We start from the raw sequence: 112,236 nt of genomic DNA on the forward strand, positions 1-112,236 counted from the left end.
CGCGTAACTTATTCCAGGTCAGAGCGACACGGACACCGACCCGGACGCGATCTTCACAGGTCAGCGAGGGAAAACGAGGTTGTACGGGGAGCGCCTGATTCACCCGGAAGTTTGGCTTCCCTGCCTCGTGTAGGGTGGTTGTAGTGCGTCCGGGTGGCCCGGATGGGGAGCGAGTTTGCACTTGCTTCTCGGGTGGGATAAGCTGGAACGGTTGCCCCGGAACGAGGAACTGCAAAGTTTCGAGTGATGGTGTGCGCGTGTTCTTTGAGAACTCAACAGTGTGTCGATGAATGTCAGTGCCAAATTATTTGGTACTCCACGCCATCATTTTCGATGGGGTGGGTATTTGCTGATCGTCTCATTCTTCCGTCTGGGGCGGTCAGTGCAAGCTAGTTTGAGTTTTTACGCTAGTGATTTGACTCGATGTCTATGGCTGATTGCCGGTTCGCCGGCCAATCTAGAGTCTTCAACGGAGAGTTTGATCCTGGCTCAGGACGAACGCTGGCGGCGTGCTTAACACATGCAAGTCGAGCGGTAAGGCCCTTTCGGGGGTACACGAGCGGCGAACGGGTGAGTAACACGTGGGTGATCTGCCCTGCACTCTGGGATAAGCCTGGGAAACTGGGTCTAATACCGGATATGACCTCCGATCGCATGGTTGGGGGTGGAAAGGTTTACTGGTGCAGGATGGGCCCGCGGCCTATCAGCTTGTTGGTGGGGTAATGGCCTACCAAGGCGACGACGGGTAGCCGGCCTGAGAGGGCGACCGGCCACACTGGGACTGAGACACGGCCCAGACTCCTACGGGAGGCAGCAGTGGGGAATATTGCACAATGGGCGAAAGCCTGATGCAGCGACGCCGCGTGAGGGATGACGGCCTTCGGGTTGTAAACCTCTTTCAGCAGGGACGAAGCGAAAGTGACGGTACCTGCAGAAGAAGCACCGGCCAACTACGTGCCAGCAGCCGCGGTAATACGTAGGGTGCGAGCGTTGTCCGGAATTACTGGGCGTAAAGAGCTCGTAGGCGGTTTGTCGCGTCGTCTGTGAAAACCCGCAGCTCAACTGCGGGCTTGCAGGCGATACGGGCAGACTTGAGTACTGCAGGGGAGACTGGAATTCCTGGTGTAGCGGTGAAATGCGCAGATATCAGGAGGAACACCGGTGGCGAAGGCGGGTCTCTGGGCAGTAACTGACGCTGAGGAGCGAAAGCGTGGGTAGCGAACAGGATTAGATACCCTGGTAGTCCACGCCGTAAACGGTGGGCGCTAGGTGTGGGTTTCCTTCCACGGGATCCGTGCCGTAGCTAACGCATTAAGCGCCCCGCCTGGGGAGTACGGCCGCAAGGCTAAAACTCAAAGGAATTGACGGGGGCCCGCACAAGCGGCGGAGCATGTGGATTAATTCGATGCAACGCGAAGAACCTTACCTGGGTTTGACATATACCGGAAAGCCGTAGAGATACGGCCCCCCTTGTGGTCGGTATACAGGTGGTGCATGGCTGTCGTCAGCTCGTGTCGTGAGATGTTGGGTTAAGTCCCGCAACGAGCGCAACCCTTGTCCTGTGTTGCCAGCGCGTAATGGCGGGGACTCGCAGGAGACTGCCGGGGTCAACTCGGAGGAAGGTGGGGACGACGTCAAGTCATCATGCCCCTTATGTCCAGGGCTTCACACATGCTACAATGGCCGGTACAGAGGGCTGCGATACCGTGAGGTGGAGCGAATCCCTTAAAGCCGGTCTCAGTTCGGATCGGGGTCTGCAACTCGACCCCGTGAAGTCGGAGTCGCTAGTAATCGCAGATCAGCAACGCTGCGGTGAATACGTTCCCGGGCCTTGTACACACCGCCCGTCACGTCATGAAAGTCGGTAACACCCGAAGCCGGTGGCCTAACCCTTGTGGAGGGAGCCGTCGAAGGTGGGATCGGCGATTGGGACGAAGTCGTAACAAGGTAGCCGTACCGGAAGGTGCGGCTGGATCACCTCCTTTCTAAGGAGCATCTCCCCACACACCCCGAACAGTCGGGGAGCGTGTGAGGGCAGAGCCACTTCGGATTCACACGTAATCCGGTGGTGCTCATGGGTGGAACACTGACAAGCTCATCCACGGATCAGCGGGCCCGAGTGCCGGCTGGTGGGTGATATATCGGCATACTGTTGGGTCCTGAGAGAACACGCGAGTGATCTTTCAAGGAAGAAACGACAAGCGGGAAACGCAGGTCATACCGCGGGGCTGAGGCTCTGGTTTGGTGTCTGCATCATGTTTCCTGGTTGTGTGTTGTTTGAGAACTGCACAGTGGACGCGAGCATCTTTGTTGTAAGTGTTTAAGAGCGTACGGTGGATGTCTTGGCACCAGGAGCCGATGAAGGACGTAGGAGGCTGCGATAAGCCTCGGGGAGCTGTCAACCGAGCTGAGATCCGAGGATTTCCGAATGGGGAAACCCAGCCACAGTGATGTGTGGTTACCCGCGCCTGAATATATAGGGCGTGTGGAGGGAACGTGGGGAAGTGAAACATCTCAGTACCCACAGGAAGAGAAAACAACATGTGATTCCGTGAGTAGTGGCGAGCGAAAGCGGAAGAGGCTAAACCATGGGTGTGTGATAGCCGGCGGGCGTTGCATTCGTGGGGTTGTGGGATCCGTCTTGTCAATTCTGCCGGATTGGCCGACAGTAAGAAATCATCGTGTTAGTCGAAGTGGTCTGGAACGGCCTGTCGTAGAGGGTGAGAGTCCCGTAGACGAAAACATGGTGACTGTCGTGACGGACACCCGAGTAGCAGCGGGCCCGTGAAATCTGCTGTGAATCTGTCGGGACCACCCGATAAGCCTGAATACTCCCTGGTGACCGATAGCGGACTAGTACCGTGAGGGAAAGATGAAAAGTACCCCGGGAGGGGAGTGAAATAGTACCTGAAACCGTGCGCTTACAATCCGTCAGAGCCTTCGCACCTTCGGGTGGGGGGTGATGGCGTGCCTTTTGAAGAATGAGCCTGCGAGTTAGCGGCATGTCGCGAGGTTAACCCGTGTGGGGTAGCCGTAGCGAAAGCGAGTCCGAATAGGGCGTTTTCAGTGGCATGTTCTAGACCCGAAGCGGAGTGATCTACCCATGGCCAGGGTGAAGCGACGGTAAGACGTCGTGGAGGCCCGAACCCACTTAGGTTGAAAACTGAGGGGATGAGCTGTGGGTAGGGGTGAAAGGCCAATCAAACTCCGTGATAGCTGGTTCTCCCCGAAATGCATTTAGGTGCAGCGTCGCGTGTTTCACTCTGGAGGTAGAGCTACTGGATGGCCGATGGGCCCCACAAGGTTACTGACGTCAGCCAAACTCCGAATGCCAGAGTGTGAGAGCGCGGCAGTGAGACTGCGGGGGATAAGCTTCGTAGTCGAGAGGGAAACAGCCCAGATCGCCGGCTAAGGCCCCTAAGCGTGTACTAAGTGGAAAAGGATGTGGGGTCGCGAAGACAACCAGGAGGTTGGCTTAGAAGCAGCCACCCTTGAAAGAGTGCGTAATAGCTCACTGGTCAAGTGATCCTGCGCCGACAATGTAGCGGGGCTCAAGTACACCGCCGAAGCCGCGGCATTCACATAACACCCCGGATGGTTTACGGATCGTCCGGCAGTGGTGTGGATGGGTAGGGGAGCGTCGTGCAGCCATGGAAGCGCCGGAGTGATCCAGGTGTGGAGGCTGCACGAGTGAGAATGCAGGCATGAGTAGCGAAAGACGAGTGAGAAACTCGTCCGCCGAATGACCAAGGGTTCCTGGGCCAGGTTAATCCGCCCAGGGTGAGTCGGGACCTAAGGCGAGGCCGACAGGCGTAGTCGATGGACAACGGGTTGATATTCCCGTACCCGTGTGAACGCGCCCCTGGTGAATCAGTGATGCTAAGCGCCCTGAAGCCATCTTCGAACCTTCGGGTTCTCCGGTGGTGGATGCGCGTGAACCGATCTGGTAGTAGCCAAGCGATGGGGTGACGCAGGAAGGTAGCTGAGCCAGTCAGTGGTAATACTGGTGTAAGCGTGTAGGGCGTGACCTAGGCAAATCCGGGTCACATGTAGCCTGAGACGTGATGCGTAGCCGATTGAGGCGAATTCAGTGATCCTATGCTGCCGAGAAAAGCCTCTAGCGAGCTTTCACACGGCCCGTACCCCAAACCGACACAGGTGGTCAGGTAGAGAATACTAAGGCGATCGAGATAACTGTGGTTAAGGAACTCGGCAAAATGCCCCCGTAACTTCGGGAGAAGGGGGGCCTCTGCTGGTGATCGGACTTGCTCCGTGAGCTGGTGGGGGCCGCAGAGACCAGAGAGAAGCGACTGTTTACTAAAAACACAGGTCCGTGCGAAGTCGTAAGACGATGTATACGGACTGACGCCTGCCCGGTGCTGGAAGGTTAAGAGGACCGGTTAGCCAGTAATGGCGAAGCTGAGAATTTAAGCCCCAGTAAACGGCGGTGGTAACTATAACCATCCTAAGGTAGCGAAATTCCTTGTCGGGTAAGTTCCGACCTGCACGAATGGCGTAACGACTTCTCTGCTGTCTCAACCACAGACTCGGCGAAATTGCATTACGAGTAAAGATGCTCGTTACGCGCGGCAGGACGAAAAGACCCCGGGACCTTCACTATAGCTTGGTATTGGTGTTCGGTTCGGTTTGTGTAGGATAGGTGGGAGACTGTGAAGCATGCACGCCAGTGTGTGTGGAGTCGTTGTTGAAATACCACTCTGATCGTATTGGACATCTAACCTCGGACCATGATCTGGTTCAGGGACAGTGCCTGGTGGGTAGTTTAACTGGGGCGGTTGCCTCCCAAAATGTAACGGAGGCGCCCAAAGGTTCCCTCAGCCTGGTTGGCAATCAGGTGTCGAGTGCAAGTGCACAAGGGAGCTTGACTGTGAGACTGACAGGTCGAGCAGGGACGAAAGTCGGGACTAGTGATCCGGCACCGGCAAGTGGAAGCGGTGTCGCTCAACGGATAAAAGGTACCCCGGGGATAACAGGCTGATCTTCCCCAAGAGTCCATATCGACGGGATGGTTTGGCACCTCGATGTCGGCTCGTCGCATCCTGGGGCTGGAGTAGGTCCCAAGGGTTGGGCTGTTCGCCCATTAAAGCGGCACGCGAGCTGGGTTTAGAACGTCGTGAGACAGTTCGGTCTCTATCCGCCGCGCGCGTTAGAAACTTGAGGAAGGCTGTCCCTAGTACGAGAGGACCGGGACGGACGAACCTCTGGTGTGCCAGTTGTTCCGCCAGGAGCACTGCTGGTTAGCTACGTTCGGAAGGGATAACCGCTGAAAGCATCTAAGCGGGAAGCCTGTTCCAAGATGAGGTTTCTCACCCCCTCGAGGGGGTAAGGCCCCCGGCAGACCACCGGGTTGATAGGCCAGAACTGGAAGTCCGGTAACGGATGGAGGTGACTGGTACTAATAGGCCGAGGACTTACCACAAAGAAGCTACGCGTCCACTGTGCGGTATCTGAAACAACACACAGATACCATTCACCCCCAACACCCCGAAGCCTTCGTGGCCGGCGGGTGGTTCGGGCGGGGGAATTGAATGTGTGACAGTTTCATAGAGTTACGGCGGCCATAGCGGAGGGGAAACGCCCGGTCCCATTCCGAACCCGGAAGCTAAGCCCTCCAGCGCCGATGGTACTGCACTCGACAGGGTGTGGGAGAGTAGGACACCGCCGAACATCCTTTCCCGAAGGCCCCCACCAGCAATGGTGGGGGCCTTCGGCGTTTCCGCATATCCGCACATTTCAGGAGTCGAGAAAGCCCGCGACGATTTCGATGGCCCGTGCGGCCTCGTCGCGCTTTCCGTAGAAGTAAACCGAGCCGTAGCCGAACAGGTACTCCTCGACGAACTCGGGACTCGGATCCTCCGAGACAGGCCATCCCTCCTCGTTCACCTGGAACAGGAAGCGATGTCCGTCAGCTTCGACCCTTGCCGCGTATGTCGGCTCGTTCTGGATGAGGGCGGGGACCGGAGCGATACGCACGAAGGGCGGCGTCTCCGCGTCCGGATCGGCGAAGACCAGTGCGGCACTGCCCAATCCGGGGTGCCGGCCAGCGGTCCAATCCGGGGTGCCGGCCGGCGGACCCGTCACCCCGTGGAGACGGCTCGTGGAGAACGACACGCATTCCGATATCGGGGTATTCGAGATCGTCGTCGGCGATCCTGAATCCTCGCCGGAGAAAGACCGACGCCTCCCGAGCTCCGAGCCAATCCGCCGTCCCCGCACCGAGCGTGAGTAGATAGACGTATGACTCGATGATCGGGTCCGAAGCGAAGTGCGCCGGCGGATTGCCGCCGACGCGGGAACCGGTTTCCATGTCGACGGAAGCGATGTCGAGGTGCACTGTCTCCATCCCGTGAATTTAGGCAATCGGACCGACAGGACATCAGACGTCTGATGTCTGTAGACTTGCCGATCGGAGGTGGAGACCATGGCAGGACATGCGCTGCGCAGCGGACCTCTGGTGCCGCAGCTGGAAGAACTGCTCACGAGCCGTATTCGTACCGGGGAATGGTCCGTCGGCGACCGCTTGCCGAGTGAGACGGAACTGGCAGCGGAACTGGGTGTGGGTCGCTCGTCGGTCCGTGAGGCGGTCAAGCTGCTCGTGAGGGACGGACTGCTCGACGTGCGGCACGGCGTCGGCACGTTCGTTGCCGAGCCGGTCGAGGACCTGGTGCTCGAGCAGCTCCTGCGACGGTCCCGGGTCCTCGAGGTGCTGGAGGTCCGGCGTGCGCTGGAGATGGAAGCTGCTCGCCTGGCCGCGGACCGCGCCCGACCCGAGGACCTGGCCGAGGTTCGCCGGCAGCTCGCCGACCGTCACGACAGGTACGCGGGCGACGCCGGCGCGTTCGTCGCTGCCGATCTCGACTTCCATCGATCGATAGTCGAACTGGCCGGGAACTCGGTACTGACGGCGTTGTTCGACTCCGCGCGGCCCGTCCTGCATGCGGCGCTCGTGGAGATGGTCGAAAAGGAACCACAGCTCCCGGACACAGGCGAGGCGCACGATGCCCTCGTCGATGCCCTCGAAGCCGGCGACGGCGCGGCGGCGGTCGCGGCGACGGCGGCGAATCTGGATCCGATGATGGCGAAACTGCGCGAAGAAGGGAAGGGCGCGTGAGCGACCGAATCCATGGTGAGGTGGTGCTGAGCACCGAGAACGTCGACCTGGTCCGTGAAGGGCGAATGATCCTGAGCGGGATCGACGTCCAGATCGAGCAGGGGCAGCACTGGGTGCTCCTCGGCGCCAACGGCGCCGGCAAGAGCACGCTCCTGAGTCTGCTCGGTGCCGTCGCGCATCCCACCCGTGGGACCGTGCACGTGCTCGGGCATCGGCTCGGTCGGGTGGACATGCGCGAGCTGCGCTCGCACATCGGCCACGTGAACCCGCGGCACTCGGTCGAGCGTCCACTGACGGTGCGCGACGTCGTCCTCACCGGACTGACGAACACCCCCGAGTTCGCGCAGCGGTGGCAGCCCACCGCCGCCGACCAGGCACGGGCGGACGAGCTGATCGCGATGATGGGGATGTCGGCGCGTGCCGAGGCCCGCTGGCCGGTGCTGTCGCAGGGTGAGCGCGGGCGCGCGTTGATCGCCCGCGCACTGATGCCCGAGCCGCCGGTCCTGCTGCTCGACGAGCCCGCGACCGGCCTCGACCTCGCGGCCCGCGAGCAGTTGCTCACCGCGCTCGACGAGATGCGGGCGCAGCACCCGGCGATGGCGAGCATTCTGGTGACGCACCACATCGAGGAGATCCCGACCACCACGACGCATGCGCTGCTCATCCGCGACGGGCTGGTGACCGCGCAGGGGCCGGCGGAGTCGGTGATCACCACCGGGCACATCAGTGAGTGCTTCGACCACCCGATCGACATCCTTCGCAACGGTGGCCGGTACTCGGCGCAGTCGCGCACCAGCCCGCTGGGTACAACCGCCTGACCGGACCCCGCTCGCACCGAGATCATTCGCAAGGCGTATAAATACATCTTGTGTCTAAGTTGTACTCAGCTGCCGAGCTCGCATACCGCGAAGTCAAGGAACTCATCCTGTCCGGGGAACTCCCGGGCGGCGAGTTGATCAGCGAGGGTGAGATCGCGACGCGAATGGGGTCCAGTCGGACACCGGTGCGTGAGGCCTTCCTCCGCTTGGAGGCGGAGGGCTGGATGCGGCTGTACCCGAAGCGGGGTGCGCTCATCGTGCCGGTCGCCGACGGCGAGGCCGAGCACGTAGTCGACGCGCGTCTGCTGGTCGAGGTGCACGCCGTCGAGGCGGTCGCGGCGACACCGCGGGCCCGGGAGGCACTCGCGGCCACCCTACGGGAGAACCTGGCGCAGCAGCGCGAACTGGTCGCGTCGGGCGGCGACGCGGCGCAGTTCAGTGCGCTCGACGCCGACTTCCATCGCACCCTGGTGCGTGGCGGCGGCAACCCGCTGCTCGAGACCTTCTACGACGGACTGCGGGAGCGCCAGCGCCGGATGACCGCGCACTCGCTGGCCCGCGACCCGGAGCAGATCACCAAGATCATCGAGGATCATGCCCACCTCACAAACCTGATCGAGGCGGGCGACGCCGACGGATTCGCGTCGGCGGTCCGTCGGCACATGCGCGAGGTGCACGCGCTCGGCGAGGGGGGACGGCGATGACCGCGGTCCGTGAAGACACCGTCGTCGAAACACGACCGGCCACCCGCCTACGGCCGTGGATGCTCGTCACGGCGGGCATGTTCGCGGTGGCGTGGGGCGGCAACGAGTTCACGCCGCTGCTGGTGATGTACAAGCTCGACCACGGCTTCACGCAGGTGGTGGTCGACACCTTCCTGTTCGCGTACGTGCTCGGGATCGTGCCGGCGCTGCTGATCGGTGGACCGCTGTCGGACCGGTTGGGGCGGCGCCCCCTGATGCTGCCGGCCCCGTTCATCGCGGTCGTGGGATCGCTGGTGCTGGCCACCGGACCGGACTCGGCGGCGTGGCTGATCGTCGGACGCGTCCTGTCCGGCGTCGCGCTGGGGCTGGGCATGGCCGTCGGCGGTAGTTGGCTCAAGGAGTTGTCGACGCCCGACCGGGATCCGTCGGCCCGCCCGGGTGCGGGTGCCCGGCGCGCCGCGATGAGCCTGACGGCCGGCTTCGGTATCGGCGCCGGTGTCGCCGGAATCCTCGCACAGTGGGCGCCGTGGCCGAGTGCGCTTGCATACGTGGTCCATTCGGTGCTCGCATTGGCGACCGGCATCGCGCTTCTGCGGGCTCCGGAGACGCGGCCTGCCGTCTCGAAGGGTGAGCGTCGTTCACTCGCACAGGATCTGAAGATTCCGGCGGCCGGACATCGGCGGTTCCTGTACGTCGTGGCCCCGGTGGCGCCGTGGGTGTTCGGTGCGGCCGCATCCGCGTACGCGGTGATTCCGGCGCTGATGACCGGCCGCAGCGGCAGTGTGCCCGTGGCGTTCTCGGCGCTGCTGTGCATGATCGGTCTTGGCTCGGGGTTCGCGATCCAGGCGGTCGGCCGCAGGATCGACACCCCGCGAAATGCCCGCGCCGTCGCGGTGGCGCTCGCGGTGCTGGTGGTGGGCATGACGGTGGCGGCGGTCGCGTCGCACGCCCTCACCGTGCCGGTGTCGATGATCGCGGCGGCGATTCTCGGGTGCGGGTACGGCCTCGCGCTGGTGGCGGGCCTGCAGGAGATCCAGCGGATCGCCGGGCCGGACGATCTGGCCGGTCTCACCGCGGTGTTCTACTCGCTGAGCTACCTCGGCTTCGCGGTGCCCGCCGTGATGGCGGTGATCGCGGAGACCAACCCGACACTGACCTACCCGATAATGTTCGTGTTCGGTGCGATCGTCGCGGCCGCGAGCCTGGTTCTCGTACTCGTCAAGTGGCGCCGCCACCTGCCGGAGCTGTCAGAGGCGCGGTAGCGGCTTCTCCGCCAGCCACGAGTCCCACAATCCGCGCAGCGGCTTGTCGCTGAAATGTGCTGCCAGATCGGTGAACTGCTCGGTCGACACCGTCGCGTGCCGATACTTGGCGGTCCACTTCTGCAGCAGCGCGAAGAAGGCGTCGTCGCCGATCTCGCGCCGCAGCGCGTGCAGGGTGAGGGCGCCGCGCTTGTAGATGCGGTCGTCGAACATCAGTTGCGGTCCGGGGTCGCCGAGCAGGATGTCCTGCGGTTTGCCGGCGAGTCCGTGGTGCGCCTGCAGCGCGAGGGTGTGGGCGTCGGGGCCGCCGGAGTTCTCGGACCAGAGCCACTCGGCGTAGCACGCGAAGCCCTCGTGCAGCCAGATGTCCTGCCAGACCCCGAGCGTGAGGCTGTTGCCGAACCACTGGTGCGCGAGTTCGTGTGCGACAAGTCGTTCCGAGCTGCGTTCACCGTCGCAGTGGTTGGCGCCGAAGATCGACAGGCCCTGAGCCTCGATGGGGATCTCCAGGTCGTCGCCCGTCACGACGACCGAGTAGTCGTCGAACGGGTAGGGGCCGAAGAGCTTCTCGAAGACCTCCATCATCTGCGACTGGCGTCCGAAGTCGTGGTCGAAGCGATCCCGCAGACTCGGGGGATGGATCGTCTGCATGGGCACGCGACCGCCATCGATGCGGCGTCGTTCGTACGGGCCGATCTGGATCGTGGCGAGGTAGCTCGACATCGGCTCGGCCTGCTCGTACACCCACGTCGTCAGGCTGGCCTTGGTCTGCTTGCGGACCAGCTTGCCGTTGGCGACCGCGTGGTACGGCGAGTCGGTGGTGATCGAGATGCGGTAGCTCGCTTTGCAACTCGGGTGGTCGTCGCACGGGAACCACGACGCCGCGCCGTTGGGCTGGCTCGCGACGAGCGATCCCTCGGTCAGTTCCTCCCAACCGACGTCGCCCCACATCGTCACGATGGGCTGCGGGTTGCCGGTGTACTGGACGGCGATCGACAGGACACCGCCGGCCGGGATCTTCTGCGGCGGGATGATGGTGAGCTTGCCGTCGCGATGCGTGTACTTCGAGACACGACGGCCGTTGACCGACAGCTTCGACACGTGCATCGTCGGCGCGAGGTCCAGCGAGAACCGCGGGCGGACATCGGTGGTCGTCGCGGTGATCGACGCCTTGCCGGACAGGCGGTTGCTGTGGACCTTGTAGGTGAGATCGAGGTCGTACCGGGATACGCGGTAGCCGCGATTGCCGTTCCGTGGCAGGTACGGGTCGAGTGGCTCCTCGGACAACTTCCCGGACTTCATCGCGCCCCTCCGTCCGGCGTCGAATCGTTCCACGGCGCAATCGGATTGCCCTGCCACCGCGTCGACGGCGGGACGACGTCGCCGCGCATGACGAGGGAGGCCGGGCCGACCGTGGCACCGTCGCCGAGCCCGGCGGCGGGCAGCGCGACGCAATGTGGGCCGAGGGTGGCGCCGGCGCCCAACGTGACGGTGTCCATGGACATGATCCGATCATGGAACAGATGGGTCTGCACGACGCACCCCCGCTCGACGGTGGCGCCGTCTCCGAGCGTCACCAGGTCGGCCTCGGGCAGCCAGTACGTCTCGCACCACACGCCGCGTCCGATCGTCGCGCCGAGCCCGCGCAGCCACACGTTCATCACCGCGGTTCCGTTCGCGGCGCGCGCGAACCACGGTGCGGCGACGGTCTCGACGAACGCGTCGGACACCTCGTTGCGCCACACGAACGAACTCCACAGCGGGTGCTCGACGGCGCCGATCCGGCCGACGACGAGCCACTTCGCGGCCACCGACACCGCGCCGGCGACCGCGCCCGCGATCATGAGAACCACGCCGCTGCCGAGTGCCGCGAGCCAGAAGCCGCCGACGGACACCAGCCACGCGAGCGTGAAGAGCACGCCGAGGCCGATGCCGAACGTCACCATCACCGGGATCAGCCGGCATGTCTCGACGATCGCGCGGGCGATCTTGAGGTGCAGCGGCGGATCGAACGTGCGTGAGGCGTCCGACTCCGTCGCCGCCCGGCGCAGTCGGACCGGCGGGCTGCCCAGCCAGGACGATCCGGACTTCGCCTTGTCCGGTGCCGCCGACAGCACCGCGACCAATCCGTTCTTGGGGACGCGTCGACCCGGCCCGGCCATGCCGGAGTTGCCGAGGAACGCGCGCTTGCCGACCTTGGCGGGCTCGATACGCATCCAGCCGCCGCCGAGTTCGTAGCTGGCGACCATCGTGTCGTCGGCGAGGAATGCGCCGTCCGCGACCGTCGTGAACTTGGGCAGCACGAGCGCGGTGGAGATCTCGGTGTTGCGGCCGACCTTGGCGCCCAGTAGCTTCAGCCACAGCGGCGTCAGCAGGCTCGCGTACAGCGGGAACAGGAACGTGCGCGCCGAGTCCATGAGGCGCTCGGTGGCCCACGCCTGCCAGCCGACGCGGCTGCGCACCGGGTGGTAGCCCTCGGTGAGGCCGATCGACAGCAGGCGTACCGCGATCACCGTCAGCGCAGCGAAGACGATCAGGCTCAGCAGGGTCGCGACGGGCAGGATCGCCAGCGCTCGCCACAACGCGTCGCCGAGGTCGGCGGCGTCGCGCACCCGCCACCCGATCAGGAGCAGTCCCGCGGCCAGGCCGAAGATCGGCATGCCCGCGAGCGTGACGGAGGTGACGCCGAAGATCGGCACCCAGTGGGCGGCACGCCGCGGCGTGTGATCCGGCCACGGGTGGGTGGCCTTGCCGACCTTGACCGCCGGCGAGCCCGCCCAGTGCTGACCGGCCTTGACCTTCCCGAACACCGCCGAGCCCGGCGCGACCTCGGCGCCGCGGCCGATGCGCGCACCCGGAAGCAGCGTCGACCGGGCGCCGATCGCGGCCCCGTCGCCGATCCGGATCTCGCCGATGTGCACGACGTCGCCGTCGATCCAGTGCCCGGACAGGTCCACCTCGGGTTCGACGGAGCAGCCGTCGCCGAGCACGAGCATCCCGGTCACCGGCGGGAGAGTGTGCAGGTCGACGCCGCGGCCCACCCGCGCCCCGAGCGCGCGGGCGAAGTACAGCATCCATGGCGCGCCGGACAGGTTGTCGGCGCCGCTGGCCTCGACGAGGCGCAGCGCGATCCACAGGCGCAGGTGTTCGGGCCCGCCCCGCGGATACGTGCCCGGCTTCAGGCCGCGCAGGAGCAGGCGCGCGCCGCCGACGGCGATCGCCATCCGGCCCAGCGGCGTGATGAAGAGGAGGAACGCGAGTGCGACCCACCACCACGACACGGTCGGCGCCCAGTCCACGTCGAACCACGCCAGTACGTTCCCGGCGATCGCGAGCCACGTCACCCACTGCAGACCGGTGAGCGTCATAAGCGGCACGGTGGCCGCGATCTGCGTGATCTGGGCGCCGCGCGGGGTGGGCCGCACGTGACGGGGCGCGACGGTCTCGGCGGGGGAGAGTTCGTCGAGGAAGTCGGCGAGCGACCCGAGGCGCGGGTGGTCGTACAACTGCGCGACGGTCACCTCCGGGAACCGTTCACGCAGCGCCGTCACCAGCTGGGCCGCGGACAGGGAACCGCCGCCGAGTTCGAAGAAGTCGTCGTCGGGCCCGGTGATGCTCGCCCCGAGGATCGACGCCCACAGTCCCGCGACCCACGCGGCGGTGCCGTCGAGTCCCAGCGCCTCGGCCGGATCGTCGGCGCCGGGGAGCGGCCACGGCAGCGCGTTGCGGTCGACCTTGCCCGACGTGCGGGTGGGCAGCTCGCCGACGAGCGCGAGGCGGGGTACGAGGGCCGCCGGCAGCTGCTCGGACAGCTGCTCGCGCGCGGCCTTCAGATCGAAGTTCGGGTCGGTGCTGGCGAGGTAGCCGACGAGGATCGACGTGCCCGCCGCGGTCTTGCGGACCGCGGCGGCCGCGCCGCTCACTCCGGGCAGGTGCTGCAGCGCATTGTCGACCTCGCCCAGCTCGATGCGGCGTCCGCCCAGCTTGACCTGGTCGTCGGCCCGGCCCTGGAAGAGCAGGCCGGTCGGGTCGAGGCGGACCAGGTCGCCGCTGCGGTAGGCGCGGTCCCAGCCGAGCGTCGGCATCGGCGCGTACTTCTCGGCGTCCTTCGCCGGATCGAGGTAACGCGCGAGTCCCACGCCGCCGATGACGAGTTCGCCCACCTCGCCGTCGGCGACCGGTTCGCCCGCCCCGTCGACCACCGCGAGATCCCAGCCGTCGAGCGGCAGACCGATGCGCACCGGTCCGCTGCCGTCCATCAGTGCGCCGCACGCGACGACGGTGGCCTCCGTCGGGCCGTACGTGTTCCACACCTCGCGGCCGGGGACCGCGAGCCGCTCCGCCAACTCCGGCGGGCACGCCTCGCCGCCGAAGATCAACAGCCGCACCGCCTCGAGCGCCTCGGCGGGCCACAGCGCCGCGAGGGTCGGCACGGTGGAGACGACGGTGACGTCGCGGGAGACCAGCCACGGCCCCAGGTCCATGCCGCTGCGCACCAGCGCGCGCGGTGCCGGCACGAGCGTCGCGCCGTGCCGCCACGCGAGCCACATCTCCTCGCACGAGGCGTCGAACGCCACCGACAGCCCCGCCAGGACCCGGTCTTCCGGTCCGATCGGGTTGTCCTGCAAGAACATCCGCGCCTCGGCGTCGACGAACGCGGCCGCGTTGCGGTGGGTGACCGCCACGCCCTTCGGCGTGCCGGTGGACCCGGACGTGAAGATGATCCACGCGTCGTCGTCGGGGGTCGGCGGGCGGACGGCGGGAGCCTCGCTGCGCCGCGGCGCCGTGCCCGGTTGCACGCCGTCAGCGGTGAGGATCGCCGCCACCTGTGCCTCCCCGAACACCAGTTCGGCACGCTCGTCGGGGTCGTCGGCGTCGACCGGCACGTACGCGGCACCGGCCGCCAGCACCGACAGGATCGCGACGTACAGATCGCGCGAGCCCGACGGCATCCGCACCCCGACCCGGTCGCCGCCGCCGACCCCGGCGTCGGCCAGCCAGCGGGCCCCGGTCGCGAGCTCGTCGAGCAGCTCGCGGTAGGTGAGCGGCGCGGTGCCGTCGTCGATCGCGGTGGCGTCCGGAAATGCCGCGGCGGTGGCCTCGAGGATGTCGACGAGCGTGCGCGGCGCGGGGGCCAGTGAAGACCGGAGGAAGACCGCCGGAATCGTGATCGATCGGTGGCCCGTGTCCGGGTGCGAAGGGAGGGGCAAGTCCGAGGTCCTGTCCTGGTCGTCTGTGCTGTCGAGCAGTTGTCCCATTCCAAGCTTGCGGGCAGGTGAACGAGCAGCGCCGGTGCCACCAGTATCGGCGTCGGAGCTGCCGACGAACACGGTGACATGCGGTCGGCGAGCGGATCGTGAGCGATTCCGCACTGCCGCCGGGAGAATTGCTTCACGATCGGAAGAGCGGTCCCGAGACGGTGTCGAAAACGGGGCCCACGGTCCGTCGCCTGGACGAAAGCGGGGTACCCCGCCCCGCGTCGAAGAGAGGATGACGACATGTACTACCTGGCATTGCTCGCGGCCGAGGAGAACGGTCCCGCGTCGATCCCCGGCACCGACGAACACACGACGTCGATGCAGCGGCACCAGGAGTTCTGGACCAAGGCGCAGGAGGCCGTCGCCGGCGGCGGTCTCCACTCGGGTTCCGAGACCGCGACGATCCGGCACGAATCCGGAAACGCGGTCGTGACGGACGGTCCGTTCGCGGAGACCGCCGAGGTGGTCGGCGGGTACTACGTGTTCGACGCGGCCGACCTGGACGCGGCACTGAGCCTGGTGCGCCAGTTGCCGGAGGTTGCGACCGGGCACGTGGAACTGTGGCCGATGGTGGACTGGTTCTCGAAGGACGAGCCGATCGACACCTGGTGGGCGGCGTTGTTGCGCGAACCCCGGGGAGAGGCGGTGGAGCCCGGTTCGGCCGACTGGGAGGCCGGTATGGTCGAGCACCAGCGCTTCGGCGAGATCGCGGGCGACCGGGTCAAGGGTGGCGGGGCGCTGTACCCGCCGACGTCGGCGACGACCGTGCGGCTGCGAGGCGGCGAACTGCTACTCGCCGACGGCCCGTCCACCGAGTCCGCCGAGATCGCGAACGGGATCTACGTGCTGTCGGCGCCCGACCGGGACGCGGCGGTGGCGCTCGCGTCGCAGATCCCGCTGGGCCCGCGGGGGTGCGTCGAACTCCGGCAGATCGCCGCCGGCTGAGCTGACGCAGGGATCCCTCGGGTAGTCGGATCGACTACAGTGACCGGCCGTCCCGCCCGTTCCCCGAAGAGGATTCGGGTGCAACAGGTGCAACGGAAGCTGGTCTCAGGGCAATGACGGATGTCGGTGTGCGGGAACGCCGCAACGTGGTCGACGCGGCCGCACGGGTGCTGACCGAGGTCTGCGCGCCGTGGGTCGTCAACATCGCTTCGTCGATGGTGATCGGTATCGCGGTCGGCGCGCCCGGCTGGGGCGCGTTCGTCGCCCTGTGCGCGGGAGTCGTGCCGATGGCGGTCATCCTCGCCGGGATGCGGCGGGCGACGATCGGCGATCACCACGTCAGCAAGATCGACGAGCGACATCTGCTGATCGTGGTGCTGTTGTTCGTCGTGGTGGCCGGGTTGGTCGTGCAGGTCGTAGCGCATGCTCCGATCGAGATGATCGCGTTCATGTCGGCGGGCCTGGTGGCGTTGGCGGTGGCGGCGGCCATCACGAGCGTCTTCCGCTGGAAGGTCAGCGTCCACACCGGCGTCTCGGCCGGTGTGACGGTGGTACTGGCACTGGCGGTCTCACCGTGGTGGCTACTGGCCCTGACCCTCACACCGTTGGTCGGCTGGTCCCGGGTCCGTCTCGGAGCCCACACGACGGGGCAGGTCGTCGTCGGTGCGCTCACCGGCGCGGTCGCCGCCGGTCTGACCTATGCCCTGATCGCCTAGCGCGGAATCGGTGCCGTCCCTGCCGGATGCCGTGGCTCGATCATCGATTGTGCTGTGGCACTGAGGCTTCGGAGTCGAATCGCCGTCTTGGCGGAGGTCGACGCGGACGGGTCGGCGGCGCGACCGACCCCGAGTGGTGTGACGGCGATCTCGTTCGGGACCCGGTGGGTCGGGGTTGACATCGCGCGAATCGCTCTGCCATTCTCGTTGCCAGGTCACGAGTACCAGCGTCAAGCCCCGGCTAGCTGGTCGGCAACCCTCCAACCGCGGTGGGGTGCTCCGGGTGACGACCAGGTCATGGTCCAAAAGGACATGACAAGCGCGGACTCCGATGGCGTCGACTCTCACGGCCGACGAGTCCCGGGACTCGAAGGATGCTGTGATGACCGCTGTACTGAACGCTGACGCCTGTACGACCTCCCCCCTCGCCCGGGTTTCCGGCTGTGACTTGCAGGTTCCGCTCGTCGGGGGTGGAACCTGCACCTACGCGAACTTCGACTACGCGGCCAGCGCACCCGCTCTGGCGCAGGTCACCGACCGGGTTCAGGAACTGCTGCCGTTCTACGCGAGCGTGCACCGCGGCGCCGGCTACGCCTCCCGCGTGAGCACCGAGGCCTACGAGAACGCCCGTGTGGCCGTCGAGCGCTTCGTCGGCGCCGACGCCGACCAGGTTGTCGTCTTCACCCGCAACACCACCGACTCGCTCAACCTTCTCGCGAGCTGCGTTCCCGGCGACGTCGTCGTCCTCGACATCGAGCACCACGCAAACTTCCTGCCGTGGAAGAACTCCCGCGTCGTCGAGGCTGCCGACACGGTTGCCGAGACCATCGACCGCATCGTCGCCGAGCTGTCTGCCAAGCCCGCCGCGCTGCTTGCCATCACCGGCGCCTCCAACGTCACGGGTGAGGTGCTGCCGATCGCCCAGCTGGCCGAGGTCGCGCACCGCTGCGGCGCCCGCGTCCTCATCGACGGCGCGCAGCTCACCCCGCATCGCCGCGTGAACCTCGCCGAGACCGGCGTCGACTACCTGGCCTTCTCCGGCCACAAGCTGTACGCACCGTTCGGTGCCGGCGTGCTGGTCGGCCGCCGGGACTGGCTCGACGAGGGCGAGCCCTACCTCGCGGGCGGCGGTGCCGTGCGTGAGGTGACGCTCGAGGAGACCTGCTGGGCGCCCGCCCCCGCCCGCCACGAGGCCGGCAGCCCCAACGTCCTCGGTGTCGCTGCCCTTGCCGCCGCGTGTGATGCGTTGGCCGCGTTGGACTTCGGTAAGGTCGTCGCGCACGAGCGGGTCCTGTCGGCCCGCCTCGCCGAGGGCCTCGCGGAGATCGACCGCGTGCACCTGCTGCGTCTGTGGGCCGACGCCCCGGACAGCGTGGGCATCGTCACCTTCACGATCGACGGCTTCGAGCCCGGCGAGATCGCCGCGTACCTCTCGGCCGAGCACGGAATCGGTGTGCGCGACGGTCGTTTCTGCGCGCACCCGATCCTGAACCGCATCGGGCACGGCGACGGCGCCGTCCGTGCCAGCCTCGGCCTGGGCACCACGTCCGACGACGTCGAGCGCCTGATCGCCGCCGTCCGCCAGCTCGTGGCCGGCGAGGCGACCTGGAACTACGGCAAGACCGACGGCCTGTGGAACCCGGTTCCCGAGACCCGCGGCTTCTCCGCTGGTGGCACCGGCGCCTCCGAGTGCGTGTAACCGGCTCGGAATCAGTGTGATTCGAACTGTCGCGGGGGAGAGAATCGGGGGATAGCGTGACGCGCATGGAGTCGACGAACAGGGGCGGTCAGTGGTCCCGCCGTCATGTCGACCTGTGCCGTACGTCCTCGGGAATGTGTACGCGCTGACGTCCAACGCCGTCCACCACCCACTCTTCCCGAGGAATCGCCATGTCCCAGTCCGTTTTCACCTCCGCTCACTCAGTCGCGCCTCGCCGTCCGCTGCGCGTGGCCGTCGAACTGACCGGCGCCGGGCATCATCCCGCCGCCTCCCGGGTCGCCGGGAACATCCCGCTGACCGGCCCCGACTACTGGGTGGACCTGACCGTCGGCCCCGACACCCTCGACCTCGCGGCCCAACCGGCCGTCGTGCTCCGGATTCGCGCAGCCGACCTGCACGAGGCGCAGCGGGCCCGCGCCGCGATCCGCGCGCAGGTAGCCGCCGAAGGACGTGACCCGGACACCGTCACCGTCCTGGTCGACATCGAAACCCTGGTCGCGGTCGACTCCCGCAGCGCGCGTGCGGAACTCGCCCTTCTCGACGAGACGCTCGGGGTGCCGCACCAGCCGTCGTCGCTGTCGTACATCGGGACCGCCGACGGCCTGGCGAGCCTGATCGCCGACATCCACGCCGCCGACGTCGCCGACGGCGTCACCCTGCTGCCGCTGGCTCTGCCGAAGGTGCTCGAGCACGTCGTCGACGGCACGCTGCCGTGGCTCGAACGCCGCGGACTGGTCACGCTGTCGGACCGGGTCGACGAGGCGCTCGCCCGGTTCGGACTGGTGCGGGGAAGCCACGCCCGGGCGTCCTGAGCGGTCGAACCTCAGCGCGGCTTGTGGGCCTCGATGAGGAATCGGGTGGAATGCGCGACGAACGGACCATCCGCACGGATGTGTTCGTCGAGGTCGCGCAACCGGTCACCGTAGGCGTCGACGGTGAAGCCCGGAACTATCCAGATCACCTTCCTCAGAAAGTAGACGACCGCACCGATATCGAAGAACTCCATGCGCAGTCGCTCGAACCGCAGATCCACAATCTCGAGCCCGGCGGCGCGTGCCCCGTACGCGGCCGTGTCCGGATGCCGTAGTCGTCGCGCCTCGGGTTGCGGACCGAGGAAGAACTCGGCGAGCTCGAAGACGCTCTCGGGGCCCACGTGCTGGGCCAGATAGGTTCCGCCGGGGGCGAGCACCCGCGCGATGTCCGGCCACGACACGGTGTTGGGGTGACGACTGGTGACGAGGTCGAAGGCGTTGTCCGCGAACGGCAGTGGTGGCTCGTCCGGGGCGGCGACCACTACCGCGCCCAACGGGTGCAGCAACGCGGTGGCCTTCGCGATGTTGGGCGGCCACGACTCCGTCGCGGCCATCGTCCGGGGCATCGCGCCGGCACCGGCGAGGACCTCTCCGCCACCGGTCTCGATATCGAGTGCGGCGGTCGCCAGTGCGAGGCGATTGCCCAGGAGACGCTGATAGCCCCACGACGGGCGCTGTTCGGTGGCGCGCCCGTCCAGCCACGAGAAGTCCCAGCCGTCCATCGGGGCCGCCTCGGCCTCCGCGACGAGCTCGTCGAATGTGCGATCCATGGTTGTGATGGTCCCAGCAGTCACAGGGTCTTGATCAGTCCGCCGTCGATCACGAAGTCGGCACCGGTGACGTTGGCCGCCCGGTCGCTCGCCAGGAACAGCACCAGGTCTGCGACCTCCTCGGGTCGTGTGAAGCGACCGGTCTCGGTGCCGGCGGCGGCCGCGTCGGCGACGTCCTGCGGTGTGGTGCCGCTGACGTTCGCCACGACGGTCGCGACTCCCTGCTCGCCGAGCCACAGTGCGGTCGAGACCGGGCCCGGACTGACCGTATTGACCCGAATGTTCTGTCGAGCAACCTCTTTGGACAGAGCCTTGCAGAAGTTCGTCAGCGCCGCCTTGGAGGCGCAGTAGTCGATCACCGCCGGGTCCGGCAGGAACGAGTTGACGGAGCTGACCGTGACGACGGATCCACCGCCCCGACGCTGCATCTGGGGGAGTGCCACGCGGGTGGTGCGCACCGCGGACAGGAGGTTGATCGTCAGCGTCGCGAGCCAATCGTCGTCCGTCACGCTCGCGAAGCCACCGAGCCGCGGCACCGCCGAGCCGGCATTGTTGACCAGGACGTCGACCCCGCCCAGATCCGCGGCGGCGGCGATCAGTGCGTCCGGGCCATCGGGAGTCGCGAGATCGCACGGCACCCACGTGACCGTTCCGCCCGGAATCAGCGATTCGAGTTCGGGTGTGAGAGTTCGGGATCCGGCCACCACGTGGAGGCCCTCGGCAACCAGTGCGGTCGTCACCGCCAGCCCGATGCCCCTGCTCGCGCCCGTGACGACGGCAGTCTTCCCGATCAGATGAAGGTCCATGACTGCTCGATCCTGTGGATCGGAACGTTGCAGTGGTGGAGTCTACCGACGCGCCAACAGCTGTCGGGCGGATTCGTGCGCCCGACAGCCCGCAGGGCCGGTCCGTCGACGACGGACCGGCCCTGCGGGGAGTGCGTGCTACTGGTCGAGCGGCGTCGGCCGGTGGTAGCGCCCCTCGTGGTACAGCAGCGGCGCCGAGGTGGCCTCGTCGTCGTTCTCGTTGTGGATCCGCGTGATCAGGCCGATCACCAGGATGTGGTCGCCGGCGGGGATCAACTGGTGGACGGTGGTGCGCATCCAGATCGGGGTGCCGTGCAGGACGGGCTCACCCGTCTCGAGGGGCGCCCACAGCGACTCGTCGCTGAAGCGTTGGTCGGCGCTGCGGGAGAAGCGCTGCGACAGGTGCTGCTGGTGCTCACCGAGAAGGTGCACGACGATCGAGTCGGCGGCACGCAGTGCGTCGATGCTCGACGAGTTCAGCGCGATGTTGAACGAGATCAGCGGCGGGTCCATCGACAGCGACGCGAACGACGTCGCCGTGAAGCCGACCGGGCCGTTCTCCGAATCGAGAGTCACGATGGTGACGCCCGCTGGGTGCCGGCGCATCGCGGCCTTGTACTCGTCGTTGCCGATGCCTCCCTCGGCGGGCACGACGGCAAGTTCGGGCGCGTTCTCGACAGACTGTGACAAGGCATTCTCCGATTCGAACCTGGGTGACTGATCGCCACTATAAGGCCAGGCATACCGACCGACCAGGGTTCTGTTCACTCAGCGGGCAACTGGTTCTCCCGAAGGCGAAGCGCTGGTCAATCCATGTCGACGGCCAGCCCCGCCGTCACCCGCAACAGTTCCGGGAACGTGGTGCGGAAGACGGTGTCGGGGTGGCCCGCCGCCGCCCACAACTCCGGGTACGCCGCGAGTGCGCTGTCGAGATACGTCGGCAGGTTGGTGGGATGCCCCAGCGGGGCGACCCCACCGATCGGCTGACCGGTCACCGCACGGACGACGTCCAGGGGCGCGCGCGTCAGCGTGCCCTGCAGGCGAGTGCCGGTGGCCGCCATGTTCACCTCGTGCGCCCCGGAGACGAGCAGCAGCACCGGATCGTCGTCGAGCAGGAACACCAGCGACTTGACGATGGCGCCCTGATCCACGCCCAGCGCCGTCGCCGCCTCCACCGCGCTGTGTGTCGGCGCCGGTTGACTGACGATCACGCCGTGATGGCCGCGCGCGATCAACGTATCGGCGACGTGCGCCGCATTGGGATGCAGCAGCCTGGGCATGGGTTCAGCGTAGGACTAGTTCGCGGCGTGGGCAGGCGTATGCGCGTTCGATCTGCGGGCGCGACCGACCCGTCGCGCGGTGAACCCGAGCAGCAGGGCCGCACCGACCGCGGAGTACAGCGCAAGCGCGAGCGCGGGCTGACCCAGGCCGACGTTGTCGAAGTACACGATGCTGCGCACCCCCTCGGTGCCGGCGCCCGGCGTGATCCACTGGCCGATCGCAGCGTAGAAACTCGGGATCACGTTGGCGCCGAACGCGCCACCGGCGCTCGGATTGCCCAACACGACGAACACCGCGATCGCCAGCGGCACCGCCAGGATGCCGACGGCGGCGCGCAGACCCAGCGTGAACAGGCCCGTAGCGAACACCACCCCGGTGCCGAGGAGCCACAGCGCGAACCAGTGCCCGGCGAACGTGCCGAGCACGTGCGTCGTGATGAGGGCGCCCAGCGCGCCCGACGCCACCGCGTAGCCGAACATCACCGCGATGTGCGTCCATGCCTGCCGCAGCGTCGCCGGCGCCCCGATGATCAGGCCGATCGCGGCGGCCAGCAGGTATCCGCCGACCACCCAGCCGATCGACAGGTAGAACCCGGACAGGCCGCGGTTGTCGTGCGCGCCGACGGGGATCTCGTCCCGGACCGTCACCTGCCGGTGCTGGTCGGCGGCGACCCGGTCGAAGATCGACTCGAGCGCCGTCGCGATCGAACTCCCGCCCGCGCTGGCGGTGATCAAGGTGTCCGTTCCGCTCGGATCGATCACATACGCGCCCTGGATCTCCCGGTCGCGCAGCAGCCGCCGGACCTCGGCGGTGTCGGCCCCGGTCCGGGCGTCGAGCGGACGGCCGTCGAGCGCGTTGAGCTTGTCGACCGACTGCTGGGCGATGCCGTCGGGCACGCCGGGGCCCGCGACTACGGCGATCGTGATGTCGCGCGGCGTCGGCTGATGGAACGCCGCGACGTAGCTGAGGATGAAGCCGAGTTGCAGTGCCAGGACTCCCACCACGAGCGCGGCCATCACCTTGCCGCTGCCGAAGCGTGCGACCGGGTCGTGGTGCGGATGCGGTGGCGTGGCCTGTCCGACGGCGGCTTCCTCGGCGGTGGTGGTCGGTGCTGTCACGGGATGTCCTCGATGTCTGGAGTCAAGGGGGTACCGAACGTCTTGTCGATACCGCGGGTATTGAATACCGTAGGTATCGTGACTGGTGGTCGTCAAGACGATGTGATCGTGTCGGCGCGTCCGGCCCGGGACGTGGTGCGTGCCCGCATCCTGGAGGCGGCCGCGGAGGAGTTCGCCGAACGGGGGTTCGCGGGCGCTCGCCTCGCCGAGATCGCTCGCCGTGCCGGATTCACCAAGGGCGCGGTGTACTCGAACTTCGAGTCCAAGCAGGACCTGTTCGCGGAACTGTTCGCACAGCGTTCCCTCGACCTCGCCGGCCGGGTGCTGGCTGAGGTCGCAGGGCTCGAACTGGCCGACGCGGTGGGCAAGGGCGGGGCCGCGGTGGCGTCGGCCCTCACGGCGGACTCCGAGTGGTCGCTGCTCGTTCTCGAATTCGGGGTCCAAGCGGTGCGGGATCCGCACATCAAGCAGGCATACCTCCGCGAACGGCGCTACCTGCGAAGCAAACTCGTCGAGTTGATCGGGGAGCGTGCCCGTGAGTGGGGAGTGGACATCGACGTCCGCACCACCGCGCTGTCGCTGACGGCGTTGATCTCCGGTCTCGTGCTCGAGCACACCGTCGATCCCGAGGATGTGAACGAGCAGGCGATGGGGGCGGCCGTCACGGCACTCTTCGCCGGTGCCGTCGCGCGCGCCCAGCGGCGCGCCGCCGAAGCTCAGTAAGCGGGAAAACCGCCCTCCGGGCCCAGCATTCGCTCCAGTCGGGTGCGCGTGATCTTCACGAGTTCCGACGTGCGGACGCGGCGCTCGCGGTCGAGGTCGTTGCCCATCCGAGCGGTGAGATCGGCGAGCAACGACCGGCCGTCGCGCCCGTCCGAGCACCACACGTAGCGGAACCCGAAGCGCTCCTCGTACGCGGCGGCGGCCTCACCGAGCGTGCGCATCACCGCGGCGTCGTCGACCCACACCGCGCACTGCTCCCGCGAGGACGGCAGGCTGCGCGCCCGCGCCCCGATCCGCGGATGCCCCTGCAGGACCTGGTCGATCTCCGATTCCGGCAGCGCGTCCAGCTCCTCGTCCGCGCGGGACAGCAGCGCCGCGTGCGTCGCGTACGAGCGACCGTCGGCCAGGCGGGCCGACCAGCCCACGCAGCTGCAGCACTCGAACAGGGCGTACACCGCGCGGCGGTGTGGCAACTCGTTGAACCGGTCCAGGCCGATTCCCTGGTGCAGCAGCACGACCAACCTCCGCTCGCTGTCGCGGACGTGCCCGCTCGACACGAGCGGATGACTCGATCATGCGCCTGTCGTTGCCTGAAACCGGCCGGTCGGCGTGGAGTTTGCACACATTTAACGAGTTACCGCGGAAATCGGGAGAAAGTTCTTCGCCGGACTCGGCACCTGGTTCACCTCGGGCTGGGAGGATTTCAGGCATCCGTCGAACCGGTGGGGCAGGAGGACGACATGCGGGTCATGCGCATCACCGCCAACCTTCGCGTCTCCGACGTCGAGGCGGCCAAACGCTTCTACGCCGACTACCTCGGGTTGAGTACCGAGGAGTTCGACATGGGCTGGGTGGCGCGCTTGACGGCACCCGAGACCGGCGCGCACGTCCAGCTCGTCACTCGCGATGCGTCGGCGCCCGACGACGCCGTGGTGTCGGTACACGTCGACGATGTCGACGCCGCCTACTCGGAGGCTCGAGAGCTCGGCTACGAGATCGTGTATCCGCTGACGACCGAACCGTGGGGCGTGCGCCGGTTCTTCGTCCGAGCGCCGGACGGCAACATTCTGAACATCGTCAGACATCGCGAATGACGTCCCGGAAGGAATCCGCATGAGCTCCGTGAACCTCAGCAAGCAGCACCCCGGCATCTACAAGCAGCTGATGGCCTTCAGTGCGGAGGGCGATGCGGCGATCGGAGCGTCCGGACTGGACCCGCTCCTGGGCGAGCTGGTCAAGATCCGGATCTCGCAGCTCAACGGGTGCGCGTTCTGCCTGCGTCTGCACACCCGCGACGCGATCGCGAAGGGCGAGACCAGCGACCGACTGACCGTCCTGGCGGCCTGGTGGGAGTCCCAGTACTTCACCTCGCAGGAGCGCGCAGCCCTGGCGCTGGCGGAGCAGGTCACCAGACTGTCGGTACCGGAGTCGCGCACCTGGGACGACGGATCCCTGACGGATCAGCAGGCGTCGGCGGTCAGCTGGCTCGCGGTCGTGATGAACGCGTGGAACCGGGTCGCCATCACCAGCCACTACCCGGTTGCCCCCTGACCCGATGTGCGCGACGGCAGCAAAGGTTACTCTCGAGTAATGACGGAAATGCAGAGCTGGAAGGCGTTCACAGTCGAGCGCAAGGACCACGTCGCGCAGGTCACCCTGATCGGCCCCGGCAAGGGCAACGCGATGGGGCCGGACTTCTGGGACGAGCTCCCCGGCGTGTTCGCCGCACTCGACGCCGACCCCGAAATTCGTGCCGTCGTGCTCGCCGGATCGGGCAAACACTTCTCCTTCGGACTCGACCTGCCGGCGATGAGCGGTGGATTCGGGGCGGTCCTCGCCGACAAGGCGCAGGCCGGCCCGCGAACCGACTTCCACGAACTGATCAAGCGCATGCAGTCCGGCATCAACGCGGTCGCCGACTGCCGCAAGCCGGTCGTCGCGGCCATCCAGGGCTGGTGCATCGGCGGCGGCGTCGACCTGATCTCCGCCGCCGACATCCGCTACGCGAGCGCCGACGCGAAGTTCAGCATCCGCGAGGTCAAGGTCGCGATCGTCGCGGACATGGGCAGCTTCGCGCGCCTGCCCGCGATCATCGGCGACGGGCACCTGCGCGAGCTCGCGCTGACCGGCAAGGACATCGACGCCGCCCGCGCCGAGAAGATCGGACTGGTCAACGACGTGTTCGAGGACACCGACGCGGTGCTCGCAGCGGCTCACGCGACCGCTGCCGAGATCGCCGCGAACCCGCCGCTCGTGGTGCACGGCATCAAGGACGTGCTCGACCACGGCCGCTCTGCGGCGGTGAACGACAGCCTGCGTTACGTGGCCGCCTGGAACGCGGCCTTCCTGCCGTCGGAGGACCTCACCGAGGCCATCACGGCGGTGTTCCAGAAGCGTCCGCCCGAGTTCAAGGGGCGCTGACCGACGACCTGACGGCGACGGTGAGGTGTCGAGATGACCGAGGAAGCGCGAGGCGCCGACCGGGACTTCGACGCTGCCGTCGCGCCCGGGCCGCAGGCCACGTTCACGCATCGCCAGATCCTGGCGATCCTCAGTGGCCTGCTGCTCGGGATGTTCCTCGCGGCCCTCGACCAGACCGTGGTCGCGACCGCGATGCGGACGATCGCCGACGACCTCAACGGGTACTCGCTGCAGGCGTGGGTGACCACCGCGTACCTGATCACCGCGACGCTCGTCACCCCGCTGTACGGCAAGCTGTCGGACATCTACGGCCGCAAGTCGTTCTTCATGGCCGCGATCGTGCTGTTCGTCCTCGGCTCGATCCTGTGCACCTTTGCGCAGTCGATGTACATGCTCGCCGTGTTCCGGGCCGTCCAGGGCCTCGGTGCCGGCGGCCTGTTCTCGCTGGCGCTGGCGATCATCGGCGACATCGTCCCGCCGCGTGAACGCGCCCGCTACCAGGGCTACTTCCTCGCCGTGTTCGGCACGTCGAGCGTGCTCGGACCCGTCATCGGCGGTGTGCTGTCCGGGCAGGAATCGATCCTCGGGATCGCCGGTTGGCGGTGGGTGTTCCTGGTGAACGTGCCGATCGGCTTGGTGGCGCTGGCCGTCGTGTGGCGGGTGCTGCACCTGCCACCGGTGCACCGGCCGATGCGGATCGACTGGTGGGGCGCCCTCGTCCTGGCGATCGGACTGGTGCCGCTGCTGGTGGTCGCGGAGCAGGGCCGCGACTGGGGATGGAGCAGTCCGCAGGCGCTGACCTGCTACGCGATCGGTGTCGTGGGCATCCTCGGGTTCGTCGCGGTCGAGTACGCCATGGGGGACTCCGCGCTGTTTCCGCTGCACTTCTTCCGCAACCAGACGTTCGCGCTGGGCGTGCTCATCAGCTTCCTCGTCGGCGCCGTCATGTTCGGCGCCATCACCGTGATCCCGCAGTACCTGCAGGTGGTGAAGGGGTCGACCCCGACGACGGCCGGCTTCCAGATGCTGCCGGCGGTGCTGGGCATCGCGATCGCGTCGGTGCTGTCGGGGCAGTTGATCGCGAAGACCGGCCGCTACCGGATCTTCACGGTCCTCGGCGCGGTGTTGATCGCGCTCGCCGCGCTGCTGCTGCACTCGGTGACCGCCGAGACCAGCCTGCCTGTGTTCATGGTCTTCATCTTCGTGCTCGGCCTGGGGCTCGGAAACCTCCTGCAGCCGTTGACGCTGGCGATCCAGAACGCGTTGCCACCCAAGGACATGGGAGTGTCGACGGCCGCCGCGACGTTCTTCCGCCAGATCGGCGGCACGATGGGCGTCGCGCTGTTCCTGTCCATCCTGTTCTCGCAGCTGGCCCCAGCGATCAGCAGCCAACTGCAGGAGGCGGCGCAGTCACCGGAATTCCGGCAGGCCATCGCCGCCGGCATGAACAGTCCGAACCCGGTGGAGGCGGGGGTCTCCCGCTCGCTGGCGAGCGGCGACCCGGCCGCGGCGCGGGCCGCGCTGGGGGATACCTCGTTCATCCAGCAGCTCGACGCGACGCTCGCGGCGCCGTTCAAGAACGGCTTCGCGACCGCGTTCGAGGCCGTCTACCCGCCGATCGTGGTGCTGGCCGTCGCCGCGCTCGTGCTGATCCTGATCTGGCGGGAAGTGCCGTTGCGCAAGAAGTCGGGCATCGACGACGCTGGATCCGGCGTCGGCTGAACACACGCCGGCACGTGCCACGGTTATGAACCCTGCCGGAACCTGACATAGAACGCCGTGAACACCAGGACGATTCCGACATTCACCATCAGCCGCGCCCAGAAATGGTTCCTGAAGAACAGGATGTCCACCGCAACCACGACGGCTACGAGCGTGAGCACGTAGAGCACGACGGTCGCCTGTCTTCCCATACTCCCTTTCTACTCCCCGAATTCTCCTTCGCGGCTGCTTTGTTCGACGACGGATCAAACGATTGGCGAGTCTGCTGGCCGAACCGACCAGGTGTCCGGGCGTTTCTCTCTTTCCGGACTTAGCCGGACGATTGTTCCTTGTGGCTGTTACGGTTTCGTGTGCCGACCGTAATGGAGGTCGACGCTGTCGGGGAATCACCCAATGCCACTGGGGAGTTCAGCCCCAGAGGCCCAATCGGTTCGCGATGAGGGGGTCGACATGCGTTTGAAGGTACTGCGGTCCGCGGTGGTTGCCGCGGCGGTGACGATCGGGGTTGTCGGACTGCCGGCAGTTGCTGCGGCGGATCCCGGTGGAGGTGCCACCTACTATCTGGCACTGGGTGATTCGTTGGCGGCGGGGTATCAACCGAACACGGGGCACGACGAGCCGGTCTCCTACACCAACGACATCTACGCCGCGCTGAAGGCGTCGGATCCGAATCTGGAGTTCGTCAACCTGGGATGTGACGGCGAGACAACGGCAACGATGATCAACGGCGGCAAATGCACCTATCCGGGTGCGACGTCGCAACTCGACGCCGCCACGAAGTTCCTCGAGGCGCACAAAGGCAAGGTCAAGTACGTGACCGAGGACATCGGCGCGAACGACGTGTACCACTGCCTGTCGGGCGGCTCCGGATCCCTCGGCTCGTCCGGTGTTCCGGACGTGGGCTGCATTACGCAGGCGCTCGCCACGGTGGAACAGAATCTCACCAAGATCAACAGTCAGCTGCGTGACGCCGGCGGGAACGAACCGCGATATGTCGGCATGAATTACTACGACCCGGCGTTGGCCGGCTGGCTCAAGGGCGGACTGACCCGTGTGGTGGCGGCCGGGACCGCCGCGTTGAACAATCTGTTCAGCGCCACGATCACGACTGCCAACTCGTCGGCCGACTGGAAGACGGCGGATGTGCTGACAGCGTTCTCGAACAACGACTTCACCCCGGTCGACGTTCCCGGTTTCGGCACGCTGCCGAAGAACGTGGGACGGATCTGCGAGTGGACGTGGATGTGCACGCAGTACCAAGACATCCACGCCAACCCGACGGGGCACCAGGTAATCGCCGACACCTTCCTGCCCCTGCTGGAAGGCGGCGGACAGGGTTCCTTGGGCTCCTCCGGGTCGCTCGGCTCGAGTGGTTCCAGTGGTTCCAGTGGCTCGAGCGGATCGCTGGGCTCCAGTGGCTCCAGCGGTTCCAGCGGCTCGACCGGATCCGGGTCGTAGGCGTAGCCGACCACGGTGCAGAAGGCGGAGCCCGGTGTGGGCTCCGCCTTCTGCCGTCGGCGCGAGGGCCGCATCGCGGTAGCCGGCCAACGCAGCCTGCGAATTTCGGTTCCGTGAGACGGGCGGCTGACGCCGGATAAGCTCCCGCACATGGAAATCCGAGTCGAGATCATCCGGGAGGCGAGTCAGGGCCTCGTCGATGCGTTCAGCAGGTTGCTACCGCAGTTGTCTTCGACCGCCAAGCCCCTCGACTACCAAGCGATCGACCGGATGGTGACCTGCGATGCCAACACGGTGCTCGTCGCCCGAACGCCTGATGCGATCGTCGGCACCCTGACTCTGGTGCTGCTACCCCTGCCGTCCGGTGTGAGGGCCCGTATCGAGGACGTGGTCGTCGACGGTGCGGCGCGAGGCCAGGGAGTCGCTCGACTCCTCACCCAGGAGGCCCTGCGGATCGCCCGAGAGGCGTCCGCCCGGACGGTGGATCTCACCTCCCGACCGGATCGTGCGGCAGCCAATCGGCTGTATGAGCAACTCGGCTTCCAGGCCCGCGAGTCCAGGGTCTATCGCTTTTCGTTCGACGGTTGACCGCTGACCGCCGGTAGAGCCACGAAATCTGCGGTCAACGATCGAGATGGCCGATGCGGTTCAGCTTGTGCGGGTTGCGGACGAAATCGATCGAGGTGACGCGATTGTCGGTGATGCCGAGGGCGACCACGCCGTCCAGGCTGTCGCCGACGAACACGAGCAGCGCCGGGTTGTGGTTGACCACGGCGGCGCGCATGGTCTTGCGTGGTCCCTGGCTCGCGACGGCGGTCAGGAATGCGGCGATGGCGTCGGCACCGAGGATCGGTTGGAGTGCCGCACGGACGATGCCGCCGCCGTCGGCGGTGAGCACGGCGTCCGGGTCGAGGATGCCCAGCAGCCCCTGGAGATCCCCGGAGGTCGCAGCGTCGGCGAAGGCGCTGACGACGTTGCGGTGCAGGGTGGGGTCCACGTCGAACCTCGGCTTGCGGGACTCGATGTGTTCGCGGGCGCGGGACGCGAGTTTGCGACAGGCGGCAGGGTTGCGAGCCAATGCCGTGCCGATCTCCGTGAACGACAGCCCGAACAAATCGTGCAGAACGAATGCCGCTCGTTCGGCCGGCGCCAGGGTTTCCAGAACGACCAGCATTGCCCACGAAATCGAGTCCGCCAGACTGACGGAGTCGGCCGGGTCGGGGGCGGTCTCCACCGGCTCCGGCAGCCAGGGGCCGACATAGCTTTCGCGGCGGTTGCGCGCCGAACGCAGAACGTCCAGCGCGAGCCGTGAGGTGGTTGTGACCAGCCACCCGGTGAGGTCGTCGATCTCGGCAAGATCGCTGCGTTGCAGGCGAATCCACGCGTCCTGCACCACATCCTCGGCCTCGGTCACGCTGCCGAGCAGGCCGTAGGCCACGCCGATGAGGCGTGGCCGTAGGTCGTCGAACACTGTCGCGGCGGACATCTCAGCCGAACTGGCCGGGGGTGTAGCTGCCTGCCGGGGTGGCCGCGATGACATTCATCCGATTGTAGGTGTTGATCAGGGCGACCAGTCCGATCAGCGCCGCGAGCTGGTCGTCGTCGAAGTGCTTGGCGGCGTTGGCCCACACCTCGTCCGGAACGCCGCCCGCGGCGTCGGCGATGCGAGTGCCCTGCTCGGCGAGCTCCAGCGCGGCACGCTCGGCGTCGGTGAACACGGTGGCCTCCCGCCAGGTCGCAACCAGGTTCAGCCGCACCGAGGTCTCGCCCGCGTGCGCGGCATCCTTGGTGTGCATGTCGGTGCAGAAGCCGCACCCGTTGATCTGGCTGGCGCGGATCTTGACCAATTCCTGGATCGCGGCGGGCAACGTGGAGTCACTGATCACCTTGCCGGCCGAGTTGATGTACTTGGCGAACTTGAGGGCGGTGTCGTTGCTGTAGAAGTCGAGACGAGCGTTCATGGTGTTTCCTCCCGATGCGTTTTTCGCTGTCGCAAGGAGGACGAGATGGGTCCACATTATGTGACAAGGCGTGATGCAGGTCACATATTGCGGACTGTGTCCCGGGCTGAGCATCGTCTTGGCGGCCTTCGCTGAGCCACCGCTGGTATTCGGTCAGTGATTCCCCAGGAGGGCTCGAGCTCGGGGTGTGGGCTACCCGGCGGCGGACCACGATTCGTGCCGTGCCCAATTGCGCCTATCGCCAGAGGCGGCCGAACGCGCCGGTCCTTTTCGTGGCGAAGGTAACGAAAGGGTCCTTCCAACACGATCCGGACCGTGAGGATCAGTCACGCTGCACAGCAGCGGAATGGGGGAGGAACAGCATGAGGAAGCTCATCGGGGGACGCATCGCGATCGCCGCTGCCGCACTGGCCGCAACGACGATGCTCGGCTCAGGAACGGCAGGCGCGGCACCGGTGCCGGTGCGGGCCCTGGACACGTGGGCGCTGTCGGACGACATCGGCCAGTGCGGCATCGTCCGTATCCCGATGACCGTGGGACTGACAAGTGGATGGCCGGGCGCCGAGGCCTACATCCTGCTGTCCCCGGAGTTCTACGGCCCGGACCTGACCCATCAGGTGACCCCATGCATGATCGCGGTGACAGTGCACTGGGAGAACCTCGACACCGGCGCCACCGGCAGTCGCACCGTGTATCCGATGGACAGCCGGGAGAACCGCGTCTATCAGACCTCCGGGAACGCTGCATCCGTCGGATCGGGGCTCGGGCGGGTCCGGTTCTGGCTCAGCACCGCGACCCCGCACGTGTCGGCGCCGCCGATCGAGACCGTTGTGTCGCTCTGATCCGACCCTGGCCGGTGCATCAGGAAGCGCAACGGGAACAAGGCAACACGGGGGAAGGGGCCGGTCGAGCCCACGCCAATGACCGGCCGCTCCGCCGTGATGTCGCCGCGCCGTGGCACGGTGCCGACACCTGACCAGATGCCGGCCCGGCGGTCGATGAGCGAGCCGGGAAACCGACGCGACGTGAAAGATCTTCGTCCGAGTGCGCGCGGGATCAGATCCGCCGCATCACCGACACCACCTTGCCGAGGATTACGGCCTCGTCGCCGTCGATGACCGCGTAGGCGGGGTTCCGGGGCTCGAGGTAGACGTGGCCGTTCCGTCGGCGCAGCACCTTCACCGTGGCCTCGCCGTCGATCATCGCGGCGACGATCTCACCGGAATGGGCCTCGTCCTGGCGGCGCACCACGACGGTGTCGCCGTCGCAGATCGCGGCGTCGACCATCGACTCGCCGCGCACCCGCAGCGCGAACACGGTGCCCGAGCCGACGAGCTCACGCGGTAGCGACAGCATCTCGTCGGCGTGCTCCTCGGCGAGAATCGGTGCGCCCGCGGCGATGTCACCGACGACCGGCACCGTCACCGTGTTCTCCGACGAGCGACCCGGCGCCGAACCCGCGAGGAACGGGCGCACGTCCAACTGGCGTGCCATGGCGCTGCCTCGGCGCAGAAAGCCCTTCTCCTCCAAGCTCTTCAGATGCTTCGACACCGACGACGTCGAACGCAGGCCCACCGCGTCACCGATCTGTCGGGTGCTCGGCGGGCATCCGTTGGCGGCCACCCAGTCCCGGATGGTCACCAGGATCCGCTGCTGGCGGAGCGGCAGGGTGGCGGCGTCGAGGCCGCCGAACATCTCGGGATCGTCGTAACCGGTCACCCGGCGAATCGTAGTGGGGCCATACGACAGGCCCCGAAACCAGTGATGGGGTGGGACCGCCATCGCGATCCCACCCCATCACCGGAGGAGAGTGTCAGTGCCCGCCGTTGGCCTTCAGGCGCTCGACGGCCTCCGCGATGACCTTCTCGGCCTCCGCGCGACCGACCCAGTCGGCGCCGGTGACGTGCTTGTTCGGCTCGAGATCCTTGTAGTGCACGAAGAAGTGCTTGATCGCGTCCAGCTCGAACTGCGCGACGTCCGCGAGATCCTGGATGTGATCCCAGCGCGGGTCGCCCGCGGGAACGCACAGCACCTTGTCGTCGCCGCCGGCCTCGTCGACCATCTTGAACATGCCGACCGGGCGGGCCTCGACGATGACACCGGGGAACACCGACTCGGGCAGCAGCACCATCGCGTCCAGCGGATCGCCGTCCTCACCGAGGGTGTTCTCGATGTAGCCGTAGTCTGCCGGGTACCCGAAGGAGGTGTAGAGGTAGCGGTCCAGCTTCACGCGGCCGGTCTCGTGATCGACCTCGTACTTGTTGCGCTGGCCCTTGGGGATTTCGATGGTGACGTCGAACTCCACGTCTTGTCCTCACTGTCTGGGTCTACTGGCTGTCTGCCTCGCCCGCCTGGGTAGACGGTTCGGGAAAAGGGTAGCGGGTCGGAGATACTGTGTGATGCAGGTGCCGGGCACTTCCCCGGCCCTCGCGCGAAACTGTCTGAGCGGTCCGCGAAGTCCGCGGAATGAGATTGCTGTGCGATTCGGAGGGAAGTTGGCGGGCGAGGGAAAGAAGAAGATCGGCATTCTGGCCGGACGCCGACGCCGCAATGTCCGGATGCTGATGTCGCTCGCCGCCGTCCTCGTGCTGGCCGCAGCGGGCACCACGATCGTGCTGGTGCAGCGGGGGACCGCGACCGCCGCGCAGGACACCGCCGCGACCTCGCCGGAGCCGTCCCCGATCACCGCCACACCCCAGGTGTCGTCGGTGCCCGACGACGCCCTCGTGCCTACCTCCCAGGGCCTGGCCGCGGCCCTCGGGCCGGTCGTGTCGAACCCGGCGCTCGGCGCGTTCACCGGGTCGGTGGCCGACGCCCAGACTGGCGCGGTGCTGTGGAGTCAGAACCCCGACGCGCCGATGACCCCGGCGTCGACGACCAAGATCCTCACCGCCGCCGCCGCGCTGCTGACCCTGCCCGCCGATCACCGCGTCGCCACCCAGGTGGTGCAGGGATCGCGCCCCGGTGAGCTGGTGCTGGTCGGCGACGGCGATCCGACGCTCACCGCGCAGCCGGCCGGGCAGCCGAGCTACTACCCGGGCTCGCCGCGCATCGCCGACCTCGTCGAACAGATCCGCCGCGCCGGCGCCCAGGTGGACAGCATCGTCGTCGACACCAGCGCGTACACCGGCCCGCCGATGGCGGACGGCTGGATGCCCGCCGACATCGCCGCCGGCTACATCGCGCCCACCGAGCCGGTCATGATCGACGGCGCCCGGATCGACCCGTTCGGCGACGATTCGCCGCGCAGCGCCACCCCCGCGCTCGACGCCGGACGCGTCCTCGCCGAGGCCCTCGGTGTCGACCCGGCCCGGGTGACGCTCGGCAAGGCCGAATCCGGTGCCGCGCCCGTCGCGAGCGTGCTGTCCGCGCCGCTGCGCGACCGGCTCGGCCAGATGATGCGTAAGTCCGACAACGTGCTCGCCGAGGCGATCGCGCGTGAGATCGCCGCCGCGAAGAACGCCGAACGGTCGTTCGCAGGTGCCACCGAGTCCGTCGGCCGGGCGCTCTACGACGCCGGATTCAAGACCGACGGGCTCACCCTGCACGACGGCAGCGGCCTCTCCGTCGACGACCGCATCCCGGCCCGACTGCTGAACGACGTCCTGACCGCGGCGGCGGGCGATGTGAAGCCGCAACTGCGGCCGATGCTCGACGACCTGCCCGTCGCGGGCGCCACCGGCACCCTGTCCGATCGATACGCGTCGGGTGACCGGATCGGCGCCGGCTGGGTGCGGGCCAAGACGGGAACGCTGTCGGTCGCCAGTGTGTTGACCGGATATGTCGTCGACGTGGACGGCCGTGTGCTGACATTCACGCTGATGTCGAACGATCGCCTGCCGGAGGAGAGCCGTCCGGCGCTGGACGCGGTCGCCGCGGTGCTGCGGACGTGCGGGTGCAGGTGAGTCTCGGAGGAAGTGAGCCGTGAGGTGACGGAGTCGGAGAGCGGATTCGCAGGCGCGGTGGACTGGGGTCTGGCCGCGCGCACGGGCGCGCGTCTGGCTCCGGCGGGGCCCTCGACCTCGCGGTACACCGCGCAGGCCGTGGTCGCCGAACTCGAGAGTGCGTCGATCCGCGCCGAGGGACCTGTCCGCGACGTCACCGGCCTCGCCGACGGGCTGCCGATCCCGTCCGCGCAGGTGGTGGACCGGGTCGGCTGGATCCGGGCGGCGGCCCACTCGATGGCACAGCTCACCGGATCCGACGTCGACGCCGCGCAGGGTTCCCTCCTGGCCGGCAAGCCGGGCGGCGTGCAGGCCGGCGCGATGCTCGCGTACCTGTCGTCGGCGATCCTCGGCCAGTACGACCCGTTCAGCGGCGAACACGGCACGCTGCTGCTCGTGGCGCCCAACGTGCTCCAGGTGGAACGCACGCTGAGGGTGCCGCCCAGCGACTTCCGGCTGTGGGTGTGCCTGCACGAGGTCACCCACCGTGTGCAGTTCTCGTCCGCCCCGTGGATGGCGGACTACATGCGCGACGCTGTCGCGACGCTCGGCGAGGCGTCCGAGGAACCGATGTCGGAGGTCGTCTCGCGGCTGTCCACCGCCCTGCGCGAACGCCGCCGCGGCGAGGAACTGCCCGTCGACCAGCGCGGCATCGTCGGACTCGTGCGCGCCACCCAGGCCGAACCGCAGCGCCGGGCGCTCGACCGCATGCTCGTGCTCGGCACCGTCCTCGAGGGCCACGCCGACCACGTGATGGACGCCGTCGGGCCGGAGGTCGTGCCGTCGGTCGTGCGCATCCGCAAGGCGTTCGACGCGCGGCGCCGACGCCAGACCAATCCCGTGCAGCGTCTCGTGCGCGCGCTGCTGGGTATGGACGCCAAGATGGCGCAGTACGTGCGCGGCAAGCGTTTCGTCGACGCGGTCGTCGATCGGGTCGGGATGGACCGGTTCAACACGATCTGGACCGGGCCCGACACCATGCCCACCCTCGACGAGATCGAGAACCCCGACGCCTGGATCGCCCGGGTGCTCGGGTGAGGCTGCTGCCCGAGGAGCCCGCGATCCTCGAGGTGCGGCACGCGGTCCGCGCCTGGCTGTCGCGCCACGAGCCCGCCGGTGCAGTGGTGGTCGCGCTCTCCGGCGGGGCCGACTCCCTCGCCCTCACGGCGGCCGCCGTCGCGGAGGCGCCGTCGGTGCGCGCGCTCGTCGTCGACCACCGGTTGCAGGCCGGCTCGGCGGAGGTGGCCGCTGTCGCCGCGTCCCGCGCCCTGGACCTGGGGTGCGCCCGTGCCGACGTCGTGCCGGTCGACGTCGCCGGACCCGGCGGGCTCGAGGCCGCCGCCCGCGCCGCCCGGTACGCCGCCCTCGACGCCGGTCGCGACGGGCATCCGGTCCTGCTCGGGCACACCCTCGACGACCAGGCCGAGACGGTGCTGCTGGGGCTGGCCCGCGGATCGGGTGGCCGGTCGATCCGGGGCATGGCCGAGTACGACGCCCCGTGGGGTCGACCGCTGCTCGGGGTGCGCCGGGCGATCACCCGTCACGCCTGTACCGAACTCGGGATCCGACCGCACGAGGATCCGCACAACTCCGACCCCGGCTTCACCCGCGTGCGGCTGCGCACCGAGGTACTGCCGCTGCTCGAGGACACCCTCGGCGGCGGCGTCGCCGCTGCCCTCGCCCGCACCGCCGAACAGCTCCGCGAGGACGGTGAGGTCCTCGACACACTCGCCGGTCGGACGCTGGCGTCGGCGCGGGACGGCGACGACCTGGTCGTCGAGCACCTGGAGTCGGTTCCCGTCGGGGTGCGGCGTCGGGTCCTGCGATTGTGGCTGCTCGGGCGCGGCGCGAAGGCATTGACCGACAGGCAGTTACGGGCCGTCGACGAGCTGATCGGGCGGTGGCGCGGGCAGGGTGGGGTCGCCGTCGGTGGCGGTAGACCGGGAGTCAGGTTGGTTGCATTTCGGCGGCGTGGCAGGCTGTCGACGGGGTTCGTGAACGACTGAAGGGAATGCTCCGTGTACGAGGGCGACATCGCATCGGTACTGATCTCCGAGGAGCAGATCAAGGAGCGGACGGCGGAACTGGCCGCGGCCGTCGCCGAGCGCTATCCGGCCGGGGCGCCCGAGGGCGACCTGCTGCTGGTCGGCGTGCTCAAAGGCGCGATCTTCTTCATGACCGACTTCGCGCGGGCCCTGCCCATCCCCACCCAGATGGAGTTCATGGCCGTCAGCTCGTACGGCTCGTCGACGTCGTCGTCCGGCGTCGTGCGCATCCTCAAGGACCTCGACAAGGACATCGCCGGCCGCCACGTGCTGATCGTCGAGGACATCATCGACTCCGGTCTGACGCTGTCGTGGCTGATGCGCAACCTCAAGACCCGCAACCCGGCGTCGCTCGAGGTCGTCACGCTGCTGCGTAAGCCCGAGGCGGTCAAGGTCGACGTCGAGGTCGCGCACGTCGGCTTCGACATCCCCAACGAGTTCGTCGTCGGCTACGGACTCGACTACGCCGAGCGCTACCGCGACCTGCCCTACATCGGCACCCTGGACCCCAAGGTGTACGGCGGATAGTTCCCCTGCGACACCACGCGTTCGAGCGCCCGCAGATCCTCCTCGAGCAGGCGGAACAGCCAGTACACGAGCACGAACGCGACCACGCCGCCCACGCACAGCACCCGCACCGCGTAGACGACGAGGGAGATCTCGTCGGGCGACAGGAACGTCACCCCGGCGACCCCGACCAGCGGCACCGACGCGGCCACCGCGAGGTACAGGGTGCTGCGGCGGTCGAGCCCACGTAGCCGCCGCTCGTCGCTGCTGCTGGTGATGCCGTGCGGCAGCAGTGACGGGTACAGGCAGCGCACCGCATAGAACGTCACCAGGAAGAACGGATACGCGACCGCGACCGCGCCGCACACGATCTGCGATCCCAGGAAGTGCACGTAGGCGCCGTGCGGTAGCCCGCCCGCGGCGATCTGCAACGCGACCGGGAACGCGATGCCCGCCACGAGCCACAACGCGAACACCACCGCGACGATCCGGTCGCCCATCAGCAGGGTGTCGGCGCGCGCCCGGGCGAGGGCGGCCGCGTCGTAGCTCCGGCCTTTGCGTAGACCTCGGGGCACCGAGATCACGTGCCGGCACAGGTACACGATCAGCAGGAACCCGAGCGGGAACACGATGCTGTTGATGACCTGCGATATCTCTCCGAACCGCTGCTGGGCCTGCGGAGAGAGCTCGTCGATGATCAGCGTCTGGTTGTGGTGGTAGTTGTAGATCGCCGCCAGCACGTTCGGCACGCCCACGCCCAGCGCGACGATCGGCACCATCCACGGCCGCAGCCGGTACCGCCAGCTGTTCGGCGGCGGGTCGACGAGGTCACGCGCCCGGGCGTCCAGGCACAGGTCGAACTGCTGCGCCAGTTCCGCGCCCGTCGACCAGCGGTCCGCGGGATCCGGCGCCAGGCACGTCAGCAGGACGCGGCGCAGCGCCGCCGGGCAGTCGTCGGGCAGCTCGTCCTGGAAGCTGGGGTCGATCTCGCGGCGGCGCAGTGCCAGCATCCGCTCGAGCGATGTCGCCGACTCGCCGGCGTCGCGCTCGTCGGCGAACGGCCGCCGACCGGTCAGCAGCTCCCACAACATCACCCCGAGTGCGTAGATGTCGCTGCGGGCGTCCAGGTCCGTGGCCGTTCCGGGCAGATCCGGGTGGCAGGCCTCGAGCTGCTCGGGCGACATGTACGCCAGGGACCCGCCGAAGTACGCGACCGGGCTGGTCCCGGCGACGCGGTCGCTGAAACTGATGTTGAAGTCCGCCAGCTTCGGCACACCCTCCGACGTCAGCAGCACGTTCGCGGGCTTGATGTCGCGGTGCAGCACCCCGTGCGCGTACGCGTAGTCGAGGGCGTCGGCGAGGCGTCGGCCCAGCCACGCGACCGCCTCCGGCCAGCTGAGTGCCGCGATCTCGTCGCGGACGCTCGAGTCGCTCGACCGGATCTCACCCTTCCGCTCGAGAACGTCGTCGACCGACTCGAGTAGCAGCCGCCCGGTCCGCGGGTGTTCCGGATCGGGCGGGTACTCCCGGACCCGCCGCAGGACGTCGAGCAGCGTGCCGCCCGGCACGTACTGCATGTACAGCAGCTTGAGCGCGCGATCCCCGAGGAGGCGCTGGTCGAACACCCGGACGATGTAGTCGTGGTCGAGCTGGGCCAGCGTCTGGGGTTCGGTGCCGTGGTCGTGGGACACCTTCACCGCGACGATCCGCTGCAGGGATCGCTGTCGGGCGAGGAACACCCGGGCGAACGATCCTCGGCCCAGCGCGGAGAGCAGGTCGAAGTCGTCGATGTGGTCGCCGACCTTCACCTGGTCGAGGGCCCGCTGCGCTCCCGGCTGCGCGACCAACGTGCTGCGGTAGTCGGCGGGGCCGTCGAGCAGGGCCGCCACCTGCGCCGCGTTCTCGGGGAACTCGCGCACGTAGGCGGCCGCGTCCACGGCGCGACCGCTGCGGCGCCGCAGGTGGAAGTCCTCGTAGATGAGGTCGACAGGAAGCGGCTTCGACTGCAGTTCGGGGAACTCCCCGCGGTATTCCGCCAGCGGCTTGGGTAGATCGGCGTGCAGCAGTCGGTACTCGAGATCGACCTTCACGAGTTCGACGATCGCCGCCCGGCGGAGCGCATCGCCGACGCGAAGGCCACCGGGCAGGAACGACTCGATGTCTGGCGGCACGCCGGCGGTCTCCCACTCGGCTGCGAACCTGGCCACGACATCGGCCAGGAACGACACCGTCCGGGAGCCCGGATCCGCAAGCGGTGCGCCGTCGATCGTCGTGGCGCCACCCGGTGGATCGGATTCTGTCGATCGGACTCGACCGTCCATCACTCGTCACCGTCCGAAGATGGGGGAGTGCTTCAGGGGCGGGGGAAACTCACCCCTCGGGGTACTCGAAATGATATCGCCGACGGCGGCATACTCGGCAGGTGCGAGATCCCTCGACCGCGGAGTTCACCGCCGTTTCCATAGCCGCCCGTGTCCGCGACGGGACGCTGTCGCCGGTTGCCGCCGTCGACGATGCGCTGCGCCGGATCGAACACCGCGACCCGCGGATCCGCGCGTTCGTGCGGGTGCTCGGGGAACGCGCCCGTGCCGACGCCGAGGTGCTCGCGTCGCGGCCCGACCTCGCGGACCTGCCCCTCGCCGGGGTGCCGGTCGCGATCAAGGACAACGTCCAGGTGCAGGGCGAACCGATGCGCGACGGCTCCGTGGCGACCGATCCCACACCGTCGACGCACGACCATCCCACGGTGGCGCGACTTCGGGCGGCGGGCGCGATCCCGGTGGGGCTGACCGCGGTGCCGGAACTGTGCGTGTGGGGTGCCGTGGACTCGCCGGGCGTGATCACCCGCAACCCGTGGAACCCGGACCGCGTCCCGGGCGGGTCGTCCGGGGGGTCGGCGGCCGCCGTCGCCGACGGCATGGTGCCGATCGCGCTGGCCGCCGACGGGATGGGATCGATCCGGATCCCGTCGGCCGCGTGCGGCGTCTTCGGTATCAAGCCCAGCCGCGGTGTGGTGCCGTCGGAACTGGGTGCGCACTCGTGGTTCGGGCTCGCGGAGAACGGGCCGATCGCGTCGACCGTCGAGGATGCCGCGTTGATGTTGTCGGTGCTCGCCGACAATCCCGATCTCCGCCGGATCCCGGAGCCGCGGCCGCTACGCATCGGCGTCGCGCTCAACCCGCCGTCGTGGATCCTGCGGGTCGATCCCGAATGGGCGGCCGGCGTCGAGAAGACCGCGGCGCTGCTGGCGAGTGCAGGGCACCGCACGGACACGACCCGGGTGCCGTATCCGCCGAACATGACGGCCGCGTTCGCGCGCTGGATGGCCGGCACCGCCGACGACGCCGCGGACCTGGATCCGGCGTTGCTCCAGCCACGCACCCGCCGGCACGTCGCGCTCGGCCGCGCGATCGAACGCGCGGGCCTGCTGCGGGAGTCCCAGGTGACCCGGATCGAGCAGCGGATGCTCAGCTTCTTCTCGCAGTTCGACGTCGTACTGACCCCGTCGCTCGCACGACCGCCGATCGAGGCCTTGGCGTGGAGCGAGAAGTCGTGGGCCGCCAACGTCGTCGCAAATGTGCGATACGCACCGTTCAGCGCGATGTGGAACGTACTCGGCTGGCCCGCCGCGAGCGTGCCGGTCGGTATGCACTCGGGGTCGCGGACTCCGCTGGCGGTTCAGATCGTCGCGCCGCCGGGTGGCGAACAGACCGTTCTCGCGGTGGCCGCCGAACTCGAGCGCCGACAGGGGTGGCGACGGCACGCTCCCGTGTGAGTTGCGGCACGAACTGGCCTGCGGATCGTTGTTTCGGCCCCGAGCGGGAACCTGAGCGGGGGTGACACGCGTTGAAAACAAATGACGCCACTTCGAGGGAAAATCTCCGGGTGGCTGGCTGCTACCAGGCATCGAGCATTGTCGTCGCGGTAATCTGAGGTGTCCGGACAGCCGGAATGTCCACTTGTCCGGTGATCCGGACCGGTGACACGCACCTGCCCGAGCGTAGCCCGCACTACCGAAAGGACCGGCCGCCGTGGCCGAACCTGTATGAACCGCAAGACAGTGTTCCGCAACCTGGCGATTGTCGCCGGAGTCCTGTTGGTGATCTACGCCTTCACCTACTTCGGCAACGACACGCGCGGGTTCAAGTCGGTCGACACCTCGGTGGCGATCTCGCAGCTCGACTCCAAGAACGTCGAGAAGGCGCAGATCGACGACCGCGAACAGCAGGTGCGCCTGTGGCTCAAGAGCGGCAACGACGCCACCGACGGCAAGACCGAGATCATCGCCAAGTACCCGAGCGCGGCGTCCGAGCAGATCTTCGACAAGGTCTCCGGTTCCGGGGCGCAGGAGTTCAACACCAGCGTCAGCCAGGAGAGCTGGCTGACGTCGATCCTGCTGTTCGTGCTGCCGATGGTGCTGCTGCTAGGCATCTTCTTCTTCGTGATGAACCGCATGCAGGGTGGCGGACGCGGCGGAATGATGGGCTTCGGGAAGTCCAAGGCCAAGCAGCTGTCCAAGGACATGCCCCGGACGACGTTCGCGGACGTCGCCGGCGCTGACGAGGCGGTCGAGGAACTCTACGAGATCAAGGACTTCCTGCAGAACCCGACGCGCTACCAGGCGCTGGGCGCCAAGATCCCGAAGGGCGTGCTGCTGTACGGCCCGCCCGGCACCGGTAAGACGCTGCTCGCGCGTGCTGTCGCCGGTGAGGCCGGCGTCCCGTTCTTCACGATCTCCGGTTCGGACTTCGTCGAGATGTTCGTCGGTGTCGGCGCCTCGCGCGTGCGTGACCTGTTCGAGCAGGCCAAGCAGAACGCCCCGTGCATCATCTTCGTCGACGAGATCGACGCCGTCGGTCGTCAGCGCGGTGCGGGTCTCGGCGGCGGCCACGACGAGCGCGAGCAGACGCTCAACCAGTTGCTCGTCGAGATGGACGGCTTCGGCGACCGGACCGGCATCATCCTGATCGCCGCGACCAACCGCCCCGACATCCTCGATCCGGCGCTGCTGCGACCGGGCCGCTTCGACCGTCAGATCCCCGTCGGCAACCCCGACCTGGCGGGTCGTCGCGCCATCCTCAAGGTGCACTCGCAGGGCAAGCCGCTCGACCAGAACGCCGACCTCGAGGGCCTGGCCAAGCGCACCGTCGGCATGTCGGGTGCGGACCTGGCCAATGTCATCAACGAGGCCGCGCTGCTCACGGCGCGCGAGAACGGCACCGTGATCACCGAGGCGGCGCTCGAGGAGTCCGTCGACCGCGTGATCGGCGGCCCGCGCCGTAAGAGCCGGATCATCTCCGAGCACGAGAAGAAGATCACCGCGTACCACGAGGGTGGCCACACGCTCGCCGCGTGGGCGATGCCGGACATCGAACCGATCTACAAGGTCACGATCCTGGCCCGCGGCCGCACCGGTGGTCACGCGATGACCGTGCCCGAGGACGACAAGGGTCTGATGACGCGGTCGGAGATGATCGCGCGTCTGGTCATGGCGATGGGCGGCCGCGCCGCCGAGGAACTGGTGTTCCACGAGCCGACGACCGGTGCGTCGTCGGACATCGACCAGGCCACCAAGATCGCCCGCGCGATGGTGACCGAGTACGGCATGAGCGCCAAGCTCGGCGCGGTCCGGTACGGCCAGGAGCAGGGCGACCCGTTCCTGGGCCGCTCGATGGGGATGAACTCCGACTACTCGCACGAGGTTGCCCGCGAGATCGACGAGGAGGTGCGCAACCTGATCGAGGCCGCGCACACCGAGGCGTGGGCCATCCTCAACGAGTACCGCGACGTCCTCGACGAGCTGGCGCGTCAGCTGCTCGCGCGCGAGACGCTGACCCGCAAGGACCTCGAGGAGATCTTCACGACGGTCGAGAAGCGTCCGCGGATCACCGAGTTCAACGTGTTCGGCGAGCGCATCCCGTCCGACAAGCCGCCGATCAAGACTCCGCGCGAGCTCGCGATCGAGCGGGGCGAGACGTGGCCGCCGGAGACCGAGCCGGCGCAGCCGGCGCACCGGGCGCCGCAGCCCACGTTCGCGCAGCGTGACAACGCGCCGGTGAACGGTCACGGTGCTCCCGAGCCGTCGTTCGGCCGTCCCGCCCATCCGGTGGGTCCGCCGCAGCCGTCCGCGCCGGTGCAGGGCACCCGCCCCGACTACGGAGCGCCGGCCGGCTGGTCCGCGCCGGGCTGGCCGCCGCGGGAACCGGCCGATCACGGATCCGCCCAGCAGGGTGGGTGGCAGCCGTATCCGCAGTGGGAGCCGCCGCAGGAGCAGCAGCAGCCGATGGGCCCCGACGGCGGACTGGGTCGTCAACCTGGCGATAATGGGACCGACCGGTCTGACGGTGACAGCCCGACGCAGGTCTGGGAGGGGCCGAGCGGCCCGCAGTAGTTCCCTCGCAACTAGGCTTGGCCCAGGCTCACCCGTGCTGGTGTGGGCCTGGGCGTTCAGCCCCGATACTGGAGGTGCGGTCGGTTGTCGGTGAATCAGTTGGGGAGCGAGTCGGTCGCGCTCATGACGGGAAGGCCGTTCGATCAAGCACGCGCCGAGGCCGCCGTGCGTGAGCTGCTGATCGCGGTCGGCGAGGACCCTGATCGCCCGGGACTGCTCGACACCCCGGCTCGCGTGGCACGGGCCTACCGCGAGGTGTTCGCGGGCCTGTACACCGATCCGGACGACGTCCTGAACACGACGTTCGACGAGGGACATCAGGAGATGGTCCTCGTCCGTGACATCCCGATGTACTCGACCTGCGAGCACCACCTGGTCTCGTTCCACGGCGTGGCGCACGTCGGTTACATCCCCGGCCCGACCGGCCGGGTCACCGGCCTGTCGAAGCTGGCGCGACTGGTCGACCTGTACGCCAAGCGCCCCCAGGTGCAGGAGCGTCTGACGAGTCAGATCGCCGACGCACTCGTTCGCAAGCTCGACCCGCGCGGCGCGATCGTCGTCGTCGAGGCCGAGCACCTCTGCATGGCGATGCGCGGAATTCGCAAGCCCGGCGCGAGCACCACGACGTCGGCGGTGCGCGGCCTGTTCCAGACGAACTCCGCGTCCCGTGCCGAGGCCCTGGATCTGATTCTCCGCAAGTGATCGCGTTACCGAACCCGGGCCGGCCCATCGTGATGGGCGTCCTCAACGTGACCGCCGATTCGTTCTCGGACGGCGGTCGATTTCTCGACCGGGAAGTGGCCGTCGAGCACGGCCTGAATCTGCACCGGCTCGGGGTCGACGTCGTCGACGTCGGCGGCGAGTCCACCCGGCCCGGCGCCGCGCGGGTCGATCCCGACATCGAGGCGGCGCGTGTCGCGCCCGTGATCGCGGACCTCGCCGCGGCCGGTGTCACGGTCAGCGTCGACACGATGCGCGCGTCGGTGGCGCAGGCGGCGATCGAGGCGGGCGTCTCGATCGTCAACGACGTCTCCGGTGGCCGCGCCGACCCCGACATGGCGCGGGTGGTCGCGGACGCGGGTGTGCCGTGGATCCTGATGCACTGGCGTCCCGCGGGCGGGTTCGTGCACGCCGGCGGATCGACGCACTACGACGACGTGGTCCGCGACGTCCGCGACGAGCTGATGGTCCAGGTGGACGCAGCGGTCGCCGCCGGCGTGGACCCGAAGGCGCTGGTGCTGGATCCGGGCCTCGGATTCGTCAAGCGACCGGACCACAACTGGCAGCTGCTGCACCGCCTGCCCGAGCTGGTGGAGCTGGGATTCCCGGTCCTCATCGGGGCGTCGCGCAAGCGGTTCCTCGGGTCGTTGCTCGCGGATGCGGACGGCACCGTCCGGCCGCCGGCGGGTCGCGAGGTGGCGACGGCGGTGATCTCGGCGCTCGCGGCGACGCACGGCGCGTGGGGAGTGCGGGTCCACGACGCGCAGGCCTCGCTCGACGCGATCGCGGTCGCGGGCGCCTGGTCGCGTGGATCCCAGAGTCCGATTGTCGGTGGTGCGGTGCCAGGAGGTGGCAGTGAGTGACGTCGATGGTGTCTCGGGCGATCGAATCGAGTTGCGGGGACTGAAGGTCCGCGGCAACCACGGCGTGTTCGATCACGAGAAGCGGGACGGGCAGGACTTCTTCGTCGACGTGACCCTGTGGATGGATCTGGCGCCGGCCGCGGCGTCGGACGATCTGCAGGACACCTTCGACTACGGCGAGCTCGCGCAGCGCGCCGCCGCGATCGTCGGGGGACCGGCACGCGACTTGATCGAGACGGTGGCCGCGGAGATCGCCGACGACGTCATGCGCGACGCGCGGGTGCGGCGCGTCGAGGTGGTGTTGCACAAGCCGTCGGCGCCTATTCCGTTGACGTTCGCGGATGTCGCGGTGGTCGCGACGCGGTCGCGGGCCGCGGTGGGAGCCGCCGGGTGAGCCGCGCGGTGCTGTCCATCGGTTCCAACATCGGGGACAGCCTCGCGCACCTGCAGGGTGTGGTCGACGGGCTCCGCGAGTGGATCGTCGCGGTGTCGCCGGTCTACGCGACGGCGCCGTGGGGCGGTGTCGAACAACAGGATTTCCTGAATGCGACGCTGATCGTCGACGATCCCCGCACCGACTGCCGAGGTTGGTTGCGTCGGGGCCAGCAGCTCGAGGCCGACGCCGACCGGGTGCGTGAGCAGCGTTGGGGGCCACGCACGTTGGACGTCGACGTCGTGACGTGCGACGGGATCAGCAGCGACGATCCGGAGTTGACGCTGCCGCACCCGCGCGCGCACGAACGGGCCTTCGTGCTCGTGCCGTGGCTCGACGTCGATCCGGACGCGACGCTCGCGGTCGACGGTGGCGTCGACGAGCGGGTGGACGCGCTGCTCGCGCGTCTCGACGCCGACGAAAGGGCCGGAGTTCGGCGGACGACGCTGCGACTGGAACTACGGTAACTGTGATGAAGCCGACGCGGATCTGGGATTTGTTGTCGCTGGCACTCGTTGCCGCGGTAGCTACCTGGTTGCTGGTCCGTGTCTCGTACGGTTCGCTGCCCCCGATCCCGGTCTATGCCGGGGCGTCGCTGTACCCGGTCGCGCTGATCGAGACGGTGTTGGCGTTCGTGATCCGCGCGCGGGTCCGGGACCATGCGATCGGCCCGGGGTCGAAGCAGTTGCATCCGATCACGGCCGCCCGCGCAGCCGCTCTCGCGAAGGCGTCGGCGCTGGTCGGTGCGGCGAGCGCGGGCGTGTGGGCGGGATTCCTCGTTTTCCTGTGGCCGCAGCGCTCGCAGCTCAGTGCGGCAGTGTCGGACAGTCCGGGCGCGATTGTCGGGCTGGTTGCCGCGATCTTGTTGGCGGCGGCGGCGCTGTGGCTCGAGCATTGTTGCCGGACTCCCGACGAGCCGCCGGACCAGCCTGCGCACTGAGTTGAGTAATCGGGCAAACCGGATTGTTCACGCCGTTGTGTCTGGGGCGGCTTCCCTGAGAGTCCGGTTACGCTGATCTGCATGACGGTTCCGGGTCGCACCAAGTCTGTACGCCGCAACCGCCGGAGTGCGAGCCAGATGATCGTGGCCGGGCTGGTGGTCCTTGCCGTTGCTGCTTCGCTCCTCTTGATCTTCAGTGAGAGTGTCCAACTGCTCCGCGTGGGATTGGTGATCGCACTGTGGGCCGCGACGCTGGGCGCCATCGCGATGACGAAGTACCGCCGCGAGTCGGCCCTGGACAAGGCGAAGGTCCGGGACCTGCAGAAGGTGTACGAGCTGCAGCTCGAACGCGAGATCACGGCTCGTCGCGAGTATGAGCTGGGCGTCGAGGCTCGGGTGCGCGGTGAGCTGGGCGCCGAGGCCGAGACCATCAAGGCGCTGCGCGACGAGCTCGCCGCACTGCGGAGGAACCTCGAGGTGCTCTTCGACGGACGTCTCCCGGAGGATCGGGTCGCGTTGCGGGCCGAGTCGACGCGGGTGCAGGAGCTGGCCGGCGCCTACCAACCGGCCGCGTCGGGGCTGTTCGTTCCGGGTTCGCAGACGCCCTCTCGCGATCAGCCGCGGCAGCCGGCCCCGCAGGGGCCGGGCTTCGCCACCCCGTACGACGACCCGGTCACGGCGGAGACGACGGTGATTCCGCCGATCGACGTCGAGGCGGTCGAAGCCGCGATGGCCGCGGAACCGGTGCCGACGAAGCCGGTGGCCGCGAAGCCGGTGGCCGCGAAGCCGGTGCCGACGAAGCCGGTGGCTACGAAGTCTGCGCCTACGAAGCCGGTGCCCACGGTGCCGGTGCCTGCGAAGGAAGCGGACCGTGCGAAGGCGTCGGCGCCCGCGAAGGAGTCGGTGCCCGTGGCCGAGGTCGCGCCTGCGAAGGCCGCGAAGGACACGGCGCCCGAGTCGCCGGTGGAAACGGACGAGCCGGACGAGCAGCCGCAGCCCGAGGGCGCGGAGGCCGCCGACGCGCGTCCCGGATCGCGTCGTTCGCGCCGGCTGGCCGAGGACGCCGAAGATGCCGGCGGTGCACACTCGAACGGGCTGTCGGTCGCCGAGATCATGGCGAACCTCGAGTCCGCGGGCGCGGGCGACGGAGGGCCGCGCCGGCGCCGCCGCGCCGAGTAGAAAACCGGTGGTCGCGCGGGCCGCTGCCGTCGAATGAGTGCTAGATCACGTCGACGGCCCGTGGCGGCGTAACTTCGCGCGGCGCTATTCTCTCCGCAGGACGTCTGGTACCCGCCGAGCGGGACTGGAACGAACGAGAGGACGAAAGTGGCCTCCTTCGGGATCACTAACGGCCCCACGCCTGCACGATTGACGGTCGGACTCGTCTCGGCAGGCCGGGTCGGAACAGCTATCGGTGCCGCACTCGAGCGGGTCGGCCATGTCGTTGTCGCATGCTCCGCGGTTTCCGACGCATCCATCCGCCGCGCCGAGACCCGCCTTCCGGACACCGAGATTCTCCCGGTGCCCGACGTCGTGGCCCGCGCCGAACTGTTGATCCTCGCCGTCCCCGACGACGAACTCGCCGGCCTGATCAAGGGCCTGGCCGCCACCGGGGCGGTACGTCCCGGCACGATCGTCGTCCACACGTCCGGCGCCAACGGCATCGGCATCCTCGAACCGCTCACCGTGCAGGGCATCATCCCCCTCGCGATCCACCCCGCGATGACCTTCACCGGTCACGACGAGGACACCGCCCGACTGTCCGACGCCTGCTTCGGGATCACCGCCGCCGACGACATCGGCTACGCGATCGGCCAGTCCCTCGTGCTGGAGATCGGCGGCGAGCCGGTGCGGGTCCGTGAGGACGTCCGCCCGCTCTACCACGCGGCCCTCGCGCACGGCAGCAATCACCTGGTGACGCTGGTCGTCGACGCGGTCGAGGCGCTGCGGGTGGCGCTCGAGGGCCAGGAACTGATGGGGCAGGAACTCGTCGGCGACGACCCCAACGGGCTGCCGGAGCGGGTGTTGCGTCCGCTGCTGTCGGCGGCGCTCGACAACGCCCTGCGGCGCGGGCAATCCGCGCTCACCGGGCCCGTCGCACGCGGCGACGCCGCTGCGGTCGCCAAGCACCTCGAGGTGCTCGACGACGTCGATCCGCAGCTGGCCGCCGGATACCGGGCCCTGTCGTTGCGGACCGCGCAGCGGACGGGGTCGAAGCCGGAACTGATGGAAGTACTCGAGGACCGAAGGTGAGCACTGTGACCGAAGCTTCTGCGCTGCAGGGCGGATTCAAGCGCGGCGAACTGACCGTGCACCACGACCCCGCGATCCTGACGCGGGTGTCGAAGGCGCTGCGCGGCGTCGGACGCCAGGTCGCGCTCGTGCCCACCATGGGCGCCCTGCACGCCGGGCACGTGGAGCTGGTGCGTCAGGCGAAGCTGACGGGTGCGGTCGTCATCGTGTCGATCTTCGTCAACCCGCTGCAGTTCGGCGCGAACGAGGATCTCGACGCGTACCCCCGCACTCTCGACTCCGATCTCGAGTTGCTGCGCGCCGAGGGCGTCGAGCTGGTCTTCGCCCCGACTCCGGCTGCGATGTACCCGGACGGGCCGCGCACCACCGTGCAGCCCGGTCCGCTCGGCGCCGAACTCGAGGGCGAGAGCCGGCCGACGCACTTCGCGGGCATGCTCACCGTCGTCACGAAGCTGCTGCAGATCGCCGCCCCCAACGCCGCGTTCTTCGGTGAGAAGGACTACCAGCAGCTCGCGCTCATCCGGCAGATGGTGCGCGACCTCAACTTCGATGTGCGGATCGTCGGCGTGCCGACCGTCCGCGAGCAGGACGGGCTGGCGCTGTCGTCGCGGAACCGCTACCTGGACCCCGACCAGCGACAGCTGGCCACGACGCTGTCCGCCGCGCTCGTCGCCGGCGCGCATTCCGCTGCCGGCGGCGCGGACGCGATCCTCGCGACCGCCCGCGAGGTCCTCGCCGCCGTCCCCGAGATCGCGGTGGACTACCTCGAGGTCCGAGGTGTGGATCTCGGCCCGGCCCCCGAGCGGGGCGACGGCCGACTCCTCGTCGCGGCCCGGATCGGCTCCACCCGCCTGATCGACAACGTCGGTGTCGCGGTCGGCACCGGCTTCCTCGAACGCGACACGCAGGCAGGCGATCCCGCCGTCGCAGACGTCTACTGACCTCCTGAACCACCGAGAACCGAAGGGCCGAACATGCTGCGCACCATGATGAAGTCGAAGATCCACCGGGCCACGGTCACCCATGCCGACCTGCACTACGTGGGTTCGGTGACCGTCGACCAGGATCTGATGGAGGCGGCCGACCTGCTCGAGGGTGAGCAGGTGACGATCGTCGACATCGACAACGGCGCCCGCCTCGAGACGTACGTGATCACCGGCGAGCGTGGCTCAGGTGTCATCGGGATCAACGGTGCTGCAGCACATCTGGTCAAGCCGGGCGACCTGGTGATCCTCATCGCCTACGGCGTGATGAACGAGCAGGAGATCCGCGAGTACGCGCCGCGCGTCGTGTTCGTCGACGGCGCGAACAAGCCGGTCGAGCTCGGTTCGGACCCGGCGCATGCGCCCGAGGGTTCCGGCCTGATCACGCCGCGGATGCTCTCCAGTCTGGTGTAGGACCGTGCTGCTCACCGTCGACGTCCGGAACACCAACATCGTTCTGGGACTCTTCACAGGCACCGGTTCGCACTCGAAGTTGGTGCAGGACTGGAGAATGCGCACCGACGCGCGGATGACCGCCGACGAGCTGGCGCTGAAGTTCCGTGGACTCCTCGGTGCCCACGTCGATCAGATCACCGGTGTCTCGGCGCTGTCGACGGTCCCGTCGGTGCTGCGGGAGATCCGCGTGATGCTGACCCGGTACTGGGGTCACGTGCCGCACGTCGTGGTGGAACCGGGGGTGCGTACCGGGGTTCCGCTGTTGGTGGACAATCCGAAGGAAGTCGGCGCGGACCGTATCGTCAACAGCCTTGCGGCACACCACTTCTACGACGGCGCCTGCATCATCGTCGACTTCGGTACGTCGACGTGTGTCGACGTCGTGTCCGCGAAGGGCGAGTTCCTCGGCGGCGCAATCGCTCCCGGTCTCGAGATCTCGACCGACGCGCTGGCGTTGCAGTCGGCCGCGCTCCGCAAGGTCGAGTTGGTGCGGCCGCGGTCGGTGGTCGGCAAGAACACCGTCGAGTGCATGCAGTCCGGTGCCGTGTTCGGTTTCGCCGGCCTGGTCGACGGCTTGGTCAGGCGAGTTCGGCAGGAGCTCACGGCATTCGGCGGCGCCGACGTCGCGGTGATCGCGACCGGAGACAGTGCGCCGCTGATCATGCCGGAGTGCGAGACCGTCGAGCACCACGAACCGGATCTGACGCTCGAGGGCCTGCGGTTGGTGTACGAGCGCAACCTCGCGCGTCGGGGTGCGCGCCACACCGAGATCTGACCCGTCGTAATCGGCGTCACTCTCCCGTCGGGGGTCCGAGGGGTTCCGCCGACACGGATGTTGTGTCACACTGTTCGACATGTTCCGTTGCATGAGCGCCCAGGAGTGTTGTCGAGGCTGACCGCCGCCTCGACCAATTTCACTTTCCTGGAGCTTTGCTCATGCTTTCTGCATATTCTTTTGACGTTCGTACGTCCATGTCCGACCTCGGCTCACTGCCGACCCGGCTGCGCCCCGCCGACCTGCTGCGTATCACCGATCAGGGTGCCGCGGAGGTCCTCGAGGGTCGCCACGATCACCTGCTGCCGTCGGCCTTCCCGGCCGGCGACCGCTGGTCCACGCGCCTGCATTCCGACGACGACCTCGACGTGTGGTTGATCAGCTGGGTGCCGGACCGGTCGACCGAATTACATGACCACGCAGGATCTTTGGGCGCACTGACGGTGCTCAGCGGCAGCCTCGCGGAGTACCGCTGGACCGGCGGCGAGCTCCGTCGTCGGACGCTCGAGGCCGGCGACCAGGCCGCGTTCGGGCTCGGCTGGGTGCACGACGTGATGCGTGCGCCGGGGCCCGTCACCGCCACCACCGAACCCACTCTCAGCGTGCACGCGTACTCGCCGCCGCTCACCGCAATGTCCTACTACGAGGTCACCGAGCAGGGCGCGCTCCGCCGCACCCGCACCGAGCTGACCGACCTGCCCGAAGGGGGCCGCAAGTGACCATCGACGAAATGCTCGACGACGCCCGTTCCCGGATCGACCGGATGACCGTCTTCGAACTTGTCGAGGCGCACCGCCGCGGCGCGATCTTCGTGGACATCCGCCCGCAGGCCCAGCGCGCGCTCGAGGGCACGCTGCCCGGCGCGCTGGCGATCGAGCGCAACGTCCTCGAGTGGCGGCTCGACCCCACCAGCAGCGCGCACCTGGCGCTTGCCGTCGACCACGACGTCGAGTGGGTGATCGTGTGCTCGGAGGGCTACACGTCGAGCCTGGCGGCGGCGTCGCTGCGGCAGCTCGGGCTGAACAAGGTCACCGATCTGGTCGGCGGCTACAAGGCGATCAAGGCGGCCGGTCTGCTGGGCGCCCTGATGGGGCAGCGGCACTGCACCCGCGAGCTGGCGACGGTCTCCGCACACTGACCGTTCGCCCCGCTGGGTCCGGTGACCGAATGTCACATCGGTTCAGTTCGGCTGAACGCGTGTGACATTCGGCCAACGGCAGCGTTGCGGAGGTGGCCGCGGCGGGCCGAGACGAAACCGTCCGCGCGCTCCGGGATCGTGCCCGGACGGGGGTTGCGGGCGCTGCCGTGATACCGGCGCCACGCTCGGAGAATGCCGCCCTATAGTCTTGTACCCCGTGAGTGAAGCACCAGCCCAGCCCGTCGACGACACCCCCGAGCAGCTCCGGATCCGCCGCGAGAAGCGGGAGCGTCTGCTCGCGCAGGGTCAGGAGCCGTACCCGGTGTCGGTTCCGCGCACTCATTCGCTGGCGGAGATCCGCGCCAAGTACCCCGACCTGGAGCCGGACGCGAGCACCGGCGACATCGTCGGCGTGGTCGGCCGTGTCATCTTCGTCCGCAACACCGGCAAGTTGTGCTTCGCGACGCTGCAGGAGGGCGACGGCACGCAGCTGCAGGCGATGCTGAGCCTGGCGAACGTCGGCGAGGACGCGCTCGCGGCGTGGAAGTCCGACGTCGACCTGGGCGACTTCGTGTTCGTCCACGGCGAGGTGATCAGCTCGCGTCGCGGTGAGCTCAGCGTCATGGCCGACGCATGGCAGATGGCGGCGAAGTCGCTGCGTCCGATGCCGGTCGCACACAAGGAGATGAGCGAGGAGTCCCGCGTGCGTCAGCGCTACGCGGACCTGATCATCCGGCCCGAGGCCCGCGACATGGCGCGCAAGCGCGTCGCCGTCGTGCGCGAGCTGCGTAACGCGCTCGAGCGCCGGGGCTTCCTCGAGGTCGAGACCCCGATGCTGCAGACGCTCCACGGTGGCGCGGCGGCGCGGCCGTTCGTGACGCACTCGAACGCGCTCGACATCGACCTGTACTTGCGCATCGCGCCGGAGTTGTTCCTCAAGCGCTGCGTGGTCGGCGGCATCGAGAAGGTCTTCGAGATCAACCGCAACTTCCGCAACGAGGGTGTCGACTCGACGCACTCGCCGGAGTTCGCGATGCTCGAGACGTACGAGGCTTACGGCACGTACGACGACTCGGCCAAGATGACCCGCGAGCTGATCCAGGAGGTCGCGCAGGCGGCCTTCGGCACGCAGGTCGTCACGCTCGCCGACGGCACCGAATACGACCTCAGCGGTGAGTGGAAGACGATGGAGATGTATCCGTCGCTGTCCGCCGCGATCGGCGTCGAGGTCACCCCGGACACCACCGTCGACGAACTGCTGGCGCTGGCCGAGCAGGTGGGTCTCGAGGTCCCGAAGGACAAGGGATACGGCCATGGCAAGCTCGTCGAGGAGCTGTGGGAGCACCAGTGCGGTGATCAGCTGCACGAGCCGACGTTCGTTCGGAACTTCCCGGTCGAGACGTCGCCGCTCACGCGTCAGCACCGCAGCCTGCCGGGTGTGACGGAGAAGTGGGATCTCTATGTTCGCGGATTCGAACTCGCGACGGGATATTCCGAGTTGGTCGATCCGATCATCCAGCGCGAGCGTTTCGTCGATCAGGCGCGTTTGGCGTCGGCCGGTGACGACGAGGCCATGGTTCTCGACGAGGAGTTCCTGGCCGCGATGGAGCAGGGTATGCCGCCGACGACCGGAACGGGTATGGGAATCGATCGCCTGCTCATGGCTCTCACGGGATTGGGAATCCGGGAAACCATCTTGTTCCCAATTGTCCGACCCTCGCGCTGACCGGGAGTTTTCAATTCCCCGCTATTGACGAGTCTTCGATATCGGTGATTCGGGGGTACTATTGCTTTCGAGTTACCGGCTGGGACGCCTCGCGTCCGAGCGACGACGCGGCATTCGGAAGGAATTGACCCCATGGCAAAGAAGGTCACTGTAACGCTCATCGACGATGTCGATCAGGATGCCACTGCCGATGAAACGGTCGAGTTCGGACTGGATGGGGTTCTGTACGAGATCGATCTGTCGTCCGACAATGCCGCAAAGTTGCGTGAGCAGCTCGAGGTGTGGGTTTCCCATGCGCGTAAGGTGACGAATCGTCGTCGTGGTGGTAAGGCGTCGGCCGGTGCGGCGGCGTCCTCCCGCGTAGCGGTCGACCGGGAGCAGAGTGCGGCGATTCGGGAATGGGCGCGGCGGAACGGTTTCACGGTGTCCTCTCGTGGGCGTATCTCCGCGGAAATCACCGAGGCATACAACAAGGCTCACTGATTGCGATCGGAGCACGTCTTCCGATCTTTCGGATCCAGGTGTAAAGATCGACTGCTAGGGTCCGGCATGTGCGGCTGAGGCGAATCATTACCGGAGCAGCGCTTTCGGTAATGTCGCGGTGTTGTTCGGTCGGGCCGGCGGCGGCGCAGGATACCCGGTCGATGGCCTTCGACTTCCTTGCGGGAATCCCGTTGGAATTGGACAATCCGGGCGAGTCTGCGTCGAGATCGGACGACCGGTCGTGTAAACCGTTCGATCGACATCCGAATCCCGTTGTGCTGGTACGCGGCACCAGGACAATTGGGGCACCTACGCGCCTCTTGCTTCCGAACGACGGTTATTGCGTCTTCCCGCTCACCTACGGTGCATTCGATGATCGGTCCTGGCCCATTTCGGCAATCGGCGGAATGAGGTCCGCCAAACCTCTCGGGGCGCCGACAATGTCGACCAGTACGTGTCGCTCGCACCGCGGCGCAGTTGGTCGTGCAGGTCGGTTGCGCCGCGAACTACCGTGAGCAAGCGGGAGGCTGACGAGCCACCGGCCTCCTCGCGGACCCTCGAAGACGTATTGATCTGCGTGGGTAAGGTTCCGCTCCGGCGATGCTGCCGGAGAAAGGAGTGTGCGCGTGGGAGCGGTTCCGCAGGCAGGGGTGGATGACGCCGTCGAGTCCCGCGCGTCCGAGAGCCGGAACCGGTGGTGGCCGCTCTCGGCCCGGCAGGTGCTGCTGGCAGCCGCGGCCCTCATCGCCGTCCAACTCGTGGTCCGGGGTGCGGTCGCGTTCGCGGGTGACTTCTACTGGGACGACCTGATCCTGATCAGCCGATCGGGCCAGTCGCCGGCGCTGTCGGGCGGGTTCCTGTTCTACGACCACGACGGGCATTTCATGCCGGCGGCGTTCCTCGTCGCGTGGATCTCGACGGCGGTGGCGCCGCTGAACTGGACGGTGCCGGCCCTGACGTTGATCGCGGGGCAGGCGCTCGCGTCGTTCGCGGTGCTGCGGGTGCTCCGGTTGCTGCTGGGCACCCGGCCGGTGGTGCTGCTGCCGCTGGTGTTCTACCTGTTCTCGCCGCTGACGTTGCCGTCGTTCGCGTGGTGGGCCGCGGGGCTGAACTCGTTGCCGATGCAGATCGGTCTCGCGTGGGTCGCGGGTGACGCGATCCGGCTGTGCCGGACCGGACGGACCCGGTTCGCGGTGTCGGGCACGATCGTGACAGCGCTGTCGCTCGCGTTCTTCGAGAAGTCCGTCCTGGTGCCGGTCGTCGCGTTCGCGGTCGTCGCGCTCATGTACCGCGTCGACGGGATCGAACGTCCGATCCGCGCGGCGCTGGTGCGGGGGCGCGCGCTATGGATTCCGCTCGTCGCGGTGGGGGCCGTGTGGGCGGCGGCCTACCTGCATTTCACGCACTCACGACTGGTGGCGCCGTCGGCGACGCAGACCGCCGGGCTGGCACATCACGGCACGTCGTTGGGGCTGGTGCCGACCCTCCTCGGTGGTCCGTGGGCGTGGGATCGGTGGCCGCCGAGCCCGCCGTGGGCGACGCCGCCGATGGTGCTGGTGGTGCTGGGATGGCTGGCCGTCGCGGCGGCCCTCGTGTGGTCGCTGCGATACCGGCAGCGCACCGCGGGCATCTGGGTGTCGATGGTCGCGTACGTCGCGGTCTCGGAGGCCGCGATGGTCCTCACACGGTCCGGCCCGGACACGGCGTACGAACTGGCTCAGACCCTGCGGTATGTCGCCGACAGCGCGGTGGTCATCGCGATCGGGTGGGCGCTGATCGTGCGTGCGCCCCGGCGTCCCGGTGTGCGGCGGCTGCCGAGCCCCCGCCCGCCGCTCGTCGTCGGGCTGGCGGCGCTGTTCGTCGTGAGCAGCCTGTGGTCGACGGCGACGTTCGTGGCGCGCTGGCGCGACAACCCGACCGTCGACTACCTGGCGAACGGGCGGGTGGCGCTGGCCGCGAACCGGAACACCCCGCTCCTGGACCAGCCGGTGTCGATCTATGTGCTGCTGCCGGTCGCCTACCCGCACAACACGACCAGTCACATCTTCGGGCCCCTGCGGGAGCGTCCCGAGTTCGCGCGTTCCACGAACTATCTGCAACTGTTCGACGACTCCGGCAAGCTCGTCCCCGCCGCGGTCACCCCGACACGCAACATCGGGCAGGGTCCGGTACCCGGGTGTGGATACCGGGTGGAGGGCGCGCCGGTCGAACTGCCGCTGGACGGCCCGCTCATCGACTGGGAGTGGACGGCGCAGCTCAACTACTTCGCCGGCGCCGACGGCACCATCGAGGTGGGGCTGAACCGCAGCGACGACACCGTGACGGTGCCCGTCGAGGCGGGGCTCAACCAGGCGTTCGTGCGGTTGTTCGGTGCCGGTGACGCGCTGCGGGTACGGACCGCGACGCCCGGTCTCGCATTGTGCGTGGGCGCCGGCCCGGTCGGTGCCGTCGCGCCGGTGCAGGGGGCGGGGTCGTGAGCACGCAGGGTTACGTCCGGTCGCTGACGGGCCTGCGTGCGATCGCGGCGCTGTTGGTCGTCGGTGCGCACGCCGCATTCTGGACGGGGCGGTACACGCCCGACGTCGCCGGTGACGCCGTCTCGCGGCTCGAGATCGGTGTCGCGATGTTCTTCGTGCTGTCCGGGTTCCTGCTGTTCCGGCCGTGGCTGCGGGCCGCGGCGGGCCAGCGGGAGTTGCCGTCGACCACGACCTACCTGTGGCACCGGGTGCGGCGCATCCTGCCGGCCTACTGGATCACCGTCATCGCGGTGTACGTGATCTACCTGTTCCGCGACGACGCGGGGGAGACGGGCCTGGGCTGGTCCGGTTTCGTGCGGAACATGACGCTGACCCAGATCTACGGGCCCGGGCACCTGCACAACGGGCTCACCCAGATGTGGAGTCTGGCCGTCGAGGCCACGTTCTACCTCCTGCTGCCCGCGCTCGGGTGGTTCCTGGTGGTGGTGGTCTGCCGACGCGAGTGGCATCCGGTGCGGCTGGCGGCCGCGCTGCTCGGGGTCGTTGCGATCACGCCGCTGTGGACGCTGATCACCCACAACACCGACATCTCGTTCACCGCCAGGCTGTGGCTGCCGGGATTCATCGCCTGGTTCGCGGGCGGGATGCTGATCGCGCTCGCGTCGGCGACGCTGAAGCGGTGCAACCCGTACGGCATGGGGCTGTTGGCGCTGTACTTCCTGTTGCTGGCGTGCACACCGTTGGCGGGGGAGGCGACGATCGTGCCGCTGGACGCCACGCAGGCGATGACCAAGTCGATGCTCTTCCTGCTGTTCGCGACGACGCTGATGGCGCCGCTCGTGATCGGCGACCGGCCCGGGCCGCTCGGACGTCTGTGCTCGTCGGCGCCGATGGTGTGGCTGGGGGAGATCTCCTACGAGATCTTCCTGGTGCACCTCGTGGTGATGGAGTTCGTCGTCGACATGCTCGGCTACCGGACGTTCCAGGGCTCGATGGTCGGCGTCTTCGTCGTCACCGTCGCGTTCAGCGTCCCCATCGCATGGGCGCTGCATCGGACGCTGTTGCGGTTCATTCCGAGCGGACCGCGGCCCGAGCGCTCAGCGCCGGAGGTCGCGCGGCGCGAAACCCCCGACGTCGACGACGCGGTCGCCCCGGTTCCTGCTCCCAGCCCGGTCGACTGACGGCAGTCGTCGGGCGAATTTCGGTTCCGCTGTCACGTTTCCTCCGCGGCCGGTGTCTTCATGCCGAGGGCACGTAACCGAAGGAGGAATCATGACCAGCAATACCCGGATCCCGAAGGCCGAGCTGACCGGCATCTACGGCGCCGTGGTCAAGCGGATGTCCCGCAAGATGCTCGGTGAAGTCGCCGAGCCGGTCGAGGTGACGTGGCACAACCGGAAGGTGCTGAACTTCAGCTTCAACGTCGGCCGGAAGGTCCAGAAGTGGGACAAGTGCGACGAGAACCTGAAGTCGTTCGCCCACATGGCGGTGGCCAGCCTCGTCGGCTGCAGCTTCTGCCTGGACTTCGGCTATTTCCAGGCGCACAACGAGGGACTCGATCTGACCAAGGCCCGCGAGGTGCCCCGCTGGCGCGAGTCCGACGTGTTCACTCCGTTGGAGCGGGACGTCATGGAATACGCCGAGGCGATGACGCGAACTCCGCCGGACGTCACCGACGAACTGTCGGCCCGGCTGCTCGACGCGCTCGGCCCGGCAGCACTGGTGGAGTTGACCGCGTTCATCGCGGTGGCGAACCTCATGACCCGCACCAACACCGCGTTCGGCATCGAATCGCAAGGCTTCGCGGCGTCGTGTGGCCTGAAGCCGCTCGCCGTACGCTCGACGACATGACCGGCGACCCGTTCGTCACTCACCGCAGCCTGCTCTTCACGGTCGCGTACGAGATGCTCGGCTCCGCAGCCGACGCGGAGGACGTCGTGCAGGAGACCTGGTTGCGGTGGGCGGAGGTCGACCAGTCCGAGGTGCATAGTCCGCGCGCCTACCTGATCCGAATCGCGACCCGACAGGCACTCAACCGACTGCGTTCGGTGTCCCGTCGCCGGGAGGATTACGTCGGGGAATGGCTGCCCGAGCCGCTGCTGACCACGCCCGATGTGGCCGACGACGTCGAGCTCGCCGAGAACGTGTCGATTGCGATGCTCACGGTGCTGGAGACACTCGGTCCGGTCGAGCGGGCCGTGTTCGTGCTGCACGAGGTGTTCGAGACGCCGTACCCGGAGATCGCCGAGGTGGTCGGCAAGACCCCGGCCGCCGTCAGGCAGATCGCGCACCGGGCGCGCGAACACGTCGGTGCGCGGCGGCCACGGATGCGCGTCGACCGAGACCAGCAGCAGGTGGTCGTCGAGAAGTTCCTCGACGCCGTATCCAGCGGCGACGTCCAGGCGCTGGTGGAGGTGCTCGCCCCCGACGTGGTGGCGATTGCCGACGGCGGCGGCCTCGCGGCGGCAGCACGGAGGCCGATCATCGGGGCCGAGAGGGTCGCGGCGTTCCTGTCCCGGGCGGCGAGCCTCCCGGACTTCGTGACGACCACGACGTGGCTCAACGGCATGCCGGGAATCCGCATCGACGTCGGTGGCGAGGCCACCGCGGTGAGCCTGGCAGTCGAGGACGGCAGGATCGTCCGCATCTACGCGATCCGCAATCCGCACAAGCTGGGATCGCTGGAAAAGGTGTCGGATCTGACGCGTTGACGACGGGCCGTCGCGACTACTCCCAGTTCAGTCGGTGGTCAGCAGGCTCAACGACTGGTTGCACAGGTCGTCGGGGCTGCGGCCGTCGCCCACGCGCGCCTTGACATCCATCATCACGTTCTGGTTGTCGGAGAAGTAGGTGTACATCAGGCAGTGCGCCTGATTGCCGAACATCAGAAACACCTCGCGGCCGTCGATGTCGGCAACGACTGCTGCTTCGCCGATGTGGGACTCGGCCTCGAACTGCGCCAACGAGACTGCGGTGGAGCCCTCCTCGGTTCCCCAGTTGCATCCGGTCGGTCCAGCGCCGGTTTCATGGGCGACAACGCCTGGCACCAACGGTTCTCGCGTCGTCGCCGCGACTTCTTCCGACGTCAGCAATCCGCACGGGTCGAAGTCCAGAGTGATTGGCATCGGGGATCCTGCAACCGTCCTGGGTGCAATCCTGCGCGTGCTCAGCGTCGATGGCTTCACCTGGGGTGCATTTTCATCGAACGTCGGCTTGGCGAGTGCCTCTGATGTGAGTGTGGCCTGCGTCCCGGATTCTGGTGTTTCGTGCGAGGCGCTGCACGAAGCCACGCTGAGTTCGATGCACTCCTGGTCGGCTGAGCCAGCGCCGAACGTAGGTCGGTCGAGTCGGGTGCCTCCGGCCCCGATGCGGCCAGCCGGGGGATAAGCAGAATCACGCCGTACGCGACGGCGATCGTGGCGGCGAGCCTGAGCAGCGAAAAGAGAAAACGCCGTCGTGCAGGTGTTTCGGACACAGTCCCCCCGAGCCGAGTCATCGATGCCGTGACGTCCCACCGCCAGGCGCGGGCCAGCGTAACCGAGCCTGGTTCAAGCCCTGATCCGCGAGTCCGGGCGTGAATGTTCGCTCCAGGCGTACAGCGCGCGGGAAACGATTCCCCGACCTGCGGCGTTGAGAACTTTATGCAGGTCGGATCCGCGTGTTCGACGGGCAGAGGAGCGGCAGGTCGAAAGGCAGCCCACTAGAGTGTGAAGTGGGGTCGTGGAACCTTCGGTTCCGGAGGCCGTCAGCCTGTTGTGCCGGAGCGAGACGCGGCGGGAAGGTACGAGACACCAGGTCTCGGAGCTGACCGCCGGAAAATGTGAGGGAGAGCGATGTTCGAGAGGTTCACCGATCGCGCGCGGCGCGTCGTCGTCCTGGCCCAAGAAGAAGCCAGGATGCTCAACCACAACTACATCGGCACGGAACACATCCTGCTCGGCCTCATCCATGAGGGTGAGGGTGTGGCGGCGAAGTCGTTGGAGTCGCTGGGTATCTCCCTCGAAGGTGTCCGCAGCCAGGTCGAGGAGATCATCGGCCAGGGTCAGCAAGCCCCGTCCGGTCACATCCCCTTCACTCCCCGTGCCAAGAAGGTCCTCGAGCTCAGCCTGCGTGAGGCGCTGCAGCTCGGCCACAACTACATCGGTACCGAGCACATCCTGCTCGGACTGATCCGCGAGGGCGAGGGCGTCGCCGCCCAGGTCCTCGTGAAGCTCGGTGCCGACCTCAACCGCGTTCGTCAGCAGGTCATCCAGCTGCTGTCGGGCTACCAGGGCAAGGAGCCGGCCGAGGCCGGCGGCAGCCGCGGCGAGGCGGGCACCCCGTCGACCTCGCTCGTCCTCGACCAGTTCGGCCGCAACCTCACCCAGGCCGCCCTCGAAGGCAAGCTCGACCCGGTCATCGGCCGCTCGAAGGAGATCGAGCGCGTCATGCAGGTCCTGAGCCGCCGCACCAAGAACAACCCGGTCCTCATCGGTGAGCCGGGCGTCGGCAAGACCGCCGTGGTCGAGGGCCTCGCGCAGGCCATCGTCAACGGCGAGGTGCCGGAGACCCTCAAGGACAAGCAGCTGTACACGCTTGACCTGGGCTCTCTCGTGGCCGGCAGCCGCTACCGCGGTGACTTCGAGGAACGCCTGAAGAAGGTCCTCAAGGAGATCAACACCCGCGGCGACATCATCCTGTTCATCGACGAGCTGCACACGCTCGTCGGCGCGGGTGCCGCCGAGGGCGCGATCGACGCAGCGTCGATCCTGAAGCCGAAGCTGGCCCGCGGTGAGCTGCAGACCATCGGCGCGACCACGCTCGACGAGTACCGCAAGTACATCGAGAAGGACGCCGCCCTGGAGCGCCGCTTCCAGCCGGTGCAGGTGGGCGAGCCGACGGTCGAGCACACCATCGAGATCCTCAAGGGTCTGCGCGACCGCTACGAGGCGCACCACCGCGTCTCGATCACCGACAGTGCGCTGGTCGCGGCGGCCACCCTGGCCGACCGCTACATCAACGACCGCTTCCTGCCGGACAAGGCCATCGACCTCATCGACGAGGCCGGCGCACGGATGCGCATCCGCCGGATGACCGCGCCGCCGGACCTGCGCGAGTTCGACGACAAGATCGCCGACGCCCGCCGCGAGAAGGAGTCCGCGATCGACGCGCAGGACTTCGAGAAGGCCGCGAACCTGCGCGACAAGGAGAAGCAGCTCGTCGCGCAGCGCGCCGAGCGCGAGAAGCAGTGGCGCTCGGGTGACCTGGACGTCATCGCCGAGGTCGACGACGAGCAGATCGCCGAGGTGCTGGGCAACTGGACCGGTATCCCGGTCTTCAAGCTCACCGAGGAGGAGACCACGCGTCTGCTCCGTATGGAGGAGGAGCTGCACAAGCGGATCATCGGCCAGGAGGACGCCGTCAAGGCGGTCTCGAAGGCGATCCGCCGCACCCGTGCCGGCCTGAAGGACCCGAAGCGTCCGTCCGGCTCGTTCATCTTCGCCGGCCCGTCCGGTGTCGGTAAGACCGAGCTGTCCAAGGCGCTCGCGAACTTCCTGTTCGGCGACGACGACGCGCTCATCCAGATCGACATGGGCGAGTTCCACGACCGGTTCACCGCGTCGCGTCTGTTCGGTGCCCCTCCGGGCTACGTCGGATACGAAGAGGGCGGCCAGCTCACCGAGAAGGTGCGCCGCAAGCCGTTCTCGGTGGTCCTGTTCGACGAGATCGAGAAGGCACACCAGGAGATCTACAACACCCTCCTGCAGGTCCTCGAGGACGGCCGTCTCACCGATGGTCAGGGCCGCACGGTCGACTTCAAGAACACCGTGCTGATCTTCACCTCGAACCTGGGTACCTCGGACATCTCGAAGGCTGTGGGTCTGGGCTTCTCCGCCGGAACGGGCAGCGAGTCGAACTACGAGCGCATGAAGCTCAAGGTCCACGACGAGCTGAAGAAGCACTTCCGCCCAGAGTTCCTCAACCGCATCGACGACATCATCGTCTTCCACCAGCTGACTCAGACCGAGATCATCCAGATGGTCGACCTGATGATCGGCCGGGTCGAGACGCAGCTGAAGAACAAGGACATGGACATCGAGCTGACCGAGCAGGCCAAGTCGCTGCTCGCGAAGCGCGGCTTCGATCCGGTGCTCGGTGCGCGCCCGCTGCGTCGCACCATCCAGCGCGAGATCGAGGACCAGCTGTCGGAGAAGATCCTCTTCAACGAGCTGGGCCCGGGACAGATCGTTCTGGTCGATGTCGAGGGCTGGGACGGCGAGGGTGCCGGCGAGAACGCGAAGTTCACGTTCCGCGGCGCACCGAAGCCCGTCAAGGTTCCGGACTCGCCCGCCGAGGCTCTCGCGAGCACGGCCGGTGAGGGATCGGGTACGACCGAGACCGGCTCCGCCGAGTAGTCGATACCGAAACGACGGCGCCCCGCACGCAGTAAGCGTGCGGGGCGTCGTCGTTTCGTCAGGCGCGCATCGCGGGCCGGTCGCTGCCGGACCGGCCGGACCAGTTGGCAAGGCGTTCCGTGGGTCCCGCGCCTTCGGCCGGCTCGACCACCGCGCTGAACGGCACGCGGCCGCCGCGTGGGCTCGCGGGGATCGCGCGGCGGGCCACCGCGAGTGCCGCTTCGGCGAGCGCGGAATCGGCCTCGGCCGGTTGCCCGGTCGCGGTGGCCAGATCCCAGCCGTGCACCAGCGTCTCGTTCAGGTATGCCCAGACCGCGGCACGCCCGGGCACACGCCCCCACGGTGCGGTGACGGTGAGGTCGAGCAACGCGTCGTCGCCCCACACGATCCACATCTTCTCGGCGGCGATCCGGTACGCGCCCGCCGGATCGTCGCCGACGTCGTCCCTGACCAGCGGCACGGTGGCCGGGTCGCCGCCCTCCCCGATGACGCGCGCCCGGTCGACGGTGGCGACCAGGTGGCCCATGAGTGTCGCGACGTCGAACTCGGCGCACGGCGTCGGATCGGTCAGCTGGTCCGGCCGCACCTCGGCCATCAGGGACGTCACCCAGGCCAGGGCTTCGCGATAGAGGGGGCGGGGGTCGGTGATGTCGGTCATCGGTGGGCCTTTCGATCGAGTGCACGTGTGCGGACCGCGCCCACTCTCGTCTCCAATCACGACATCTTGTGTCATGTATTGCTGAGAGGATGAGGCGATGCGCGCCGACCGTCTGCTGTCACTGGTCTTGTTGCTGCGGAACCGGGGACGGATGTCCGCAACGGCCCTCGCGCGGGAACTCGAGGTGTCCACTCGCACCGTGCTGCGGGACGTCGAGGCGCTGTCGGCGGCCGGGATCCCGGTCTACGCGGAACGTGGCCGGAACGGCGGGTTCGCTCTGTTGCCGGGGTTCACCACGGATCTCACCGGTCTGACGGTGGAGGAGGCGAAGGCGCTGCTCGCGGCCGGCGCCGCGGCCACCCCGGCGGCGCTGGGGATGGCGCCCGCGTTCGCGTCCGCGATGCGGAAGGTGCTGGCCGCCATGCCCGACACACACCGCACGGCCGCCGCCCGAGTCGCGGAACGGGTGCTCGTACGGCAGGGCGGTTGGTTCACCGATCCGGCGCACGACGAGCATCTCGGCCTGATCCAGCAGGTGGTGTTCGCGGGTCGTCGGCTCCGGCTCCGGTACGCCGGCCGTGACAGCGAATCATGCTGGCGCACTGTCGATCCAATCGGCCTCGTCAATGCGGGCGGTCGGTGGTATCTGGTGGCAACCCACCGCGGTGCGGAGCGCACGCACCGGCTCTCGCGTATCCAGGACGTCCGTGAGCTCGACGAGCCGGCGCGGCGGGCCCCTGTCGTCGACCTCGCCGGGGTCTGGGACCGGCGGCGGTCCGCGTTCCGCGCGCTGCACGAGTCCGTGGCGGCGACCGTTCGGGTGCGAGCCGAGCGGCGCGACGACCTCGTCGGCTCGGTGCTCTCCACGGCGTCGGAGACGCAGGCGGACGGGTGGATCACACTCGAGGTCGAGTTCGGTGACGCCGCACACGCCGGGGGTGTCCTGTGGATGCTCGGCGACGACGCCGAACTTCTCGGGCCCGAGAAGTTGCGCGAAGGGATCCGGCTCCGGGCGTCGGGCATGGTCGAACGGCACCAGGCCGTGCGCCCGGCGTCCGAGTCGGGATGACCGATCAGGTGCGGGGAGCGGTCGGCCCCGTCGTCACCACGATGTGGGCGGCGCGCGGCGTCCGGTCCGGCCCGAACAACGCCGCCTCCTGCCGGGCCCAGCGGTCCCAGTGCGGCCGGAACATGTCGCCGTCGCGCTGCAAGGCACGACGCATACGCACGTCCGGTGTGGCGTCGACGAACACGCGGACCGCGAAGTACCGGCGCGCGGCCGCGCAGGTCGATCCGGCGCCCTCGACGATCAGGTAGCGGTGGCGGCGAACCGCACGCCACTCCGTGTACGCGCCGCGATGCCAGTCGTAGCGTCGATAGCGTGGGATCCGGCCGCGCTCGGCGGGGGCGAGGACACACCGGACGAGGAGCGGCACCGACGCGGCGAGACCGTCCCAACCCGGGTACAGATCGTCCATCCGGACGATCGGTGCGTCGTCGAGCGCCGCGGCGACCAGATCGGCGAGGGTCGACTTTCCGCCGCCTGCGGGACCGTCGATGCCGACCAGGATCGGCCCGCGTCCCCGACGCCTGCGGCGGTGGGCGGCGCGCGCGGCGGCCGCGGTCCGGGCTGCCGCCGCGGTCGGATCGTTGTCGGTGGTCACGACGAGCACGCTATGCCGACGGTCGCCGCGGGCGGTAGTCGTCGAGGCGGTCCGCGGCCTGCCTACGGTGGCTCAGGTGTTCCGGTAGTCGCGTAGCCTGGGCCGGCCCCGAGCGCGAAGAATGCCGGGCCCACCGCGAAGCCGAGCGATTCCCTCCGGATTCGCGCCTTCCCGAGCAGCCCCATGGCCTCCCACCGGAGGGGTAGTTTGCGGAAGAGGCCGATCGACGAGAGAGGATCTGCGATGCCCACACGCACAGCGCGCACAGCTTGGAACGGAACTCTCGAAAAGGGTTCGGGCCAGGTCGAACTCACCAGTTCGGGAAAAGCGACGTTCGAGGTGTCGTTCCCGAAGCGGGCCGCCGACGACGCCGGCGGGTTCACCAGCCCAGAGGAACTGATCGCGGCGGCGCACTCGTCCTGCTACGCGATGCAACTGTCGGCGCTGATCGGTGAGGCCGGTGGGACGCCGCAGAGCCTCGACATCCGTGCCGACGTCTCGCTAGGACCGGACACCCAGGGCTTCAAGCTCACCGGCATCGCGCTCACCGTCCACGCCGAGGTCGACGGCCTGGATGCGGCGGGGTTCGCCCGTGCCGCCCAGGCGGCCAAGGAGTCCTGCCCGGTGAGCAAGGCCCTCACCGGTGTCGACATCACGCTCGACGCCGCGCTCGAGTAATCACCGCACTGCCGCGGGGGCCGTCCGATTGCGTCGGCAGTTCGGCCAGTATGACGGCCCCCGATGGTGTGGACTGACCGCATGACACTCGCTGGGGGCGGGACACGCCCCGTCCGGGCTCCGTTGGTCCTCACGGCTCTGGTGCTGGTCGCCTCCGTGGCGAACCTGAACCTGGCGGTCGCGAACGTCGCGCTGCCCGACATCGGTCAGGCCTTCGACGCGAGCCAGACGCAACTGAACCTGATCGCCGTCGGATACTCGGTGGGGCTCGCGGGCTCGGTGCTCTACCTTGGGGCCCTCGGTGACCGGTTCGGGCGCAAGATGATGCTGGTGCTCGGCATGGTGTTGTCCCTGCCGGCATGCATCCTCGCCGCGTTCGCGCCGAGCGTCGAGGTGCTGATCCTCGCGCGACTGCTCGGCGGTGTCGCGGCGGGGATGGCCTTCCCGACCACCCTCGCGCTGATCACCGCGCTGTGGTCGGGGCCGGACCGGACGCGGGCGATCGCGCTGTGGTCCGCGATCGGTGGCGGCATCTCCTCCCTCGGTCCGCTCGTGTCCGGTGCCCTGTTGCAGTCGTTCGAGTGGGGCTCGGTGTTCCTGGTGACCGTGCCGCTGGCGCTGGTCGCGCTGGGGTTCGCCGTGTACTTCGTGCCCGGCCACGTCAACGAGTCGACCGATCCGGTGGACCATCTCGGCGGGATCGTGTCGGTGATCCTGGTGGCGGCGCTGGTGCTGGGCATCAACTTCGCCCCGGTCGCCGGAATGCGCGCGACCGCGTTGTCGATGCTGCTGGTCGCAGCCGCCGCGGGAGTGGCGTTCGCGATCCGGCAGCTGCGGGCGAGATACCCGTTGTACGACCTCCGGGTGGCCCGCCGGCGAATCTTCTGGGTGGCGGCGGTCGCGGGCATCGTGGTGTTCGGGACGCTGATGGGAACGATGTACATCGGTCAGCAGTTCATGCAGAACGTGCTGGGCTACTCCACGCTGGCGGCCGGCGCCGCCGGCCTGCCCGCGGCGGCCGTCATGGTGGTGGTCGCGCCGCAGTCGGCCAAGTTGGTCGAATCGCACGGCGCGCGGTTCACCCTGCTGCTGGGGTACACGGCGATCGTGCTGGGACTGCTGGTGGCGTTGCTGCTGTGGAAGGAGGACGCGCAGTACTGGAAGATAGCGCTCGGGTACATGCTGCTCGGTGCGGGCGTCGGACTCGCCGGCACGCCCGCCTCGCACTCGTTGACCGGGTCGGTACCGGTGTGGCGGGCCGGGATGGCGTCGGGCACCGCGGACCTGCAACGAGATCTCGGTGGCGCCATCGTGCAGTCGATTCTCGGTGCGCTGCTCACCGCCGGGTACTCGGCGTCGTTCGCTGCCGCGATTGCCGCGAGCCCGGAGTCCGGCGACGTCGACCAACAGACGCAGGCCGCCCTGGAGAAGTCGTTCGCCGGCGCCGAGAACGTCGCGGAGCGGTACCCGGAGTACGCGAATGCGATCGAGACTGCCGCGCGCGCAGCCTTTCTCCAGGGCGACACCCATGCATACGGTGCGGCGATCGCGATCGTCCTCGTCGGTGCGGCGCTCGTCTTCTTCGCCTACCCGCACCGCGACGGGGAGCGGGAACTGCTCGCGCGGTATCGGGACATCGACGAGGCCGCCGTGCCTGCCGATCTGTGATCCGGCGGACCGCAGGCACCGACACGACATTCGTCGGTCGCGCGCAGGTTGGCGGCCTGGACGCATCGGAGTTCGCCCGTGTCGCCCAGACCGCCAAGGAGTCCTGCCCGATGGGCAAGGGCCCTCACCGGCGTCGACATTCTGCTCGACGCCTCGCTCGAGTAGCCACCTCGTGTGGTGAGTGCTCGAACGTGTTGGGGCGGAAGCTTTCCGAGCCGCGCGGTCAGGCGCGTTCGAGCTTCGCCCGGACCTGTTCCATCTTCGTGCGTAATTCTTCCTGGGTGACGACGCCGCGATCGAGGAACGTGTGCGCGGTGGTGATCGCGGACCGCGAGTGGATGGGGAACTCGCGGTAGATCGTCTCGCCCAGTTCGTCTTCGGTGTGTCGGCGCTCGAGGTTGTCCCACGATCCGCGCCACGACAGGCACTCGCACGTGGCCTGCATCGCCGACTCCCAGGGATCCGGCTTCCGGTCGGTGTCGTCGAGGTCGCCGGCGCGCGTGGCACCCGGCGGCAGTGTGCCGAGGATGACCTCGTATCCCTGTGCGGTGGTCACCTGCCACCTCCCGCGGACGGAGCCTCGGACGCGTCCCAGTCGGCGGACGGCAGCGCCACGCCGATCATGGTGTCGCGGGTGACGATCTTCGCGAGTTGCTCCTCGGTCCACCCGTCGGTGCCCGCGGGGCGCATCGGCATCACCATGAACCGCGACTTCTGGTTCGAATCGTGCACCCGCACTTCGACATCGGAAGGAAAGTGCAGGCCGAACTCGGCGAGCACCTCGCGGGGGCGGCGGACCATGCGTCGCCGGTAGTTCGGTGTCCGGTACCAGTCCGGCGACATGCCGAGGACGGGCCGCGGGTAGCACGAGCACAGCGTGCACACGATCACGTTGTGTACCTGTGGCGTGTTCTCGAGGACGTAGAAGAAGGTGTAGTCGCTGGGGGTGCCGGTGCCCGTCGGGTCGGTCCAGTCGATGCCCACTTCCTTGCACGTCTCGGTGCCGTTCTCGAGCAGGCGCTTCTTGAACTCGGGGTCGGTCCAGGCCTTTGCCACCAGCTTGGATCCGCCGGACGGGCCAATGGATTCGGCCCATTCGGAGAAGCGGCGGTGGTCCTCGGCCGAGAAGAGGCCCTTCTCGATCGCGAGTTCCCGCAGGGCGAGTTCGAGTACCTCGAACTCGCTGATCTCCTCGGAAGCCTGGATGGGGGCGTGTGGGTCCTTGCCCGCGTGGCTGTGTGGATCGCTCACTTCTCCTCCTGCCTACTCTTTCGTCCCGGCGGGCCGGAGCCAGCCCTCGGCGCATTCGGTCTCGAGCGTGTCGATGTCGTAGCCCGTGTAGCGCGGCCAGAGGTCGGTCTGCTTGAAGCTGACGACGTAGAACGGTTCCTTGCGTCCGGTCTCGAGCTTGTCGAACGCCTCGTCCTCGGGAATCACCCACTCGGGACGAAGCGCGACGACCATGCCCTCGTGGTTGCGTACGTAAGCTTGTGTGCGCGTGTGGAAGAGGCTCGTCTGGTCCTTGACGACCACCCGGTCGCCGACCTTGAACTTGGTGGTCATTTCCGCTCCTCCTGGAGACGTGCCCGCACCTGATCGATCCGGTCGCACAACTCGTCGAGTGGGATGAGGCCCTTGTCGACCATCACCTTGGCGGCCACGGTGATCCACCGGGCGTAGTAGGGGTAGCCGAAGTACTGGGTCTCGCCCAGATCCACCTCGGCGCGGCGGCGCATCTCCGAGTTCCACGCCCCACGCCAGCCGAGACACTCACACGTGATGTACGTGTTCATCTCCCAGGCTTCCTCCGGCTTCTCGAGGTATTCGACCGGGAGCGCCGGCTGGCCGCCGACGTCGTGCAGGACGTGGCGCAGAATGTCGTACTGCGCGTTGGAGATCGTGTAGGGCGAATCCTGGACGTCGTGCTCGGCCGGAGCGATTCTTTCGAGTCCGTCGGTGAGCGTCTGAAATCGAGCCTGATCTGCCGTGGTCATGGAGGTCTCCCTTCCATGTGGGTTCAGTTGTTCGCAGTGTTTTCCGAATCCTCGCCAGCACCCCTCCTACGGTTGAACTGTTCCGGCTGTGGGTGCCCGGCCCTGCATCGTGTCGGGGGCGGTCTGTGAGGGTGATCCGGCGCGCTGGGCCCGTTCGGTGAGGAAGGCGTAGGCGAGGCCGAGGCTCAGCCACAGCGTGGCTTGGGTGGCAAGTGACGAGATGCGGAACTGCCACAGCAGCGTGGCGGGAAAGTCTTCCCCCACCTCGTTCACCGTCGGCAGCAGTAGGTACCCGACCGTCACGATCGCGAGGAACGTGGCCGCCGAGGCGGCCAGGCGGACGGTCCAATAACCCTGCGAAGCAAGGAGCTTCGCCACGTAGACGGCAGCGGCCACCGCTGCGAGTCCGAGGACCAGCGCGGCCAGCCAGTACCAGGTCCGCTGGTTGATCGTGTCCGGATCTCCCACCGCGGGGGGATTGGCCGGGTACTTGAAGAACGGCACAGCCTCGACAGCCAGCCACCCCGCGCCGGCCAGTCCCAGCGCCGGCAGTGGAGCCGCAATGGCGGTGTGCCGCCGGGCGTAATGCGCCACCACACCGAAGATCACACCGATGGCGACGCCCGCCAGCGTGGTCGCCAGAATCAGACCGGCCCGCTGCCCATCTCGCGAGACCAGTACTTCGTCGCTGTCGGAATGGGAGTGCCCGGCTGTGGCGGCCGGGTCGGCGTGCTCGTGCGGAGCGGCCTCGCTCGTGGGGGCCGATTCCTCGATCGCGATGGCCGCGGCGACGTGTGGTTCACCGAGCGCGAAGGCGACTGCTCCGGTGAGGAGTCCGGCGACCAACCCGGCGAGGATGCCCCGCAGCAGCAGACTCTTCAGCGAACCGGTCAGTGGCACGGGAGCCCCAGGAGATGGCGGCCGTCGTGCATCAGTTCGTGCATGTACATCCCGGTGCGCGAGACGGCGCCCTGGTCGAAGCCGACCAGATAGAGCGCCAGCAGGGCGAGGACGACCGCCCCGATCGCGGCAAGGGCGATGCCGGCGGATTCGGCAGCCCGATTGGGGGTGTGGACAAGGGTCATTGCTTCCTCCCGGAGATCGTCCCGACACGGCCGTTCCGAAGGGTGCCGACGAGCGGCATGGCGAGTCGCGGCGGGACTCGACGCGGCCGGGTGTCGGGGCGGCGAACAGCCATGTTCCGCGATCCGCCCGATTCGTGGAGTGGCCGACTCCCCCGTCGAGCCGGAACGCACCTCAGACGCTACGCGGCGGGGTTCCTTCGGATCCTGCAGTTGTGTACTTCACACAACTGCGAAAGCACCCGTGGGTCCGGCAACCCCTCGATGCCGAACCTCACGGGTGTACCCGCGCCGAGTCGCTGCTACTGCAGCAGGATGGACTCTCCGCGGGAGAACACGGAGTCGTGCACTTCGAGGACCGCAGGAACGGTGCCCGGCGGAACGTCGAAGACGATGGTGGCTTCGACGGAGTTGCCGGGGTTGATCTGTTCGAACGCAATGCCTTGGTCGAGTGTGAGGGTGGCCATGCTGTCTACCGAGTACTGGCGGTCCTGCGCGTCGACCAGCTTCTGCGCGGACGTCGTGAAGCTCTGCTCGCGGTTGCCGATGTTGCGCACGGTCATGCGGACCAGGACGAACTGACCCTGTGCCTTCTCGGTGAGGTACTCGTTGACACCGACGCTCGGAACCCCCGCCTCGACGCCGTTCACGACGAACTCGAACTTGCCGTCGCGGACCGGGCTGCCGATCCGGGCGTCCGCGGGGGTCTCCGCGGTGCCGGTGGTGGCGCCGGCCGCTCGGGCGGCGTCCGACGGTTTGTCACCGGTGCCGCCGCTGATGGCGGTGATCGCGACGACCGCGACGATCACGGCGCCGAGCCCGGTGAGGATCTTGTGACGGGCGAACCAGTTCTTCCCGGCCGGCGGCTGGTGCTGCGGCTGCGGGGGTGCGGGCTGCTGGGGAGTGCTCACGGACAGTTCCTTTCGATGTCGACGACGCGGTCCGTGATGGGCCCGCGTCGGGCTCTGTCGTAAGCACACCGCGTGCGGGGGCTCGTCGTCTTCCTCCGGAAGTCGGACCGCGCTCCTCATTTCGGACGGTCTTCGGGCGGCCCGATCGTCCGGACGGGCACATCGTCCGACGTTCGGCGGATGTCGGGCTGTCGGCGCTCGTGCGTACGGTTCTGTCCGTGAAATCCGAGACTGCCGGCAGGATCTCCCGCCGACTCTGGACGGTCGGCGCCGTCACACTCAGCGTCTTCTGTTCCCTGATGACGGTCGGCCTCGCCGCCAACTCGGGAAAGACGCCGGCCTGGAACCACTGGATCGGGCTCGTCCTTGCGCTGGTCGCGGCGGCGGCGCTGACGCGCCGGCACCAGTACCCGTGGCAGGTCCTCGGCGTCGCTCTGCTGGCTCCGCTGGTGTTCGAGACGGACGCGACGGCGGCGCTCATCGCGCTGTTCGCGGTCACCCGGGTCGCGCGGGGAGTCCGGTTGGCGGGCGCCGCGGTGGCGGTGTTCGTGGCGTGCGCGGTCTCGCTCACCTACGACGCGCATCGGTTGCGGGAGTACTCGGTGCTCACGATGACGCCGATTCCCGAGAGCGGGGTGGTGGAGCAGTACGACGTGGCGTTGTGGATCCCTTGGCTCGTCGCGGCGGTCCTGGTAGGGCTGGTGCTGGTGCTCGCGCTGTGGGCGCGCACCCGAGGCCAACTCGCCCTGGCCGAGCAGAGCCGTGACGCCGCCACCGAGCAGACGGACGCGATCCGTGACGAGATGATCCGGGCGGAGGAGCGCACCCGGATCGCCCGCGACATGCACGACACGTTGGCCGCGAGCTTGAGCCGGATCTCGTTGTTCGCCGGCGCGTTGCAGGTCAACGCCGCCGAGTCGCCGGAGAAGGTTGCGAACTCGGCGGCGCAGATCCGGGCGACGGCGCACGAGGCGCTGGACGACCTCAAGGGGATCGTCGGGGTCCTGCGAGGCACGGCCGGTCCGCGGGAACGGGTCGGACATCAAGGGATCGACGCCGTGCCCGCGCTCGTTCAGTCGGCCAGGGCGGCCGGGATGCACTGTGCGCTCGGCACGGACCTCGCCCCCGGCGACGTCGGGATCCTGGCGGGGCACGTCTGCTACCGGGTGGTGCAGGAGGCGCTCACCAACGCGCAGAAGTATGCCAGTGATCAGGTGGTGGCCATCTCGGTGACGGGCGCGCCGGAGACCGGAATCCACATAACGGTTCGGAATCTGTTGAGCGCCAGGCCCGCTCAGGTCGATGTCGGATCCCGGACCGGGCTGCGTGGGCTCGCCGAACAGGCTCGGGACATCGGCGGGAAGCTCGAAGCCGGACGCATCGATGCGGAGTTCGTCGTGAACTGCTGGGTTCCCTGGTCCGGCTGATTTGCCGGATTTGTCGGCGGCAGAGCATATTCTGGCCACACTATGACCGATTCCGGCCCGATAACCGTGTTGATAGTCGACGACGACCCGTTCGTACGGCGAGGTGTCGCCGACATCTTCAAGCCCGTCCCGGACATCATGGTCGTGGGTGACGCGAGTGACGGCGACGAGGTCCTCGCTGCCGTGCGGACCTTTCGCCCGCACGTCGTGCTGATGGATCTCAAGATGAAGCGGGTCGACGGTCTCGAGGCGACACGGATGCTGATGGAGTTGCCGAATCCTCCCCGCGTCGTGGCGATGACGTCGATGGATGTCGACGATCTCGTCGTCAAGTCGGTCGCGGCCGGAGCCCACAGCTTTCTCAGTAAGGACGAGCCTCCGCACACGTTTCATCAGTCGGTGCGGGTGGTTGCGGCTGGGAACACGTTGTTCAGCCCGGAATCGTTGCGCCGCATCGTTGCAGCGGGTGGTGCGATCCGAGCGAACGGCCCGGACCTGAGCCGCCTCACCGACCGTGAGCGGGACGTGCTCGCGGTGCTGGCCGAGGGGGAGTCCAACGCCGACATCGGCCGGCGACTGTTCATGAGCGAGACGACGGTCAAGTCGCACGTATCGGCGATCCTCGGCAAGCTCGGCGCGCGCAATCGAGTCGAGGCGGCCCTGAGCGCGTTCCGGGCCGGACTCGTCGTCTGATCGCGTCGTTCGGTCGACCGTTCGATTCCGCTCGACTGCCCCCGCACGACGAACTCGCTGTGCCATACTCCCCGCCGAGTGGCGAGGGGGGAGTCTGGTCGTGCGTGGCAACGGTGGTGCGCTCGAACCCGGGGGTCACAATGCGCTCGCGATCGCCTTCGGGGTCCTGGGCGACGAATGGAACCTGTGGATCCTGAGTCGGGCGTTGCAGGGGACTCGGCGGTACCGGGATTGGCTCGGGGGCGGCGAGATCTCGAATTCGGTTCTGACGGGCCGGCTTGCACGCCTCGTCGAAGTGGGATTGCTCGAGAAGGTGGCCTTCCCGCAAGAGTCGGTGCGGGTGGAGTATTTGCTGACGGACTGCGGCCGGGCGGTGTGGTCCGTCCTGGCGACGATGTCGTCGTGGGAGCGCCGCTGGGCGCCCGACAGCAGGGTCGGACTGCTGCGGATGCGGCACGTCGCCTGCGGCGCGGAGGTCACACCGGTGATGGTGTGCGCGCGGTGTCGTGAACCGGCGGGTTTCGAGGACGTCGCGACCAGCGTCGGCCCGAGTGGAGGTTCCCGGCGCAGCATTCCGGCGGCGTCGAGTCGTCGGCGCACCAGCGGACCCCGTCGGCCGTCGCAGTTTCCGCACACGATGGAGTTGGTCGGCAACCGGTGGTCGGTCGCGCTCATGGGGGCAGCGGCGTTCGGTGCGACGAGGTTCGGAGAGTTCCGCGATTGGACGGGGGCCTCGTCGGCGATCGTGGCCGATCGGCTCCGTAGTTTCACCGATCTCGGGGTGATGAGCGAGCGGCCGGCGCCGGAGCACCCGGGCCGCGTCACGTATCACCTCACCGGGAAGGGGCGGGACTTCTTCCCGGTCGTGATGCACATGATCGAGTGGGGTCAGTGGTGGTTCCGGGCACCGGAGGGCAGCGCCGTCCTGACCCACCACGGGCCGTGCGCCGGATCCTTTTCGCCCCGACTGGTGTGCGGCGAGTGTTGCGGATTGCTGCAGGCCAGGGAGATTTCCATCGAGTCTTCGGGGACCTCGTCGGACGTCGTCGACGACTGGTTGTCAGGACCGGGTCGCGCAGCGGCAACAATCCATGGTAAATCTAGTGATCTAGATCACACCGCTAACTGAAGTGACGACGGTCGGGGCGTCGGATCTACGTATGGGAGGGCACATGGGGAGCCTGAAGATTCACCCGCAGATCCGCATCGACGAGTACACCACCGCGGGGGAGTGGACTCGGGAGACGGTTCAGCAACTGTTCGCCGATCGCGTCCGGGAGCGGGGAACCCAGCTCGCCGTCGTCGATCCCGTCAACAAGGCCGAGTACGTCGACGGACTGCCGCGTCGGGTCACCTGGGCCGAGCTTGCCGCCGAGGTCGATCGGCTCGCGGCGGTCCTGCTCGAGGCCGGTGTGCGTGCCGGTGACGTCGTCGGGGTCCAGCTGCCGAACACTGTCGAACAGGTAGTCGTGTTCCTCGCGTCGTGGCGGATCGGGGCGATGGTGTCGCCGCTGCCGGTGCACTCGACGGAATCCGAGATCGTGGACGTGTGCAACGAATCGTGCGTCAGTTCGTTCGTGACCGCGGGTCGAGTCGGGTCCAATCCTACTGCTGCCCGGGTGATGTCGGCGCGATCGCAGATTCCCACTCTGCGGTCGGTGCTCAGCTACGGCGTCGGCGTGCCCGACGGCGTCGTGCGAATCGGACACACCGTTCCGACGTCGGCCGACGCCGAGCGGGTCGCCGCCCACGCGGCCGCTCATGCCGTCGACCCGAACGACTGCATCGCCATCTGTTGGACTGCCGGTACGGGAGGCGCACCGAAAGGTGTGCCGCATGCGCATTACGAATCACTCAGCCTGGCAAGGATAGTCGTCGCGGCCGCACATCTGACCGCGGACGACGTCATGCTGAACCCCTTCCCGATGATGACCGCAGCCGGGATCACCGGAACCCTGCTTCCGTGGTTGTCGGTCGGTTGCGTACTGGTGCAGCACCAGCCGTTCGACGTCGGAGTGTTCCTGAACCAGATCGCCGAGGAGAAGGTCACCTACACCGCCGGGCGCCCGGCCGTACTCGCCGCGATCGAACGACGCGACGCGCCCGCCGTGGACCTGTCGACGGTCACCCGCATCGGCGTCGGATCCGCGCCGCTCGCCCCCGGCACCGCGCAGGCGTGGAAGGACCGGTACGGCGTGGAACTGGTCGGCTACTTCGGCACCATCGAGGGCGTGAGCCTGCAGGCGGAACCGCTGTCACGGGTGGGGTCGGGGCAGCGGTCCCTGCTCTACCCGCGGACCGGATACGCCAACGGCACGCAGATCAAGCTCGCCCGGTGTGAGACCGGCACGGAGATCCTGGATCACGGTGTCGTGGGTGAGTTGCGGGTCAAGGGGCCGACGGTGTTCGCGGGCTACCTCAACCCGGCCCGCGACCGAGACCCGTTCGACTCCGACGGATACCTCCGGACCGGAGAGCTGTTCGCGATCGACGGGCCCGACGACGGCTACCTGCGGTACGTCGACCGGGCGGCAGATCTGATCGTCCACGACGGCGTGCCCATCAGATCGATGGAACTCGAGATGCTGATCTCCGAGCATCCGTCCGTCGTGGAGGCGGCGGTCATCGGCTGCCCTGACGGGCGCTCCGGTGAGCGCGTCGTCGCAGTCGTGTCGTGCCGGCCCGGCTCGGTGCTCAGCCTCGAGGAGCTCGCGCAGTTCCTTGCGGACCGCGGCGTCGGCGCGCTGGAGATACCGCAGCGGCTCGTCATCTCCCGGGGGTTGCCGCGCAATCATGCCGGCAACGTGCTCAAGCGGTTGTTGCGCGAGGATCTCGGTCGGGGATGAGGCCCGGAGCGAGCGCTCGGCCGGTGTGTGTTCGAATGCCCTTGTGACCATCGAGAGCAACGCCAGCACCCAGTCCGGAACCGAACTCCCCGACGTCCTGATCGAGGTGTGGTCGGACATCGCCTGCCCGTGGTGCTACGTCGGCAAGCGGCGATTCGCGGCGGCACTTGCCGAATTCCCTCAGCGTGAACGGGTTTCGGTGGTCTGGCGGTCGTATCAGCTCGCCCCCGACACCCCGGTCGGGGCGCGACGCAGCCAGCTCGAGCTCGTCGGCGAGCGTCGTGGCGTACCGGTCGAGCAGGCGCGGGAGCTCTACCAGCACGTCGCCCGCACAGCCGCGGGGGACGGTGTGACCATGGACGTCGACGCCATCATCGCGGCCAACACGTTCGACGCTCACCGCCTCCTGCACCTGGCGGGGGAGCACCGGGACGAGCTGCTCGAGGGGCTGTTCCGGGGGTACTTCAGCGAGGGCAAGGCGCTCGACGATCGCGCCGTCCTGGTCGAGATCGCGGCGAGCGCCGGTCTGGACCCCGCGGAGACGGCCGCGGCGCTGGAGAGCGACGCCGGTGCCGACCTGGTGCGCGCGGACGTCGAGACCGCCCGGCAGCTCCAGGTGTCGGGGGTGCCGTTCTTTGTGGCGAACCGTCGTCTGGCGGTGTCGGGTGCGCAGTCCGTGGACGTGTTCACGGAGCTGCTGCGTCAGGCTCTGGAACATGCAGACAGCAGTGCAGCCCTCGGCGGGGAGGCCGAGGGCTGCACCGACGATTCGTGCGCGATCTGAGCTAGCGGATCACGCGGCGCTGGGCGCGTTCGGTCAGGAACGCGTACCCCAGTCCCAGGGCGAGCCACAGCGTTGCCTGGGTCGCGAGCGACGAGATGCGGAACTGCCACAGCAGCGTGGCGGGGAAGTCCTCGCCCACCTCGTTGATCCCGGGCAATGCGATGTAGCCCACGGCTACCACCACGAGGAAGGCGGCGACCTGTCCGATCACGCGGACGGACACCAAGTCCTGGTCCCGAAGCAGTCGTCCCACGTACACAGCGGCCGCCACGGCGACCAGGCCGAGGATCACCGACGCGAGCCACAGCAGGGTCCGCTCGTTGATCGTGTCCGGATCGCCGACTGCCGGCGGGTTGGCGGGGTACTTGAAGAACGGCACGGCTTCGATTGCGAGCCAACCGCATCCGGCCACCACCGCGGCGAGGACCGGTCCGGGCAGGGCGGTGAACCGGCGTGCGTAGTGGACGACGACCGAGAAGATCGCGCCGAGCGCCAGGCCGGCGAATCCGGTGGCGAGGAACAGGCCGAATCGCTGTCCGGTACGACTGACGAGTTCGTCGTCGCCGTGTGAATGGCCTCCGGCCTCGGTCGCGTCGTCGGTGGCCGCGGCCTCGTGATCGTGAGATGCGGCTCCGCTGCCGTCCGCATGGTGGTCCGGCTCGGCGGGTGCGTTGGCGGACTCCTCGATCTCGATGGCCGCCTGCACGTGCGGCTCGCCGAGCGCGAACGCGACGACGCCGCCCAGCAGGCCGGCGATCAGGCCGGCCAGCAGGCCGCGCAGAAGGAGGGTTTTGAGGCTTTCGGTGATAGTCGTCAGTGGCACGGCAGGCCCAGCAGGTGCCGACCGTCATGCATCAGTTCGTGCATGTACATGCCGCTGCGGGAGATTGCGCCCTGATCGAAACCGACCAGGTAGAGCGCGAGCATCGCGAGCAGCACGACTGCCGCAGCGATGAGTGCGACAGCGGTCGAGTCGACCGACTTGTCGGGTGAATAGGCAATTGCCATCGGTGCCTCCAGGGATTTCGCGTCCCGCTAGGTCCATGCGATGGCCGAGGTGTCTGGCTCTCGAGGACGGGCCTCGATCACAGTGGCGCGACCGCTCCGGAGTGGTACCGGATTACCGTCGATCCATCGCTCTGTCGAGCGAACTTTGGCACCATGCAGGTCATGGTGTCAATCGAGCGATCGACACCATGACCGGAATGTCCGATATTGCCGCCGGTGCGGCCGAACCGGATGCGGTGGATCAGGACTCGGACGACGCTGCCACGTCGAGAACCACCTCGAACTCGAGCAGCGACGCGCCGGTGGCGACCGGCTTCGCGCGCTCGCCGGCGTGCGCCTCGCGGGCCGGGCCGCTCGCCCACGCCTGGAACGCCTCGTCGGACTCCCACTGCGTGACCACGAAGTAGCGGTTGTCGCCCTTCACCGGGCGCAGGAGCTGGAACCCGAGGAATCCGGGGGAGTTCTCGACCGCGTGTGCACGGTGCGCGAAGCGCTTCTCCAGCTCGGGCCCCGCGCCCTCGGGGACCTCGATTGCATTGATCTTCACGACTGCCATGGACGCGAGGGTACTCCGGCGACGCAGGCTCTCCCCGGGATCGCGAGCGTCGGCTACCGTCGATCTCGTGTTGCACGACGAGGGTGGGACCGGGCGGCCGATACTGCTGTTGCACGGGCTGATGGGCAGTGCGCGGACGTGGTCGCGCCACGTGTCGTGGCTGCGCGACCACGGCCACGTCTACACGTTCGACGCGGCCGGGCACGGGCGTCCGATCGACGGCGATCCGACGACCGAACTGTTCGTTGCGGACCTCGCCGCGGCGCTGTCCGGGCTCGACGAGCCGCTGACCGTGATCGGTCACTCGATGGGTGCGCTGCACGCGTGGTGTTTTGCCGCCGCCCATCCCGAGCGGGTCCGGGCGCTGGTGCTCGAGGACATGGCGCCGGACTTCCGTGGGCGCACTGCCAAGGACTGGGCGGCAATGGTTTCCGCGTGGCCGCAGCCGTTCCCCACCGAGGAGGCGGTGCTCGAGTTCTTCGGTGAGGTCGCGGGCCGCTACTTCCTGGCGTCGTTCGAGCGCCGCGCCGATGGCTGGTACCTGCACGGTGACGTCGAGACGTTCCGCGATATCTCGGAGGAGTGGGGCACCCGCGACTTCTGGCGGCAGTGGGAGGCGGTGCGCGCTCCCGCGCTGCTGATCGAGGGGGAATTCACCATCACCCCCGAGGGACAGATGCGGCGCATGCTCGAAGGGCACGACGGCGCCCGCTACGTGTGGGTGGCGCAGGCCGGACATCTCGTGCACGACGACCAGCCCGAGCGGTACCGGGACGCCGTCGAGGAGTTCCTGAAGTCGCTCGAGTGAGCTCGCGCGGGCCGGTCAGTTACCCTCGCCGGCCAGTGCGAACAGTCCGTCCTCGGTCTGCTCGATCAGCCCGTCGACCAGCAGCGAGTCCAGGGCGCGGTCCCGCTGGCCCGGGTCGCTGAGCCACACCAGGTCCAGTTGTGCGCGCTCGACCGGATGCGCGCTGCCGCGCAGCACATCCATCAGCTTTCCGCGGACCTGACGGTCGGTACCCGCGAACTTCTGCACCTTGCGGGGCTCGCCGGTGAACGCGGGCCGTCCAGCCGCCACCCAGGCACACCGCGGGAGGGGGCAGTTCGCGCAGTCCGGAGTCCGCGCAGTGCACACCGTCGCGCCCAGTTCCATCAGCGCCGCCGAGAACCGCGCCGCGCGTTCCCGGGTGCGCGGCAGCAGCGCGTCGACGTCGGCCATGTCGCGTTTGGCCGACGGGTTGCCCTGGTCGGCCCGGCCGTGGACGGCGCGGGCCACGACGCGCCGGACGTTCGTGTCCACCACGGGCACCCGCTGTCCGTAGGCGAAGCACGCGACCGCCCGGGCGGTGTAGTCGCCGATGCCGGGCAGGCTCAGCAGGACGTCGACGTCGGTGGGGACCTCGTCGCCGTGCTCGGCGGCCAGGACACCCGCGCACTCGTGCAGCCGCAGCGCCCGCCGCGGGTATCCGAGCTTGCCCCACGCGCGCAGGACGTCGGCCTGGCTGGACGCGGCCATCAGCGACGGCACCGGCCAGCGGCGCACCCATTCCTCCCAGATCGGGGCGACGCGGACAACTGGGGTCTGCTGCAGCATGATCTCGCTCATCAGGATCTGCCAGGCCGTGACGCCGTCGCGCCGCCACGGCAGATCCCGGGCCTGTTCGCCGTACCACCGCAGCAGCGCCGAACTGTCCATCGATATCGCAGACACCGAAACTCTCACCCTTCTTCATGCACCGCACGGGCGTTCGTCACGGATCGTCGTCGATCCAACCGAGACGAGGGAGGGCGGAGGGTGCACAATTGCCCCATGCCCAATTCCAACCCGATCTCCGCTTGGAAGGCCCTCAAGCAGGGTAACGAGCGTTTCGTCAGCGGCACCCCGCTGCATCCGAGCCAGGGTATTGCCGACCGCGCGAAACTGGTCGACGCCCAGCATCCGACGGCCGTGATCTTCGGCTGCGGCGACTCGCGTGTGGCCGCCGAGATCATCTTCGACCAGGGCCTCGGCGACACGTTCGTCGTCCGCACCGCCGGTCATGTGATCGACAGTGCGGTCCTCGGCTCGATCGAGTACGCCGTCGAGGTCCTCAAGGTTCCGCTGGTCGTGGTGTTCGGCCACGACAGCTGTGGCGCGGTCAAGGCCACGCTCGACGCGCTCGACAATGGGGCCATCCCCAACGGCTTCATCCGCGACGTCGTCGAGCGAGTCTCGCCGTCGATCCTGATGGGCCGCCGCGAGGGACTCACCACCGTCGACGAACTCGAAGGCCGACACGTCGTCGAGACGGGGGCGCTGCTGATGCAGCGGTCACGGATCATCTCCGAGGCGGTCGAGGCAGGCCGGTGCGCCATCGTCGGCGTCACCTACAAGCTGTCCGACGGAGACATCAAGCTGCAGAGCGTCGTCGGTGACGTCGGCGAGTCGGCGGACTGAGACGAAATGGACGGGGGCAACGGGCGACACGCCGGGATTGCTGAAGCGAGGGCAGGTCGCATGGAATTACGGTTGACACGTGCTTGAACCGAACGGACCGTTGCCCCCCGAGATCTACTGGCGTCGGCGCGCCGTTGCCCTGGGCGCGATCGTCGTCGTGGTCGTGCTGGTCGTGTGGATCATCGCGTCGGTTCGCGGTGGCGACGACTCTCCGGAGTCGGAGGCCGCGGCCGCGACGTCGGAGCTGACCGACTCGAGCACCTCCAGCGAGCCGACGTCCGGGTCGGACAACGCGGCCGGATCGGCGTCGTCGACCACCGGATCGTCGGTCACCGGCACATCGGCGACCGGCACCACGAGCGCCGACGCGGCGACCGCGCAGTGCGCCGACCAGTCGCTCGCGATCAAGGCGACGCCCGACCAGCCGCAGTACAAGATCGGCGACGAGCCCAGTTTCACCATCGCGATCACCAACATCGGCACCACCAAGTGCGAACGCGACCTGGGTTCGGCCATGCAGCAGGCGCTCGTGTACACCCTCGACGGGAACAAGCGGCTGTGGTCCAACGTCGACTGCTACCCGAACGCCGACCCGGCGGTCCAGGTCCTCGAGCCCGGCGGCCAGGCACGGTTCACCGTCAAGTGGTCCGGCAAGAGCTCGGAGCCCGGCTGCACCGCCCCGCGCAACCAGGTTCCCCCCGGCGGCTACACGGTGGTCGCCCAGCTCGGCGGGCTGCGCAGCGCGCCCGAGCCGTTCAATTTCGCCTGACCTGCTTGGCAGGCCGGGGTGGCCGGCGTGAGGTGATCGCCACCGGGCTCTGAGACACAGCAACTTCACAGCGGATGTGCAGCCGCGTTTCAGTAGCGCCCGGGACTGTCGAGATGGACAGATCGATCAGCGCACGGAAGGGCTACTCGATGACCACGCCGCAGGAGGGTTTCCGCAAAGCCAGAGCCGTCACCGCCACTCTCGTCGCCCTCGGTGTGGCCGGGACGGCCGCCGGAACGGCGCTCGCCTATGCGGACGCGCATCCCGCGGCATCCGACCCGGTCGTGTCCACCTCGGCCACCGAGCCCGGGGCGTCTGCTTCCGGTTCGGCCCAAAGCCCGACTACCCGGGGCGCCCCGCCGTTGACCAGCGGGTCCGGCCGTGTCCACGGCCGATCGAGCGGATCGTGATGATCGCGCACTCGGCCTCTCCCGTGATGCGGGCGAACGACATCGCCGAATCGCATTGGCGTGTGTGGGGCCTCGACGCCTCCGTCGTCGTATGCGCGCCGGATCGACTCGATGCCGCCCGTACCATCATCGACAAGCATCTGCACCGAATCGAACTTGCATGCAGCAGATTTCGAGATGATTCGGAGATTCGCGCCGTCGAAAGCGCTCCTGGTCCCACGGTCGTCAGCCCCTTGCTGGCCCGCCTGGTGTCGACCGCGCTGACCGCCGCGGAGGAGACCGGTGGGGACGTGGACCCGACGATCGGGTCCGCACTGCTCCGGCTCGGATACGACCGCGACTTCTCCGAAATCGCGGGCCGCGATCTTCCTGCGCCGGCCACCTTCGTACCGGCCCCGTCGTGGACGCAGGTGATCCTGCACGATCGAACGCTGACGCTTCCTGCCGGAATCCGGCTCGACCTGGGAGCCACCGCGAAAGCACTGGCCGCCGATGATTGCGCGCGCATGGTCGCGACCGCCCTCGGAACGGGGGTGCTTGTCTGCCTGGGTGGCGACATCGCGACGGCGGGTGACGGGCCGCAGGGCGATTGGCAGATCCTGGTGCAGGACGGGGACGATGCGCCGGCCTGTCGGATCGCCTTGCCCGCGGGTGGTGCGGTCGCGACGTCGAGCACGAGGAAACGGCGGTGGAGCCAGAACGGCGCCACCGTCCACCACATCGTCGATCCACGCAGCGGCCGTCCTGCGCACGGCAACTGGCAGACCGTGAGCGTGGCCGCCCATTCCTGCGTCGAAGCCAACACCGCCAGCACCGCCTGCATCGTCCGAGGGGCGTCGGGAGCGAATTACCTTGCACAACTAGGGCTTCCCGCGCGCCTGGTGGATTCCGGCGGGTGGGTGCGGACGCTGGGCGGCTGGCCCGACTCCGCGGAGGTGGCGGCGTAGTGGACCAGGCATTGTGGGCGCTCGGGCGGGGGACCGGGGTCACGGCGTCGGTGTTCATGACGCTTTCGGTGGTCCTGGGCATCGCGACTCGGTCCGGCCGACCGATTCTGACGCTTCCGAGGTTCGGGGTGCTGGAGGTGCACCGAACCACAGCGCTCTTCGGGACGCTGTTGGTGTTGCTCCACATGGTCACCCTGCTGGCGGACCCCTACGCACAACTGAAACTGGTGGACTTGGTCGTTCCGTTCGTCGGCGACTATCGCCCGGTCTGGCTGGGTCTGGGAACACTGGCCTTCGACCTGTTGCTGGTGGTCGTCGCCACCAGCGTGCTCCGTCGCCGATTGGGCGCTCGCGTGTTCCGGGCGGTCCACTGGGCCACGTATGCGCTGTGGCCGCTCGCATTGGTACACGGACTCGGAAACGGCACCGATGCCGGGCACATCTGGTTCCTCGCCACCACTGTGGCCTCCATCGTCCTGGTCGCTGCAGCGGGTGTATTCCGCCTACGAGCCGACTACGTCGAGTACGCGCGCTCGCGGACTGCAGAGAGGGTCCGATCGTGAACCGTCATCTGTTCAGCTCTCCGAACGCTGCTTTCGGCAGTCACACAGCAACTTTCGGACCTCTCCCGGAATTTCCGCGGCGGGGCGTGCTGACCGACGCAGTCGCCGGAGCAGGGCTGACGGGAAGAGGCGGGGCGGGGTTTCCCACCGCCGACAAACTCGCCGCGATCTCCGGTCGACGGACCGTGGTGATCGGCAACGGCGCGGAGGGCGAGCCACTGAGCGACAAGGATGCGGTTCTGCTCTCGTGCGCCCCGCACCTGGTGATCGACGGTCTCGTGCTCGCCGCCCGGGAGGTCGGTAGTCGCGAGGTGTACCTGTACGCGGACGAGGCACGCCATCCACACCTCGAACACGCGCTCTCCGAACGACGGAGCGCGGGCCGCGGTGAGCCGGACGTCCGCCTGATCGGTGCGCCCGGAACCTTTGTCAGCGGCGAGAAGTCATCGATCGTCAACCGGATCGGCGGCGGGCCGGCCGTGCCCCTCGACCGGCGCACACACCTGTCGACGTCGGGACTGCGCGGGCGCCCGACTCTGATCAGCAACGTCGAGACCTTCGCGCACCTCGCGATGATCGCCCGCTACGGCGCTCACTGGTTTCGTTCCCGCGGAATGAACGGAGCCGCCGGAACGATGCTCGTCACCCTGTCCGGCGACCTTCGATCGGTCGGGGTGGTGGAGGTCCCGATGGGAATTCCGCTGGAGCAGTTGCTGATCGAGTACGGGAGAACGGACCCGCATGCCCTCCGCGCGGTACTGTGCGGCGGTTACCACGGAGGGTGGGTCACCTCGACCGAGCTTCACTCCACGATCCTGACCCCCGGTTCGCTGGCGCCGTACGGTGCCGGTCCCGGTGCCGGCGTCGTGCACGGACTCGGGGTCGAGCGGTGCGGCCTGACGGCGGCGGTCGGCATCGCCAGGTTCCTCGGTCAGCAGAGCGCCCGCCAATGTGGGCCCTGCACCAACGGTCTGCCGCGTATGGCGGAGTCGCTGGCGAACGTGGCCGCGGGCCGTTCCCCGAGCAGGTGCGAGCAGGAACTGTTGTTCCTGACCGACATGGTGGACGGACGGGGAGCGTGTGGACACCCCGACGGCGCCGTACGGTTCGTTCGCAGTTCGATGCGGGCCTTCGCCGGCGATGCCCGACACCACGCCGCAGGCAGGTGCGAAGCGCGTTCGGCTGTACCGGGATTCGATCGGGCGGTGTCGTCATGACGGGCTGGCGGTCACGAATGGCACTGCACATCGACTGGACTCAGTGCGACGGTCGCGGGCTGTGCAGCGAACTGTTGCCTGCACTGATCGAACGCGACGTGTGGGGTTATCCGCTCGCCCGGGACCGGACCCGGCAACCGGTCGTACCTGTCGGGATGGAGCGCGAAGCGCAGGCGGCCGCTTCGATGTGTCCGCGACTTGCGCTCAGCCTCGTCGAAGTGGACGGGCCGTAGGCCGTCGATGCCTAGTCGTAGGGTCCGCTGATCGACGCTTCGGCGAGCCGGGACAGGCCCTCGCGGATGTGCCGCGCCCACAACCCGCCGATCCCGTCCACGGACTGCAGATCCGCGGCCGTGGCGGCCAGCAGGCCCTGCAAGCTCCCGAACGAGCTGACCAGCCGGTGGATCTGCATGAACTGCAGCCGGGGGACACGGGTGAGAACGCGGTAACCGCGCGGGCTCATCGGCGCGTCGAGTGCCTCGATGGTGCCCGGGTACCCGAAGGCACGGGCCAGGGTCGTCAGATCGAGCAGATCCACGTCGGTGAGCTTGTCGATCGCCGCGAGGGTGCTGTCGACCGCCGCCGACGACGCGGGCTCGGACCCTGCCAGGTAGTCCCGGGCCATCAGCTGCCGCATCGCGTCGTTGTCGCCGACCAACTCCTCGAGCTGCAATGCCAGCTGTCGGCCGTCGGTGCCCAGCTCGAGCACGTCCTGCTCGATCTCGACCGACACGCGGCGCACCATCTCGAGGCGCTGCACCACGGTGAGCGCGTCGCGCAGTGTCACGAAGTCCTCGATCTCGACGACCGACAGCTGCCGGGTCACCTCGTCGAGCCGGGACTTGTAGCGCTCGAGCGTCGCGACGGCCTGGTTGGCGCGGGACAGGATCGTCGCCGAGCCGTCGACGACGTGCCGGATGCCGCCGACGTACACGCTGACGATGCTCATCGACTGGCTCACCGACACGACCGGGAATCCGGTCTGGATCGCGGTACGCTCGGCGGCGCGGTGCCGGGTGCCGGACTCGACCGTCGGGATCCTGTGGTCGGGCACCAGTTGCACGTTGGCGCGCACGATGCGGGTGCCGTCGGTGGACAGCACCACCGCGCCGTCCATCTTCGACAGCTCACGCAGGCGGGTGGGAGCGAACTCGACGTCGAGTTCGAATCCGCCGTCGCACAGTGCCTCGACCTGGTCGTTGTACCCGAGGACGATGAGCGCGCCGGTGCGGCCACGGAGAATGCGCTCGAGCGCGTCGCGCAGGGCCGTTCCGGGGGCGAGACGAGCGATCGTTTCGCGGAGCACGGCCGAAGGCGTGGCATCGTTCATCGCGAATCCCCCCTCGTGCGGTTGGTATCTCCGGTCGGTGCGGCGGACTCGATCGTTCGGAAGCCGAGTGAGTCCGATGTCACATCTGGCCGAGCCGCATTCAGGCCACGGTCGGGCCGTCTCTACATTACCTAGTTGTGAGCAGTACTTGGACCTTGCCCGATGACCTCGTTCTTCCGGAGGTGCCGGAGTGGTACCCGGCTCCGGGGGAGCCGCTCCCGCAGCACTGGTCCAAGTGCTTCGGCTGCGGTGACGATCAGCCTGCAGGTATGGCGATGAGTTTCCGGGCGGGCGACAAGCTGACGGTCACCGGCCGACTCGAGGTGGCCAAGCGCTACCAGGGCGGCCCCGGCGTGATCCACGGCGGCATCCTGTCCACCGCGTTCGACGAGGTGCAGGGCATGGCGTGCATGGTTCTCGGCGGCCCGGTGGTGACCGCGCATCTCGAGATCGACTTCGCGCGTCCGATCCCGCTGGGCTCGGTGCTCGAGTTCCGGGCCCGCATCGAGGGCACCGTCCGGCGCAAGGCGTACACGACGTCGGAGGCGTTCATCGTCGACGGCCCGGGCACCGATCCGGAAACCGCCGTCGCGACGTCGCGCGGCCTGTTCCTGACGGTCAATCCGGCGCACTTCCAGCCGACCGCGGCGTTCATCGACGGCGACCCGACGTCGCCGTTCGGCACGTCCGCCGTCTGACACTCAGCGAAGACTCAACGCCCGCAACGCATCTCCGACGTTCGAGACTTCCACCGGGCGGATGCCCTTGGGGAGGTCGCCGGAGTCGACCGGCACCACTGCGCGGGTGAAGCCAAGCCGTGCGGCCTCGGCGACCCTTCGAGCGACCCCGCTGACCCGGCGAACCTCGCCGGCCAGTCCCACCTCGCCGAGCACGACGGTTCCGGCGGGGATGGGGCGGTCCTTGCCGGCGGAGGCGACCGCCACGGCCAACGCGAGATCGCACGACGGGTCGGTCATCCGCATACCGCCGACCGTCGCGGCGTAGACCTCCCGGTCGGACAGCTTGATGCCGTGCCGGCGTTCGAGGACCGCCAGCACCATCGACACCCGCGCCGAGTCGAGCCCGCTCACGGCTCGTCGTGGTGACGGATTGTGGGTGGGCGCGACCAGCGCCTGCACCTCGCCGAGCAGCGGCCGCTTGCCGTCCATCGTGACCGTCACGGCGGTGCCGGACACCTCGTCGGTCCGGTGGTGCAGGAACAGCCCGGACGGGTCGCTGACGCCGACGATGCCGTCCTCGCGCAGTTCGAAGCAGCCCACCTCGTCGGCCGCGCCGAACCGGTTCTTGATGCCGCGGATCATCCGCAGCGACGAGTGCTTGTCGCCCTCGAAGTGCAGGACCACGTCCACGAGGTGCTCGAGCGAGCGGGGGCCGGCCACCGCACCGTCCTTCGTGACGTGACCGATCAGCAGGACCGGGACACCGCTGGCCTTCGCGAGTGAGGTCAGCGCGCTCGTGATCGCCCGCACCTGCGTGACGCCGCCGACGACGCCGTCGACGTCCGCGGCGAGCATCGTCTGCACCGAGTCGACGATCAGCAGCGTGGGCCGGACCTGCTCGACGTGCCCGAGGACCGTCGCGAGATCCGATTCGGCGGCGAGGTACACGCGCTCGTGCACCGCGCCCGTCCGGTCGGCGCGCAGCCGGACCTGGCCGGCCGATTCCTCACCGGTGACGTACAGCGCGCGATCGTCCGGTCCACGCGACGCCCACCGGTGCACGACCTCGAGCAGCAGCGTCGACTTGCCGACGCCCGGCTCACCCGCCAGCAGCACCACCGATCCCGGCACGACGCCGCCGCCCAGCACGCGGTCGAGTTCGTCCACGCCGGTGGCCTTGGCGCGGGTGGTGGTGCCGTCGATCTGGGTGATCGGGGTCGCCGGTGTGGTCGGCAGCAGTGCCGCCGCGCCGGCCCGCGCCAGCGACGCACCCGGACGAGCCGCGACTGCGGTGAGGACGGGTGCCTCGTCCATCGAGCCCCAGGTGCCGCACTCGGGGCAGCGGCCCACCCATTTCGCCACCGTGTGCTGACACGACGAACACCGGAAGCTGGATTTGGGTTTGGCCACGCGGGAAGCCTAGTGGCACATACCGACAGGGCCCTCAGCGACGGAAGAGCCCGGGCGACACCGTCGCCCGGGCTCTTCCGGAAGGGCTGTGGACCTCGTGGATCCGAAGGGTCAGTGGTGACCCTCGGCCACGTCGGGGGACTTCTCCGACTCGTGGCGCTCGGCCTCGTGGCCGGCGTCGACCGGAACCTGGACGACGACGTCGCCCGCGTTCTGGAACGTGAAGGTGACCGGGAAGGTCAGGCCCGGACGGACGCCCTCGCGGATGTCGTCGAGGGTGACGTCGATCAGGCTGAGGGTCTCGGGGGCCTCCTCGGGCACCGAGACGTCGGGGTTGCCGGCGCCGAGGGCGGCCTGCGGCTTGATCTCGCGGGTGCCGGCCTTGTCGTCGATGGTGACCGAACCGGCGTAGTCGGACTTGATGCCGGTCAGGCGGTCGGTCTGGTGCTCGCTGAGGTTGACAGCGGTGAACGCGAGCTGCGCGGACCCGCCTGGCTCGATGCTGTAATCCTCGGAGTTCGGGTAGACGACGTGCACGTTGCGCAGTGCGATGTTGCCGCTCGTGGCCTGGTTGCCGTTCACCGCCGCGGCCTGAGTGGCCGTCTGCGAGATCTGACCTGCGCCGCACGCGGACAGCACGAGCGTCGCGCCGGCAGCGAGGGCGACAGCGGTGGCGACTCGACGAGTCGGCGACGCATTGAGAGCAGTCACGGGTTGTCCTCCATGGGTCAGGTTCACAATCCACTAGGCAGAGTAGTAGTCAGCCTCGAGGGGCCGTGCGCTGGGTCTCGTAACAAGGTCGTGTCGGGTGCACAACGGTTGTCCGAGTGCGGGTTCGGGCGCGTTGCGGCCGTCGCCGAACCGGTGGTTCGCGGGGTCCGAAATGCACGGTTGACGGCGTCTGTCAAGCCCTGAGATCAGGTCAGGATGCCCCTGACCTGCACCGTTGATGGGACGATCGTTTGGTCACGTGTTAAACTCGAAAGATCGAAAGGGGCACGGGACAGATGATTTTTAAGGTCGGAGACACCGTCGTATACCCCCATCACGGAGCGGCGCTGATCGAGGCGATCGAAACCCGCACCATCAAGGGTGAACAGAAGGAATACCTCGTTCTGAAGGTCGCTCAGGGCGATCTCACCGTCCGCGTTCCCGCGGAGAACGCCGAGTACGTCGGCGTGCGCGACGTGGTCGGCCAGGAGGGTCTCGACAAGGTGTTCCAGGTGCTTCGTGCGCCGCACACCGAGGAGCCGACGAACTGGTCTCGCCGCTACAAGGCGAACCTGGAGAAGCTGGCCTCGGGTGATGTGAACAAGGTCGCGGAGGTCGTGCGTGACCTCTGGCGGCGTGAGCAGGACCGCGGTTTGTCCGCGGGCGAGAAGCGGATGCTGGCCAAGGCCCGGCAGATCCTCGTGGGTGAGCTCGCACTGGCGGAAGGCACCGACGACGCCAAGGCCGAGATCATCCTCGACGAGGTCCTGGCCGCAGCCTCCTGACTGTGAGTGAGAACAGGGGACCGGTCGTCGCGCTGGTCCCGGCCGCCGGACGTGGTGTCCGGCTCGGCGAATCCGCTCCGAAGGCCTTCGTCGAGTTGGCCGGACGCAGCATGTTGCGTCGGGCCGTCGACGGCCTGCTGGAGTCCGGAGTGGTGGACACGGTCGTCGTGATCGTGCCCGAGGATCTGGTGGACGTCGCGCGGGCGGATTTGCCCGACGGTGTCGTGGTGGTCGTCGGCGGCGAGGAGCGGGCCGATTCGGTCCGCGCAGGACTCGCCGCCGCGACCGGCGCCGAACTGGTCCTCGTGCACGACGCGGCTCGGGCGCTCACGCCACCGTCGCTCATCGCGCGGATCGTCGCCGAATTGCACGCCGGACGCACCGCGGTCATCCCGGTGCTGCCGGTCAGCGACACCATCAAGACGGTCGACGTGCTCGGTACCGTCACCGGCACGCCGCCGCGGTCGGAACTGCGCGCGGTCCAGACCCCGCAGGGCTTCGACGCCAACCTTCTCCGTCGCGCCTACCAGGACGTCAACGGCGACGCGACCGACGACGCCGGCCTGGTCGAGCGGCTCGGGGAACGGGTTCGGACCATCGTCGGCGAACCCGAGGCATTCAAGATCACGACACCCTGGGATCTCGCTCTGGCCCGAATTCTGCTCGGGCAGGCGGAACCCCAGTAGACCCGGACAGGTCCGGGCAATCCGAGACAGGGAGCTTCGAGCGTGCGAGTCGGAATCGGCACCGACGTCCATCCCATCGAGCCCGGCCGTCCGTGCTGGATGGCGGGCCTGTTGTTCGAGGGCGCGGACGGCTGCGCCGGACATTCCGATGGAGACGTCGCGTCCCATGCGCTGTGTGACGCGCTGCTGTCGGCGGCGGGTCTGGGCGATCTCGGCTCGGTGTTCGGTACCGGCCGTCCGGAGTGGGACGGCGTGAGCGGTGTGCGAATGCTCACCGAGGTCCGGCGACTGCTGGGCGACGCCGGATACGTCGTCGGAAACGCGTCGGTGCAGGTCATCGGGAATCGACCCAAGATCGGTCCGCGTCGCGAGGAGGCCCAGCGGGTGCTGTCCGACGTGCTCGGCGCACCGGTGTCGGTGTCCGCGACGACGACGGACGGGCTGGGTCTCACCGGCCGCGGCGAGGGGATCGCCGCCGTGGCGACCGCACTGGTCATCCCCGCAGATAGCGCCCGGTAGAATCGCACGTCGTGACCCTGCGCCTATACGACACCGTGACACGGGCTCCGCGTGACTTCGTCTCGCTGACCCCCGGACATGCCTCGGTGTACCTGTGTGGCGCCACCGTCCAGGGCGAGCCCCACATCGGACACGTGCGCAGCGGCGTCGCGTTCGACGTGCTGCGCCGCTGGCTGCTCGCGCACGACTACGACGTCGCGTTCGTGCGGAATGTCACCGACATCGACGACAAGATCCTCAACAAGGCCGCCGAGGCGGGCCGCCCGTGGTGGGAGTGGGCCGCGACGTTCGAGCGGTCGTTCGACTGGGCGTACCAGCAGCTCGGTGTGCTGCCGCCGTCGGTGGAACCGCGTGCGACCGGCCACATCACCCAGATGGTCGAGATGATGCAGCGGCTCATCGACAACGGCCACGCCTACGCGGCCGCCGGCGACGTCTACTTCGACGTCCGGAGCTTCCCCGACTACGGCAAGCTGTCCGGGCACAGGCTCGACGACGTCCACCAGGGCGAGAGCGCGGCCGCGGGCAAGCGTGATCCGCGCGACTTCACGTTGTGGAAGGCCGCGAAGCCGGGTGAGCCGTCGTGGCCGACGCCGTGGGGTCCGGGGCGGCCGGGCTGGCACCTCGAGTGCTCCGCGATGGCGGTGTTCTACCTCGGGCAGGCGTTCGACATCCATTGCGGCGGAATGGATCTGGTCTTCCCGCACCACGAGAACGAGATCGCGCAGGCCAAGTGCGCGGGCGACGACTTCGCGCAGTACTGGCTGCACAACGGCTGGGTCACGAAGTCCGGCGAGAAGATGTCGAAGTCGCTCGGCAACGTGCTGTCGATTCCGAACGTGCTGAAACTGGTTCGCCCGCAGGAACTTCGGTACTACCTGGGCAGTGCGCACTACCGGTCGATGCTCGAGTACTCCGAGGAGGCGCTGCAGGAGGCCGCGGTGGCGTTCCGTCGCTGCGAATCCTTCGTGCAGCGTGCTGCCGAACGCACCGGACGGGAAGTCCCCGTCGGCAAGTGGACCGCGGAGTTCGCGGCCGCCCTCGACGACGACCTGAACGTCCCGGCGGCGCTCGCCGAGATCCACGGGCGGGTGCGCGAGGGCAACATCGCGCTCGAGTCCGGTGACTCCGAGGGCGCGCTGGCGATCGCGGCGCAGGTGCGGGCGATGCTCGGGATCCTCGGCGTGGATCCGCTGGATCCGCAGTGGGCCTCGGCGTCGGACAACTCGGCCGCGATGGGTGCGCTCGACGTGCTGGTGCAGGCCGAACTCGACCGGCGCCAGCAGGCGCGGGCCGAGAAGAACTGGGCGGTGGCCGATGAGGTCCGCGACCGGCTGGCCGCGGCGGGCGTCGCCGTGACCGACACTCCGAGCGGGCCCGAGTGGTCGCTCGAGCAAGCTTCTTCCAACGAATCGGGTAAGTGATGGCGGGTAATTCGAGCAGGCGTGGCGCGATCCGTAAGGGCGGCACCAAGAAGGGCCAGGTCGTCGGATCGGGCGGCAAGCGCAGCAAGGGCCTCGAGGGCCGCGGCGCGACGCCGCCGGCCGAGGCGCGGACCAAGCATCCCGCCGCCAAGAAGGCCCGTGCCGCCGCTCGCGCCACCGAACAGCGTCAGCATCAGCGCGCGGTTGCGAACCGTCGCGCCGAGGATTCCCCGGAGATGGTGCTCGGACGCAATCCCGTCGTCGAGTGCCTGCGCGCGGGAGTGCCCGCGACGGCGCTGTACGTCGCGGTGGGGGCGGAATCCGACGACCGGCTCAAGGAGTCGGTGCAGCGGGCCGCGGACGAGGGCATCTCGATCCTCGAGGTTCCGCGTACCGATCTGGACCGGATGAGCTCCAACGGCATGCACCAGGGGATCGCGTTGCAGGTGCCGCCGTACCAGTACGCGCACCCGGACGATCTGCTCACCGCGGCGCGCACCAACCAGGAGCCCGCGCTGCTGGTGGCGCTCGACAACATCACCGATCCGCGCAACCTGGGCGCCGTCGTGCGTTCGGTCGCGGCGTTCGGTGGCCACGGTGTCGTCATCCCGCAGCGCCGCAGCGCCAGCGTCTCGGCGGTCGCTTGGCGTACCAGTGCCGGTGCGGCGGCCCGTCTGCCCGTCGCGCGTGCGACGAATCTGACTCGCACACTGAAGGATTGGCAGTCGAAGGGCGTTCAGGTCGTGGGCTTGGACGCGGGTGGCGACACCACCCTCGACAACTACGAAGGCACGGGTCCGGTCGTCATCGTCGTCGGCTCGGAGGGCAAGGGCCTGTCGCGTCTGGTCCGCGAGACGTGCGACTCGATCCTCGGCATCCCGATGGCCGGGCCGGTGGAGTCGCTCAACGCCTCGGTGGCGGCGGGCGTCGTGCTGGCCGAGATCGCGCGCCAGCGCCGGGGCTGACGCTCACAGCACCCTCCGAAATCTGATTCGACATCCCGGTCGCAGCTGAGCTGCGGCCGGGATGTCGTCTTCCAGGACCACCGCGATCACCGGGTAGCCACCCGTCACCGGGTGGTCGGCGAGGAACAGCACGGGCATGCCGCTGGGTGGGACCTGCAGGGCTCCGGCCACCATGCCCTCGCTGGCGAGCTCGCCGCGGTGAGCGCGGTGTAGCGGTCCCGGGCCCTCCAGGCGGGCGCCGACGCGATCGGTGTCGGTGCTGACCGTCCACATCTGCTGTACCAGCGCGGTCCGGGAGGCGGGGGTGAACCAGTCGTCGCGCGGACCCATGCGGATGCGCAGCTCGACGGGGTCGGCGGCCGGTGCAGGGGGAGGGATCAGTTCCTCGATCGGTAAGTCGCCGTGCAGGTTTCCGATCGCCAGGCGGTCGCCGTCGCGGAGTGGTCCGGGGCCGATCCCGGAGAGGGTGTCGGTGGCGCGGCTGCCGAGGACGGCGGGTACGTCGACGCCGCCGCGCACCGCCAGATAGGTCCGCAGTCCCGTGGAGGCGATGCCCAGCGCCAGCTCGTCGCCGTCCCGCAGGTGCAGCGTCGAGTAGAGCGGTCGCGGTTCGCCGTTCACGGCGAGGGGCGTGGGGGCGCCGGTGACCGCGATCGTCGCCGCGCCGATCGCACGTGCCCGCAGCCCGCCCAGCGTCACCTCGAGGGTGGCGGCCGACGGGTCGTTGCCGACGAGGCGGTTGGCACTGTCGTGCGCGGCGACGTCGGTGGCGCCCGAGACCCCGACGCCGAGACCCGCGTGTCCCTCACGTCCGCGGTCCTGGACTGTGGTGCGTGCGCCGGCGCGCAGGACTTCGAGCCATGCCATGCGTCGATTGTCGCCGATCGGCGGCTAGCCGTCGCGGAAGACGGTCCTGTGCCATTCCTTCCGGGCGTCACGGGAGAGGTCGAACATCACGTGCTTGACCGTGGTGTACTCCTCGAACGAGTACGACGACATGTCCTTGCCGAAGCCGGACTGCTTGACGCCGCCGTGCGGCATTTCGCTGACGATCGGAATGTGGTCGTTGACCCACACGCAGCCGGCGGCGATCTCGCGTGTCGCGCGCAGTGCCCGGTGCAGGTCGGTCGTCCACGCCGACGCGGCCAGCCCGTACGGGGTGTCGTTGGCGAGCGCGATGGCCTCGTCGTCGTCCCGGAACGGTGTCACGGTCAGTACCGGGCCGAACACCTCGTCCCGGTAGATCTCGCTGTCGACCGAGGCGCCGGTGACGAGCGTCGGACGGTAGTAGGCCCCGGCGGCGAGCGGTCCGTCACCGGCGGTGCCGCCGGTGACGATCGTCGCGTAGTCGCGTGCGCGGTCGACCATTGCGGCGACTCGGTCGCGGTGCGCGTAGGAGCTCAGGGAACCCAGATCGGTCGCCTCGTCGGCGGTCGGCCCCAGCGTGACCGACTCGTACAGTTCGGCCACGCCCGCGACGAACTCGTCCACGACCGACTCGTGCACGATCGCGCGGGTGGCGGCGGTGCAGTCCTGCCCACCGTTGATCAGGCTCGCGGCCACGGCCCCGTGGATCGCGGCTTCCAGATCGGCGTCGTCGAACACCACGAACGGTGCCTTGCCACCCAGTTCCAGGTGGACGCGCTTGGCGTTGGTGGCGGCGGCCTCGAGAATCGAGCGTCCCACCGCGGTCGACCCGGTGAACGAGATCATGTCGACGCCGACGTGGCGGGCGAGGGCCGCGCCCGCCTCCTGGCCGGTGCCGACGACGACGTTGACGACCCCGTCGGGGATCCCGGCCTCGGTGATCGCCTCGGCCAGCAGCAGGGCGGTCAGCGGCGTGATCTCGGCGGGTTTGAGGACCACCGTGTTGCCGGCGGCGATCGCGGGGAAGATCTTCCACACCGCCATCTGCAGCGGGTAGTTCCACGGGGCGACGGCGCCCACGACGCCGAGCGGATCGCGACGGATGCTCGACGTGTGGGTGGGGGAGTACTCGCCCGTGGCCTTCCCCTCGAGGATTCGTGCCGCACCGGCGAAGAACTCGATGTTGTCGATCGAGCCGGGAACGTCGAACTCGCGCGCCAACCGGATCGGCTTGCCGCACTGCCGGCTCTCGAGTGCCGCGAGTTCGTCCGCGCGGCCGCGGAGGATGTCGGCGACACGGAGGAGGAGCGCCGAACGTTCCGCCGGGGTGGTCCGTGACCAGGATCCGAACGCGCGCCGGGCGGCCTCGACCGCGCGGTCGACGTCGTCGCGGCTCGCGAGCGTGACGGAGACGATCGTCTCGCCGGTCGAGGGGTCGATCACGTCCTGGGTGCGACCGGAGGACCCTTCGCACCGGATCCCGTCGATGTACTGGTGCATCGTGTCCATGCTTTCGTCGTCGGCGCCCGAGAGTCGGGTCGTCAGGAGATGTAGATCTTGCGGAGCGTCTCGCTCACCGTCCACACGGTGCGCTGACCGGCGTGCAGCCGGACCAGTGATCCGGGGCGGAGATCGACTGTGGGAGAACCGTCGTCGAACTCGACGGTGCCCCGACCGTCGACGACGAAGAACACCTCGTCCGCCTCGACGTCGCGTGACGTTCCGGGGCTGTGTTCCCACACTCCGACGGTCAGCCCCGACAGCGACGTCAGCGCGCGGTGCGCCGTCGTCGGCGATCCGTCGACGACGAGGTCGTTCGGGAGCGCCGCGTGGTCGAGCGTCACCGCGGTGACGTCGACGCTGTCGGCGTCCGCGGTGGGCTCTGGACGTGTGGAAGTCATTGGTGGCCTGTCGAGTCGAAGTTTCGTGGTCACTCGTCGTGTTCGACCGGTGCGGTGTCGGCCGAGACGACCTCGTGGAGCATCGGCGGGTTGCCGACTCCCCAGCCGTACGCCAGCTTGCCCACCTCGAGGACGAAGAACGACTCGGTGGAGAGCACGCCGTCGATCGCGTGCAGCTGGTCGTGCATCAGCCGGGTGAAGTCCTCGGTGTCCTTGCAGATCACCTCGACGATGACGTCGTACCGCCCGGACGTGACGATCACGTAGCTGGTCTGGGGCAGGGCAGCTACCGCCTCGCACACCGCGCGTGCCGTACCGGCGCGGGTGTGGATGCCGACGATCGCCATGCGGTCGAAGCCGATTCGCATCGGGTTGGCGATTCCGACGATCTGCAGGATCCCGGCGTCCTCCAGCCGCTGCACGCGGTAGCGCGCCGACGACGGGGGAATGTCGAGTTCCTCTGCGATCTGCCGGTACGGGAGGCGACCGTCCTTCTGCAGGAGCTCGATGATCTTGGCGTCGATCGCGTCGATGCTCGGTGTGTTCAAGGGGACCTCCGAACCGGTTCGGTACGACTAGGAATCGAATCCCAGTCCTATGCTGTCGAGGAGTCGCAACCACAGGTTGCGGCGACCGTGGTCGTCCTCCCTGGCCATCGACCATCTGGTTGCTTGGACACCAAAGTAACGCACCGGTTCCGGGGGAAACGGAACGGCGGGGCGCCGGATCATCGCCAGTTCCGTCCGCTCCGTCTTGCGTCCGGCCAGCTGGTCGAGCATCACCTGTGCACCGAAGCGGGTCGCGGTGACGCCCAGGCCTGTGAAGCCCGTCGCGTACGCGACGCGTCCGCCGTACGCCGTGCCGGCCGTCATGCAGAACCGCGTCGAGGAGTCGATCATGCCGCCCCATCCGTGGGTGAACTGCACGTGGGCCAGCTGCGGGTACGTCGCCGCGAAGTTCGCTGCGAGCCGCGCGTAGGTCTCCGGCCGGTCGAGCAGTTTCTCGTCGCGGCTGGAGCCGTAGTGGTAGATCGCGTCGTAGCCACCCCACAGGATCCGGTTGTCCGCCGTCTTCCGGTAGTAGTGGAACTGGTTACTGGCGTCGGTGAGGCCGAAGTCCTGGGTCCATCCGATCGACTCCAGGTCGGCGTCGCTCAGCGGCTCGGTGACGAGCGCGTAGTCGTAGACCGGGATGGTCGTGTTGGTGAGGCGTCGCAGCAGCGGCTTGAAGGCGTTGGTGGCCAGGGCAACTCGCTTCGCCTCGACCCGGCCCCGCGGTGTGGTCGCGGCGATCAGCTCGCCGGCCGTCTTGTCGATCGACGTGACCGCAGTGTTCTCGTGGATCTCGACACCGAGTTCGAGACAGGCCCGCCGGAGCCCGAGCACGAGCTTGTACGGATCGACCAGCGCGTAGTCGGGCAGATACAGACCACCGACGTAGACCGGCGACCCGGTCCAGTCGCCGACCTCCGACGGCGGGATGAAGCGCGACGGCTCGCCGTAGCGCCCGCTGGTCTCGGAGTACGCCCGCAGAGCGTCGAGTTCCCAAGTGGTGCGGGCGAAGCTGACCTTGCCGGGACGTCGGTAGTCGGCGTCGATGGCGTAGTGCTCGAGGGACTGCTCGATCCCGGCAAGATTGTCGAGGCCCATCCGGTGCATCGCGGCGGCCTCGGACGGCCAGCGGCTCACGCCGTTCATGAGTCCGTGGGAGACGCTCGGGGAGCAGAAGCCGCCGTTGCGGCCGCTCGCGGCGTGCCCGACGGTGTGACCCTCGAGCAGGACGACGCGCTGGTCGGGGTCCGCCTCCTTGGCCAGGAGCGCGGTCCACAGGCCGGTGTAGCCTCCGCCCACCACCAGCAGGTCGGCGGACAACGTCGTCGCGAGCGCCGGGAGCGGCGTCGGGGCGGGCGTCACGTCGAACCAGTACGGGGAGCGGCGCACCCCGTCGATCGTCGACGGGCTGGTGGTGGGCATGCGGAGACCTTTCATCGGAAGAGCGTGTTCGTCGCGGGTCAGCGGCCCAGGTGCATGACACCGGTGCGCAGGTCGGACATGTCGATCAGCGTGTGCTTGCCGCCGATCCGTCCCCAGCCGGTGCCCTTGCCGCCGGCGCCGCCGAACGGCATGTTGATGTCCCAGAATCCGGTGCTGTCGTTGACGATCACCTGTCCGGTCTCCACCTCCTCGACGAATCGGTAAGCCTTGGTGAGGCTTTCGGTGAAGACCGCTGCCTGGAGACCGAGTGCGTCGCTGTTGGCCAGGCGGAGCAGTTCGTCGTCGTCGCGGCCCGTGATGATCGGCACGACCGGGCCGAACGACTCCTCCCTGCTGAGGAGGCTGTCGGGGGTGACGCCGTCCACGACCGTGAAGTCGTAGTACAGGTCGGTGGGGAAGCCCGCGCGGCGGCCGCCGCCGACCAGGACGTCGAAGCCGCGCTCGCGGGCATCGGCCAGGTGCCGGTCCATCTTCGCTGCGACACCCTCGTTGTTGAGCGGGCCGAGGTTGACCGCAGAGTCGAACGGGTTGCCGAGCTTGACCGAGTCGGAGTAGGCGACGAGCGCCTCGACGAACGCGTCGTGCACGTCGGCGTGCACCAGAGCGCGCTCGGTGGCGCAGCAGACCTGGCCCGCGCAGTAGTAGGCGGCGTCGGCGGCGGCCTTGGCCGCGGCCTCGACGTTGGCGTCCGCGAGCACGATGAGCGGGCCGTTGCCGGAGCACTCCATGATGGACCGCTTCAGGCCGGCGGTCGCCTGGATCTTTGCGCCGGTCTGCGACGAACCGATGAAGCCGATTGCGTCGATGCCCGGATGCGAGACGAGGTCGGCACCGAAATTGCCTTCTCCCGGAAGGATGTTCACGAGACCGGACGGCAGACCGGCGGCCTCGAACGCCTCCATCGCGGCCAGCACGGTCAGCGAGGTGTGGGTCGGCGGCTTGACGACGTGCGCGTTGCCGGTGGCCAGGCCCGGGGCGACGAACTCGGTGAGCATGAGCAGCGGGAAGTTCCAGGGCGTGATGATGCCCCAGACGCCCACCGGCCGGTAGAAGGTCCACATCCGCTTCTGCGGATCGTTCGACGGCAGCGTCTCGCCGTGCAGGCGGACCGCGTCCTCGGCGTGCAGGTGGAACAGCTGCGCGGCCTCGGTCACGTCGGCGATCGACTCGGCGAGCGGCTTGCCCTGCTCGAGGGTCTGCAGGCGGGCTAGGAAGTCGATGCGCTTCTCGAGCTCGTCGCCGATGCGGTGGCAGATCTCGGCGCGCTGCCACACGCCCACCTTGCGCCACTCGGCCTGGGCGCGATGTGCGGCGTCGACGGCCTTGTCGAGGTCGGCGGTGGAGGGGACCGGGATGGTTCCGATGTGGCCGCCGGTGACCGGGCTGATCACGTCAACGGACTCGCCGGTGCTGCCGTCGGTGTAGGCGCCGTCCACGTAGAGCTGCTGGCGCGGGGCGGTCGGGATGGATGTCGTCATGAGAAACCCTCTTGGTGTGGGTAGGGCTGCCGATGCCCTCGGTGTCTGTGCTGGGGATCACTCGTTCCGTGCGAGTGTGGCCACGATAACGGCAATTGCGGCCGATGTCACCCCCGATGGGCAAACAATTCGCCCAAAAGTTGTTCAAAGCGCAAAAATTAAGTTGATCTTTAGTTCGTTGCGTGACGTCGGTCGCGCCGGTGGTCCGGCTCGTCGGTCGACGGGCATACGCCGGTGAGCGCCTCGATCACCCGCGCGAGATCGTGCTCGGACAGGCCGTTCCCGGTCCCGTCGGTGCGGTCTACGTTCTGTGGACGGTGCTGTCTCATCGGAGGGCGCCCAGCGCCGCGTTTCCGGCGGCTCGCCCCGTGTCGAGGGACGAGCTGACCGTGCTGGTGACCATGCCTGCCCAGAACAAGGTGTTGTCGATCGGTTCGTACAACCCCTTGCGTCGCGAGGTCGGGCCCGGGTAGGCGCCTCGTGCGTACTGGTCGAGGGACCAGTCGTAGGTCGATGTGGCGACCGTCCGGAGTCCGGCGTCGCCGGCCATCGACCGGACCGCGTCCAGCGACTGGGCCAGACGCTCGCCCTCCGGCAGGGCCAGCAGTTCCCGGGCCTCGTCTCCGGTCGCCCAGGCGACGACGACCTGGCCCGAGTATCCGGGCGCCGCGGCCGATCCGTTCCACAGCGTCGGCGGGTTGACCAGGTAGTCCTCGGCGAGGTCCCAGCCGTCCGGCAGAACCGGTGCGTCGAACTCCAGGAGGCCCTTGTAGACCGGGAGGTAGACCACTTCGGACAGCCCGGATCGCTGCTGCGGCGGCAGTGGCGGGTCGAACTCGATCGACTCCTGCTGCAACACACCGGCAGGTAGTGCGATCACGAGCTTGCGCGCGCGGAACCGGGTGCCGCCTGCCAGCACCTCCACGCCGCGACGGGTGTGCGTCACGCGGGTGACCTCATGGTTCATCCGCACGTCGATGCCCTGGGCGAGGAGCCGGACGACCTGGTCGTAGCCGCCGATCACCCGGAAGTCGCCGTATCCGTCGCTCGGGATGTCGCCGCTGTCCGGTGCGTCGAGGGCAGTCTCGAGTTCCTCGACGACGTACCTGGCGGGAAGCTTGTCGAACTGCTCGCTGTCGACCTCGATGACCAGGAAGGCGAGCGGGTAGTTCGCCCGCGTGATTCCCAGTCGAGCAAGGTAGGTCTCGGCCGTCTCGTCGGGACTCGGGGCCGGGAGCGGCGTCGGCAGATCGGGCTTTCCCTGCGGGAAGTTGTAGAACTGCCACGTCTCCTGGTTCACCCACGGCGATGTCGGATCGAATCGGGACATCTTCGTCCCCCATCGATGTGTCGCGATGTTCGCCGGCCGGACGATGTCCCACGTAGACACGTCGGCGCCGTGGATGAGTTCGGCGCCCCGTTCCACCGGGATGCCCATCGTCGTCCGGTCGGTCCAGAGTCGTCCGCCGATCCGATCGCGGGCCTCGAGGACGATCACCGAACGGCCCGCGTCTGCGACCGTTCGCGCCGCGCCCAGTCCGGACACGCCGGCGCCGAGAACGATCACGTCCGCGTCGTTGGAGGCGGTCGAGCCGAGCGATCCGAGCGATCCGGTCTGCGCCCGGGCCTGGGGGGTGTTGGCGAACAGGATCGCCGAGAGGCCGACCGCGCCGCCGTAGCCGAGTAGCCGGCGTCGCGTCAGTTGGATGTCTGGAGCATTGACTGGTTTCACCGGGGGTCTCCTGGACAGCATGTCGTGTGATGTGGCGCTGCCGACGCCGTGAATGTGTGTTGCGTCACTCGTTCCGTCGAGTGCGGTCACGATATCGACTCGAGGGGCGCCTGTCACTTCGATGAGCAAGAATCACGGACGCAAGTTGTCATTTGAACAAGAGTCCTGCTGGTTTCTTTCGGTCATCGACAAGGTTGGTGGGAAGGTTCTGCGCGACTCCGTGTCACCGGGGGTCGCCGGTCCGGTGTCCGTCGGGGCTTGTCATCGCTCGCGGCGTGATCCATACTTCGTCCGCCGCATCGACGTCGAAGGGTTCGGGGTTCCGGGTCGATGGGCTCGATCCCACTGCCGCGGGGGTCGATTCGACACTGTTCCGTCCGAGTCGCCGTCATATCCGGGTGCCCCTGTGGCGCCCCCAACGGGACTTAGGAATGCCATGGCCGAAACAACGTCCACCGAACAGACCTCCACCGAACTGCACAAGACGATGCGCTGGTACGACGGCTTCGCGATGTCGCTGACGATGCCGGCCGCGCTGATCGCCTCGCTCGGCGCGTCGATCGTCGGCCTCGGCGGATGGGGTGCCGTGCTCCTGTGGAGCGTCTCGATGCTCCTCGCAACCGGCGCGAACTGGATCTACACCGAACTCGCCGCGATGTTCCCGGAGTCCTCGGGCGGTATCGCGGCGTACGCCGCCGAGGCGTGGAAGAAGCGCGCGCCGATCGTCGGACCGCTCGCCGCCATCGGGTACTGGTTCCCGTGGACGACATCGTTGTCCGTCTACGCCGGCATCATCGGCGCCCTCGTCCAATCGCAGTGGTTCCCGGACCAGGACTGGTCGTGGGAGCTCGGGCCGATCGAGCTGAACTTCCCGATCATGGTCGGTCTGAGCGTGATCGGAATTCTCTACCTGCTCAACATCGTCGGCGTTCGCATCACCATGACCTTCGTGTACATCACGGGTGGCATCCTGCTGATCCCGCTCGCGGTGTTCATCGTCGGACCGCTGCTGGCCAACGGCTTCGACGTCTCCGGCCTGACCTGGAACCTGCACGGCGTCGAAGGCCTGCGCACCGCGCTGGTGTGGCTGTACGTGATGGCATGGACGTCGTTCGGCGTCGAGGTCTGCGCGACGTTCGCGCCCGAGTATCGCAATACCGTCTCCGACACGGCCAAGGCCCTCAAGGCGGGAGTCCTGTTCTCGCTCGGCGTCTTCGTGCTGCTGCCGCTCATCCTGACCGGGTACGTCGGCGAGGGTGCGATTGCCGACGCGCCCACCACGTTCTACGTCGAGGCCTTCCAGAACCTGGTCGGCGGCGCGGCTGACATCATGGTGCTGTTCCTGATCTGCTCGCTGCTTCTGATCATGGTGACCGGTCTGGCCGACGGCTCGCGCGTTCTCTACAACATGGGCAAGGATGGAACGAGCCTCAGGCAGCTCGGCGTGCTGAACAAGAGGGGCGTTCCCGTCCGAGCCCTCACCGTGGCGCTGGTGGTCAACGTGCTGGTCCTGACCGTGCTCAAGACGCCGCTCGCGATCATCGTGACGGGCAACCTGGGCTACATCCTGACTCACATCTTCGCGCTGTCGGGATTCTTCCTGCTGCGCAAGGACCGACCCGACCTGGCCCGTCCGATTCGCCTGCCGGCGATCTTCGTTCCGCTGTCGCTGGTCCTCTCGGCAGTCCTCGCTGTCATTCTCGTGGTGGGCGCCACGGGATTCGAGGTCACGGGGTACGGCGGCTTCAAGGAGCTGTCGGTGGCGTTCGGTGTCCTGGCAGCGGCCGTGGTGCTGTGGCTCTACCGGCGTAAGGTGCAGGACCGTCGATCTGTTCCCGAACAGGTGCAGTCGTGAGCACTTACGGATTGCTCGCCGGCGCAATCGCATGCGAGGTCGTCGCGACGCTCTCGCTGAGGGCCGCCGACGGATTCAGCAAGCTGGTGCCATCCGTGATCGTCGTGATCGGCTACGCGTCCGCGTTCGCGCTGCTCGGCTTCGCCCTGCAGCGCGGCCTGGACGTCGGTGTCGGCTACGCCATCTGGTCGGCGGTCGGGACGACGGTCGTCGCCCTGCTCGGCGTCCTGCTGTTCCGGGAGGCGTTGTCCCTCATGGCGATCGCGGGCATCGCGCTGATCGTCGGCGGGGTGGTGCTGGTCGAGCTCGGCCACCGGAACCAGGAGTCGGCAGCCGAACACTCCGAACCGACTGCCGCCATCGTCGTCGACGAGCGCTGACGACCGGAGACCCACAGGACCCCGGTACCCGATCGATCGGGTACCGGGGTCCTGTTCGCATTCGCGGGCTCAGGTACCGCGTGCGGCATCATCGTCCTGCACGGGTGCGCTCGCGTGGCTGTCGAGGATCAGCACGGCGGTGTGCAGCGACGTGCGGGACTCGCCGTCGTCGAGATCCACGCCGAGCAGGCGTTCGACGATCGCGAGTTTGGAGTACAACGTGGGACGCGAAACCTTCAGCCGCTTGGCGAGTTCGGCTTTGTTCCCGCCGAGTTCGAGGAACGCGCGCAGCACGTCCAGCAGGTCGTCGTCGTGCCGTGCCCGGTGCTCGAGCAGGCCCCGCAGTTCGGCCTCGGCGAACGCCTGCACCCGCTGATCCGTGCGGATCAGGGCGATCAGTCCGCGCAGGCGGATGTCCGCGGACCGGTGGCAGACCTTGCCGTCGTCCGGCAGCGATCGCGCCACGTCGGCGATGTGCGCCGAATCGGCGAGCCCCCGCGCCGCGTCCAGCAGGCGGGTCGAGTCCGGGCCGACGCCGATGGTGCAGCGCACCACGCCGTCGATCCGGCCGAGGGCGGCGTGGATCTCGGTGCACAGCAACTGCACGGCGTCGGACCCGGGTCCGCTCGGGGGCTGTGCGACCAGCAGGTCGAACCGTCCGGTCCGGGGATTCGTGGTGAGCGCCGTGAGCCGCGACGTCCGCACGGCGTGCCGGATGGCGTCGAGCATCCGGACCCGTCGGCGCTGTGTGAAAACCTGATCGGCGCTGGGGGTTTCGCTGACTCGAATGGTGAGCGGCAGATATGTCAGCGCGGGGCGCAGCCCCAGGGCGTGGGCGCGGGCGGTGGCCTCGGCCTCATCCTGGATCCGGCCTCGACGCAGCTCGTCGACCAGGCCGCTCTGTGCCTGCTGTTCGAGCGCGGTGCCCTCGCGTTCGACCATGCGACCCAGCGCGAGTGCCTGCGCGGCGCGTTCGAGGGTCATGCGGGTGCGTGCGTCGTTGCCGATCGGGCGGGGTGCGACGAGGCGACCCCACTCCTGGCGGTGGGCGCCCACCGGGGTGGTGATCCACGACTCGGGCCCGCCGGCCTCCGTCTCGCGTGAGGCGGGCGTCAGCCGCGATCGGCGTTCCCAGTCCGACAGCAGTTCGGCGGTCTCGACGCCCTGCGACGAGAAGGCGAGGACCTGCCGGGCGAGGTCCTCGAGGACGACCGGCGCGCCGAGTATGTCGGCGGCGGCGTCGACGATCTCGCTCGGTGATGCCCGCCGCATGCTCAGATCCGTGAACGCCTCGTGGGTATTGCGGGCGAAGGCCACCTCCGCGTACTGGTCGGCCACTATCGAGCGGTGCACCTCCTCGGTGACCTCGACGAACCGAACCTCCCGGTGCAGGGCGACGACGGGTAGCCCGAGGCGGTCGGCCGCCTCGGCCGCTTCCCGGGGGATCGCGTCGATGTGCAGTCCGAGTTCGACGACGAGGCCGATCGCGTTGGCCGCGGCCAGGCCTTCGAGGTAGCCGACGGGGTCGTCGACGAGGGCGCGTCCGGTGGTGAGGACCAGTTCGCCGCCCTGAAGCAGATTCGACAGGTCGTACAGGTCGCTCACGTGCACCCACCGGACCCGACGGTCGAGGTGGCTGCCCCCGATCACCTCCGGTTCGCCGCGCTGGAGGACCGGGAGGTCGAGAACGTCGCGCACCGTCGGCTGCATTTACGAAGTGTAAAGCAGAGATTGGATTCTCTTACAGAACGTAGCCCCGCGGGACGTGGCGGAGCGAACAGAGTGGAGGCACCACGCGTGATCGCGCGTGTCGATCCACTCAGACAGGACTCCCTTCATGACCCACAGCGATGGCGCGGCACGGACGATCGCGCACTGGTCCGACGGCAAGGGCTTTGCCGGCACGAGCGGCGACACGGCCCCCGTCACGAACCCGGCCACCGGCGTGGTGACAGGTCGGGTCGCGCTGGCGAGTGTGGCCGACGCCCGCACGGTGATCGCGGCCGCGTCGGCGGCGTTCCCGGCCTGGCGGGACAGCTCGCTGGCCAAGCGCACCACGGTGCTGTTCAAGTTCCGCGAGCTGCTCAACGAGCGCAAGCACGAGCTCGCGGAGATCATCACCTCCGAGCACGGCAAGGTGCTCTCGGACGCGCTGGGTGAGGTGAGCCGCGGCCAGGAGGTTATCGAATTCGCCTGCGGCATCGCACATCTGCTCAAGGGCGGGATGACCGAGAACGCCTCCACTGCGGTGGACGTGGCGTCGATCCGTCAGCCGGTCGGCCCGGTCGCGATCATCTCCCCGTTCAACTTCCCGGCCATGGTCCCGATGTGGTTCTTCCCGATCGCCATCGCGACCGGCAACACGGTGATCCTCAAGCCGTCCGAGAAGGATCCGACGGCGTCGATCTGGATGGCGGAGCTGTGGGCCGAGGCCGGCCTGCCCGCGGGCGTGTTCAACGTGCTGCAGGGCGACAAGACCGCCGTCGACGAGCTGCTCACCTCGCCGGACGTCAAGGCGATCTCGTTCGTCGGTTCGACGCCGATCGCCCAGTACGTGTACGCCACCGGCACCGCGCACGGCAAGCGGGTCCAGGCGCTCGGCGGCGCGAAGAACCACGCCATCGTGCTGCCCGACGCCGACCTCGATCTGGCCGCGGACGCCATGGTGAACGCCGGGTTCGGCTCGGCCGGTGAGCGCTGCATGGCGATCTCGGTGATGGTGGCGGTCGGCGACATCGCGGACGAGTTGGTCGACAAGATCGCCCAGCGGACCCGGGCGCTCAAGACCGGCGACGGTACGCGCGACGCGGACATGGGTCCGCTGGTGACCAAGGCCCACCGCGACCGTGTCGCGTCGTACGTCGACGCGGGCGAGGCAGCCGGCGCCACCGTCGTGGTCGACGGGCGCGGCATCGATGCCGACGGAGGAGCGGACGGCTTCTGGCTCGGGCCCACCATGCTCGACCACGTCACCCCCGACATGAGTGTCTACACCGACGAGATCTTCGGTCCGGTGCTGTCGGTCGTCCGCGTGGAGTCCTACGACGAGGCGTTGGCACTGGTGAACTCGAACCAGTACGGCAACGGCACCGCGATCTTCACCAACGACGGTGGGGCAGCGCGTCGCTTCCAGAACGAGGTCGAGGTCGGGATGGTCGGCATCAACGTCCCGATCCCGGTTCCGATGGCCTACTACAGCTTCGGTGGTTGGAAGAGCTCGCTGTTCGGCGACACCCACGCCCACGGCGCCGAGGGCGTCCACTTCTTCACCCGCGGCAAGGTCGTCACCACCCGTTGGCTCGACCCGAGCCACGGTGGGATCAATCTCGGCTTCCCGCAGAACAACTGAGCCGGAAAGGAACACCGGACATGACGACGACAACCGACGCACCCGCGGTCCCGCCGACGGGCCAGGACCTCGCCGCCGCCCGCGCGGACGGTGAACGTGCCTACGCGCTCGACCGCGCGCACGTCTTCCACTCGTGGTCCGCGCAGGCGCAGATCACGCCGATGACGATCCTCGCGGCCGAGGGCTCCTACGTGTGGGACGGCACGGGAAACCGCCTGCTGGACTTCTCGTCCCAGTTGGTAAACACCAACATCGGACACCAGCACCCGCGGGTGGTGGAGGCGGTGCAGCGCCAGGCGGCGAAGCTGTGCACCATCGCTCCGCAGCACGTCAACGACGCGCGTTCGGAGGCCGCCCGGTTGATCGCCGAGCGCACCCCGGGCGACCTGGACAAGGTGTTCTTCACCAACGGCGGTGCCGACGCCAACGAGCACGCGGTGCGGATGGCGCGTCTGCACACCGGGCGCTACAAGGTGCTGTCGCGGTACCGCTCGTACCACGGGGGCACCGACACGGCCATCAACCTCACCGGCGATCCCCGCCGCTGGCCCAACGACTACGGCAACAGCGGTGTCGTGCACTTCGACGGCCCGTTCCTCTATCGGTCGCCGTTCCACTCCGCGGACGAGGCGCAGGAGACCGAGCGCGCCCTCGAACACCTCGACCGTGTCATCCGGCTGGAGGGCCCCTCCACCATCGCGGCGATCGTCCTCGAATCGGTCCCCGGCACGGCCGGGATCATGGTCCCGCCGCCGGGCTACATGGCCGGCGTCCGGGAGATCTGCGACCGCTACGGGATCGTCTTCATCGCGGACGAGGTGATGGCGGGCTTCGGTCGGACCGGAAAGTGGTTCGCCATCGAGCATTTCGACGTGGTGCCGGACCTCATCACCTTCGCCAAGGGCGTCAACTCGGGTTACGTGCCGCTCGGTGGCGTTGCGATCAGCGCGAAGATCGCGGCGACGTTCGCCGACCGCGCCTACCCGGGCGGGCTGACCTACTCGGGCCACCCGCTGGCGACGGCCGCGGCGGTCGCGACGATCGAGGCGATGGAGGACGAGGGCGTCGTCGACAACGCCGCCCGGATCGGCGCCGAGGTCCTCGGCCCCGGCCTGCGCGCGCTCGCGGACCGGCATCCGTCGATCGGCGAGGTGCGCGGACTCGGTGTCTTTTGGGCGATCGAACTGGTCGCCGACCGTGCCACCAGGGAACCGCTCGCACCGTACGGCGGGTCGAGCCCGGCGATGAACGAGGTCATCGCCGCGTGCAAGTCCGGTGGGCTGCTGCCGTTCGCGAATTTCAACCGGATCCACGCGGTGCCGCCGTGCACCGTCACCGAGACCGAGGCACGCGAGGGGCTCGTGATCCTCGATGCGGCGTTCGCGGTGGCGGACACGCACGCCGGTCGGTGATCCGACCGGATCGCTGATCCGGCCGATCCGCCCCTGGCGTCATGGCATCCCAGGGGCGGATCCTCGTCAGGTCGTCCTGGCCATCGGCGGAAGGAGGGAGACGGGACAGGAGACATCGGTGAAGGGCAGCCGGTCCGGCTGCCACGGGAAGTTTTCTCGACACGATCGAAGACAAAGGAGTAGTTCCATGGGTTCGTCCACCACTCAGCTCGGTCAGATCGGCGCTGTCGCAGGCCTCGTCTCGGCGCTCGCCGCCGTCGTGGGAGCTGTCGCCGGCGTCGCGACGCTGTTCCTGTAGTCCGCAGCGGCAGAACGAAACCGGAGGCTCCGCCATTCCCTTTCGGGGATCGCGGAGCCTCCGGTTTCGTCGTTCTCGGGTCAGGCCGTGAACCCGATGTACTTCGTGTCGAGATACTCGTCGATGCCCTCGACGCCGCCCTCGCTGCCCAGGCCGGACTGCTTGACGCCGCCGAACGGTGCCGCGACGTCGGAGACGACACCGCGGTTGACGCCGACCATGCCGGACTCGAGCGCGTCGGCCACCCGCAGCGCCCGGTCGAGGTTCTGCGTGAAAATGTATGCGGCGAGGCCGTATTCGGTGTCGTTGGCCGCGGCGATCGCCTCCTCTTCGGTGTCGAAACCGGTGATCGCGGCGACCGGGCCGAAGATCTCGTCGCGGACGATGCGGGCGTCGGTCGGAACCTGGTCGAGCACCGTCGGCTCGTAGAAGAAGCCGGGTCCGTCGACGGAGCGGCCACCGGTGCGTACCCGCGCTCCCACCGCGACCGCCTCGTCGACCAGTGCCGCCACGCCCGCGCGCTGCTTGGCGCTGACGAGCGGACCGACGTCGACGCCCGGTTCGTGTCCGGGACCGACCTTGAGCGCGGCGATCCGCTCGGTGAGCCTCGCCGTGAACTCCTCGCGCACGCTGTTGGCCACCATGATTCGGTTCGCGGCCGTGCACGCCTCGCCGCCGTTGCGCATCTTGGCCGCCATCGCCCCGTCGAGGGCCGCGTCGAGATCCGCGTCGTCGAAGACGATGAAGGGGGCGTTTCCGCCCAACTCCATCGACGTGCGCAGGACGTTGCGCGCCGACTGCTCGATGAGCACGCGGCCCACCGGCGTGGAACCGGTGAACGTGACCTTGCGCAGGCGCGGATCGGCGAGCAGTGGCCCGGAGACCGCGGCGGCATCGGACGTCGGCAGCACCGACACCACGCCGTCGGGCAGACCGGCCTCGGCGAGGATCTGCGCGAACGCCAGCATCGTCAGCGGCGTCTCCGCCGCGGGCTTGACGATCATCGTGCAACCCGCGGCGAGTGCCGGGCCGATCTTGCGGGTTCCCATGGCGAGCGGGAAGTTCCACGGGGTGATCGCCAGGCACGGACCGACCGGCACCTTGTTCACGAGGATGCGCCCGGCGCCGCCCGGCGATCGCGTCGAGCGGCCCTGGATGCGTACGGCCTCCTCGCTGAACCACCGCAGGAACTCGGCACCGTAGGCGACCTCGCCGCGACTCTCCGGCAACGCCTTGCCCATCTCGGCCGTCATCAACAGCGCCAGTTCCTCGGTGCGTTCGACGACGAGTTCCCAGGCCCGGCGGAGGATGACCGACCGCTCGCGCGGGGACGTGGCCGCCCACTCCGCCTGGACGCGGCAGGCCGCGTCGAGCGCCCGGACGGCGTCGTCGGCGCCGGCGTCGGCGACCGTGGTCAGTACCTCGCCGGTCGCCGGATCGAGTACCGGAAACGTGCCGCCGCCGACCGGCGCGGTGGACCGGCCGTCGATCCACAGCCCGGTCGGGACGTTGGACAGAAGGGTGGTGACATCAATCATCGTTCTGCTTCCAGTCGGTTCCGAGTACGTCGATCATCGATCACTTCCGGTGATCGGAGGAGGCGCGGACGGCGTCCTCGATCACGTCGAGTGCATCGGCGAGCAGTTCGTCGCCGATAACGAGGGGCGGCAGCAGGCGCACCACGTTGCCGTACGTGCCGCAGGTCAGCAGGATGACGCCCTGTTCGAGCGCGCGCGCGACGACCTCGCGCGTCAACTCGGCGTCCGGCTCGTTGGTCCCCGGCACCACGAACTCCATCGCCAGCATGGCGCCGCGGCCGCGGACGTCACCGATCGCCGGGACCTCCTCGGCGAGGTTCAGCAGGCGGGTCGTCACGACCTCCTCGATGTGGCGTGCGCGCGCGGGCAGGTCCAGATCGCGCATCGTCTCGATCGCCGCGAGGGCTGCCGCACACGCGATCGGGTTGCCGCCGTAGGTGCCACCGAGCCCGCC

At 68.3% G+C, this 112,236-nt stretch carries 110 protein-coding genes, 3 rRNA genes and 1 riboswitch (1 of these 114 only partly in view); of the genes, 71 read left to right on the forward strand and 42 right to left on the reverse strand.

Going from position 1 to position 112,236, the window contains the following annotated elements:
• Positions 1-466: 466 nt before the first annotated feature.
• From ACQ5DX_RS00005 to rrf, 3 genes are all read left to right on the forward strand, one after another.
• Positions 467-1,985, forward strand: a 16S ribosomal RNA gene (locus tag ACQ5DX_RS00005).
• Positions 1,986-2,310: 325 nt separating this feature from the next.
• A 23S ribosomal RNA gene (locus ACQ5DX_RS00010) occupies positions 2,311-5,440 on the forward strand.
• Between the two features lie 131 nt (positions 5,441-5,571).
• A 5S ribosomal RNA gene (rrf, locus tag ACQ5DX_RS00015) occupies positions 5,572-5,688 on the forward strand.
• The 16S, 23S and 5S rRNA genes sit together here, the layout of an rRNA operon.
• A gap of 66 nt (positions 5,689-5,754) precedes the next feature.
• On the opposite strand, the gene ACQ5DX_RS00020 is transcribed toward rrf, so the two are convergent.
• The gene (locus ACQ5DX_RS00020; RefSeq protein WP_430330659.1) at positions 5,755-6,132 is read right to left on the reverse strand and encodes a hypothetical protein; all 378 of its coding nucleotides are present in this window, start codon (positions 6,130-6,132) and stop codon (positions 5,755-5,757) included.
• A 310-nt stretch (positions 6,133-6,442) separates the two neighbouring features.
• On the opposite strand from ACQ5DX_RS00020, the gene ACQ5DX_RS00025 reads away from it, so the two are divergent.
• From ACQ5DX_RS00025 to ACQ5DX_RS00040, 4 genes are all read left to right on the forward strand, one after another.
• Positions 6,443-7,132 (forward strand): FadR/GntR family transcriptional regulator, encoded by a 690-nt coding sequence (locus tag ACQ5DX_RS00025; RefSeq protein ID WP_430330660.1) that lies wholly within the window; start codon positions 6,443-6,445, stop codon positions 7,130-7,132.
• Between the two features lie 65 nt (positions 7,133-7,197).
• Positions 7,198-7,950 (forward strand): ABC transporter ATP-binding protein, encoded by a 753-nt coding sequence (locus tag ACQ5DX_RS00030; RefSeq protein ID WP_430335500.1) that lies wholly within the window; start codon positions 7,198-7,200, stop codon positions 7,948-7,950.
• A 50-nt stretch (positions 7,951-8,000) separates the two neighbouring features.
• Positions 8,001-8,654: a GntR family transcriptional regulator gene (locus tag ACQ5DX_RS00035; protein WP_430330661.1), complete on the forward strand. Its 654-nt coding sequence runs from the start codon at positions 8,001-8,003 to the stop codon at positions 8,652-8,654.
• Entirely contained in the window at positions 8,651-9,916 is a 1,266-nt protein-coding gene (locus ACQ5DX_RS00040; RefSeq protein ID WP_430330662.1) for an MFS transporter, read from the forward strand. The genes ACQ5DX_RS00035 and ACQ5DX_RS00040 overlap by 4 nt, the downstream gene beginning before the upstream one ends.
• On the opposite strand, the gene ACQ5DX_RS00045 is transcribed toward ACQ5DX_RS00040, so the two are convergent.
• Together ACQ5DX_RS00045 and ACQ5DX_RS00050 are read right to left on the reverse strand one after the other, a co-directional pair.
• Complete coding sequence (locus ACQ5DX_RS00045; RefSeq protein WP_430330663.1) at positions 9,902-11,218, reverse strand: M1 family metallopeptidase; 1,317 nt, start codon at positions 11,216-11,218, stop codon at positions 9,902-9,904. The genes ACQ5DX_RS00040 and ACQ5DX_RS00045 overlap by 15 nt on opposite strands.
• Complete coding sequence (locus ACQ5DX_RS00050) at positions 11,215-15,126, reverse strand: Pls/PosA family non-ribosomal peptide synthetase (protein ID WP_430330664.1); 3,912 nt, start codon at positions 15,124-15,126, stop codon at positions 11,215-11,217. Before ACQ5DX_RS00050 ends, ACQ5DX_RS00045 begins: the two co-directional genes overlap by 4 nt.
• Positions 15,127-15,414: 288 nt before the next feature.
• Here ACQ5DX_RS00050 and ACQ5DX_RS00055 point away from each other — a divergent pair, with 288 nt between their 5' ends.
• From ACQ5DX_RS00055 to ACQ5DX_RS00075, 5 genes are all read left to right on the forward strand, one after another.
• Positions 15,415-16,119, forward strand: coding sequence for a YciI family protein (locus ACQ5DX_RS00055; RefSeq protein ID WP_430330665.1), 705 nt, complete (start codon positions 15,415-15,417; stop codon positions 16,117-16,119).
• 113 nt (positions 16,120-16,232) lie between these two features.
• Positions 16,233-16,835 (forward strand): hypothetical protein, encoded by a 603-nt coding sequence (locus ACQ5DX_RS00060; RefSeq protein WP_430330666.1) that lies wholly within the window; start codon positions 16,233-16,235, stop codon positions 16,833-16,835.
• Positions 16,836-17,048: 213 nt separating this feature from the next.
• A riboswitch (SAM riboswitch) is annotated at positions 17,049-17,163 on the forward strand.
• 54 nt (positions 17,164-17,217) lie between these two features.
• Positions 17,218-18,534, forward strand: coding sequence for an aminotransferase class V-fold PLP-dependent enzyme (locus tag ACQ5DX_RS00065; RefSeq protein ID WP_430330667.1), 1,317 nt, complete (start codon positions 17,218-17,220; stop codon positions 18,532-18,534).
• Positions 18,535-18,599: 65 nt separating this feature from the next.
• Positions 18,600-18,683: a putative leader peptide gene (locus ACQ5DX_RS00070; protein ID WP_430335501.1), complete on the forward strand. Its 84-nt coding sequence runs from the start codon at positions 18,600-18,602 to the stop codon at positions 18,681-18,683.
• A gap of 42 nt (positions 18,684-18,725) precedes the next feature.
• Positions 18,726-19,367, forward strand: a complete 642-nt coding sequence (locus ACQ5DX_RS00075; RefSeq protein WP_430330668.1) for a hypothetical protein — start codon at positions 18,726-18,728, stop codon at positions 19,365-19,367.
• An 11-nt stretch (positions 19,368-19,378) separates the two neighbouring features.
• Here ACQ5DX_RS00075 and ACQ5DX_RS00080 read toward each other — a convergent pair whose 3' ends face one another.
• The 5 genes from ACQ5DX_RS00080 to ACQ5DX_RS00100 form a co-directional block, all read right to left on the reverse strand.
• The gene (locus ACQ5DX_RS00080) at positions 19,379-20,137 is read right to left on the reverse strand and encodes a methyltransferase domain-containing protein (RefSeq protein WP_430330669.1); all 759 of its coding nucleotides are present in this window, start codon (positions 20,135-20,137) and stop codon (positions 19,379-19,381) included.
• A gap of 20 nt (positions 20,138-20,157) precedes the next feature.
• Entirely contained in the window at positions 20,158-20,943 is a 786-nt protein-coding gene (locus ACQ5DX_RS00085) for an oxidoreductase (protein WP_430330670.1), read from the reverse strand.
• Between the two features lie 138 nt (positions 20,944-21,081).
• Positions 21,082-21,633, reverse strand: a complete 552-nt coding sequence (locus ACQ5DX_RS00090; RefSeq protein ID WP_430330671.1) for a flavin reductase family protein — start codon at positions 21,631-21,633, stop codon at positions 21,082-21,084.
• Between the two features lie 116 nt (positions 21,634-21,749).
• Positions 21,750-22,223, reverse strand: a complete 474-nt coding sequence (locus ACQ5DX_RS00095; RefSeq protein ID WP_430330672.1) for a YbaK/EbsC family protein — start codon at positions 22,221-22,223, stop codon at positions 21,750-21,752.
• A gap of 15 nt (positions 22,224-22,238) precedes the next feature.
• Positions 22,239-23,240, reverse strand: coding sequence for a hypothetical protein (locus ACQ5DX_RS00100; protein WP_430335502.1), 1,002 nt, complete (start codon positions 23,238-23,240; stop codon positions 22,239-22,241).
• Between the two features lie 237 nt (positions 23,241-23,477).
• Here ACQ5DX_RS00100 and ACQ5DX_RS00105 point away from each other — a divergent pair, with 237 nt between their 5' ends.
• Entirely contained in the window at positions 23,478-24,065 is a 588-nt protein-coding gene (locus tag ACQ5DX_RS00105; protein ID WP_430335503.1) for a TetR/AcrR family transcriptional regulator, read from the forward strand.
• Here ACQ5DX_RS00105 and ACQ5DX_RS00110 read toward each other — a convergent pair.
• On the reverse strand, positions 24,059-24,580 hold the full coding sequence (locus tag ACQ5DX_RS00110; protein ID WP_430335504.1) for a 2-oxo-4-hydroxy-4-carboxy-5-ureidoimidazoline decarboxylase: 522 nt from the start codon (positions 24,578-24,580) through the stop codon (positions 24,059-24,061). The two genes, ACQ5DX_RS00105 and ACQ5DX_RS00110, sit on opposite strands and share 7 nt — an antisense overlap.
• Before the next feature lie 225 nt (positions 24,581-24,805).
• Between ACQ5DX_RS00110 and ACQ5DX_RS00115 the strand changes: the two genes are divergently transcribed.
• Genes ACQ5DX_RS00115 through ACQ5DX_RS00130 form a run of 4 tightly spaced genes read left to right on the forward strand, consistent with a single transcriptional unit; the run spans position 24,806 to position 28,208 of the window.
• Positions 24,806-25,159, forward strand: coding sequence for a VOC family protein (locus ACQ5DX_RS00115; RefSeq protein ID WP_430330673.1), 354 nt, complete (start codon positions 24,806-24,808; stop codon positions 25,157-25,159).
• Between the two features lie 19 nt (positions 25,160-25,178).
• Positions 25,179-25,616 carry a carboxymuconolactone decarboxylase family protein gene (locus ACQ5DX_RS00120; protein ID WP_430330674.1) on the forward strand — a complete coding sequence of 146 codons (438 nt, stop codon included), beginning with the start codon at positions 25,179-25,181 and terminating at the stop codon, positions 25,614-25,616.
• Positions 25,617-25,655: 39 nt separating this feature from the next.
• Entirely contained in the window at positions 25,656-26,486 is an 831-nt protein-coding gene (locus tag ACQ5DX_RS00125) for a crotonase/enoyl-CoA hydratase family protein (RefSeq protein ID WP_430330675.1), read from the forward strand.
• A 33-nt stretch (positions 26,487-26,519) separates the two neighbouring features.
• Positions 26,520-28,208, forward strand: coding sequence for an MDR family MFS transporter (locus ACQ5DX_RS00130; protein WP_430330676.1), 1,689 nt, complete (start codon positions 26,520-26,522; stop codon positions 28,206-28,208).
• 23 nt (positions 28,209-28,231) lie between these two features.
• On the opposite strand, the gene ACQ5DX_RS00135 is transcribed toward ACQ5DX_RS00130, so the two are convergent.
• Positions 28,232-28,399 (reverse strand): hypothetical protein, encoded by a 168-nt coding sequence (locus ACQ5DX_RS00135; RefSeq protein ID WP_430330677.1) that lies wholly within the window; start codon positions 28,397-28,399, stop codon positions 28,232-28,234.
• Positions 28,400-28,658: 259 nt separating this feature from the next.
• On the opposite strand from ACQ5DX_RS00135, the gene ACQ5DX_RS00140 reads away from it, so the two are divergent.
• Together ACQ5DX_RS00140 and ACQ5DX_RS00145 are read left to right on the forward strand one after the other, a co-directional pair.
• Positions 28,659-29,666 carry an SGNH/GDSL hydrolase family protein gene (locus ACQ5DX_RS00140; protein WP_430330678.1) on the forward strand — a complete coding sequence of 336 codons (1,008 nt, stop codon included), beginning with the start codon at positions 28,659-28,661 and terminating at the stop codon, positions 29,664-29,666.
• A 150-nt stretch (positions 29,667-29,816) separates the two neighbouring features.
• Positions 29,817-30,254 (forward strand): GNAT family N-acetyltransferase, encoded by a 438-nt coding sequence (locus ACQ5DX_RS00145; protein ID WP_430330679.1) that lies wholly within the window; start codon positions 29,817-29,819, stop codon positions 30,252-30,254.
• Between the two features lie 34 nt (positions 30,255-30,288).
• Here ACQ5DX_RS00145 and sigJ read toward each other — a convergent pair whose 3' ends face one another.
• Both sigJ and ACQ5DX_RS00155 read right to left on the reverse strand, forming a co-directional pair.
• Complete coding sequence (sigJ, locus tag ACQ5DX_RS00150) at positions 30,289-31,152, reverse strand: RNA polymerase sigma factor SigJ (RefSeq protein ID WP_430330680.1); 864 nt, start codon at positions 31,150-31,152, stop codon at positions 30,289-30,291.
• A gap of 1 nt (position 31,153) precedes the next feature.
• Positions 31,154-31,627, reverse strand: a complete 474-nt coding sequence (locus ACQ5DX_RS00155) for a carboxymuconolactone decarboxylase family protein (protein ID WP_430330681.1) — start codon at positions 31,625-31,627, stop codon at positions 31,154-31,156.
• 362 nt (positions 31,628-31,989) lie between these two features.
• Between ACQ5DX_RS00155 and ACQ5DX_RS00160 the strand changes: the two genes are divergently transcribed.
• Entirely contained in the window at positions 31,990-32,469 is a 480-nt protein-coding gene (locus tag ACQ5DX_RS00160; protein WP_430330682.1) for a hypothetical protein, read from the forward strand.
• 214 nt (positions 32,470-32,683) lie between these two features.
• On the opposite strand, the gene lexA is transcribed toward ACQ5DX_RS00160, so the two are convergent.
• Together lexA and ACQ5DX_RS00170 are read right to left on the reverse strand one after the other, a co-directional pair.
• Entirely contained in the window at positions 32,684-33,346 is a 663-nt protein-coding gene (gene lexA, locus ACQ5DX_RS00165) for a transcriptional repressor LexA (protein WP_430330683.1), read from the reverse strand.
• Positions 33,347-33,440: 94 nt separating this feature from the next.
• Complete coding sequence (locus ACQ5DX_RS00170) at positions 33,441-33,932, reverse strand: inorganic diphosphatase (protein WP_114723448.1); 492 nt, start codon at positions 33,930-33,932, stop codon at positions 33,441-33,443.
• A gap of 190 nt (positions 33,933-34,122) precedes the next feature.
• Between ACQ5DX_RS00170 and dacB the strand changes: the two genes are divergently transcribed.
• From dacB to hpt, 4 genes are read left to right on the forward strand one after another with little or no spacing between them, the layout of a single operon-like run.
• Positions 34,123-35,532 (forward strand): D-alanyl-D-alanine carboxypeptidase/D-alanyl-D-alanine endopeptidase, encoded by a 1,410-nt coding sequence (gene dacB, locus ACQ5DX_RS00175; RefSeq protein ID WP_430330684.1) that lies wholly within the window; start codon positions 34,123-34,125, stop codon positions 35,530-35,532.
• Positions 35,533-35,556: 24 nt separating this feature from the next.
• The gene (locus ACQ5DX_RS00180) at positions 35,557-36,609 is read left to right on the forward strand and encodes a zinc-dependent metalloprotease (protein ID WP_430330685.1); all 1,053 of its coding nucleotides are present in this window, start codon (positions 35,557-35,559) and stop codon (positions 36,607-36,609) included.
• Positions 36,606-37,577 carry a tRNA lysidine(34) synthetase TilS gene (gene tilS / locus ACQ5DX_RS00185; RefSeq protein ID WP_430330686.1) on the forward strand — a complete coding sequence of 324 codons (972 nt, stop codon included), beginning with the start codon at positions 36,606-36,608 and terminating at the stop codon, positions 37,575-37,577. The genes ACQ5DX_RS00180 and tilS overlap by 4 nt, the downstream gene beginning before the upstream one ends.
• Before the next feature lie 12 nt (positions 37,578-37,589).
• Positions 37,590-38,144: a hypoxanthine phosphoribosyltransferase gene (gene hpt / locus ACQ5DX_RS00190; protein ID WP_430330687.1), complete on the forward strand. Its 555-nt coding sequence runs from the start codon at positions 37,590-37,592 to the stop codon at positions 38,142-38,144.
• Here hpt and ACQ5DX_RS00195 read toward each other — a convergent pair.
• Complete coding sequence (locus ACQ5DX_RS00195; RefSeq protein WP_430330688.1) at positions 38,105-40,444, reverse strand: serine/threonine-protein kinase; 2,340 nt, start codon at positions 40,442-40,444, stop codon at positions 38,105-38,107. The genes hpt and ACQ5DX_RS00195 overlap by 40 nt on opposite strands.
• A 101-nt stretch (positions 40,445-40,545) precedes the next feature.
• On the opposite strand from ACQ5DX_RS00195, the gene ACQ5DX_RS00200 reads away from it, so the two are divergent.
• The 20 genes from ACQ5DX_RS00200 (at position 40,546) to ACQ5DX_RS00295 (ending at position 60,472) form a co-directional block, all read left to right on the forward strand.
• On the forward strand, positions 40,546-41,898 hold the full coding sequence (locus ACQ5DX_RS00200; protein ID WP_430330689.1) for an amidase: 1,353 nt from the start codon (positions 40,546-40,548) through the stop codon (positions 41,896-41,898).
• Positions 41,899-42,168: 270 nt separating this feature from the next.
• On the forward strand, positions 42,169-44,514 hold the full coding sequence (ftsH, locus tag ACQ5DX_RS00205; protein ID WP_430330690.1) for an ATP-dependent zinc metalloprotease FtsH: 2,346 nt from the start codon (positions 42,169-42,171) through the stop codon (positions 44,512-44,514).
• An 84-nt stretch (positions 44,515-44,598) separates the two neighbouring features.
• Positions 44,599-45,216, forward strand: a complete 618-nt coding sequence (folE, locus tag ACQ5DX_RS00210) for a GTP cyclohydrolase I FolE (protein ID WP_430330691.1) — start codon at positions 44,599-44,601, stop codon at positions 45,214-45,216.
• A 32-nt stretch (positions 45,217-45,248) separates the two neighbouring features.
• A complete protein-coding gene (folP, locus tag ACQ5DX_RS00215) occupies positions 45,249-46,097 on the forward strand; it encodes a dihydropteroate synthase (protein ID WP_430335505.1) in 849 nt (282 codons plus the stop codon).
• Complete coding sequence (folB, locus tag ACQ5DX_RS00220) at positions 46,090-46,491, forward strand: dihydroneopterin aldolase (protein WP_430330692.1); 402 nt, start codon at positions 46,090-46,092, stop codon at positions 46,489-46,491. Before folP ends, folB begins: the two co-directional genes overlap by 8 nt.
• The gene (folK, locus tag ACQ5DX_RS00225) at positions 46,488-46,997 is read left to right on the forward strand and encodes a 2-amino-4-hydroxy-6-hydroxymethyldihydropteridine diphosphokinase (RefSeq protein WP_430330693.1); all 510 of its coding nucleotides are present in this window, start codon (positions 46,488-46,490) and stop codon (positions 46,995-46,997) included. The genes folB and folK overlap by 4 nt, the downstream gene beginning before the upstream one ends.
• A 5-nt stretch (positions 46,998-47,002) precedes the next feature.
• Positions 47,003-47,470: a DUF3180 domain-containing protein gene (locus ACQ5DX_RS00230; protein WP_430330694.1), complete on the forward strand. Its 468-nt coding sequence runs from the start codon at positions 47,003-47,005 to the stop codon at positions 47,468-47,470.
• Between the two features lie 81 nt (positions 47,471-47,551).
• Entirely contained in the window at positions 47,552-48,649 is a 1,098-nt protein-coding gene (locus ACQ5DX_RS00235) for a DUF6779 domain-containing protein (RefSeq protein ID WP_430330695.1), read from the forward strand.
• 147 nt (positions 48,650-48,796) lie between these two features.
• A complete protein-coding gene (locus ACQ5DX_RS00240) occupies positions 48,797-49,723 on the forward strand; it encodes a Rossmann-like and DUF2520 domain-containing protein (protein ID WP_430330696.1) in 927 nt (308 codons plus the stop codon).
• Positions 49,720-50,664, forward strand: coding sequence for a pantoate--beta-alanine ligase (gene panC / locus ACQ5DX_RS00245; protein ID WP_430330697.1), 945 nt, complete (start codon positions 49,720-49,722; stop codon positions 50,662-50,664). The genes ACQ5DX_RS00240 and panC overlap by 4 nt, the downstream gene beginning before the upstream one ends.
• A 33-nt stretch (positions 50,665-50,697) precedes the next feature.
• A complete protein-coding gene (panD, locus tag ACQ5DX_RS00250; protein WP_430330698.1) occupies positions 50,698-51,120 on the forward strand; it encodes an aspartate 1-decarboxylase in 423 nt (140 codons plus the stop codon).
• Positions 51,121-51,124: 4 nt separating this feature from the next.
• Complete coding sequence (locus tag ACQ5DX_RS00255; protein ID WP_430330699.1) at positions 51,125-51,937, forward strand: type III pantothenate kinase; 813 nt, start codon at positions 51,125-51,127, stop codon at positions 51,935-51,937.
• Between the two features lie 197 nt (positions 51,938-52,134).
• A complete protein-coding gene (locus ACQ5DX_RS00260) occupies positions 52,135-52,656 on the forward strand; it encodes a cysteine dioxygenase (protein WP_430330700.1) in 522 nt (173 codons plus the stop codon).
• Positions 52,653-53,075: a rhodanese-like domain-containing protein gene (locus ACQ5DX_RS00265; RefSeq protein ID WP_430330701.1), complete on the forward strand. Its 423-nt coding sequence runs from the start codon at positions 52,653-52,655 to the stop codon at positions 53,073-53,075. The genes ACQ5DX_RS00260 and ACQ5DX_RS00265 overlap by 4 nt, the downstream gene beginning before the upstream one ends.
• Positions 53,076-53,292: 217 nt before the next feature.
• Complete coding sequence (gene lysS, locus ACQ5DX_RS00270; RefSeq protein WP_430330702.1) at positions 53,293-54,801, forward strand: lysine--tRNA ligase; 1,509 nt, start codon at positions 53,293-53,295, stop codon at positions 54,799-54,801.
• A gap of 132 nt (positions 54,802-54,933) precedes the next feature.
• The gene (locus ACQ5DX_RS00275; RefSeq protein WP_430330703.1) at positions 54,934-55,284 is read left to right on the forward strand and encodes a histone-like nucleoid-structuring protein Lsr2; all 351 of its coding nucleotides are present in this window, start codon (positions 54,934-54,936) and stop codon (positions 55,282-55,284) included.
• A 626-nt stretch (positions 55,285-55,910) separates the two neighbouring features.
• A complete protein-coding gene (locus ACQ5DX_RS00280; RefSeq protein ID WP_430330704.1) occupies positions 55,911-57,761 on the forward strand; it encodes a hypothetical protein in 1,851 nt (616 codons plus the stop codon).
• On the forward strand, positions 57,758-58,942 hold the full coding sequence (locus tag ACQ5DX_RS00285; protein WP_430330705.1) for an acyltransferase family protein: 1,185 nt from the start codon (positions 57,758-57,760) through the stop codon (positions 58,940-58,942). The genes ACQ5DX_RS00280 and ACQ5DX_RS00285 overlap by 4 nt, the downstream gene beginning before the upstream one ends.
• 91 nt (positions 58,943-59,033) lie before the next feature.
• Positions 59,034-59,612, forward strand: coding sequence for a carboxymuconolactone decarboxylase family protein (locus tag ACQ5DX_RS00290; protein WP_430330706.1), 579 nt, complete (start codon positions 59,034-59,036; stop codon positions 59,610-59,612).
• Entirely contained in the window at positions 59,609-60,472 is an 864-nt protein-coding gene (locus tag ACQ5DX_RS00295; protein ID WP_430330707.1) for an RNA polymerase sigma-70 factor, read from the forward strand. The genes ACQ5DX_RS00290 and ACQ5DX_RS00295 overlap by 4 nt, the downstream gene beginning before the upstream one ends.
• 27 nt (positions 60,473-60,499) lie before the next feature.
• Here ACQ5DX_RS00295 and ACQ5DX_RS00300 read toward each other — a convergent pair whose 3' ends face one another.
• Positions 60,500-61,051 (reverse strand): hypothetical protein, encoded by a 552-nt coding sequence (locus ACQ5DX_RS00300; RefSeq protein WP_430330708.1) that lies wholly within the window; start codon positions 61,049-61,051, stop codon positions 60,500-60,502.
• A gap of 543 nt (positions 61,052-61,594) precedes the next feature.
• Between ACQ5DX_RS00300 and ACQ5DX_RS00305 the strand changes: the two genes are divergently transcribed.
• On the forward strand, positions 61,595-64,156 hold the full coding sequence (locus tag ACQ5DX_RS00305; protein ID WP_430330709.1) for an ATP-dependent Clp protease ATP-binding subunit: 2,562 nt from the start codon (positions 61,595-61,597) through the stop codon (positions 64,154-64,156).
• 58 nt (positions 64,157-64,214) lie between these two features.
• On the opposite strand, the gene ACQ5DX_RS00310 is transcribed toward ACQ5DX_RS00305, so the two are convergent.
• Positions 64,215-64,814 carry a TIGR03086 family metal-binding protein gene (locus tag ACQ5DX_RS00310; RefSeq protein WP_430330710.1) on the reverse strand — a complete coding sequence of 200 codons (600 nt, stop codon included), beginning with the start codon at positions 64,812-64,814 and terminating at the stop codon, positions 64,215-64,217.
• A 97-nt stretch (positions 64,815-64,911) separates the two neighbouring features.
• Here ACQ5DX_RS00310 and ACQ5DX_RS00315 point away from each other — a divergent pair, with 97 nt between their 5' ends.
• Positions 64,912-65,883, forward strand: coding sequence for a helix-turn-helix transcriptional regulator (locus ACQ5DX_RS00315; RefSeq protein ID WP_430330711.1), 972 nt, complete (start codon positions 64,912-64,914; stop codon positions 65,881-65,883).
• Positions 65,884-65,887: 4 nt separating this feature from the next.
• Here ACQ5DX_RS00315 and ACQ5DX_RS00320 read toward each other — a convergent pair whose 3' ends face one another.
• Positions 65,888-66,478 carry a hypothetical protein gene (locus ACQ5DX_RS00320; RefSeq protein ID WP_430330712.1) on the reverse strand — a complete coding sequence of 197 codons (591 nt, stop codon included), beginning with the start codon at positions 66,476-66,478 and terminating at the stop codon, positions 65,888-65,890.
• A gap of 243 nt (positions 66,479-66,721) precedes the next feature.
• On the opposite strand from ACQ5DX_RS00320, the gene ACQ5DX_RS00325 reads away from it, so the two are divergent.
• Positions 66,722-67,156, forward strand: a complete 435-nt coding sequence (locus ACQ5DX_RS00325) for an OsmC family peroxiredoxin (protein WP_430330713.1) — start codon at positions 66,722-66,724, stop codon at positions 67,154-67,156.
• Positions 67,157-67,237: 81 nt separating this feature from the next.
• Positions 67,238-68,824 (forward strand): MFS transporter, encoded by a 1,587-nt coding sequence (locus tag ACQ5DX_RS00330; protein ID WP_430330714.1) that lies wholly within the window; start codon positions 67,238-67,240, stop codon positions 68,822-68,824.
• A gap of 223 nt (positions 68,825-69,047) precedes the next feature.
• Here ACQ5DX_RS00330 and ACQ5DX_RS00335 read toward each other — a convergent pair whose 3' ends face one another.
• From ACQ5DX_RS00335 to ACQ5DX_RS00365, 7 genes are all read right to left on the reverse strand, one after another.
• Positions 69,048-69,380 carry a ScnB gene (locus tag ACQ5DX_RS00335; protein ID WP_430330715.1) on the reverse strand — a complete coding sequence of 111 codons (333 nt, stop codon included), beginning with the start codon at positions 69,378-69,380 and terminating at the stop codon, positions 69,048-69,050.
• A complete protein-coding gene (gene scnC, locus ACQ5DX_RS00340) occupies positions 69,377-70,075 on the reverse strand; it encodes a thiocyanate hydrolase subunit gamma (protein ID WP_430330716.1) in 699 nt (232 codons plus the stop codon). The genes ACQ5DX_RS00335 and scnC overlap by 4 nt, the downstream gene beginning before the upstream one ends.
• Before the next feature lie 12 nt (positions 70,076-70,087).
• Positions 70,088-70,387, reverse strand: a complete 300-nt coding sequence (locus ACQ5DX_RS00345) for an SH3-like domain-containing protein (RefSeq protein ID WP_430330717.1) — start codon at positions 70,385-70,387, stop codon at positions 70,088-70,090.
• Positions 70,384-70,818, reverse strand: coding sequence for a hypothetical protein (locus ACQ5DX_RS00350; protein ID WP_430330718.1), 435 nt, complete (start codon positions 70,816-70,818; stop codon positions 70,384-70,386). Before ACQ5DX_RS00350 ends, ACQ5DX_RS00345 begins: the two co-directional genes overlap by 4 nt.
• A gap of 66 nt (positions 70,819-70,884) precedes the next feature.
• Positions 70,885-71,718: a CbtA family protein gene (locus ACQ5DX_RS00355; protein ID WP_430330719.1), complete on the reverse strand. Its 834-nt coding sequence runs from the start codon at positions 71,716-71,718 to the stop codon at positions 70,885-70,887.
• A complete protein-coding gene (locus ACQ5DX_RS00360) occupies positions 71,709-71,903 on the reverse strand; it encodes a CbtB domain-containing protein (protein ID WP_430330720.1) in 195 nt (64 codons plus the stop codon). Before ACQ5DX_RS00360 ends, ACQ5DX_RS00355 begins: the two co-directional genes overlap by 10 nt.
• Positions 71,904-72,202: 299 nt before the next feature.
• A complete protein-coding gene (locus tag ACQ5DX_RS00365; RefSeq protein WP_430330721.1) occupies positions 72,203-72,811 on the reverse strand; it encodes a DUF4352 domain-containing protein in 609 nt (202 codons plus the stop codon).
• A 218-nt stretch (positions 72,812-73,029) separates the two neighbouring features.
• Between ACQ5DX_RS00365 and ACQ5DX_RS00370 the strand changes: the two genes are divergently transcribed.
• The 5 genes from ACQ5DX_RS00370 (at position 73,030) to ACQ5DX_RS00390 (ending at position 78,561) form a co-directional block, all read left to right on the forward strand.
• Complete coding sequence (locus ACQ5DX_RS00370; RefSeq protein WP_430330722.1) at positions 73,030-74,238, forward strand: sensor histidine kinase; 1,209 nt, start codon at positions 73,030-73,032, stop codon at positions 74,236-74,238.
• 42 nt (positions 74,239-74,280) lie between these two features.
• Positions 74,281-74,931, forward strand: coding sequence for a response regulator (locus tag ACQ5DX_RS00375; protein ID WP_430330723.1), 651 nt, complete (start codon positions 74,281-74,283; stop codon positions 74,929-74,931).
• Positions 74,932-75,031: 100 nt separating this feature from the next.
• The gene (locus tag ACQ5DX_RS00380; RefSeq protein WP_430330724.1) at positions 75,032-76,060 is read left to right on the forward strand and encodes a winged helix-turn-helix transcriptional regulator; all 1,029 of its coding nucleotides are present in this window, start codon (positions 75,032-75,034) and stop codon (positions 76,058-76,060) included.
• A gap of 43 nt (positions 76,061-76,103) precedes the next feature.
• Positions 76,104-77,777, forward strand: coding sequence for a class I adenylate-forming enzyme family protein (locus ACQ5DX_RS00385; protein ID WP_430330725.1), 1,674 nt, complete (start codon positions 76,104-76,106; stop codon positions 77,775-77,777).
• 43 nt (positions 77,778-77,820) lie between these two features.
• Entirely contained in the window at positions 77,821-78,561 is a 741-nt protein-coding gene (locus tag ACQ5DX_RS00390) for a DsbA family oxidoreductase (RefSeq protein WP_430330726.1), read from the forward strand.
• Position 78,562: 1 nt separating this feature from the next.
• Here the strand turns inward: ACQ5DX_RS00390 and ACQ5DX_RS00395 are convergent, their stop codons facing one another.
• The 3 genes from ACQ5DX_RS00395 to mhuD form a co-directional block, all read right to left on the reverse strand.
• Positions 78,563-79,384: a CbtA family protein gene (locus tag ACQ5DX_RS00395; RefSeq protein WP_430330727.1), complete on the reverse strand. Its 822-nt coding sequence runs from the start codon at positions 79,382-79,384 to the stop codon at positions 78,563-78,565.
• Positions 79,375-79,569, reverse strand: a complete 195-nt coding sequence (locus ACQ5DX_RS00400; protein ID WP_430330728.1) for a CbtB domain-containing protein — start codon at positions 79,567-79,569, stop codon at positions 79,375-79,377. Before ACQ5DX_RS00400 ends, ACQ5DX_RS00395 begins: the two co-directional genes overlap by 10 nt.
• Before the next feature lie 241 nt (positions 79,570-79,810).
• Positions 79,811-80,125, reverse strand: coding sequence for a mycobilin-forming heme oxygenase MhuD (mhuD, locus tag ACQ5DX_RS00405; RefSeq protein ID WP_430330729.1), 315 nt, complete (start codon positions 80,123-80,125; stop codon positions 79,811-79,813).
• Between the two features lie 67 nt (positions 80,126-80,192).
• Here mhuD and ACQ5DX_RS00410 point away from each other — a divergent pair, with 67 nt between their 5' ends.
• The gene (locus ACQ5DX_RS00410; protein WP_430330730.1) at positions 80,193-80,933 is read left to right on the forward strand and encodes an alpha/beta fold hydrolase; all 741 of its coding nucleotides are present in this window, start codon (positions 80,193-80,195) and stop codon (positions 80,931-80,933) included.
• 15 nt (positions 80,934-80,948) lie between these two features.
• On the opposite strand, the gene ACQ5DX_RS00415 is transcribed toward ACQ5DX_RS00410, so the two are convergent.
• Entirely contained in the window at positions 80,949-81,821 is an 873-nt protein-coding gene (locus tag ACQ5DX_RS00415; protein ID WP_430335506.1) for an A/G-specific adenine glycosylase, read from the reverse strand.
• Between the two features lie 114 nt (positions 81,822-81,935).
• Here ACQ5DX_RS00415 and ACQ5DX_RS00420 point away from each other — a divergent pair, with 114 nt between their 5' ends.
• From ACQ5DX_RS00420 to ACQ5DX_RS00450, 7 genes are all read left to right on the forward strand, one after another.
• Positions 81,936-82,562: a carbonic anhydrase gene (locus ACQ5DX_RS00420; protein WP_430330731.1), complete on the forward strand. Its 627-nt coding sequence runs from the start codon at positions 81,936-81,938 to the stop codon at positions 82,560-82,562.
• Between the two features lie 79 nt (positions 82,563-82,641).
• On the forward strand, positions 82,642-83,331 hold the full coding sequence (locus ACQ5DX_RS00425; protein ID WP_430330732.1) for a hypothetical protein: 690 nt from the start codon (positions 82,642-82,644) through the stop codon (positions 83,329-83,331).
• 113 nt (positions 83,332-83,444) lie between these two features.
• Positions 83,445-83,741, forward strand: a complete 297-nt coding sequence (locus tag ACQ5DX_RS00430; protein WP_430330733.1) for a hypothetical protein — start codon at positions 83,445-83,447, stop codon at positions 83,739-83,741.
• Positions 83,741-84,688 (forward strand): FAD:protein FMN transferase, encoded by a 948-nt coding sequence (locus ACQ5DX_RS00435; protein WP_430335507.1) that lies wholly within the window; start codon positions 83,741-83,743, stop codon positions 84,686-84,688. Before ACQ5DX_RS00430 ends, ACQ5DX_RS00435 begins: the two co-directional genes overlap by 1 nt.
• Positions 84,688-85,251, forward strand: coding sequence for a ferric reductase-like transmembrane domain-containing protein (locus ACQ5DX_RS00440; protein ID WP_430330734.1), 564 nt, complete (start codon positions 84,688-84,690; stop codon positions 85,249-85,251). Before ACQ5DX_RS00435 ends, ACQ5DX_RS00440 begins: the two co-directional genes overlap by 1 nt.
• Before the next feature lie 86 nt (positions 85,252-85,337).
• On the forward strand, positions 85,338-86,468 hold the full coding sequence (locus ACQ5DX_RS00445) for an NADH-ubiquinone oxidoreductase-F iron-sulfur binding region domain-containing protein (RefSeq protein ID WP_430330735.1): 1,131 nt from the start codon (positions 85,338-85,340) through the stop codon (positions 86,466-86,468).
• A 17-nt stretch (positions 86,469-86,485) separates the two neighbouring features.
• Positions 86,486-86,701, forward strand: a complete 216-nt coding sequence (locus ACQ5DX_RS00450; protein WP_430330736.1) for a ferredoxin — start codon at positions 86,486-86,488, stop codon at positions 86,699-86,701.
• A gap of 11 nt (positions 86,702-86,712) precedes the next feature.
• On the opposite strand, the gene disA is transcribed toward ACQ5DX_RS00450, so the two are convergent.
• Entirely contained in the window at positions 86,713-87,798 is a 1,086-nt protein-coding gene (gene disA, locus ACQ5DX_RS00455) for a DNA integrity scanning diadenylate cyclase DisA (RefSeq protein ID WP_430330737.1), read from the reverse strand.
• A 137-nt stretch (positions 87,799-87,935) separates the two neighbouring features.
• Here disA and ACQ5DX_RS00460 point away from each other — a divergent pair, with 137 nt between their 5' ends.
• Positions 87,936-88,496 (forward strand): PaaI family thioesterase, encoded by a 561-nt coding sequence (locus ACQ5DX_RS00460; protein WP_430330738.1) that lies wholly within the window; start codon positions 87,936-87,938, stop codon positions 88,494-88,496.
• Positions 88,497-88,499: 3 nt separating this feature from the next.
• Here ACQ5DX_RS00460 and radA read toward each other — a convergent pair whose 3' ends face one another.
• Both radA and ACQ5DX_RS00470 read right to left on the reverse strand, forming a co-directional pair.
• A complete protein-coding gene (gene radA, locus ACQ5DX_RS00465) occupies positions 88,500-89,888 on the reverse strand; it encodes a DNA repair protein RadA (RefSeq protein WP_430330739.1) in 1,389 nt (462 codons plus the stop codon).
• A gap of 111 nt (positions 89,889-89,999) precedes the next feature.
• Complete coding sequence (locus ACQ5DX_RS00470; RefSeq protein ID WP_430330740.1) at positions 90,000-90,599, reverse strand: hypothetical protein; 600 nt, start codon at positions 90,597-90,599, stop codon at positions 90,000-90,002.
• Between the two features lie 296 nt (positions 90,600-90,895).
• On the opposite strand from ACQ5DX_RS00470, the gene carD reads away from it, so the two are divergent.
• From carD to rlmB, 5 genes are read left to right on the forward strand one after another with little or no spacing between them, the layout of a single operon-like run.
• Positions 90,896-91,384, forward strand: a complete 489-nt coding sequence (gene carD, locus ACQ5DX_RS00475; protein ID WP_005515676.1) for an RNA polymerase-binding transcription factor CarD — start codon at positions 90,896-90,898, stop codon at positions 91,382-91,384.
• Positions 91,385-91,386: 2 nt separating this feature from the next.
• Entirely contained in the window at positions 91,387-92,070 is a 684-nt protein-coding gene (gene ispD, locus ACQ5DX_RS00480; RefSeq protein ID WP_430330741.1) for a 2-C-methyl-D-erythritol 4-phosphate cytidylyltransferase, read from the forward strand.
• Positions 92,071-92,112: 42 nt separating this feature from the next.
• Positions 92,113-92,589, forward strand: coding sequence for a 2-C-methyl-D-erythritol 2,4-cyclodiphosphate synthase (gene ispF, locus ACQ5DX_RS00485; protein WP_430330742.1), 477 nt, complete (start codon positions 92,113-92,115; stop codon positions 92,587-92,589).
• An 11-nt stretch (positions 92,590-92,600) separates the two neighbouring features.
• Complete coding sequence (gene cysS / locus ACQ5DX_RS00490) at positions 92,601-94,013, forward strand: cysteine--tRNA ligase (RefSeq protein ID WP_430330743.1); 1,413 nt, start codon at positions 92,601-92,603, stop codon at positions 94,011-94,013.
• Entirely contained in the window at positions 94,013-94,978 is a 966-nt protein-coding gene (gene rlmB, locus ACQ5DX_RS00495; protein WP_430330744.1) for a 23S rRNA (guanosine(2251)-2'-O)-methyltransferase RlmB, read from the forward strand. The genes cysS and rlmB overlap by 1 nt, the downstream gene beginning before the upstream one ends.
• A 3-nt stretch (positions 94,979-94,981) precedes the next feature.
• Here the strand turns inward: rlmB and ACQ5DX_RS00500 are convergent, their stop codons facing one another.
• The 7 genes from ACQ5DX_RS00500 to ACQ5DX_RS00530 all read right to left on the reverse strand — a co-directional run bounded on the left by ACQ5DX_RS00500 (position 94,982) and on the right by ACQ5DX_RS00530 (position 102,950).
• Positions 94,982-95,845, reverse strand: coding sequence for a biotin-dependent carboxyltransferase family protein (locus ACQ5DX_RS00500; RefSeq protein ID WP_430330745.1), 864 nt, complete (start codon positions 95,843-95,845; stop codon positions 94,982-94,984).
• 24 nt (positions 95,846-95,869) lie between these two features.
• On the reverse strand, positions 95,870-97,345 hold the full coding sequence (locus tag ACQ5DX_RS00505) for a gamma-aminobutyraldehyde dehydrogenase (RefSeq protein WP_430335508.1): 1,476 nt from the start codon (positions 97,343-97,345) through the stop codon (positions 95,870-95,872).
• 41 nt (positions 97,346-97,386) lie between these two features.
• A complete protein-coding gene (locus ACQ5DX_RS00510; protein ID WP_430330746.1) occupies positions 97,387-97,746 on the reverse strand; it encodes a cupin domain-containing protein in 360 nt (119 codons plus the stop codon).
• A gap of 29 nt (positions 97,747-97,775) precedes the next feature.
• Positions 97,776-98,294: an Lrp/AsnC family transcriptional regulator gene (locus ACQ5DX_RS00515; RefSeq protein ID WP_430330747.1), complete on the reverse strand. Its 519-nt coding sequence runs from the start codon at positions 98,292-98,294 to the stop codon at positions 97,776-97,778.
• Between the two features lie 27 nt (positions 98,295-98,321).
• A complete protein-coding gene (locus ACQ5DX_RS00520) occupies positions 98,322-99,719 on the reverse strand; it encodes an NAD(P)/FAD-dependent oxidoreductase (RefSeq protein WP_430330748.1) in 1,398 nt (465 codons plus the stop codon).
• 38 nt (positions 99,720-99,757) lie between these two features.
• Positions 99,758-101,218: an aldehyde dehydrogenase family protein gene (locus tag ACQ5DX_RS00525; RefSeq protein ID WP_430330749.1), complete on the reverse strand. Its 1,461-nt coding sequence runs from the start codon at positions 101,216-101,218 to the stop codon at positions 99,758-99,760.
• Positions 101,219-101,543: 325 nt separating this feature from the next.
• On the reverse strand, positions 101,544-102,950 hold the full coding sequence (locus ACQ5DX_RS00530; protein WP_430330750.1) for an NAD(P)/FAD-dependent oxidoreductase: 1,407 nt from the start codon (positions 102,948-102,950) through the stop codon (positions 101,544-101,546).
• A 436-nt stretch (positions 102,951-103,386) separates the two neighbouring features.
• On the opposite strand from ACQ5DX_RS00530, the gene ACQ5DX_RS00535 reads away from it, so the two are divergent.
• Both ACQ5DX_RS00535 and ACQ5DX_RS00540 read left to right on the forward strand, forming a co-directional pair.
• Positions 103,387-104,805 carry an APC family permease gene (locus ACQ5DX_RS00535; protein WP_430330751.1) on the forward strand — a complete coding sequence of 473 codons (1,419 nt, stop codon included), beginning with the start codon at positions 103,387-103,389 and terminating at the stop codon, positions 104,803-104,805.
• Positions 104,802-105,185, forward strand: a complete 384-nt coding sequence (locus tag ACQ5DX_RS00540; RefSeq protein WP_430330752.1) for a DMT family transporter — start codon at positions 104,802-104,804, stop codon at positions 105,183-105,185. Before ACQ5DX_RS00535 ends, ACQ5DX_RS00540 begins: the two co-directional genes overlap by 4 nt.
• Positions 105,186-105,254: 69 nt before the next feature.
• On the opposite strand, the gene ACQ5DX_RS00545 is transcribed toward ACQ5DX_RS00540, so the two are convergent.
• Positions 105,255-106,895 carry a PucR family transcriptional regulator gene (locus ACQ5DX_RS00545; RefSeq protein ID WP_430330753.1) on the reverse strand — a complete coding sequence of 547 codons (1,641 nt, stop codon included), beginning with the start codon at positions 106,893-106,895 and terminating at the stop codon, positions 105,255-105,257.
• Between the two features lie 127 nt (positions 106,896-107,022).
• On the opposite strand from ACQ5DX_RS00545, the gene ACQ5DX_RS00550 reads away from it, so the two are divergent.
• Both ACQ5DX_RS00550 and ACQ5DX_RS00555 read left to right on the forward strand, forming a co-directional pair.
• Positions 107,023-108,534: a CoA-acylating methylmalonate-semialdehyde dehydrogenase gene (locus ACQ5DX_RS00550; protein ID WP_430330754.1), complete on the forward strand. Its 1,512-nt coding sequence runs from the start codon at positions 107,023-107,025 to the stop codon at positions 108,532-108,534.
• 20 nt (positions 108,535-108,554) lie between these two features.
• Positions 108,555-109,946 carry an aspartate aminotransferase family protein gene (locus ACQ5DX_RS00555; RefSeq protein ID WP_430330755.1) on the forward strand — a complete coding sequence of 464 codons (1,392 nt, stop codon included), beginning with the start codon at positions 108,555-108,557 and terminating at the stop codon, positions 109,944-109,946.
• Between the two features lie 378 nt (positions 109,947-110,324).
• Here ACQ5DX_RS00555 and ACQ5DX_RS00560 read toward each other — a convergent pair whose 3' ends face one another.
• Both ACQ5DX_RS00560 and gabT read right to left on the reverse strand, forming a co-directional pair.
• Positions 110,325-111,782: an NAD-dependent succinate-semialdehyde dehydrogenase gene (locus tag ACQ5DX_RS00560; protein WP_430330756.1), complete on the reverse strand. Its 1,458-nt coding sequence runs from the start codon at positions 111,780-111,782 to the stop codon at positions 110,325-110,327.
• A 40-nt stretch (positions 111,783-111,822) separates the two neighbouring features.
• On the reverse strand, positions 111,823-112,236 hold the end of the coding sequence (gabT, locus tag ACQ5DX_RS00565) for a 4-aminobutyrate--2-oxoglutarate transaminase (protein ID WP_430330757.1). Its footprint extends 948 nt past the window's final position; only the last 414 of its 1,362 coding nucleotides appear in the window; the start codon falls outside the window, past its right edge — the gene reads right to left on this strand; the stop codon is at positions 111,823-111,825.

Source organism: Rhodococcus sp. ACT016 (genome assembly GCF_050477185.1).
Taxonomy (GTDB): Bacteria; Actinomycetota; Actinomycetes; order Mycobacteriales; family Mycobacteriaceae; genus Prescottella.

Bases quoted from the DNA above. Each gene is read 5' to 3' on its own strand.
- ACQ5DX_RS00025 (WP_430330660.1), top strand. From the start codon at position 6,443: ATGGCAGGACATGCGCTGCGCAGCGGACCTCTGGTGCCGCAGCTGGAA.
- ACQ5DX_RS00030 (WP_430335500.1), top strand. From the start codon at position 7,198: ATGATCCTGAGCGGGATCGACGTCCAGATCGAGCAGGGGCAGCACTGG.
- ACQ5DX_RS00040 (WP_430330662.1), top strand. From the start codon at position 8,651: ATGACCGCGGTCCGTGAAGACACCGTCGTCGAAACACGACCGGCCACC.
- ACQ5DX_RS00045 (WP_430330663.1), bottom strand. From the start codon at position 11,218: ATGAAGTCCGGGAAGTTGTCCGAGGAGCCACTCGACCCGTACCTGCCA.
- ACQ5DX_RS00055 (WP_430330665.1), top strand. From the start codon at position 15,415: ATGTACTACCTGGCATTGCTCGCGGCCGAGGAGAACGGTCCCGCGTCG.
- ACQ5DX_RS00060 (WP_430330666.1), top strand. From the start codon at position 16,233: ATGACGGATGTCGGTGTGCGGGAACGCCGCAACGTGGTCGACGCGGCC.
- ACQ5DX_RS00065 (WP_430330667.1), top strand. From the start codon at position 17,218: ATGACCGCTGTACTGAACGCTGACGCCTGTACGACCTCCCCCCTCGCC.
- ACQ5DX_RS00070 (WP_430335501.1), top strand. From the start codon at position 18,600: ATGGAGTCGACGAACAGGGGCGGTCAGTGGTCCCGCCGTCATGTCGAC.
- ACQ5DX_RS00075 (WP_430330668.1), top strand. From the start codon at position 18,726: ATGTCCCAGTCCGTTTTCACCTCCGCTCACTCAGTCGCGCCTCGCCGT.
- ACQ5DX_RS00080 (WP_430330669.1), bottom strand. From the start codon at position 20,137: ATGGATCGCACATTCGACGAGCTCGTCGCGGAGGCCGAGGCGGCCCCG.
- ACQ5DX_RS00085 (WP_430330670.1), bottom strand. From the start codon at position 20,943: ATGGACCTTCATCTGATCGGGAAGACTGCCGTCGTCACGGGCGCGAGC.
- ACQ5DX_RS00095 (WP_430330672.1), bottom strand. From the start codon at position 22,223: ATGCCCAGGCTGCTGCATCCCAATGCGGCGCACGTCGCCGATACGTTG.
- ACQ5DX_RS00100 (WP_430335502.1), bottom strand. From the start codon at position 23,240: ATGGCCGCGCTCGTGGTGGGAGTCCTGGCACTGCAACTCGGCTTCATC.
- ACQ5DX_RS00115 (WP_430330673.1), top strand. From the start codon at position 24,806: ATGCGGGTCATGCGCATCACCGCCAACCTTCGCGTCTCCGACGTCGAG.
- ACQ5DX_RS00120 (WP_430330674.1), top strand. From the start codon at position 25,179: ATGAGCTCCGTGAACCTCAGCAAGCAGCACCCCGGCATCTACAAGCAG.
- ACQ5DX_RS00125 (WP_430330675.1), top strand. From the start codon at position 25,656: ATGACGGAAATGCAGAGCTGGAAGGCGTTCACAGTCGAGCGCAAGGAC.
- ACQ5DX_RS00130 (WP_430330676.1), top strand. From the start codon at position 26,520: ATGACCGAGGAAGCGCGAGGCGCCGACCGGGACTTCGACGCTGCCGTC.
- ACQ5DX_RS00135 (WP_430330677.1), bottom strand. From the start codon at position 28,399: ATGGGAAGACAGGCGACCGTCGTGCTCTACGTGCTCACGCTCGTAGCC.
- ACQ5DX_RS00140 (WP_430330678.1), top strand. From the start codon at position 28,659: ATGCGTTTGAAGGTACTGCGGTCCGCGGTGGTTGCCGCGGCGGTGACG.
- ACQ5DX_RS00145 (WP_430330679.1), top strand. From the start codon at position 29,817: ATGGAAATCCGAGTCGAGATCATCCGGGAGGCGAGTCAGGGCCTCGTC.
- sigJ (WP_430330680.1), bottom strand. From the start codon at position 31,152: ATGTCCGCCGCGACAGTGTTCGACGACCTACGGCCACGCCTCATCGGC.
- ACQ5DX_RS00155 (WP_430330681.1), bottom strand. From the start codon at position 31,627: ATGAACGCTCGTCTCGACTTCTACAGCAACGACACCGCCCTCAAGTTC.
- ACQ5DX_RS00160 (WP_430330682.1), top strand. From the start codon at position 31,990: ATGAGGAAGCTCATCGGGGGACGCATCGCGATCGCCGCTGCCGCACTG.
- ACQ5DX_RS00195 (WP_430330688.1), bottom strand. From the start codon at position 40,444: ATGGACGGTCGAGTCCGATCGACAGAATCCGATCCACCGGGTGGCGCC.
- ftsH (WP_430330690.1), top strand. From the start codon at position 42,169: ATGAACCGCAAGACAGTGTTCCGCAACCTGGCGATTGTCGCCGGAGTC.
- folP (WP_430335505.1), top strand. From the start codon at position 45,249: ATGGGCGTCCTCAACGTGACCGCCGATTCGTTCTCGGACGGCGGTCGA.
- ACQ5DX_RS00230 (WP_430330694.1), top strand. From the start codon at position 47,003: ATGAAGCCGACGCGGATCTGGGATTTGTTGTCGCTGGCACTCGTTGCC.
- ACQ5DX_RS00235 (WP_430330695.1), top strand. From the start codon at position 47,552: ATGACGGTTCCGGGTCGCACCAAGTCTGTACGCCGCAACCGCCGGAGT.
- panD (WP_430330698.1), top strand. From the start codon at position 50,698: ATGCTGCGCACCATGATGAAGTCGAAGATCCACCGGGCCACGGTCACC.
- ACQ5DX_RS00260 (WP_430330700.1), top strand. From the start codon at position 52,135: ATGTCCGACCTCGGCTCACTGCCGACCCGGCTGCGCCCCGCCGACCTG.
- ACQ5DX_RS00275 (WP_430330703.1), top strand. From the start codon at position 54,934: ATGGCAAAGAAGGTCACTGTAACGCTCATCGACGATGTCGATCAGGAT.
- ACQ5DX_RS00290 (WP_430330706.1), top strand. From the start codon at position 59,034: ATGACCAGCAATACCCGGATCCCGAAGGCCGAGCTGACCGGCATCTAC.
- ACQ5DX_RS00295 (WP_430330707.1), top strand. From the start codon at position 59,609: ATGACCGGCGACCCGTTCGTCACTCACCGCAGCCTGCTCTTCACGGTC.
- ACQ5DX_RS00305 (WP_430330709.1), top strand. From the start codon at position 61,595: ATGTTCGAGAGGTTCACCGATCGCGCGCGGCGCGTCGTCGTCCTGGCC.
- ACQ5DX_RS00310 (WP_430330710.1), bottom strand. From the start codon at position 64,814: ATGACCGACATCACCGACCCCCGCCCCCTCTATCGCGAAGCCCTGGCC.
- ACQ5DX_RS00315 (WP_430330711.1), top strand. From the start codon at position 64,912: ATGCGCGCCGACCGTCTGCTGTCACTGGTCTTGTTGCTGCGGAACCGG.
- ACQ5DX_RS00325 (WP_430330713.1), top strand. From the start codon at position 66,722: ATGCCCACACGCACAGCGCGCACAGCTTGGAACGGAACTCTCGAAAAG.
- ACQ5DX_RS00330 (WP_430330714.1), top strand. From the start codon at position 67,238: ATGACACTCGCTGGGGGCGGGACACGCCCCGTCCGGGCTCCGTTGGTC.
- ACQ5DX_RS00345 (WP_430330717.1), bottom strand. From the start codon at position 70,387: ATGACCACCAAGTTCAAGGTCGGCGACCGGGTGGTCGTCAAGGACCAG.
- ACQ5DX_RS00350 (WP_430330718.1), bottom strand. From the start codon at position 70,818: ATGACCACGGCAGATCAGGCTCGATTTCAGACGCTCACCGACGGACTC.
- ACQ5DX_RS00360 (WP_430330720.1), bottom strand. From the start codon at position 71,903: ATGACCCTTGTCCACACCCCCAATCGGGCTGCCGAATCCGCCGGCATC.
- ACQ5DX_RS00375 (WP_430330723.1), top strand. From the start codon at position 74,281: ATGACCGATTCCGGCCCGATAACCGTGTTGATAGTCGACGACGACCCG.
- ACQ5DX_RS00385 (WP_430330725.1), top strand. From the start codon at position 76,104: ATGGGGAGCCTGAAGATTCACCCGCAGATCCGCATCGACGAGTACACC.
- ACQ5DX_RS00400 (WP_430330728.1), bottom strand. From the start codon at position 79,569: ATGGCAATTGCCTATTCACCCGACAAGTCGGTCGACTCGACCGCTGTC.
- mhuD (WP_430330729.1), bottom strand. From the start codon at position 80,125: ATGGCAGTCGTGAAGATCAATGCAATCGAGGTCCCCGAGGGCGCGGGG.
- ACQ5DX_RS00415 (WP_430335506.1), bottom strand. From the start codon at position 81,821: ATGGACAGTTCGGCGCTGCTGCGGTGGTACGGCGAACAGGCCCGGGAT.
- ACQ5DX_RS00420 (WP_430330731.1), top strand. From the start codon at position 81,936: ATGCCCAATTCCAACCCGATCTCCGCTTGGAAGGCCCTCAAGCAGGGT.
- ACQ5DX_RS00430 (WP_430330733.1), top strand. From the start codon at position 83,445: ATGGACAGATCGATCAGCGCACGGAAGGGCTACTCGATGACCACGCCG.
- ACQ5DX_RS00435 (WP_430335507.1), top strand. From the start codon at position 83,741: ATGATCGCGCACTCGGCCTCTCCCGTGATGCGGGCGAACGACATCGCC.
- ACQ5DX_RS00450 (WP_430330736.1), top strand. From the start codon at position 86,486: ATGGCACTGCACATCGACTGGACTCAGTGCGACGGTCGCGGGCTGTGC.
- disA (WP_430330737.1), bottom strand. From the start codon at position 87,798: ATGAACGATGCCACGCCTTCGGCCGTGCTCCGCGAAACGATCGCTCGT.
- carD (WP_005515676.1), top strand. From the start codon at position 90,896: ATGATTTTTAAGGTCGGAGACACCGTCGTATACCCCCATCACGGAGCG.
- rlmB (WP_430330744.1), top strand. From the start codon at position 94,013: ATGGCGGGTAATTCGAGCAGGCGTGGCGCGATCCGTAAGGGCGGCACC.
- ACQ5DX_RS00500 (WP_430330745.1), bottom strand. From the start codon at position 95,845: ATGGCATGGCTCGAAGTCCTGCGCGCCGGCGCACGCACCACAGTCCAG.
- ACQ5DX_RS00505 (WP_430335508.1), bottom strand. From the start codon at position 97,345: ATGCACCAGTACATCGACGGGATCCGGTGCGAAGGGTCCTCCGGTCGC.
- ACQ5DX_RS00510 (WP_430330746.1), bottom strand. From the start codon at position 97,746: ATGACTTCCACACGTCCAGAGCCCACCGCGGACGCCGACAGCGTCGAC.
- ACQ5DX_RS00520 (WP_430330748.1), bottom strand. From the start codon at position 99,719: ATGCCCACCACCAGCCCGTCGACGATCGACGGGGTGCGCCGCTCCCCG.
- ACQ5DX_RS00525 (WP_430330749.1), bottom strand. From the start codon at position 101,218: ATGACGACATCCATCCCGACCGCCCCGCGCCAGCAGCTCTACGTGGAC.
- ACQ5DX_RS00535 (WP_430330751.1), top strand. From the start codon at position 103,387: ATGGCCGAAACAACGTCCACCGAACAGACCTCCACCGAACTGCACAAG.
- ACQ5DX_RS00545 (WP_430330753.1), bottom strand. From the start codon at position 106,895: ATGCAGCCGACGGTGCGCGACGTTCTCGACCTCCCGGTCCTCCAGCGC.
- ACQ5DX_RS00550 (WP_430330754.1), top strand. From the start codon at position 107,023: ATGACCCACAGCGATGGCGCGGCACGGACGATCGCGCACTGGTCCGAC.
- ACQ5DX_RS00555 (WP_430330755.1), top strand. From the start codon at position 108,555: ATGACGACGACAACCGACGCACCCGCGGTCCCGCCGACGGGCCAGGAC.
- ACQ5DX_RS00560 (WP_430330756.1), bottom strand. From the start codon at position 111,782: ATGATTGATGTCACCACCCTTCTGTCCAACGTCCCGACCGGGCTGTGG.